This window comes from Streptomyces sp. NPDC090994 (genome assembly GCF_044768905.1).
Taxonomy (GTDB): Bacteria; Actinomycetota; Actinomycetes; order Streptomycetales; family Streptomycetaceae; genus Streptomyces.
The window spans coordinates 438,832-553,160 of record NZ_JBIVWS010000003.1; the positions used below are offsets into that span (position 1 = coordinate 438,832).

Here is a 114,329-nt window from a genome sequence, read left to right on the forward strand (position 1 = left end):
CTACAAGTCGGACTCGCTGCACTCCGCCGTGGTCGAGATCATCGTCAAGAAGAACGCCCGCTGCCGCTACACGACCATCCAGAACTGGTCGAACAACGTCTACAACCTGGTCACCAAGCGCGCCGTGGCGTACGAGGGCGCGACCATGGAGTGGATCGACGGCAACATCGGCTCCAAGGTGACGATGAAGTACCCGGCCGTCTACCTGATGGGCGAGCACGCCAAGGGCGAGACCCTGTCCATCGCCTTCGCGGGCGAGGGCCAGCACCAGGACGCCGGCGCCAAGATGGTCCACATGGCCCCGAACACGTCCTCCAACATCGTCTCCAAGTCGGTGGCGCGCGGTGGCGGCCGCACCTCCTACCGCGGCCTGATCGAGATCGGCGAGGGCGCCCCCGGCGCCAAGTCCAACGTGCTGTGCGACGCGCTGCTGGTGGACACCATCTCCCGCTCCGACACCTACCCCTACGTGGACGTCCGCGAGGACGACGTGTCCATGGGCCACGAGGCGACCGTCTCCAAGGTCTCCGAGGACCAGCTCTTCTACCTGATGAGCCGCGGTCTGACCGAGTTCGAGGCGATGGCGATGATCGTGCGCGGCTTCGTCGAGCCGATCGCCAAGGAACTGCCGATGGAGTACGCCCTCGAACTCAACCGGCTGATCGAGCTGCAGATGGAAGGCGCGGTCGGCTGACCCCCGCGCCGTACCGTCAAACCCTTACGTAACGGAAAGCGAGCACTACGACAGCCATGGCTGAGGCTCAGAACATCCCGGTGGGCTCCACCACCGCCGGTGCGATCGCGGTGGCCGCCGAGGCCGACTCGACCGTCGCCACCCGCATGAGCGCGCCCCCGTCCTTCGACGTGGCCGACTTCCCGGTCCCGCACGGCCGGGAGGAGGAGTGGCGGTTCACCCCGCTGGAGCGGCTGCGCGGCCTGCACGACGGCACGGCGACCGCCTCGGGTGACGGCGTCAAGGCCGACGTCGAGGCCCCCGAGGGCGTCACCGTCGAGACCGTCGGCCGGGACGACGCGCGGCTCGGCAAGGCCGGCACCCCGGTGGACCGCATCGCGGCCCAGGCGTACTCGGCGTTCGAGCAGGCCTCGGTCATCACCGTCCCCAAGGAGACGGTGCTCACCGAGCCGGTCCGCATCGCCGTGCACGGCCAGGGCGGGGTCGCCTACGCCCACCAGGTGATCGAGCTGGGCGCGTTCGCCGAAGCCGTGGTCGTCATCGACCACACCGGTGACGCGGTGCTCGCCGCCAACGTCGACTACGTCCTCGGCGACGGCGCCAAGCTCACCGTCGTCTCCGTCCAGGACTGGGACGACAAGGCCGTCCACGTGGCCCAGCACAACACGCTGATCGGCCGCGACGCCTCCTTCAAGTCGGTCGTCGTCACCTTCGGCGGCGACGTCGTCCGCCTGCACCCGCGCGTCACGTACGCCGGCCCCGGCGGCGAGGCCGAGCTGTTCGGCCTCTACTTCACCGACAAGGGCCAGCACCAGGAGCACCGCCTCCTGGTCGACCACAATGTGCCGCACTGCAAGTCCAACGTCGTCTACAAGGGCGCGCTCCAGGGCGACGACGCGCACGCGGTGTGGATCGGTGACGTGCTCATCGAGGCCAAGGCCGAGGGCACCGACACCTACGAGATGAACCGCAACCTCGTCCTCACCGACGGCGCCCGCGTCGACTCGGTCCCCAACCTGGAGATCGAGACCGGCGAGATCGTCGGCGCCGGCCACGCCAGCGCCACCGGCCGCTTCGACGACGAGCAGCTCTTCTACCTGATGGCCCGCGGCATCCCCGAGCTGGACGCCCGCCGCCTGGTGGTCCGCGGCTTCTTCGCCGAACTGGTCCAGCAGATCGGTGTCCCGGACATCGAGGAGCGCCTGATCGCCAAGATCGAGCAGGAGCTGGAGGCGTCGGTCGCATGACCTACGTACGCGCTTGCGGGCTGGGCGAGCTGGAGGAGGACACCCCGAAAAGGGTGGAACTCGACGGCACGCCGGTCGCCGTCGTCCGTACGGAGGGCGAGGTGTTCGCGGTCAACGACATCTGCTCGCACGCGAACGTCTCCCTCTCCGAGGGCGAGGTCGACGACTGCCACATCGAGTGCTGGCTGCACGGCTCGCGCTTCGACCTGCGCTCCGGCAAGCCCGACAGTCTTCCGGCGACGCGCCCCGTCCCCGTTTACCCCGTAAAGATCGAAGGGGACGACGTGCTCGTCTCCCTCACCCAGGAGTCCTGAGGCACCCATGGCAACGCTTGAAATCCGAGACCTGCACGTCACCGTCGAGGCCGACAACGCCACGAAGGAGATCCTCAAGGGTGTCGACCTGACCGTGAAGCAGGGCGAGACGCACGCCATCATGGGCCCCAACGGCTCCGGCAAGTCGACCCTCGCCTACTCCCTCGCGGGTCACCCCAAGTACACGATCACCGGCGGCACCGTCACCCTCGACGGCGAGGACGTCATCGAGATGTCCGTCGACGAGCGCGCCCGCGCCGGCCTCTTCCTCGCCATGCAGTACCCGGTCGAGGTCCCCGGCGTCTCCGTCTCCAACTTCCTGCGCACCTCCGCCACCGCCATCCGCGGCGAGGCCCCCAAGCTGCGCACCTGGGTGAAGGAGGTCAAGGAGGCCATGGAGCGCCTCAACATGGACCCCGCCTTCGCCGAGCGCAACGTCAACGAGGGCTTCTCCGGCGGTGAGAAGAAGCGCCACGAGATCCTCCAGCTGGAGCTGCTCAAGCCGAAGGTCGCGATCCTCGACGAGACCGACTCCGGCCTCGACGTCGACGCGCTGCGCATCGTGTCCGAGGGCGTCAACCGCGTCCGCGAGTCCGGCGAGGTCGGCACCCTGCTGATCACGCACTACACGCGCATCCTGCGCTACATCAAGCCCGACTTCGTCCACGTCTTCTCAGGCGGTCGCATCGTCGAGTCCGGCGGCGCCGAACTCGCCGACAAGCTGGAGGAAGAGGGCTACGAGGCGTACACGAAGGGTGGCGTATCCGCGTGACACAGCTGCCGGGCCTCCTCGACACCGAGGCGATCCGCAAGGACTTCCCCATCCTGGACCGCCAGGTCCACGAAGGGCGCAAGCTCGTGTACCTGGACAACGCGGCGACGTCGCAGAAGCCGCGTCAGGTGCTCGACGCTCTCAGCGAGTACTACGAGAGCTACAACGCCAACGTCCACCGTGGCGTGCACGTCCTCGCCGAGGAGGCCACGGCGCTGTACGAGGGCGCGCGCGACAAGGTCGCGGAGTTCATCAACGCGCCCTCCCGCGACGAGGTGGTCTTCACCAAGAACGCCTCCGAGTCGCTCAACCTCGTCGCCAACATGCTGGGCTGGGCCGACGAGCCCTACCGCGTGGACTCCGACACCGAGATCGTCATCACGGAGATGGAGCACCACTCCAACATCGTGCCGTGGCAGCTGCTCGCGCAGCGCACCGGCGCGAAGCTCCGCTGGTTCGGCCTGACCGACGACGGCCGCCTCGACCTGTCCGACATCGAGGAGATCATCACCGAGAAGACGAAGATCGTCTCCTTCGTGCTGGTCTCCAACATCCTGGGCACCCAGAACCCGGTCGAGGCGATCGTCCGCCGCGCCCAGGAGGTCGGCGCCCTCGTGTGCATCGACGCCTCCCAGGCCGCACCGCACATGCCGCTGGACGTCCAGGCCCTCCAGGCCGACTTCGTGGCCTTCACCGGCCACAAGATGTGCGCCCCGACCGGCATCGGCGTCCTGTGGGGCCGCCAGGAACTCCTGGAGGACCTGCCCCCGTTCCTCGGCGGCGGCGAGATGATCGAGACGGTGTCGATGCACTCCTCGACCTACGCGCCCGCCCCGCACAAGTTCGAGGCGGGCACGCCCCCGATCGCCCAGGCGGTCGGCCTCGGCGCGGCGATCGACTACCTGTCGGCGATCGGCATGGACAAGATCCTCGCCCATGAGCACGCCCTGACCGACTACGCGGTCAAGCGGCTGATGGAGGTCCCGGACCTCCGCATAATCGGCCCGACCTCGTCGGAGGAGCGCGGCGCCGCGATCTCCTTCACGCTCGGTGACATCCACCCGCACGACGTGGGCCAGGTCCTCGACGAGCAGGGCATCGCGGTCCGGGTCGGCCACCACTGCGCCCGGCCCGTCTGCCTGCGCTACGGAATTCCTGCGACCACGCGAGCGTCGTTCTATCTGTACTCCTCGCCGGCCGAGATCGACGCCCTGGTCGACGGCTTGGAGCACGTACGGAACTTCTTCGGATGAGGGGCTGAGGCGTGAAGCTGGACTCCATGTACCAGGAAGTCATCCTGGACCACTACAAGAACCCGCACGGGCGTGGTCTGCGCGATGGCGACGCCGAGGTTCACCACGTGAACCCGACGTGCGGCGACGAGATCACCCTCCGAGTGAAGTACGACGGCACGACGATCGAGGACGTCTCGTACGAGGGGCAGGGCTGTTCCATCAGCCAGGCGTCGGCCTCCGTACTGAACGACCTGCTCGTCGGCAAGGACGTCGCCCAGGCGCAGAAGATCCAGGAGACCTTCCTGGAGCTGATGCAGTCCAAGGGCAAGCTGGAGCCCGACGACGCGATGGAGGACGTCCTGGAGGACGCCGTCGCGTTCGCCGGGGTGTCGAAGTACCCGGCCCGGGTCAAGTGCGCCCTCCTGAGCTGGATGGCGTGGAAGGACGCGACGGCCCAGGCGCTGGACGGCGCCGGCACCGACGCCGAAAGGAAGACGGCATGACCGAGACCGTTGAGATGAAGCCGGCTTCCGAGGAGGAGCTGCGCGAGGCCCTGATGGACGTCGTCGACCCCGAGCTGGGCATCGACGTCGTCAACCTGGGCCTGATCTACGGCATCCACGTCGACGACGCCAACATCGCGACCGTCGACATGACCCTGACCTCGGCGGCCTGCCCGCTGACCGACGTCATCGAGGACCAGGCCAAGTCCGCCACGGACGGCCTCGTCAGCGAACTGCGCATCAACTGGGTCTGGATGCCGCCGTGGGGCCCCGACAAGATCACCGACGACGGGCGGGAGCAGCTGCGCGCGCTCGGCTTCAACGTCTGAGCCACCCCTCGCCGTACGACGGCCCCCGGCGCGACCCGCCGGGGGCCGTCGCCGTTTCACATCCCTTTCTCCCCTCGCTCTCAGCCTCCGCTCAGACCCGCGCGGCAGCGTGGGCCGGTGACCGCTTCCACCCGCCCCGTCTTCCTGCTCGGCTGTCCCCGCTCCGGCACCACCCTGCTCCAGCTGATGCTGCACGCCCACCCGAGGATCGCGCTGCCGCCGGAGAACCGCTTCGTGCTCCCGGCCTACGAGCGCCGGCCGGCCTTCGGCGACCTGCGCGACCGCGGCAACCGGGCCGGGCTGGCCCAGTGGATCACCGGGCGGCGGGAGACCCGCTTCCACGAGCTGGGACTCGACCCGGCGACCGTGGCGGCCCGCATCACCGACGGGCCGCCGACCCTCGGCTCGGCGCTGGGCACCGTACTGCGCGCCTACGCCGAGCGGCACGGCAAGGCCCGCTGGGGCGACAAGCGCCCGGCGTACGCCCTGCACGTCCCGGAGATCCTGCGCCTCTTCCCCGACGCGCAGTTCGTGCACCTGGTGCGCGACGGACGGGACTGCGTGGCCTCGCTGCTGCGGATGCCGTGGTGGCACGCCGGGTTCCACGAGGCGGTCGCCACCTGGTCCCAGGTCATGGACACCACCCGCCGCCACGCCCGCCGCCTGGGCCCGGACGGCTGGCACGAACTGCGCTACGAGGATCTGCTGACCGACCCCGAACCGGTGCTGCGGGACCTGTGCGCCTACCTGGGCGAGGAGTACGCCCCGTCGATGACCGAGCCGCACCGGCTCGCGGAGGTCGCCGTGCCCGCCCGCAAGACCTGGCACCGCAACACCCACGGCGCGCTGGACGCCTCCCGCTCGGGCACCTGGCGGCAGCGGCTCACCCCCGACCAGCTCCGCCTGTGCGAGGCCGCGTTCGGCGACCGGCTGACGCGGGCCGGCTACGAGCCGAGCGGCGCGGTCCGCCCCGCCCCCGGCGAGCTGCTCCGCTACCGCCGGGTGTCGGCACTGCGCCGCGCGGCCCACGCCAGGCGGCGGCTGCGCGACCGGCGGACCCGGCTGGGGGAACGGGGCCCGGTCGCGGAGGCGCTGCCCGGCATCTGATCACCGGCATCTGATCACCCGTTATGTGTACGCCCGTACACGACTCCTGTGTACGCTCGTCCGCATGGGATACCTGCTGCTCGTCGGCGCCATCGCCGCGGAGGTCGCCGGCACCACCGCGATGAAGTACAGCGAGGGGTTCAGCAGACTGGTGCCGAGCCTGCTCACGGTGGCCGGTTACGTGATCTCCTTCACCCTGCTGGCCCAGACCCTGAAGACGCTGTCCGTCGGCACGGCGTACGCCATCTGGTCCGGCCTCGGCACGGCCGCCATCGCCACGATCGGCGTCGTCTTCATGGGCGAGGGCATGACCGCCGCCAAGGCCGCCGGGATCGCGCTGATCATCGTAGGAGTGGTGGTGCTGAACCTGGGCGGGGCGCACTGATGCCCCGCCGCCACGACCCCGGCCGCCGGCAGCGGATCATCGACGCGGCGATCCGGGTGGTGGGCCGGGGCGGCATCGCGGGGCTCAGCCACCGCACGGTCGCCGCGGAGGCGGACGTACCGCTCGGCTCCACGACGTACCACTTCGCGACGCTGGACGAGCTGCTGGTGGCGGCGCTGCGCCAGGCGAACGAGGGCTTCGCCGAGGTGCTGGCGGCCCACCCGGCGCTGCGGGACCCGGCCGCCGACCTGGCCGGGGGACTCGCCCGGGTGCTGGGGGAGTGGCTGGCGGGCGACCGCACGGGGGTGGAGCTGGAGTACGAGCTGTACCTGGCGGCCCTGCGGCGGCCCGCCCTGCGCCCGGTGGCGGCGGAGTGGGCGGACGGCGTGGCCGGCCTGCTCGCCCACCGCACCGACCCGGTCACCGCGCGGGCGGTGGTCGCGCTGATGGACGGGATCTGTCTGCAGGTGCTGCTGACGGGGACGGCGTACGACGAGGGGTACGCGCGGGAGGTGCTGGGGCGGGTGCTGGGCCGGGTGCCCGGCCGGGCGGCGACCGGCGGGTGAGGTGGGCCGGCGGGTTGCCGGACCGGATGTCCGGTCCGGCGGCGACCGGCAGGTGAGACGTACCAGCGGGCTGGTTCGCCCTCGGCGTGCCCGGCCGGTTAAGTTGCCCCCATGACCGACACGACTGCTCCCCGCACCACCGGTGCCGTGGCCGCCGGCCTGGCCACCGTCGCCGCCGACGGCACCGTTCTCGACACCTGGTTCCCCGCCCCCGAACTGGTCGACGCGCCCGGCCCGTCCGGCACCGAGCGCCTCACCGCCGAACAGGCCGCCGAACTCCTCGGCGGCGGCGCCACGGCCGCCGTCGGCCCGGACACCCGCCGGGGCGTCGAGGTGGTCGCGGTCCGCACGGTCATCGCCTCCCTGGACGAGAAGCCGATCGACGCGCACGACGTCTACCTGCGCCTCCACCTGCTCTCCCACCGCCTGGTCAAGCCGCACGGCCAGAACCTGGACGGCATCTTCGCCCACCTCGCCAACGTCGCCTGGACCTCGCTGGGCCCGGTCGCCGTCGACGACCTGGAGAAGGTCCGGCTCAACGCCCGCGCGGAGGGCCTGCACCTCCAGGTCACCTCGGTCGACAAGTTCCCCCGCATGACGGACTACGTCGCCCCCAAGGGCGTGCGCATCGCCGACGCCGACCGCGTCCGCCTGGGCGCGCACCTCGCCGAGGGCACCACGGTCATGCACGAGGGCTTCGTCAACTTCAACGCGGGCACGCTGGGCACGTCGATGGTCGAGGGCCGCATCTCCGCCGGTGTCGTCATCGGCGACGGCTCGGACATCGGCGGCGGCGCCTCCACGATGGGCACGCTGTCCGGTGGCGGCAACGTCATCATCTCCATCGGCGAGCGCTGCCTGATCGGCGCCGAGGCGGGCGTCGGCATCGCGCTGGGCGACGAGTGCGTGGTCGAGGCCGGCCTCTACGTCACCGCCGGCACGCGCGTCACGATGCCCGACGGCGAGATCGTCAAGGCCCGCGAACTCTCCGGCGCGTCCCACATCCTCTTCCGCCGCAACTCGGTGACGGGGACGGTGGAGGCCCGGCCGAACAACGCGGTGTGGGGCGGGCTGAACGACGTGCTGCACAGCCACAACTGAGCACGGGCGGCCGTGACGCGCGGTCGTCAGCGCTGAACTGGGCGCCCTTCCGTGGCCGGGGACGGCCCGGGAGGGCGCTCTGTCGACCAGCGTCCAGGTAACGGTGGTTGGGGCCTGTCAGGGATTCTGGCGCGGCGGGCCCGCGTCGAAGCCGTACTCCAGCACGTACGACGCTGCATCGAGGGTCATGTCGTTCACTTCGACCGGGCGGCCCTCGTCCGTGAAGGCGGTGCGGCAGACGAGGAGGACGGGGGTGCCTGCGGACATGCCCAGTTCCGCCGCCTCCTGCCGCGATGGCATACGGGAGCGGACTTCCTCCCGGAAGTGCACCGGCTCGTGGCCGAGTTCGGCGAGCCTGGCGTAGGTCCCGCCGGGGCCGGTGTCCTCCTGTGTGATCGCGGAGCCGGTGACCAGGGGGAGGGGCAGGTAGCTCGTCGCCAGCAGGACCGGCTTGCCGTCCAGGACGTAGCGGCGGCGCCGCACGCACACCGTTGTGTCGTTGCCGGGCAGCTCCAGTACCGCGCTGACGCGGTCGGGAGCCGGCTCCTCGGACACGGTGATCCGGTCCACCACCAGCGCCCGGTCCTCGATCTCCGCCGACCAGATGGAACGGCCGTTGCCCCAGCGGTCGGACGCCAGTCGGTCGATGCCCCGGCGGCGGAGCGGGCGGAAGGCGCGGACGAACACGCCGGCGCCTTTGCGGGCCTCGGCGATGCCTTCGTCCCGCAGAACGCTCAGTGCCTGGCGGGCCGTCATGCGGGCCACGCCGTACGTGGCCAGGAGGTCGTTCTCGCCCGGAAGCCGGTCACCGGGGCCATAGTCGCCCGCCTGGATCGCCTCGCGCAGGGAGTCCGCGATCCGCTGGTACTTGGGCCGACGGTCCTCGTCGGTAGTGGCCATGTCCGGAACCCTCCTCGCTTCTCTAGACACCCTAGGCCGTAGGTCAGGCGCTTGCTTGCTGGGCGTAGTCGTGTGCACGGATGCCGCGATGGGCTGATGAACGCCTCGATTGACATCTCCAGAGATGTATTCGGAACCGGTGACCAACGCGGTTCTTCACGGGCGGTCGGACGACAAGTGGGTCGTTCGGGTCGAGTGGTTTCGGGAAGGCTGCTCGCTGCGTGTGGATGTGCACAGCCCGGGAATCCCCGCGAGTGTGTGCCTCCGTCGGCCGGACGCCGGCGACGTACACGCACGTGGGCTGCTGCTGGTCGACTCCCTTGCAGACTCCTGGCGTTCTGGTCCGAGCGGGTTCGGTGGGACGGTCGTCTCCTTCGTCATGGCTGAGGCGTGGCGCTGAGCAGTTCGACCGTGACCTCGCCACCCGTTTGGCAGATGAACAGGTGGCATCTCCAGTCCCATCAGACGCCAACCGACGGAACGAGGTCTGGTATGAGGAACAAGCGGGCGAAGGCTGTGGCGCGTTGGGCGACCGGGGCGGGGGCCGTGGCCGTGGCCTGCTGGCTTCCGGCGGGGTCCGCGCACGCCGACGAGACCAACACCGGCTCGCACAACGGGCCCCGGATCGGACTGGTCAACGTCGGGCAGGTCGACGACCCGATGGAGGATGTGCTGGAGCACACGCTGCTGTTCGGGGACGGGTACCGCTGGCAGTGACCTGGACGTCCCGTCAGGCGGCCAGGCGCTCGTACGCCGCCCGCAGCACGTCGGCCGCCTCCCGGCCGGCCGGGCGCAGAGGCGCGCGGACCGGGCCCCCGGGGAGGCCGAGGTGGTGGAGGAGGGTCTTGGCGGTGACCGTTCCGGGCAGGCCCGCGGCCATCATCGCCTCGATCAGCTCGCTCGCCCGCAGCTGGAGCCGGGCCGCCTCGGCCGTGCGGCCCGCGTCGTGGGCGTCCAGGATCGCGCGCATGTGGTGCGGGATCACGTTCGCGACCGTACTGACGTAGCCGGTGCCGCCCGTCGCGTACAGCGCCAGGGCGTACTCGTCGCAGCCGGTGTAGTACGCCAAGCCGGTGCGGGACAGCACCCGCTGGGTGCCGAGGAGGTCGTACGCGCAGTCCTTGACGGCGACGATCCGCGGGTGGGCGGCGAGGCGGAGGAGCGTGGCGGGTTCGACGCGGGTGCCGGTGCGGGCGGGGATGTCGTAGAGCATGACCGGGAGGTCCGACGCGTCGGCGACCTCGCGGAAGTGGGCCTCCAGCGCGTCCTGCGGCGGCCTGCTGTAGTACGGCGTGACCACCAGCAGACCGTCCGCGCCGGCGTGCTGGGCCGCGCGGGCCAGGGCCGCGGTGTGGCGGGTGTCGGCGCTGCCCACCCCGGCGACGATCGTCGCCCGGTCGCCCACCGCCTCCCGTACCGCCGAGATCAGCGCGGTCTTCTCGGTGTCCGTGGTGGTGGGGGACTCGCCCGTCGTCCCCGACAGGACCAGGCCGTCGCAGCCCCGCGTGACCAGGCGGTCGGCGAGGCGGCGGGCACCGTCGAGGTCGAGGGCGCCGGAGTCGGTGAAGGGCGTGACCATGGCGCACAGGGCGCGGCCGAAGGGAGGAGTGGGGGTGGTCGTCATGGAGGGAGTGTCGGCCGGTGGAGTGTGCAGCTCCACTTAATATCCCTACCGATATCTGGTAAGCGCCGCTGAAATGTCGTGCGTGGCCGCCCGCCGGGCCGCCCGGGAAGGGGCGTGCGTAGCGGGCGGCGGGGCCGGGTACCCGTGGCCGTCAGGAACGGAGCAGGCTCAGGGAGGGCGCACTGATGACGAAGTCGAGGGGCGGCAGCGGTACGGCGACGGCCGGGGCCAAGGGGCCCGACGAGCTGCGGCGGCAGATCGAGGAGGTCCGCGGACGGCTCGGGGACACCGTCGGGGAGCTGGCGGGCCGGGCGGATGTGAAGGGGCGGGCGACGGCACGCGCCGCCGACCTGCGGGACAAGGCCGGTGCGCTGACCGTGCAACTGCGCAGCAGCGCCGTGCGGGCCGGGCACACGGTGCAGGACCGGGCGAGCCGGGCCGGCCGCGGTGTGCCGGAACCGGTGCGGACGGGGCTGCGGCAGCCGCGGCCGGTGCTGATCGCCGGCGCGGTGGCGGGCGCGGTCGTCGCGGTCGGGGTGCTGTGGCGGCGGGGCGGCGGACGCCGCTGACGTGACGTCGGGGGGCTTCCTTGACCTCAAGTCCGGTTCAGGCCGGAGGGTGGTGAGCGCACGCGACGCTCACCCACTCGACGGAGGCCGGCATGACCCGCCGTACCGACACCCACCCCGATCTCACCCGTCCGGACGCCGGGGCACCCTTCTTCAGCACCTGGCGGGTCGGCACGCCCGAGCGGCAGCGGCAGGCGGTGGAGGCGATCGCCCGGACCTGGGAGCGGCGGCCGTGGCCCGCCGACGGCCTGCGGAGCTACCACGTCTACACCGGACACGACGGTGAGACCCTGCTGCACCATTCGCAGTGGGCGAGCGAGCAGGCGTACGAGGCGTTCGTCAAGACGCACCGGCAGGAGCGGGTCGACGAGATCGACACCGCCGTGCCGGGGATCGAGCGGCTGGGGCTCGGGCGGTACCGACGGCACGGCGGCCTGGAGCGGGCGGCCGGGGACACCCGCGTCCCCGGCCTGGTCGTCGTCGTGCGCGCCGACTTCGCCCCGGAGGCCGCCGAGCGCCGCGTCGGCTGGACCGACCGGCTCCTCGGGACGGTCGAGCGCGGCCCCGGGCTGATCTCCGCCCACTTCCACCTGAGCACCGACGGCACCCACGTCCTGATCTACGCCGAGTGGGAGAGCGCCGGCGCGTACGACGACGCGCCGGCCGCACACTGGGACGGGGCCCGGACCTGGCCGGGGCTGCGCGGCTTCACCAGCGGCCGGTACGGCCACGCCCTCGGCCTCGTGCCGGGCCCGTCCGCTACGGACGGAACCGCAGCACCTGCGGGTCGTGGTCGCTGATCTGGTCGTGGAACTCGGCGTTGACGTGCACGCTGTCGTAACGGAAGTGCCCGCCGCGCCGGATCGACGGGCTGATCAGGATCTGGTCCAGGACCTGGCTGTTGCCCTGGTAGACGTACGAGTAACGCTCGTCGCGCGGCAGCGACTTGACCGCCGACCACAGGGCCCCGCCGTCCTCCAGGAGCTGGGTGGTGGTGGAGAACTCGAAGTCGTTGATGTCGCCGAGGGTGACGACGTCGGCGTTCTTCTGGGTGGCGAGGATGTCCTTGACGAAGGCGTTGACGGCCGTGGCCTGGAGGTGGCGCTGCGTCTCGGAGCTGCGCGCCGGGGGCTGGTACTGGCTGGTCAGCCCCTGGTCGCCGCCCTTGGAGGCGAAGTGGTTGGCGATGACGAAGACCGTCTTGCCCCGGAAGACGAACTCGCCGGCCAGCGGCTTGCGGCTGTTCTCCCAAGCCTCGTCCGCCGGGTCGACGCGGCCGGGGGAGAGGGTGAGCGCCGCCTTGCCGCGGACCTTCGTCACCTCCGTGGCCGTCGTGGCGTCGCCGCCCGCGCGGTCGGTGAAGGAGACCCGCTCGGGGTTGAACAGGAACGCCTGGCGGATGTTGCCGCCGGGCTCGCCGCCGTCCTCGCCGTCGGCCGGGTCGACCGAGCGCCACTCGTAGCGCGGGCCGCCCGCCGCCACGATCGCGTCGATCAGCTTCGCCATCGTCTCGTCGGCGGCGACCGTGCCGTCGTTCACGGCACCGTTGTTGTCCTGGATCTCCTCCAGGGACACGATGTCGGGGGAGGCGAGGTTGTGCGTGATCGCCTCCGCGTGCGCGGCGAAGGTGTCGTCGGACGGGTCGAGGTTCTCGACGTTGTACGTCGCCACCGCCAGCTCGTCGCGCCGCTGCGCGCGGGTGGTCTCGCGCTCGGTGCCGCCGTCGCGCAGGGTCCCGAGCCGGTTGGCGACGAGGGTGTAGCCGCCGTACTGGTTGTAGTCGAGCGGGCCCGCCGTGGTGCCGGCGAGGGTGTCGCCCACGGTCGCGTCGGGGAAGTCGGCGACCGCGCCCAGGGACTGGATCTGCAGCCGGCCGGTGTTCTGGGAGTCGTAGGAGCCGTAGACCGTGCCGCCGCCCGCGCTCGGGTTCTCCTCGGGCTTCACCGTCACCCACAGCTCGGTGTACGGGTCGGTGGCACCGGTGACGCGGGTGTCGGAGACCTGGACGTTCATGCCCTCCAGGGACTCGTAGTAGTCCAGGGCGTAGCGGGCGGGGCGCAGCGGCAGGGTGTTGACGGAGCCGCCGTCGGCCTCGGGGGTGTAGGCGCGCGGCACCGAGCGGGCGGTGATCCGGGTCGCGGCCGGGACCGCGTTGCCGGACGAGACGACGGTGACCGTGGGGCGGGTGATCTCGGTCAGCGACTGGTTGCCGGAGGAGGTGCCGCCGGGAACGTACTCCGAGACCGTGCCGGAGACGGTGACCGCGTCGCCGACCGTGACCTTCGGGGCGGAGCTGGTGAAGACGAATATGCCTTCGCTGGTGGCCGGGTCGGCGTCCGGGGACGGGTCCTGGATCCAGAAGCCCTTGGAGGAGCCGTAGGTCCGGACGCCGGTGACGATTCCGGCCACGTCGGTGACCTGCTGACCGGCGTACGGGGAGAGCCTCGTGGTGCCCTGGATGTCGTGGACGCGCACCGAGGCCGCGTGCGCGGACGGGACGAGGACGACGGTGGACGCCGCTGAGCAGACGGCGGCGACGGTGAGCGCGGCGAGGCGCGCGGACGACTTGCTCGGCATGGGGTCCCTCCGGGGACGTGACGTCGGACGCCGGGAAGCGCGGGAAGCGTGAGGAGAGGGAAGCGCGCAGGCCCGCGTGAACACTCGTGCCCCCCTGTTTCTACGCGCGTCAATCTCCTGCGCGGCCAAGGGCCTTGTCAAGGTTTCGGCCATGTACGGCAGCCGACAGGGAGATGAACCGGGCGGCATGGGTGGAAACCCGTCTAGGCTGAGCGGCTGAGCCGTACGGCGTCCAGGTGGCCGTACGGCCGTCGAGGCGCGCGAGGAGAAAACAGCCCATGTCAGACAGCTCCACCCTGCCGCCCGCGCGGCTCCACCCCGAAGCGGAGCTGGCCCGCGACGCGCTCTCCGCCCCGCTGCTCTCCCGGGCCGTCCGGCTCGCCCGCTGGGCCGGGCCGGACACCCGGGTGGAGGCCGGGGGAGAGCTGGTCGAGGAGCAGCTCGGCGCGGCGGCCGAGGCGCTCGGGCTCAGCGGCGGCGACGCGGCGGCGGACGCGGGCGAGGCGTGGCGGGTCGCCCTGGACGCCGGGCTGGTCGAGATCGTCGACGAGGACGAGGGCACCGTCACGGCGGGCGAGGAACTGGCGCTGCTCACCGGCGGTTCCCCGCAGGACGTGCTCGGCGTGTGGCTCGCCGCCCTGGAGACCGTCCTCGCCGACGCGAGCGCGCCCGACCTCGGTGCCCTGGTCGACGCGATGGCCGAGGGCGAGGGCGAGCTGGACCTCTCCTCCCTGGACTGGGACCCCGAGGCCGAGGCGGAGTTCCTCGACGGGGTGCTCGGCAACCTGTACCTGCTCACCGTCGGTGAGGACGCGCCCGGCGACACCCCGGTGCCGCTGCCCGCGCTCGCCGCCTCCGTCCTCGTCCCCAGCGACATGGGCGAGCCCACCAACGACGTGCTGCAGCAGGTCTCCGACGCGATGATGCGGCTGGACGACCAGTTCCGGCTGCTGGAGCCGATCGGGCTGGTCACCTACCAGCCGGTCGACGAGGCGCTGATGGCCGAGGGCGACGAGGAGCCCGCCGCGCCCGTCGACGACACCGACGTCTCCCGCTACGGCATGGTGCGGCTGACCCCGCTCGGCCTGTACGGGCTGCGCGCCCGGCTGCTGGAGGCCGGGTTCACCGCCCCGGCCGTCGGCGAACTCGCCGACAAGGGCGCCGACACCCTGCTCGACGGCACGGCCGCCTTCCCGCCGGCCGCCGCGCACGCCGAGACCGAGGGATGGCTGGCCCGCCGCGAGCCGCTGGCCGCCGCCCGGGAACTGCTGGCGGCGGCGCGCGGCGCGGACGCCGGGGCGCCGCTGCGCCGGCTGCGCTGCCAGCAGGCGCTGGCCCTGGTCGGCGCCGACGCCGAGCCCGCGCTGCGTGAGGTCCTCGACGACGCGGAGCTGGGCGGGCTGGCCCGGGTGTGGCTGGCCGAGCACGGGGCCCGCGACGTGCCGCCGCCGCCGGAGTCCATGGTCTTCTGGCTGACCGTCGACACGGTGGCCGCGCAGCTCGCCGCCGAGGGCAACTCCGAGGAACTGCGCGCCCTGGTGGAGGGACTGGCCGCGCAGCACAGCGGCTTCTTCGCCACCGCCTGGCGGGTCGACCACCCCGCCACCGCCGACGTGCTGGAGGCGATGGGGCGGCTGCACCCCGACAAGAAGATCGCCAAGGAGGCCCGCAAGGCGGCGTTCAAGGCGCGGTCGCAGCACGGGGGGTGACGGCCGGCTACCGCCCGGCGTCCGGCGTCCGGCGTCCGGCGTCCGGCGTCCGGCGCCCGGCGTCCGGCGTCCGGCGCCCGGCGTCCGGCGTCCGGCGCCCGGCGTCCGGCGCCCGGCGGCCGGTGGTGGCTTGGGGGAGGACGGCCGGTGGTGGCTTGGGGGAGGACGGCCGGTGGTGGCTCGGGGGAGGACGGCCGGTGGTGGCTTGGGGGAGGACGGCCGGTGGTGGCTCGGGGAAGGACAGTCGGGGGCGGCCCGGCGGACCACGGCCGGTGACCGTCCGGCGGACGACCGCCGGTGGCGGCCTCGTGACGCGTCGCCGGGCGGATTCACACAAGCGGGGCACGGAGTGTCGTACGGAGTTCAGCCTCCGTTAAGCGGTGGGCGGGACGGTGGCGCCGCACCGCGCAGCGCCACCCCCCTTCCTGGCACGCCCACCGTCACAGGAGACACACCATGTCGCTCACCCGCAGGGACTTCGCCACCCGCTCCGCGCTCACCGGCGCCGGGGTCGCGCTGGCGGGCAGCGTCGGCGCCCTCGCCACCGCCCCGAACGCCCTGGCGTCCACGGAGACCGAGGGCACGGACGACGAGCACGGGCACGGCGGGGTCGGCTACGGGCCGCTGCTCCCCGACCCGGACGGCATCCTCGCGCTGCCCGCCGGCTTCTCCTACCGGGTCGTCACCTACAGCGGCCGCACCAAACTGGAGTCGGGCGAGTACACCCCCTCCAACCACGACGGCACCGCCACCTTCGACGGCCCGCGCGGCACCACCCTGCTGGTCAACAACCACGAACTGGGCGGCCCCCGGGCCAACTGGCCGCACCCCGTCCCGCTCACCGAGGGCCTCGTCTACGACCCGGCGGCCTCCGGCGGCTGCACCGTCGTCGAGGTCCGCCCCGGCGGCGAGGTCGCCGAGTGGGTCGGCATCGCCGGCACCGCCACCAACTGCGCGGGCGGCTCCACCCCCTGGGACACCTGGCTGACCTGCGAGGAGACCGAGGACAAGGCCGGGTCCAACGGCATGACCAAGGACCACGGCTACGTCTTCGAGGTCGACCCCGCCGACCGCCGCGCCAACCGCGACCCGAAGCCGGTCAAGGCGCTGGGCCGGTACGCCCACGAGGCCGTCGTCATCGACCCCAGGCGCGGCCACGCCTACCTCACCGAGGACGCCTCCGGCCCCAACGGCCTGTTCTACCGCTGGACCCCGCCGGAGGGCTTCCGGCACGGCCGCGGCAGGCTGCGCACCCTCGCCGACGACGCCGGGTGCCTGGAGGCGTTCAAGTGCTTCGACTCCGGCGGCAAGTTCGTCGACGACCTCTCCCGCGCGACGAAGACCGGCACCGTGTACGGCGTCGACTGGGTCGAGGTCCCCGACCGTGACGCGAAGACCGTCTCCGTGCGCAAGCAGTTCACCGACGGCCAGGTCACCCGCGCCCGCAAGCTGGAGGGCATGTGGTGGGCGGACGGCGGCGCCTACGTCGTCTCGTCCTTCGCCCGCGACGAGAGCCCCGGCACGCCGCACGACGGCCAGGTCTGGTTCTACGACCCCAAGCGCCGCACCCTCACCCTGAAGGTGCTGCTCGGCGTCAACCCGGACCCGGAGGCGGAGGGCGCCTTCGACGGCCCGGACAACATCACCGTCTCCCCGTACGGCGGTCTGGTCATCGCCGAGGACGGCGACGGCGTGCAGCACCTGTTCGGCGCCACGGACAGCGGACGGACGTACCCCATCGCCCGCAACGAGCTGAACATCGGCAGCGCGGAGGAGCCCGAGTACAGCGAGTTCACCGGGGTGACCTTCTCGCCCGACGGACGCACCCTCTACGCGAACATCCAGACGCCCGGCGTCATGCTCGCGATCACCGGGCCCTGGAAGCGGCAGAAGCGGCGCTGAGCGGGACGGACGGCCCGGGTTCCGTGCCGGACCCGGGCCGTCCGAGGTCACAGCGACTTGGCGGCCGGCTTCACCATCCCGCGGACCGTGCGGGACTTGACGAACTCGCCCATCGCCGTCATGTCCCACTCCCCGGAGAACTGCCGGATCAGCTTGGCCATCATCACGCCGGTCTGCGGCTCGGCGGTGGTGAGGTCGAAGCGGACCAGTTCCTCGCCGGTCGCGGCGTCCAGCAGGCGGCAGTACGCCTTGGCGACCTCGGTGAACTTCTGCCCGGAGAAGGAGTTGACCGTGAAGACCAGACCGGTGACCTCCTGCGGGAGCCGGCCGAGGTCCACGACGATCACCTCGTCGTCGCCGCCGCCCTCGCCGGTGAGGTTGTCACCGGAGTGCTTGATGGCGCCGCCGACGATGGACAGCTTGCCGAAGTAGCAGCTGTCGATGTGGTTGCGCTGCGGGCCGTACGCGATGACCGAGGCGTCCAGGTCGATGTCCTTGCCGCGGTACGCCGGCTCCCAGCCGAGGCCCATCTTGACCTGGGAGAGGACCGGGCGGCCGCCCTTGACCAGGGAGACGGTCTGGTTCTTCTGGAGGCTGACGCGGCCCTTGTCCAGGTTGATCTTCCCGGCCCCGGGGGCGGGGGCCGCGGGTGCGGCGGGCGGGGCCGGCGGGGCGGCGGCGGGGGTGGCGACCGGCGGGGGCGGCGGCTGTACGGCGGCCGGGGCCGGGGGCGGCGTGACCGGCTGGGCGGCGGGCGCGGCCGGCTCCTCCACCGAGACGCCGAAGTCGGTGGCGATGCCGGCCAGGCCGTTGGCGTACCCCTGGCCGACCGCGCGGGCCTTCCAGACGCCGCCCCGGAGGTAGACCTCGACGATCACCAGGGCCGTCTCGCTGCCGAGCTGCGGGGGTGTGAAGGTGGCCAGGACCGAGCCGTCGTCCGCGTTGCGGATCGTCGCCGTGGGCTCGATGCCCTGGAAGGTCTGGCCCGCGGCGTCCGGGCTCGCGGTGACGACGACCTTCTCGATGCCCGGGGGGATGGCTGAGGTGTCGACCGTGATCGCGTCCGGGGCGGTGCCGCCGCCGGAGCGGTAGGTCACGCCCGGCCCGGTGGGCTGGTTGTAGAAGATGAAGTCGTCGTCGGAGCGCACCTTGCCGTCGGCGGTGAGCAGCAGGCCCGATACGTCGAGGCGCACGGGCGCGGCGACGTCCACCGTCACGCGGGCGGCGGACAGGGGGATGTTCGAGCCGGGGGTCATAGCTGTCATGCCGGGTGAACGAGCGGGGGCGTTTTGCCGTTCCCTTACCGTGGGCTGATCGGCCGACCAGGGATTCAGACGCCGGACGGGCTGGACATCAGCCCCTCCGGCGTTCCGAGGACGGGCTACGGCACGACCACGATCTTCCGTCCCACCCCCGCCGCGAACTGCTCCAGCGCCTGTGGGTACCGCTCCAGCGGGATGCGGTCGCTGATGAAGACGTCGGGGTCCAGGACGCCGTTCGCGAACAGTTCCGCCGCCCGCTCGTAGCTGTGCAGGACCGCCATCGAGCCGGTGATGGTGATCTCCTGGTTGTAGATGCGGTACGGGTCGATCTGCACCCGCGTCGCGTAGTCGGCCACGCCGAACTGGAGGAACGTTCCGGCCTTGGCGACCCGGTCCAGGCCGTCCTGGATCGCCGCCGCGTTGCCGGTCGCGTCGATGACCAGGTCCCAGCCCTGGGGGCGGTCCAGTTCGTCGGGGGTGGCGGCGGCGCCCGAGACGCCCAGGCCCTTGGCGGTCTCCAGGCGGGCCGGGTTGAGGTCGACCATGTCGACGCTGGCCGCGCCCGTCCGCTTGGCCAGTTCCAGCATCATCAGGCCCATCGTGCCGGAGCCGTAGATCAGGACGTGGGCGCCGAGGCGGGACTGGAGCACGTCGTAGCCGCGGACCGCGCAGGACAGCGGCTCGATCAGGGCCGCGTCCTGGGTGCGGACGTGCTCGGGGAGCTTCACGCAGTTCGCCACGGGTGCCACCGCGTACTGGGCCGCGCCGCCCGCCGTCGTCACGCCGATGGCCGCCCAGCGCTCGCAGAGGTTGTTGTGGCCGGTACGGCAGTAGCGGCACTCGTAGCAGTACAGGGACGGGTCCACCGCGACCCGGTCGCCGACCGAGACCTCGGTGACCCGCGTGCCGACCCCGACCACCTCGCCGGCGAACTCGTGCCCCGGCGTGATCGGCAGCTTGGGCGCGAACTCCCCCTGGAGGATGTGCAGGTCGGTGCCGCACAGCCCGCACGCGGCGACCTGGACGACGACCTCGCGCGGCCCTGGCGTCGGGTCCGGGATCTCGGCGACGACGGCGCGGCCCACGGACTCGATGACGGCGGCCTTCATTTCACGGCTCCAAGCGACAGGCCCTGGACCAGCTTGTCCTGGGCGGCGAACCCCGCGGCGAGCACCGGCAGGGAGATGACGAGCGACGCGGCGCACACCTTGGCCAGGAACAGGCCCTGGCTGGTGATGAAGCCGGTCAGGAAGACGGGGGCGGTCTCGGCGACCACACCCGTCAGCACCCGGGCGAAGAGCAGTTCGTTCCAGCTGAAGATGAAACAGATCAGGGAGGTCGCGGCGATGCCGGGCAGGGCGATCGGAGCGACCACCCGCGCCAGGATCGTCGGCAGTTTCGCGCCGTCCACCCGGGCCGCCTCGATGATCGCGACCGGGACCTCGGCGAGGAAGGACTGCATCATCCACACCGCGATCGGCAGGTTCATCGAGGTGTAGAGGATGACCAGCAGCCAGATGTTGTCCAGCATGTCGGTGTTCTTGGCGAAGAGGTAGATCGGGAGCAGGCCGGCCACCACCGGCAGCATCTTCGTCGACAGGAAGAAGAACAGGACGTCCGTCCACTTCTTCACCGGGCGGATGGACAGCGCGTACGCCGCCGGGAGGGCGAGGACGAGGACGAACAGGGTCGACGCCACCGACGCGACGACCGAGTTGGCCAGCGCCGGCCAGGGGCTGGCGCCGCCGTCCGCGCCGAAGAACTCGCGGTAACCGTCCAGGGTCAGGGCGGCCGCGAAGGACGGCGGGTTGGTGGCGGCGTCCTCCTCCGAGTGGAAGGAGGTCAGCGCCATCCAGGCGATGGGGAGGAAGAAGACGATGCCGAGCAGCCAGGCCAGCAGGCCCAGACCGGCACCGCCGGTGCGGCGGCTCTTGCGTACAGCGGCCACGGTGCTGCTCATGCGCGGCCCACCTCCTCGCGGAACAGGGACGACACCACGCGCAGGGCGAAGGTCGCGATGATGATCGAGCCGATGACGACCAGGACGCCGGCGGCCGAGGCGAGGCCGTTCTCGTGGGCCTGGTAGAAGCTCTGGTAGACGGTGTACGGCAGGTTGGCGGTGCCCAGGCCGCCGGAGGTGATCGTGAAGACCGCGTCGAAGTTCTGCACGATGTAGATCGAGCCGAGCAGGGCGCCGAGTTCGAGGTAGCGGCGCAGGTGGGGCAGGGTGAGGTGGACGAAGATCTGCCAGTCGCCGGCGCCGTCCACCCGGGCCGCCTCGATCTGCTGCTGGTCGCGGCTCTGCAGTCCGGCCAGCAGGATCAGCATCATGAACGGCGTCCACTGCCATACGAGGGACAGCTCCACCGCGAGCAGCGGGGTGTTGGAGATCCAGTCGGGCTGGGGGCCGCCGACGTAGTGCAACAACCCGTTCAGCAGGCCGTATTCGGGGTTGTAGAGGACGTGCTTCCACAGCAGGGCCGCCGCGACCGGGACCACCAGGAACGGGGCGATCAGCAGGGTGCGGACCACGCCGCGGCCCTTGAACCTCCGGTCCAGGAGCAGGGCGAGGGCGAGGCCGAGGACCAGGCTGGCCAGCACCACCGCGACCGTCAGCAGGATCGTCGTCCAGACCGACTTGCGCAGGTCGGGGTCGGTGAGGACGTCGCCGTAGTTGGAGAGGCCGGTGAAGTGGCGGGCGTCGGGGTAGAGCGCGTTCCAGTCGAAGAAGGAGATCACCAGCGTCGCCACGAAGGGCAGCTGGGTGACCGCGATCATGAAGATCAGGGCCGGGAGGAGCGGGGCCCGGGTGGCCCAGGCGCGCAGCCGCGCGGAGGGCCGGCTCGGCGGGGTGCTGACGTCGGGTGCGGCCACGGGGGCCGTCGTCGTGGCGGTCATCGTCCCTCGTACTCCTCGGCGATCTCTTCGGCGAGTTCCTGCGATTTCCTCAGGGCCGACTCGACGGACTGGCGTCCGGCGATGGCCGCGCTGATCTCCTGGGAGACCTTGGTGCCGAGGTCGGTGAACTCCGGGATGCCGACGAACTGGATGCCGGGCGCCGGACGCGGCTGCACCCCCGGGTCGTTGGGCCGGGCCGCCTCGATCGCCTCCCGGGTCATCTCCTGGAAGGCGCCGGCCTCCGCCCGGTAGGCCGGGTTCTCGTACGTGGAGGCGCGCTTGCCGGCCGGGACGTTGGACCAGCCGATCTCGTCGCCGACGAGCTGCTCGTACTCCTTGCTGGACGCCCAGGAGACGAACTTCCACGCCTTGTCGGGGTTGCGGGAGGCCTGCTGGATGCCCCAGGCCCAGGTGTAGAGCCAGCCGGAGGACTCGGTCTTCTCGACCGGGGCGGGGGCGTAGCCCAGCTTGCCCTTGACGGGGGAGTCGGCCGCCTCCAGGGAGCCGGCGGCGGAGGTGGCGTCGTACCACATGGCGACCTTGCCCTGGGTCATGTTGTTCAGGCACTCGGCGAAGCCGGCCTGCGGGGCGCCGGACTCGCCGTGCTCGCGCACCAGGCCGACGTAGAACTTGACCGCCTTCTCGAACTCGGGGGAGTCGAGGCGGGCCTTCCAGTCCTGGTCGAACCAGGTGCCGCCGAAGGTGTTGACGACCGTGGTGAGCGGGGCCATCACCTCGCCCCAGCCGGGCAGGCCGCGCAGGCAGATGCCCTTCATGCCGGGCTCCGCGCCGTCGACCTTCGCGGCGAGGTCGGCGACCTGCTGCCAGGTGGGGTGCGCGGGCATGGTCAGGCCCTCCTTCTCGAAGATGTCCTTGCGGTACATCAGGAAGGAGGACTCGCCGTAGAAGGGCTGGCCGTAGAGCTTGCCGTCCTCGCCGGTGAGGGACTCGCGCATCGGCTTGAGGACGTCCTGCTCGTCGTAGGCGGTGTCCTTCGCGGCGTAGGAGTCCATCTCGTGCAGCCACTCGTTCTTGGCGTAGATGGGGATCTCGTAGTTGGAGAGGGTGGCGACGTCGTACTGGCCCGCCTGGTTGGCGAAGTCCTGGCTGATCTTGTCGCGGACGTCGTTCTCCGGCAGCACGGTGAAGTTCACCTTGATGCCGGTCTCCTCGGTGAAGTGGTCGGCGGTGAGCTTCTGCAGCTCGACCATCTGGGGGTTGTTGACCATCAGGACGTTGATGGCGTCGCCGCCGGACCCCGCGCCGCCCGCCCCGACCCAGCAGCCGGAGAGCAGCGGGGCGAGCAGCGTCCCTGCGGCGGCCGTGGCGAGCGTGGCTCGCGGCCTCCGTCGGCTCTGGGTTCGCATGGATCGCTCCTGAACATAGGGGGAGGTATGGGGCGATAAGGGGTGACCCCGTCCCACGAGGGGGAGGCATGGGACGGGGTCAGACTCGGATGACCTGAGGGCCCAGCAGGGAGTAGCGGTGGGCCTCGGAGGCGGGCAGCTGGGTGCTGGTGACGATCGCCTCCAGGGCGCCGACCTCGGCGAACCGGCAGAAGCTGACCGCCCCGAACTTGGTGTGCACCCCCGCGAACACCGTGCGCCGCGCGGCCCGCACGGCCTGTGCCTTGACCTCGCTGACCGCCGGGTCGGGCGTGGTCAGGCCGTGTTCGCGGGAGATGCCGTTGGCGCCGATGAAGGCCAGGTCGAGGACGAACCCGGCCAGCATCTTGGTGGTCCAGTGGTCGACGGTGGCCAGCGTGCCCGGGCGGACCCGGCCGCCGAGCAGCAGGACGGAGGTGTCACCGCGCCCGGCGAGCGCGCCGGCCACCGGCAGGGACGCGGTGACCACGGTCAGCGGCCGGTCCACGGGCAGTGCCTCGGCGATGAGCTGGGGGGTGAAGCCCTCGTCGACGAAGACCGTCTCGGCGTCCCCGAGCAGGTCGGCCGCCGCGGCGGCGACCCGGCGCTTCTCGGGGACGTGGCTGGTGGCGCGCACGGCGAGGGTCGTCTCGAACCCGGCGCTCTCCACGGGGTAGGCGCCGCCGTGGGTGCGGCGGACCAGACCGTGGTCCTCCAGGGCGCGCAGATCCCGGCGTACGGTCTCCTTGGCCACGCCGAGTTCGGCGGCGAGGACGGTGACGTCGACCGAGCCGGAGGCACGGGCGGCCCGCACGATCTCCCGCTGGCGCTCTTCCGCCGATCTCGTGCCCATGTCACACCTGCCTCACGCGCGCCGTTGCCCGTTCGGGCCCGGTAAGGCCCCGGTGAAGAGTTCTACAGCGGGCGCGCGGCGCTGACCAGGTCTGTTGCGGAGCCGATACTGCCCGCTTGGGCCCGTTTCGGTGGCCGGGGCGGCGTCGTGGACCAGGGGTGCGGCGAGGCGGGGCGTCTGAACGGGCAGCGCGGATGCCCGAACGGGGAGGAGGGCGGGCCCGTTCGGTGCCCGTCCTCCTCGGTGCTGCTGTGTGTTCCGGTCAGTACGGCCAGATCGGCGGGTCCGTGACGAAGTGGCCGCCGAGGCGGGCGTGGGCCGGGTTGTCCGGGTCCAGTTCGCCCTGTTCGGCGACGAGTTTCGCGGCGTACGGCTCGGAGTCGTCCTGCGGCTCGTAGCCGAGGGCGCGCGCGGTGGTGAGGTCCCACCACAGGCGGGTGTTGGCGGAGGAGCCGTAGACGACCGTGTGGCCGACGCCCTCGGCGGTCAGCGCGGCGTGGAGGAGCCGGGCGCCGTCGGCGGGGCTCATCCACACCGAGAGCATCCGGACGCTGGTCGGCTCGGGGAAGCAGGAGCCGATGCGGACGGAGACGGTCTCGATGCCGTGCTTGTCCCAGTAGAACTGGGCGAGGTCCTCGCCGAAGGACTTGGACAGGCCGTAGAAGGTGTCGGGGCGGCGAGGGGTGTCGACGGGGATGAGGGGGTCGTCGCCCTGGGGGCGCGGGGTCCAGCCGACGGCGTGGTTGGAGGAGGCGAAGACGACACGGCCGACGCCCTCCTCGCGGGCGGCCTCGTAGACGTTGTACGTGCCCTCGATGTTGGCCTTCAGGATCTTGTCGAAGGACGCTTCCAGGGAGATGCCGGCGAGGTGGACGATCGCGTCGACGCCGCGGACCGCCTCGCGCACGGCGTCCTTGTCGGCGAGGTCGGCGACGACGGCGTCCGGGGCGTCCTCGATGGGGCGCAGGTCGAACAGGCGCAGGTCGTAGCCGTGAGCGGGGAGCAGCTCCCGCATCAGGGTGCCGAGGCCGCCGGCGGCGCCGGTGAGCAGAACGGTGCGGGGAGCGGGCATCCTCGGGTCTCCTTGACTGCACGAGTACGCATCTGAGTGCACATCCGAGTACGAGTACCGGAGTGCACGGGAGTACGAGTACCGAAGCGCACAGGTGAGTGCACATCTGAGTACGTCATTCACAAGCGTGGACACGCTAAGGAGACGCGTCGTCACGCGTCAAGAGCGCGGAAGCTTGACCGCCCTCCAGGGGCGTCTTAGCGTGAGCATGTTCAGAAATATAAACACCGGACACGCATGCAAACGGGAGAACCTGTGACGTCAGCCCCGCTCGCCGCTCGGCTCACCGCCCCTCGGGGCCCGCTGTTCTTTCCGGTCACGGCGTACGGCCCCGGCGGCGAGGTCGACCTCGACGTCTACCGCGCCCACGTGCGCCAGGGGGTGGAGGCGGGCGCCGCCGCCGTGTTCGCCTGCTGCGGCACCGGGGAGTTCCACGCGCTCACGCCCGAGGAGTTCCAGGACTGCGTCCGCGCGGCCGTCGAGGAGACGGCGGGCCGCGTCCCGGTCCTGGCGGGCGCCGGCTACGGCACCGCCCTCGCCGTCCGCTACGCGCGCCTCGCCGAGGAGGCCGGCGCCGACGGGCTGCTCGCCATGCCGCCGTACCTGGTGCTCGCCGGGGAGGAGGGGCTGCTGCGGCACTACCGGGAGGTGGCCGCCGCGACGTCCCTGCCCGTGATCGTCTACCAGCGCGACAACGCCGTCTTCAGCCCCCGCGCGGTGGTCGAACTGGCCCGCACGGAGGGGATCGTCGGCCTCAAGGACGGCCTCGGCGACCTCGACCTGATGCAGCGGACCGTCAGCGCCGTGCGCACCGAGGTGCCCGGTGACTTCCTCTACTTCAACGGGCTGCCGACCGCCGAGCAGACCCAGCTCGCCTACCGCGGCCTCGGCGTCACGCTGTACTCCTCCGCCGTGTTCTGCTTCGTCCCCGAGATCGCCCTCGCCTTCCACCGGGCGCTGCGCACCGGCGACGACGCCACCGCGCACCGCCTGCTGGACGGCTTCTACCGGCCCTTCACCGAACTGCGCGCCCAGGGACGCGGGTACGCCGTCGCCCTGGTGAAGGCCGGGGTACGGTTGCGCGGCCTGGACGTGGGCGAGGTGCGGCCCCCGCTGCACGAGCCGACCGGGGACCATGTCGAGCGGCTCGCCGAGGTGATCGAGCGCGGTCGCGCGCTCCTTGAGGAGGCACGGTGAAGACATCGGCATTCGTCTACCCCTGGGACGTCGACGGCGACCCGCGCGCGCCGCAGGCGGTCGCGGGACTCGGCGTGGAACAGGTGACGCTGGCCGCCGCCTACCACTCCACCCGCGCCCTGACCCCCCGCCACCCGCGCCACCGGATCGTCACCGCCGAGCACGCCGCCGTCCTCTACCCGCCGGACGCCGGCCGCTGGGCCGGACGGGACCTGCGCCCGTACCCGGCCGGTGACTGGGCGCCCGGGGACGCCTACGGCGAGGCCGCGGCCAGGCTCGCGGACGCGGGGCTGGAGGTGCACACCTGGGTCGTGCTGGCCCACAACTCCCGCCTCGGCGCCGAGCATCCGCACACCTCCGTCGTCAACGCCTACGGCGACCGCTACCCCTGGGCGCCGTGTATCGCGCAGCCCGCCACGCGCGCGTACCTCGTCGACCTGGCCGCCGAGGCGGCGGTGCGGCCGGGGGCGCGCGGCACCGAACTGGAGTCCCTCGGCTGGTACGGCCTGGCCCATCTGCACGCCCACGACAAGACCGCCGGCGTCGGTCTCGGGGACGCCGGGCAGTACCTGATGTCGCTCTGCTTCTGCCCCGACTGCCGGGCGGGGTACGGCGGACAGGGCCTGGACCCGGACGAACTGGCCGCCGCCGTCCGCGACGCGCTGGAGCCGGTGTGGCGGGGGACGGCGCCCTCGGACGGGGGCTGGGCGGGCGTGGAGAAGCTGCTCGGCGAGACGCGGGCGGGCGCCACGCGCGCGTGGCGGGACGCCACCGCCCGCTCCCTTCAGGAGGCGGCCGTCGCGGCCGTCCGCGCCGCCGCCCCCGAGGGCTTCCAGGTCCTGCTGCACGCCGACCCGGTCTCGTACCACTGCGGCGCCAACGCCGGGGTCGACCCCGCGCACATCCTGTCCGTCGCGGACGGGGTGGTCGTGCCCTGCACGGGCGGTGCGGGCCTGATCACCCCCTTCGCCGAGCAGGCCCACGACGGCACGGTCCTCGCCGCCAACCTCACCGTCGTCTCCGGCATGGGCGGCAGCCCCGGCACCCTCGCCGCCGACGCGGCCCGCGCCGCCGACCTGGGCGCCACGGAACTGCGGCTGTACCACGCCGGGCTGGCGTCGGACGAGGACCTGGCGGCGGTGCGGAGGGGGCTGGGCGGGCCCTCCCGGCGAGGCTGACCGTAGGACGGTACGCCGATGGCCCAGGGGGGCGGTAAGCCGACGGCCCGAGGACCGTATGCCGACGGTCTGAGGGCCGTATGCCGACGGTCTGAGGGTCGTATGCCGACGGTCTGAGGGTCGTATGCCGACGGCCCGGGGACGGTCGGAGGACGGCCCGAGGACCGTATGCCGACGGCCCGAGGACCGTACGCCGACGGCCCGGCCGTACGCTGACGCGATGCCCCTCACCCTCACCGTGCTCGGCACCGCCTCCCCCCACCCCGCGCCCGGCCGCCCCTGCTCCGGTCACCTGGTGCGCGGCGGCGGGGCGGAGGTGTGGGTGGACGCGGGGCCCGGTACCTTCGCCGAGTTGCAGCGGCACACGGACCCGGCGCGGCTCAGCGCGATCTGGATCTCCCATCTGCACGCCGACCACTGCGCCGACCTGCTCGCCGCGATGTACGCCCTCGCCTACGGCGGGCTCACCCCCGAGGCACCCGTCCCGGTCTACGCGCCCGCCGACTGCGCCCGGCGCCTCGCGGGCTTCTTCGGGCGGCCCGACACCGGTTTCCTCGACGGCGTCTTCGCCTTCCACGCACTTGAGGACGGGCACACCGTCCGCCACGGCGCTCTGCTCCTCACCTCCCGCGCCGTGCGGCACGACACCGAGGCGTACGGGCTGCGGGCCGAGTGCGAGGGCCGGGTCCTGGCCTACTCCGGGGACAGCGGACCGTGCGCCGCGCTCACCGGCCTGGCCCGCGACGCCGACCTGTTCCTCTGCGAGGCCGACATCGACGACGCCGGTGAGCATCGCGGAAGCGAACAGGTGCACCTGACGCCCGAGGACGCCGGGAACACCGCCCGCGCGGCCGGTGCCCGGCGCCTGCTCGTCACCCATGTCGGGCCCACCCTGACGCCCGGAGCGGCGACCGCGCGGGCCGCCGCGGTGTTCGGCGGGCCGACCGGGACCGCCCGTGAGGGCGTCACCATCAGCGTCTGAAGAGCCGATCCGCGCTTCTTCTGTCAGAAGCATTGACGAAACATTGCGCCCCTCCTACCTTCAACGCGTCGTACTCCGTACGTCATATATGAGACGCGATATGCGAGATCCGAGAGGCGCACATGACCTCTGTGCCCACGCCGATCCCCTCCCGCACGCAGTACGTGCTCCAGGAGATCAAACGCCGCATCCTCACCGGCCGGCTGACCCCCGGCCAGGCCCTGGTCGAGACCGAACTCGCCGCACAGTTCGGGGTCTCCAAGACCCCGGTGCGCGAGGCGCTCAAGACCCTGGCCGGCACCGGACTGGTCGTGATGAGCCAGTACAAGGGCGCCACGGTGCGCATGGTGGACGCGGACATGGCACGCGAGGTCTACGACGTGCGGCTGCTCCTGGAGCCGGAGGCACTCAAGCGCGCCGTGCGGCGCGGCGCCTCCCTGGACGCCGCCCGGGACGCGCTGGCCCGCGCCGACCGGGCCACCGACACCGCCGAACGGTCGCTGGCCAACCGGGAGTTCCACCGCGCCCTGTATCTGCCCTGCGGCAACCCGCTGCTCGGCCGGATGCTCGACGAGGTCCGCGACCAGGCGGCCCTGGTCTCCGCCGTCGCCTGGGCGGCCGACCCCTCCTGGGAGCGGGAGGCGGGCGAGCACCAGGAGATCCTGCGGCTCGCCCTGGCCGGTGACGCGGACGGTGCCGCACGCGCCCTCCACGCGCACATCGCGTTCTTCGTCGAGCGGGCCTTCCCGGCAGCGGACCACGAGGCCGGGCGGGCCCAGGAAGAGGACGGACAGGCATGACAACGACGTTCGAGACCCAGCGGGCGGCCCTGGCCGACGTGGTGGCGATCCCGGTGACCCCGTTCGCCGCGGACGGCTCCGTCGACCCCGCCACGTACCGGGCCCTGCTGCGTCGCCTGCTGGACGCCGGCATCACCACCCTCACCCCCAACGGCAACACCGGCGAGTTCTACGCCCTCACCCCGGCCGAGCGCCGCCAGGTCACCGAGCTGACCGCCGAGGAGGCCGGCGGCCGGGCGGACATCCTGGCCGGCGTCGGCCACGACGTGCCGACCGCGATCGCCTCCGCCCGGCACGCCCGCGACCTGGGCGTCACCATGGTGATGGTGCACCAGCCCGTCCACCCCTACGTCTCCCAGGCCGGCTGGGTCGACTACCACCGCGCCGTCGCCGAGGCCGTCCCCGAGCTGGGCGTCGTCCCCTACATCCGCAATCCGCAGCTGGCCGGGGCGCGGCTGGCCGAGCTGGCGGACACCTGCCCCAACGTCATCGGCGTGAAGTACGCCGTGCCGGACGCCGCCAAGTTCGCCGCCTTCGCCCGCGACGCCGGGCTCGACCGGTTCGTGTGGGTGGCGGGGCTGGCCGAACCGTACGCCCCCGCCTACTTCTCGGCCGGCGCCACCGGCTTCACCTCCGGGCTGGTCAACGTCGCCCCGGCCGTCTCCCGGAACATGATCGAGGCGCTGCGGGCGGGCGACTACCCGGCCGCCATGAAGGTCTGGGAGCAGATCCGCCGCTTCGAGGAACTGCGCGCCGCCAACGGCTCCGCCAACAACGTCACCGTCGTCAAGGAGGCCCTCGCCTCGCTCGGCCTGTGCCGCCGCGACGTCCGCCCGCCGAGCCGCCCGCTCCCCGAGGGCGAGCGCGCCGAGGTCGCCGAGATCGCCGCGGGGTGGTCGATATGACCGGCCGCAAGCGCCCGGAGGAGCTGCGCAGCCACCAGTGGTACGGCACCGAGGGCCTGCGCACCTTCAGCCACCGCGCCCGCACCCGCCAGCTCGGCTACCTGCCCGAGGAGCACCTCGGCAAGCCCGTCATCGCCATCCTCAACACCTGGTCCGACATCAACCCCTGCCACGTCCACCTGCGCGACCGCGCCCAGGCCGTGAAGCGGGGCGTGTGGCAGGCGGGCGGCTTCCCCCTGGAATTCCCGGTCTCCACGCTCAGCGAGACCTTCCAGAAGCCGACCCCGATGCTCTACCGCAACATGCTCGCCATGGAGACGGAGGAGCTGCTGCGGTCCTACCCGGTGGACGGCGCCGTCCTCATGGGCGGCTGCGACAAGTCGACGCCCGCCCTGCTGATGGGCGCGGCCTCCGCCGACCTGCCGGCCGTGTTCGTGCCCGCCGGGCCGATGCTCCCGGGGCACTGGCGGGGCGAGACCCTCGGCAGCGGCACCGACATGTGGAAGTACTGGGACGACAAGCGGGCCGGGCTCATCGGCGACTGCGAGATGCAGGAACTGGAGAGCGGGCTGGCCCGCTCGCCCGGTCACTGCATGACGATGGGCACGGCCTCCACCCTGACCGCCGCCGCCGAGGCCCTCGGCGTCACCGTGCCGGGCGCCTCCAGCATCCCCGCCGTCGACTCCGGGCACGACCGGATGGCCGCCGCGGCCGGGCTGCGCATCGTCGAACTGGTCCACCGGGACCGCAAGCTGAGCGACATCCTCACCGCGGACGCCTTCGAGGACGCCGTCACCACCGTGCTCGGCCTCGGCGGCTCCACCAACGCCGTGATCCACCTGATCGCGATGGCGGGCCGCGCGGGCGTCACCCTCACCCTCGACGACTTCGACCGCATCGCCCGCACCGTCCCGGTGCTGGCCAACGTCCGCCCCGGCGGACAGACGTACCTGATGGAGGACTTCCACTTCGCCGGCGGACTGCCCGGCTTCCTCTCCCGCATCCCCGACCTGCTCCACCTGGACCGGCCCACGGTCTGCCACGACACCCTGCGCGAGCAGCTCGAAGGCGCCCTCGTCCACAACGACGACGTGATCCGCCCCCGCGACAACCCGGTCGCGGCCGAGGGAGGCGTCGCCGTGCTGCGCGGCAACCTCTGCCCCGACGGCGCCGTCATCAAGCACATCGCCGCCGAACCGCACCTGCTCAAGCACACCGGCCGCGCGGTCGTCTTCGACGACTACCGCACGATGCAGCGCACCATCAACGACCCCGCCCTGGACATCACCGCCGACGACGTGCTGGTGCTGCGCAACGCCGGCCCCAAGGGCGGCCCCGGCATGCCCGAGTACGGCATGCTGCCCCTCCCCGACCACCTCCTCAAGCAGGGCGTACGGGACATGGTGCGGATCTCCGACGCCCGGATGAGCGGCACGAGTTACGGCGCCTGCGTGCTGCACGTCGCGCCCGAGTCGTACATCGGCGGACCGCTCGCCCTGGTCCGCACCGGCGACACCATCACCCTGGACGTCGCCGCCCGCACCCTCCGGCTCAACGTGGACGACGAGGAACTGGAGCGCCGCCGCGCCGCGTGGACGCCGCCCCCGGCACGGTACGAGCGCGGCTACGGCGCGCTCTACAACGAACAGATCACCCAGGCCGACACCGGCTGCGACTTCGAGTTCCTGGCCCGCCCCGGCAAGGTGCAGGACCCGTACGCGGGCTGACCCCCCCCCGGACAACAGAAAACCTCCGCACACCCCTGTACCGACAGAAAGCGCTTCCTGTACGCACCACGCACATCCGACTACGCAAGTGAACGCCCCGCGCGCGTACGACCCACGCGAGCGAGCCCCACGCAAGCACGCCCCACGCACGACGTACCAGAACGGAGAACAGTCATGGCCCAAGCCGCAGCCGTGGCGAAACCGCCCGCGCCACCGAGGCGGCGCCGTGCCTCCGCCACGCCGCGCAGGCTCCCGTACCTGCTGATCGCCCCGGCGGGTCTGCTGATGCTGGGCTTCATCGCCTACCCGGTCATCAGCGTCTTCTACTACAGCCTGCAGGAGTACAACCCCACCAAGCCGTGGCGGAACGGCTACGCGGGCTTCGACAACTTCACCAAGATCTTCACCGACGACCCGGTCTTCTGGGACACCCTCGTCTTCAGCGCCAAGTGGGTCTTCGTCGAGGTCGGCCTGCAACTGCTCTTCGGACTCGCGCTCGCCCTGATCGTCAACCAGACCTTCGTGGGCCGGGGCCTGGGCCGCGCCCTGGTCTTCTCCCCGTGGGCCGTCTCCGGCGTGCTGACCTCCGCCATCTGGGTGCTGCTCTACAACTCCCAGACCGGCATCACCCGTTACCTCGCCGACCTGGGCATCGGCTCCTACGGCACGAGCTGGCTGTCGGACACCTCCACCGTGTTCCCGGCGGCGGTCGTCGCCGACCTGTGGCGCGGGGTGCCCTTCTTCGCGATCCTCATCCTCGCCGACCTCCAGTCCGTCTCGAAGGACCTGTACGAGGCCGCCGAGGTCGACGGGGCCGGCCGGATCAAGCAGTTCTGGCACATCACCCTGCCGCACCTGAAGGACGCGATCATCCTCTCCACGCTGCTGCGCGCGGTGTGGGAGTTCAACAACGTCGACCTGCTCTACACCCTGACCGGCGGCGGCCCCGCGGGCGAGACCACGACCCTCCCGCTCTACATCGCCAACACCTCCGTCGACGCCCATGACTTCGGCTACGCGTCGGCGCTGACCACGGTCGCGTTCGTGATCCTGCTCTTCTGCTCGATCGTCTACCTGCGGCTGAGCAAGTTCGGAGGCGAGAACAAGTGATCACCAAGGAGGCCGCCACGGCCGCCCCCGCCCCCGAGCGGGCCGCCCCCGCCCCGCCGCGCCCGGCGAAGAAGGAGGGCCCCGCCTGGGACCAGATCCCCCGCTGGCAGATCTACCTCCCGCTCGGGATCTACCTCGTCTTCACCCTCATCCCGTTCTACTGGATCCTGCTCTTCTCCCTGCGCCCGGCCGGCTCCACCTCGCTGGTGCCCTGGCCGATGACCTTCGACCACTTCGAGAAGGTCTGGACGGAGCGCAACTTCGGCACCTACTTCGGCAACAGCGTCCTGGTCGGCGTCGCCACCCTGGTGATGACCACGGTCGTCGCCCTGGCCGGCGGCTACGCCCTCGCCCGGTTCGACTTCCGGGTCAAGCGGGGCTTCATGCTCGCCCTGCTCTGCTCCCAGTTCGTGCCCGGCGCGCTGCTCCTCGTGCCGCTCTTCGAGATCTTCGCCGAACTCCAGATGATCAACTCCCTCGGCAGCGTCATCATCGCCGAGACGGTCTTCCAGCTTCCGCTGTCGATGATCCTGATCAGCAACTTCATCAAGAACGTGCCGTACTCCCTGGAAGAGGCGGCCTGGGTCGACGGCTGCGGGCGGATGCGGGCCTTCCGGATCGTCGTCCTGCCGCTGCTGCGGCCCGGTCTGATCGCGGTGGGTTCCTTCGCCTTCGTGCACTCCTGGAACCACTTCCTGTTCGCCCTGATGTTCCTCAACAACCAGGACAAGCAGACCATCCCGGTCGGCCTCAACTCCCTGATGAGCGCGGACAGCGTCGACCTCGGCGCGCTCGCCGCCGGCGGCATCATCGCGGCCGTCCCGGTCGTCATCGTCTTCGCCTTCATCCAGAAGTGGCTGATCACGGGCTTCAGCGCCGGGGCGGTGAAGGGCTGATGAGACGGGGACCGGCCGACCTGCGCACCATCCACCCCACCTACGGCCCGGGCAGCGAACGCGACCTGACCGCCGGCACCGCGGGGAGGGCCTCATGAGCGCACCCCTGCCCGTCGTCCTCGCCGGCGCCCGCGGGCACGGCCGCTGGCACCTCGCCAACCTCCGCCGCCTGGAGCGGGCGGGCCGCGTCCGGCTGGCCGGCCTCTGCGAGCTGACCCCCCTGACGGAGGAGGAGTACGGCGGTGAACTCCCCGCCCAGTCCGCCGACTTCGGCGCCCTCCTCGACACCACCGGCGCCCGGGTCGCCGTCGTCTGCACGCCGATCCCCACCCACACCGACCTGGCGCTGACCGCCGCCCGCCGAGGCGTGCACCTGCTGTTGGAGAAGCCCCCGGCACCGTCGTTCGCGGAGTTCCGCCGGATGGCCGACGGGGTCGCCGAGGCGGGCGTCGCCTGCCAGATCGGGTTCCAGTCGCTGGGCTCGCACGCCATGCCCGCCGTCCGGGAGCTGATCGCCGACGGCGCGATCGGCGAGGTCACCGGCATCGGCGGGGCCGGTGCCTGGGTGCGCGACGAGGCGTACTTCCGGCGCTCGCCCTGGGCCGGCCGGCGCCGCATGGACGACGGCACCGACGTGGTCGACGGGGCGCTGACCAACCCCCTCGCGCACGCCGTCGCCACCGCCCTGGCCCTCGGCGGCGCCACCCGCGACCAGGACGTCGCCACCGTCGAGACCGAACTGCACCGCGCCAACGACATCGAGGCCGACGACACCTCCTGCGTCCGCGTCACCGCCCCGACGGGCCTGCGGATCACCGTCGCCGCCACCCTGTGCGCCGAACGCGCCGCCGAACCGTACGTCCTGGTGCACGGCACCCGCGGCCGGATCACCTTCTGGTACAAGCAGGACCGCGTCCTGCTCCAGCGCGCCGGCCACGGCCCCGAGGAGTACGAGCACGGCCGCACCGACCTGCTGGAGAACCTCCTCGACCACCTGGCCGACGGCACCGGCCTGCTGGTCACCCCCGACGGCACCGGCGCCTTCATGCGGGTCGTCGAGGCGATCCGCCGGGCCCCCGACCCGCGACCGCTGCCCGAGACGGCCTGGCACCGGATCGCCGCCGAGGCCCGCCGGGTGGTCCCCGGCGTCGACGCCCTGGTCGAGTCCGCCGCCGGCACCCTCTCCCTCTACTCCGAACTCGGCGCCCCCTGGGCCGCCAAGGAGGTGACCGCCCGATGACCGGCACCGACGCCCCGGTCCTGCGCGTCGCCGGCCGCCCCGTCGCCCGGTACGTCACCCGGCCCGAGCTGCCCGCCCGCCTCTCCCCACGCCCCTACCTGCACCCCGTCACCACCCTGGCCGGCACGCCGGTCACCGAGTCCGCGCCCGCCGACCACGCCCACCACCTCGGCGTCGGTGTCGCCGTTCCCGACGTCGAGGGGCACAACTTCTGGGGCGGGCGCACCTTCGTCCGCGACCGGGGCCCGACCGAGCTGGACAACCACGGCGCCCAGCGGCACACCGGCTTCCCGCTGTGCGACTCCGACGGGTTCGTACAGGAGCTGTCCTGGATCGCCGCCGGCACCGAGCTGCTGCGCGAGCGCCGTACGGTGGCCGCCACCGCGCTCACCGACCGGGCCTGGGCCCTGGACCTCACCTTCTCGCTCACCAACATCACTGCCGGCCCGCTCACCCTCGGCAGCCCCGCCACCAACGGCCGCCCCGGCGCGGCCTACGGCGGCTTCTTCTGGCGGGCCCGCAAGGAGGACGCGGCGCCGGACGTCCTCACCCCGGACGCCGAGGGCGAGGCCGCCGCGCACGGCCGCCGCGCCGACTGGCTCGCCCTGGTCGGCGCCGGCTGGTCGCTGGTGTTCGCCGGGGCCACCGAACGGACCCGCGAGGACCCCTGGTTCGTGCGCACCGAGGAGTATCCCGGCGTCGGCTCCTCGCTCGCCCACGCCACCCGGCTGGCGGTCGCCCCGGGCGACACGGCCGTCCGCCGGATCGTCACCGTCGTCGCCGACGGCCGCCTCGACGCCGACGGCGCCGCAGCCCTCGTACGGAAGGCGGTCAGCCCGTGAGCAGCAGCAGCACCTACCGCAACCCCGTCCTGAACGCCGACTGGTCCGACCCGGACGTCGTGCGCGTCGGCGACGACTTCTACCTGACCGCCTCCAGCTTCGGCCGTGCCCCCGGCCTGCCGCTGCTGCACTCCCGGAACCTGGTCGACTGGACCCTGCTCGGCCACGCACTCGACCGGCTGGAACCGGCGGAGACCTTCGCCGCGCCCCGGCACGACTGCGGCGTCTGGGCCCCGTCCATCCGGCACCACGACGACCGCCTCTGGATCTTCTGGGGCGACCCCGACCAGGGGATCTTCCAGGTCAACGCCCCCGACGTCCAGGGCCCGTGGACCCGTCCGCACCTGGTCAAGGCGGGCAAGGGCCTGATCGACCCCTGCCCGCTGTGGGACGAGGAGACCGGCGAGGCGTACCTCGTGCACGCCTGGGCCCGGTCCCGCTCCGGCATCAAGAACCGCCTCACCGGCCACCGCATGCGCCCCGACGGCACCGGTCTGCTCGACGACGGCAAGGTGATCGTCGACGCCGACCGCCTCCCCGGCTGGTTCACCCTGGAGGGCCCCAAGCTCTACCGGCACGACGGCTGGTTCTGGATCCTCGCGCCCGCCGGGTCGGTGGAGACCGGCTGGCAGGGCGCCTTCCGCTCCCGCGACTTCTTCGGACCGTACGAGGAGCGGATCGTCCTGGAGCAGAAGGACACCGACGTCAACGGCCCCCACCAGGGCGGCTGGGTGCGCACGGCGGCCGGCGAGGACTGGTTCCTGCACTTCCAGCAGCGGGGGGCGTACGGGAGGGTGGTGCACCTCCAGCCGATGCGCTGGGACCCGGACGGCTGGCCGGTGCTGGGCGACGACGGCGCGCCCGTCACCGAGCACCGGCGGCCCGCGCTGCCGCCCTCGGCGGCGGCTCCGGCCACCGACGACGACTTCCCCGGCGGACGGTTCGGCCCCCAGTGGTCCTGGACCGCCAACCCCCAGGACGGCTGGGCTCTCCCGCACACCGGGGACGGGCTGCGGCTGGCCTGTGTCCGCTCGGCCGACGCGCACGACCCGCGCAGGCTGCCGAACGTGCTCACCCAGCGGCTGCCCGGCACCCCGTGCGCGGTCGAGGTGGAACTGCGCCTCGACAGCGACGGCGCGGGCGCGCGGGCCGGGCTCGTGGTGCTCGGGGACGCGTTCAGCTGGATCGGGCTCCAGCGCGGCGCGGACGGGGCGGTGCACCTGGTGCACCGGTTCGGCGAGACGGTCGCGGAGGCGGAACGGGACGCGGCACACGCGCGGCTCGCCCCCGAGGGCCGGGCCCGGCTGCGGATCGAGATCGGCCCGCACGCACGCTGCCGCTTCCACGCCGACACCGGGGACGGCTTCCGCCCCTCGGGGCAGGTCTTCGCCGCCACCCCCTGGCGCTGGGTCGGCGCCCTGCTCGGCCTGTTCGCCGTCGCACCCACCGGAGAGCAGGCCGCACCCACCGGAGAGCCGGCCGCGGGCACGGCCGACTTCACCGGGTTCCGGATCACCGCCTGGTAACTCCGTACCTCCTACCTCCGTACCTCCTACCTCCGTACGCCTGTGGGGAGCCGCAATGACGCACTTCCGTAGCAAGCGCTTGCCGGGCAGGGGCGGAACCCTGGCCGCCGTCCTCGGCCTGGTGGCCGCCCTGGCCCTCGGGACGCTCGGGGAGGCCCGGGCCGCCGCGGCCGCTCCGCCGGGGACCGACCGCTTCTCCGACCGGCCGCACGGCTTCGCCTCCCTGGCCGGCGGCACCACGGGCGGCGCGGGCGGCGAGGTCGTCACCGTCACCGACCAGGCGGCGCTGGCCAAGTACGCGGCGGCCGAGGAGCCGTACGTCATCCGGGTGGCGGGCTCGATCGCCGTGGAGCCGTTCGGCTCGGACATCACGGTCGCCTCCGACAAGACGATCGTCGGCGTCGGCACGAGCGGCGAGATCGTCCACGGCGAACTGCACCTGAACCCCGGCACGCACAACGTCGTCATCCGCAACCTGACGATCCGGGACTCCTACGTCGAGGGCGACTGGGACGGCAAGACCACCGACTTCGACGCGATCCAGATGGACTCCGTCCACCACGTCTGGATCGACCACAACCACTTCACGCACATGGGCGACGGACTGCTCGACATCCGCAAGGACAGCCGGTATGTCACCGTCTCCTACAACCGCTTCACCGACCACAACAAGGCGATGGGCATCGGCTGGACGGAGAACACGCGGACCGAGATCACCATCGACCACAACTGGTTCGCCGGCACCAAGCAGCGCAACCCGTCCGCCGACAACTGCGCCTACGCGCACCTCTACAACAACTACCTGTCGGCCCAGGTGGCCGACGGCGACCCCGTCTGGACCTACGGGAACTGGGCGCGGGGCGCCACCCGGATGGTCATCGAGAACAGCTACTACGACGGTGTCCAGCACCCCTACCAGGCGGACGCCACCGCCGAACTGGTGCAGCGCGGCTCGGTGACCGTGAACACCACCGGCCGGCACGACACCTGGGGCGACGCCTTCGAGCCGGGCGACTTCTACACCTACCGGCTCGACCCGGCGGCGGCCGTCCCGGCGCTGGTCGAACGCTTCTCCGGTCCGCAGCGGCGGATCGGGGTCCACTGACTCCCCCCACGCGATCAGCACGCCCGTACGTCCAGCACTCCGCTCCACACCGCTCCACTCCGCGCCACTCCGCTCCACACCGCTCCACTCCGCGCCACTCCGCTCCACACCGCTCCACACCGCTCCACACCGCTTCATCCAGCCTGATCCAGAAGAAGAGAGCCGACTCATGAAGATCAGCATGCGCAGCAGCACCGGCAGGCGCCGGACACCGGCCGTCGTCGCCCTGGGGGCCGTACTCGCGCTGACCGCCACCGCCTGCGGGGACGACGGCAGCGGCACGGGCGGCAGCGAGGGGGCCGAGGGCAGCGGCAAGGGGGAGATCGTCTTCTGGGACAACAACGGCGGTGTCCGCACCGACATCTGGAAGGAGATCATCGCCGACTTCGAGAAGGCCAACCCGGACATCGACGTCGAGTACGTCGGCATCGCCTCCACCGAGTACCAGTCGAAGGTCGACACGTCCATCCAGGGCGGCGGGCTGCCCGACGTCGGCGGGGTCGGCGCGGCCATGCTCGCCGGGTTCGCCGCGCAGAACGCGCTGGAGCCGCTGGACGACCGGCTCGCGGACTCCTCCCTGAACGGCAAGCTCAACGAGGACATGGTCGAGTCGCTGAAGGCGGCCGGCGGCGGCGACGGCACGCTGTACTCGGTGCCGACCTCCGCCAACAACGGCGTCCTGTACTACCGCACCGACCTGTTCGAGAAGGCGGGGCTGGAGGAGCCCTCCTCCTGGGACGCCTTCTTCGAGGCCGCCGACAAGCTCACCGACGCCGGCGACAACGAGTTCGGGTACACCATCCGCGGCGGCGCCGGTTCCATCGCCCAGGCCCTCGACGCGATGTACGGGCAGTCCGGGATCACCTCCTTCTGGGACGCCGCCGGGGAGGAGACCACCGTCAACGACCCGAAGAACGTGGCGGCGCTGGAGAAGTACGCCGCGCTCTACAAGAAGGTCACGCCGGCCGCCGACCTGAACAACGACTTCACCAAGATGGTCGCCCAGTGGGACTCGGGCACGATCGGCATGCTCAACCACAACCTGGGCTCCTACCAGGACCATGTGAAGGCGTTCGGCGAGGACAAGTTCCGCGGCATCCCGCAGCCGGTCGGACCCGGCGGCAAGCGGGTGCAGGTCTCCAACCCGGTCGACGGGCTCGGCATCTTCAAGAGCTCCAAGAACAAGGAGGCGGCCTGGAAGTTCATCGAGTACGCCGTCTCGCACGAGGCGAACTCGAAGTTCAACGAGTCGGCGGGACAGGTGCCGGCCAACACCGACGCGGCGAAGGACGCGTGGGTCGCGGAGTCGGAGCCGACGAAGCTGGCCGCCCAGGCGCTGTCGGACGGTTCGACGACGATCGTGCAGCTGCCGTACTACCTGCCGGACTGGAACACCATCTCCAAGGCCGACAACGAGCCGAACTTCCAGAAGGTGCTGCTCGGCAAGATGAGCGCGAAGGACTTCCTGGACACGGTGGCCGAGCAGCTGAACGAGGCGCAGGCCGAGTGGAACGAGCAGAAGGGCTAGCCGCCCGGAGCTGAGAATCGCCGTGGGGCGGCCTGTGGTGTGCAGGCCGCGGGCCGTCCCCGGCCGGGCGCGCGGTTCCCCGCGCCCCTAGGGACATATCCTTCCCCTCCTGAAAGGTTGACCGGCGTGTCTCTCAGCCGCAGACAGGTCGCCGCCGCTGCCGTTGCTTCCGTACCTCTGGCCTTTGCCGCCACCGGTACCGCACAAGCCGGTGCGCACAGGCGGACCATGCACATCGCCGGCGACTCCACCGCCGCGCAGAAGTACGCCGACGCCGCGCCCGAGACGGGGTGGGGGATGGCGGCCCCCTTCTTCCTGCGCGCGGACCTCGCCGTCGCCAACCACGCCGTCAACGGGCGCAGTTCCAAGAGCTTCGTGGACGAGGGACGGCTCGACGCCGTGCTCGGGGTCGTCCGGCCCGGAGACTTCCTGCTGATCCAGTTCGCGCACAACGACGAGAAGAGCGAGGACCCCGCCCGCTGGACCGAGCCCTGGACGACGTACCAGGACTACCTGCGGCTGTACGTCGACGGGGCCCGGGCGCGGGGTGTCCGGCCGGTGCTCGCCACCCCCGTCGAGCGGCGCCGGTTCGACGCGGCGGGGACCGCGCTGCCGAGCCACGGGGAGTACCCGGCGGCCATGCGGGCGCTCGCCGCCGAGGAGGGCGTGGCGCTGCTGGACGTCCAGGCGCTGTCGCTGGCGCTGTGGCAGCGGCTCGGCGTGGAGGGGACCAAGGCGTACTTCAACTGGACCGCCACCGAGCAGGACAACACCCACTTCAACCCGCCCGGCGCGATCGAGGTGGCCCGGCTCGTGGTGCGGGAACTGCTGCGCACCCGGGTGCTGGGACACCGTGACGCGCGCCGCCTGGACGCGGAGATCCCCGCGTCCTGGATCAGCTGGCCCGAAGCCTGAGACGACGTAACAGAGGAGAGCCGCACACATGCAGACACAGAGATGGCATGGGCACGTCATGGGAAAGGGTGCCGCGCTGGCCGGCTGCACCGCCCTGGTGGTGGGCCTGACCGCGGCCGGTGCCGAGGCCCGCCCCCAGCACCGGGACCCCGCCCGGCAGACGCTGCCCGCGAACGACGGCTGGGCCGCGTACGGCACCGGGACGACCGGGGGCGCCGCCGCCGACGCGGAGCACGTGTACACCGTGACGACCTGGGCCGAGTTCAAGGCGGCCCTGGCGGCGGACGGCACCGCGCCCCGCATCATCAAGGTCAAGGGCACCATCGACGCCGTAGCCGAGGGCTGCGACGCGTTCGCCGTGCCCGGCTACGACTTCGACGCCTACCTGGCCGCGTACGACCCGGCGACCTGGGGCTACGACACCGACCTGAGCGCCGAACCCGACGACAGCCCCGAGGGACTGCGGCGGGCCTCCGCGGCTCAGCAGAGCCAGGCCATCAAGGCGAGCGTCCCGGCGAACACCACCATCATCGGCGTCGGCCGGAACGCCGGGATCAAGGGCGCCAGCCTCCAGATCAAGGGCGTGGACAACGTCATCGTCCGCAACCTGACCTTCGAGAGCCCCGTCGACTGCTTCCCGCAGTGGGACCCGACGGACGGCGACACCGGCAACTGGAACAGCGAGTACGACAGCGCGGTGGTGTACGGCTCCACCCACGTCTGGCTGGACCACAACACGTTCACCGACGGCGAGCACCCCGACAGCGCGGCCCCGACCTACTTCGGCATGCTGTACCAGCAGCACGACGGGCAGCTCGACATCGTGCGCGGCGCCGACTACGTCACCGCCTCCTGGAACGTCTTCACCGACCACGACAAGACGATCCTGATCGGCAACAGCGACAGCGAGTCGACGGCCGCCGGCGACCGCGGGCACCTGAAGGCGACCTTCCACCACAACCTGTTCAAGGACCTCGTCGAACGCGCGCCCCGGGTCCGCTTCGGCCAGGTCGACGTCTACGACAACCACTTCGTGGCGAACGAGGACTACGCCTACAGCTTCGGCGTCGGCAAGGAGTCCGCGCTGGTCGCCGAGTACAACGCGTTCACGCTGCCGGACGGGATCAGCGCCGCCAAGGTGCTGAAGAAGTGGAGCGAGGCGCCGGTCACCGCCGCCCACAACCGGGTCAACGGCAAGCCGGTGGACCTGATCGCCGTGCACAACGCGGAGATCCCGGCCGAGACCCTCACCTCCGGCGCGGGCTGGACGCCGCAGCTGCGGACGAAGGTGGACCCGGCCAAGGCCGTCCCCGCCCTCGTCGACCGCGGCGCGGGCGCCGGCCGCCTGCGCTGACCCCGCGCGCAGCCAGGGCCGGGGCGCCCTCGCGCCGCCCCGGCCCACCGGAGATCCCCCACCGCAGATCCCCCTTCGAGAACCCGCTTCTGAAGGAGCACCCGCATGTCCCGCCCCGTCCCCTCCCGCAGAGCCTTCCTCCTGGCGACCGCCGGCGCCGGCGCCGCCCTCGGCCTCGCCGCCGCCCCCGCCACCGCGGGCAGCCGCCCCTTCGGCCGCTACGGCTCCCCGGCCGCCCGGCTCACCCCGGGCACCCTGTACGTCGACCCGCGCGGCCGCGGCGACTTCACCTCCGTACAGGCCGCCGTCACCGCCGCCACCGGCAGCGGCCGGACCCTGGTCCTCGCCCCCGGCACCTACCGCGAGACCGTCGCCGTCGACGCCACCCGCACCGAGGCCACCTGGATCGGCGCCTCCGAGGACCCCCGCGACACCGTCATCGTCTACGACAACGCGGCCGGCACCCCCAGGCCCGACGGCTCCGGCACCTACGGCACCAGCGGCTCCGCCACCACCACGGTCGCCGCCGACGGCTTCACCGCTCGCTGGATCACCTTCGCCAACGACTGGCTGCGCAGCGACAACCCCGACTACACCGGCACCCAGGCCGTCGCGATCAAGGTGCAGGGCGACCGTTCCGCCTTCCACCACTGCCGCTTCCTCGGCCACCAGGACACCCTGTACGCCGACACCCGCGACCTGACCCTCTTCGCCCGTCAGTACTACGCCCACTGCTACGTCGAGGGCGACGTCGACTTCGTCTTCGGCCGGGCGACGGCGGTGTACGAGCACTGCCACTTCCGCACGCTGGTCCGCACCGACCTGGCGGCGGCGCCGTACGGCTTCGTCTTCGCGCCCTCCACGGCGGGCGCCAACCCGCGCGGCTACCTGGTGACCGGCAGCCGGATCAGCAGCGAGGCCCCCGACGGCTACTACAAGCTGGCCCGCCCCTGGGTGCCCAGCTCCGACACCACCGCCCGCCCGATGCTCACCGTCCGCGAGACCCGCCTCGGCGCCGGCATCGACGCGGTCGCCCCGTACGCCAACATGCGCGACGCCTACCCCTGGCAGGACCAGCGCTTCCGGGAGTACCGCAACACCGGCCCCGGCGCCGCCGTCACTGTCCCGGAGAACCGGCCCCAGCTCACCCGCGCCGAGGCCGCGGCCCACACCAAGGCGGCCTACCTGGGCGACTGGCGGCCCCGTGCGTAGGGCCGCGGCCGCCGCGCTGCTCGCCTGCGCGGCCCTGCTGCTGCCCTCGGCCCCCGCCTCGGCCGCCGTACCCGGGCCCGTCGGCTGGGCCGCCACCGGCCTCGGCACCACCGGCGGGGCGGGCGGCCGGACCTGGACGGTGCACAACCGGGCCGAGCTGAAGGAAGCCCTCGCGAACGACGGCGACCCGACCGCCCCCAAGGTGATCCGGGTGGCCGGCACCATCGACGGGCACCAGGCCGACGACGGCTCCTCGCTCGGCGAGCAGGACTACGCCCCCGGCTACGACCTCACGCAGTACATGTCCTGCTTCGGCGCGGACGGCACCACCTGGTCCGACACCCGCCACGACTACTGCAAGCGGCAGCGGCAGCTGCGGCAGACCGGGTCGAACAACGAGAAGGCGCAGATCCAGCTCACCGTGCCGAGCAACACCACCCTGGTCGGCACCGGGGCCGGCGCCTCGCTGCTCGGCGTCTTCCTGACCGTCAACACCGGCACCGACATCATCGTGCGCAACCTCCGCCTCGAAGCGCCCGTCGACCACTTCACCAGCTGGTCCCCCGACGACGGCACCAGCGGCAACTGGAACGCCCGGTTCGACGCGATGACCGTCATCACCGGCACGCACATCTGGATCGACCACTGCGTCTTCACCGACGGCCGCTTCCCCGACCGCGAGGCCCCCACCGGCTTCCACGGGGAACCCGTCCAGCGGCACGACGGACTGCTGGACATCGAGGACGGCTCCGACTTCATCACCGTCTCCGACAGCCGCTTCGAGGACCACGACAAGGCGCTGCTCATCGGCTCCGGCGACAGCCGCGGCGACCGGGACCGCGGCCATCTGAAGGTGACCTTCGCCCGCAACCTGTTCACCGGCATCACCCAGCGCGCCCCGCGCGTCCGCTTCGGACAGGTGCACGTCGTCAACAACGTCTACCGGGGCCGGGCGGACGACACGCTGTACGCGCTCGGCGCCGGCGTCGAGTCGGCGGTCTTCTCCGAACGCAACGTCTTCGCCTACCCGCACGGCACCCCCGCGCTCGCCGTCGCCGACTACGGCGCCACGGCGTTCCACGACACCGGGTCCTGGTTCAACGGACGCCCCGCGCACCTGGACGCCGTGGCGCGCGGCCTCGGCCTCGCCGACGACGTGGGCTGGGACCCGGCCGACGTCTACGACCACCGGGCCCTGACCTCCGCCCGCGCCGTCGAGCGGTACGTCCTGCGGCACGCCGGCACCGGGAGGTCCCATGACCGCCCGTGAACCCCTGGGCCGCCGCACCTTCGTGGCGGGGGCGGCAACGGCCGCGCTGTTCACCGGAACGGGCGCGGGCACCGCACGGGCGGAGGATCTCGTGGGCGGCAACCTTCCCGACTTCCACCAGGCCCTCAAGGACGAGCTGCGCTTCCCGCTCGCCTGGGGCACCTCACCCGTCCGCGACTTCCGGACGTGGCGGCGCACCGCCCGCCGGACCGTCGAGGACCACCTCCTCGTCGACGACCAGCGAGGCACCCCGTACGACCCGGAGTTCACCGAGGGACCCGAGGGCGACGGCTACCGGCGCCAGTCGGTGACCCTCGCCCTGACCCGCCACACCCGGGTGCGCGGCAGCCTGCTCACCCCGCACGGCACCGGGCCCTTCCCCGCCGTACTGCTGCTGCACGACCACGGCGCCAAGTTCGACATCGGCAAGGAGAAGTGCGTCCGGCCCTGGGCCCCCTGGGACGACGGCACCCGGCTCGCCTCCGCCCAGGCGTGGGCGGACAAGCTCCTCGACGGCCGGTTCGTCGGCGACGAACTGGCCCGGCACGGCTATGTGGTGCTGTGCCTGGACGCCCTCGGCTGGGGCGACCGCGGCCCCGTCACCTACGAACAGCAGCAGGCCCTGGCCGCCAACCTCTACAACCTCGGCTCCTCGCTCGCCGGGCTCATGGCCCGCGAGGACGCCCGCGCCGCCGGCTTCCTGGCCGGCCTGGACCGCGTCGACGCCCGGCGGGTGGCCGCCGTCGGCTTCTCGATGGGCGCCTACCGGGCCTGGCAGACCGCCGCCCTCAGCGACGACATCGCCGCCGCCGTCAGCGTCTGCTGGATGACCGGCCTGAAGGAGATGATGGTCCCCGGCAACAACACGCTGCGCGGGCAGTCGGCGTACTACATGCTGCACCCCGGACTCGCCCGGCACCTGGACATCCCCGACGTGGCGAGCATCGCCGCACCCCGGCCGATGTTCTTCGTCGACGGCGAGCGGGACACCCTGTTCACCCCCGACGGCGTGGCGGCGGCCTACGCGAAGCTGCGTGCCGTCTGGGACTCCCGCCGCGCCGGGCACCGGCTGCGCACCGATCTCTGGCCGGGCGTCGGCCACGTCTTCACCGCCCCCATGCAGGACGAGGTCTTCGCCTGGCTCGACTCCACCCTCTAAGACACCTGTACGAGAAGGGACCCGCACACCATGTCTCGTCGCACCGCTCTCACCGCCGTCGCCGCACTCGCGCTCGGCACCGGCGTCGCCGCCCTCCCCACCCAGGCGCAGGCCGCCACCGTGGTCGTCAGCAACGTGACCGACCTGTCCAACGCCATCAAGAACGCCACCGCCGGCACCGTCATCCAGGTCCGCGGCGGCACGTACTACCCGACCGCCACCCTCCAGTCCACCGCCAACGGCACCTCGTCGGCGCCGGTCACGCTCACCGCGTACGGTTCGGAGACCGTGAAGATCGACGGCTCGAACCTCCCCGACGGCGACTGGATCTTCAAGCTGACCGCCGACTACTGGAACGTCTCCAACATGACGTTCCAGAACTCCCCGGACAGCGCCGTCGTCTGCACGTCCTGCACCGGCACCAACTGGAACAACGTCAAGACCATCAACGGCGGCGACTCCGGCTTCACCCTGACCGGCGACGGCACCGTGAACAACACCGTCCGCAACCTCGACTCCTACGGCCACTACGACGCCGCCAACCACGGCGAGAACGCCGACGGCATCGCCGTGAAGTACGGCTCCGGGACCGGCAACCTCATCACCGGGGCGCGGCTGTTCAACAACTCCGACGACGGCCTGGACTACTGGTCGTTCTCGTCCCCGGTCACCGTCGAGCACACCTGGGCCTTCGGCAACGGCAAGAACCGCTGGTCCGACTCGGCGTTCGCGGGTGACGGCAACGGCTACAAGCTGGGCGGGGACGGCGAGGTCGTCGCGCACGTCGTCAACAACTCGGCCGCCTGGGACAACCAGGGCAACGGCTTCACCGAGAACTCCAACACCGGCGCCATCGTCATCAACCGCACCACCGCCTACGCCAACGCCAAGTGGGGCTACTACTTCGCCACCTCCGCCGCCCGGCTCGGCAAGAACCTCGCCGTGGGCAACGGCAGCGGCTCGGTCAGCAAGGGCTCCTCGGTCGTCTCGGCCGGCAACAACTGGGACTCCGGCATCGCCACCCCGGCCTTCGTGTCGACGGACGCGACCACCGTCTACAACGCCCGCTCGTCCAGCGGCACGCTGCCCGCCACCACCTTCCTGACGACGGGCAGCACGACCATCGGCGCCACGATGGACTGACCTCAGCGGCCCCGGACCGACCCCAGCGTCGGCACCACCGGGACGATCGATCCGTCGGCGGCGAACTCCAGCCGGTCGACGGTGGTCTCCCGGTGGGTGCCGTCGCCGCCGGGCCGGCCGGGGCCGTTCAGGGCGAACCGGTGGTAGACGATGTACCAGTCGTCGGTGCCGGGGGTGTTCACCACCGAGTGGTGGCCGGTGCCGAGGATGCCGTACTCCGGCCGCTTGGACAGGATCGTCCCCCGCTTCGTCCACGGGCCGAGCGGGGAGGGTCCCGTCGCGTAGGCCACGTGGTAGTCCTCGCTGCGGGTGTCGTCCTCGGACCACATGAAGTAGTACGTGCCGCCCCGCTCGATCACGAACGACCCCTCACGGAAGTCCGCCGGGGTGATGTCCCGGACCGCCTCCGGGTCGAAGGACACCATGTCGTCGCCGAGCGGCACGACGTAGCCGTGGCCGTTGCCCCAGTACAGGTACGGCTGTCCGTCGGTGTCGGTGAAGACGGCCGGGTCGATCATCTGGCCCGCGAAGTCGGTCCTGCCGATCAGCGGCTCGCCGAGGGCGTCCTCGAACGGCCCGGCGGGGGAGTCCGCCACCGCCACGCCGATCTGCTGCTCGGCGCAGAAGTAGAACCAGTACTTCCCGTCGCGCTCGGTGATCGCCGGCGCCCAGGCGTGGGAGTCGGCCCAGGGTACGTCCGGGCCGAGGTCCAGGATCACGCCCCGGTCCCGCCAGTGCACCAGGTCCTTCGACGAGTACGCCGAGAAGCGGGTGCCGCTCCAGCCCCGGAAGCCGTCGGTGGTCGGGTAGATCCAGTACTCGCCGTCCAGGTAGTGCACGTCCGGGTCGGCGGTGAGCCCCGGCAGCACCGGGCTGCGCGTGGGCACCGCCTCCACCGTCCACTCGCGCCGGGTGCCGTCGGCCGCCGTCACGGTGTACGTCTGCGGCTCGCGGAAGTCCCGGCGGGTGCCGGAGCGCGGGCTGACCGTCGACCCCTCGGCCGTCCACAGCTTCGGCGCGAGGCGGCGCGTGTCGGCGCCGGGCTCCATGGGCAGCACGACCTTCGAGGACGCCTCGGTGACGATCGCGTACCCCTTCTGCCCCTTGGCCGTCACGTCCGTCACCGACGTCGGCGAGGCCGGGTAGGCGGTCAGCAGGCGGTCGTACTCCTCCTGCGTGACCGGCAGCACCGTGCCGTGCCGGGGGCTGGCCGGGAGCTGGTAGTCCTCGGACACCGTCCACTCGCCCGAGCCGAGGTCGGTGGTCTCGAAGGGGACGTAGCCCCGGCCGCCGTACTCGTCGATGAACAGGTACCACTTCTCCTCGGTGTTCGACTTGAAGACCGTCGGCCCCTCACCGCGGTCGATCGCGCCGCTGCCGACGCAGTCGGCGACGAAGTCGTAGGACGTGCCGGTGAGTTCCTTCGACTTCTCGGCGGTGATGAACTTCGAGCAGGGGGTGCTGGAGGTCGGGTTCCGCTCGTCCTTGGTGTAGCGGTAGTAGGTGCCCTCGTGCGCGACGACCGTGGAGTCGATGACCGAGTAGCCGGGGTCGCTCCAGACCTTCGGCTCGCTGAAGGTGCGGAAGTCCTCCGTGGTCGCGTACATCATCTTGTTGTACGTCGATACGGTGTGCTCCGGGTCGTCGTCGGCGTACAGCTTGGACGCCCAGAAGACGACGTACGCGTCCAGCGACGCGTCCCAGTACGCCTCCGGCGCCCAGGCGTTGCCCGCGTTGTCCGGGGCGACCTTCACCAGCCGCTGGTCGGTCCAGTGCACCAGGTCGGTGGACTCCCAGACCATGACCGACGTACTGCCGTGCCGCTGGACCTCGTCCCAGCTGCCGCTGCTGTTCCGGTACATCCGCAGGTCGGTGGCGATCGCGTAGAACTTGTCACCCTCGGGGGCGCGGATCACGAACGGGTCGCGCAGGCCCCGCTCGCCGATGGTGGAGGTGAGGACGGGCTCGCCGCCGTTCAGCTCCCGCCAGTGCAGCGGGTCGTTGCCGCGGCTGAGGGCGTAGCGGATCTGCTCACCGTCGGCGGTGCCCTCGCCGGTGAAGTAGGCGAAGAGGTAACCGGCGTAGCGGGGGTGGTTCACGGACGGCGCTCCTGGGTGGGCGGCGAGCAGGGTGAGCAGGAGGGAGAGGAGGACGGTGAGGGCGGCGGGCAGGAACGCGCGGGCGGTGTGGCGACGCATGACGTTTCCTGTCGGAGTCTGGTGGGTTTTGAGGGGAGGGGTGCCCTCGGAGTGTCACCAGGGGGGAACAGGGCGTCAACAGGCGCGGCCGGTACGGAAGTTTCCGAAAATTTCGCAGGCCGCCCGGAGAAGTGTCCGGACGGCCTGGTGGGGGAGATCAGAGGACGGGATCAGAGAGCGGGATCAGTCGTACGTGATGTCCGAGTCGTCGAACTTGCAGTACGTGCCGTCCGCGCCGGAGCCGGTCTTGGTCGGCTCGTCACCGTCGTCGTTGCCCGTGTAGCGGACGCAGATGTCGATGTCCTCGTCGTCGTCGCCGTGGATGCGGATGTCCGAGAGCGTGGCGGTGTCGCCGTAGTTGGTGTTGATGCCGGCGAGCGCCTTGCCGGGCGCCGTGACGTCGATGTCGCTCAGCACGATGGTCCGCTTGTACTGCTTGGAGCAGTTGCCGCAGGAGCGGACCAGCTTGCCGAAGTCCTCGACCTGGAAGCCGGTCACGGTGAGCTTCCCGGCGCCGTTGAACTGGAGCACCTTGTCGTCGGCCTTCTTCGCGCCGCCGCCGATCACCTTGTACGTCGCCGAGGACGAGGTGCCCTTGAAGGAGGCGGCGTCCTCGCCGACATCCGTCCACCACACGTTCTGCAGGGTGCAGGAGCCCTTGCAGTGGACGCCGTCGGCGGCCGGGGTGCCGATGATGACGTTCTTCAGGACGGCGCCGTCGGCCAGCTCGAAGATCGGGTCCTGGCCCTCCTCCTGGCCGTCGCCGCCGAGGTCGCCGGAGCCGTAGAAGTTCTTCAGCCCGCCGTCGTAGGTGCCCGAGACGGAGATCGTCGAGGAGACGGCCTTCTTGCCGGTGGCGGTCGGCCAGGACGAGGCGGCGCCCGCGGTGGACAGCATCGACGTGGTGACGATCGCCGCGCCGGTGATGCCGAACGCGGCGGCCGAGGCGATCACCGCCCGGCGCCGGGAGACCCCGCGGCGGTGACGGACGCGCTGCTCGGTTCGTGCGGTCATGAAAGGTTCCTTGCGTGAGGGAACGTTCTTGCGTTTCCTGGTCGCCGCCACCGGGGCGAGAGGTTGCCGCCCTCACGAAAAGATTTTTTCAGTCGTCGTCCTGGGGTGCGAAGTCACCGTCCACCGACAGCTCCTGGGAGCCGGAGACGGCGGTCGCCGCGTAGGTGTCGTCCCCGGCGTCCCGGCCGCCGCGCTCGTGGTCGTACTGTCCGGCGAACACCCAGGTGCCCGCCGGGACCGTGCGGCCCTCCTTGAGCACCCACGTGTAGACGAGGAAGCCGTCGTCCTCGGTGACGGTCAGCGTGAAGTCCTCCTCGGGCAGCGACCGCCACGCCCCGGCCGAGGAGACCCCGCCGGTCTGCGCGATCCGCAGCCGGACGGTGAGGGCGGACAGGCTCTCCTCCGTCTTCAGCGTGACGTTGCTCTGCGCCCAGAACGTGTTGCTGTGCCGGTCGACCGAGCCGTCCGACCACAGCGGACCGTCCGACACGCCGTTGCCGGCCGTCGGGGCCGTGGGCGCCGTCGGGGTCGCCGGGGGCGTGGGGGTCGCCGAGGCCGTGGGAGTGGTGGGGGTCACCGGTGCGGTGGGGGTCGCCGAGGCGCTGGGGGTACTGGGCGCGGTCGGGGGCGTCGGGGACGACGAGGGCGTCGGCGAGACCGCGACCGTCCCGGGCGCGGGGTCCTCACCGCGGACGGCGAGCGCGACCGCGCCGGCGCCCAGGCCGAAGACGCCCGCCACCGCCGCGGTGGCGGCCACCACCCGCGTCCAGCCCCACACGGGCCGGCGCGTCGCCCGGTGTCCGGCGCGGGAGGCCGCCCCCGCCGGGTGACCGGCGGGAGAAGCCATCCCGCGCTCGATCCGGGCCAGCATCCGCGCCCGGTCGGGCTCATGCGCCTCGGCCGCCTCCCGCAGCCGGGCGCGCACCTCCTCGTGGCCGTCGCGCACGGTCACCGGTTCCCTCCTCCGGCCGTGCCGGTGCCCTGTCCTACGCTCCGCGCCGTCGCGCGTACCCGCAGCGCGGCCCGCTCCGTGCCCAGCCGTCGCTGGAGTTCGGCCATCGCCTTGGAGGTCTGGCTCTTCACCGTACCCACCGAGACGCCCAGCGCGAGCGCGGTGTCCTTCTCGGAGAGGTCGAAGGCGTGCCGCAGCACCACGCAGGCCCGCTTGCGGAACGGCAGCGAGCGCAGCGCCTCCTGCACGTCGACCACGGCCGCCACGTCCGGGTTCTCGGTCCGCTCCTCGCGCTGCGACCAGAACAGCGCGACCCGCCGCCGCTCCCGCACCGCGCTGCGCACCCGGGTCCGGGCCAGGTTGGCGACGACACCCCGGGCGTACGCCACCGGATGATCGGCCGCGCGCACCCGGTCCCAGCGGTGCCACAACGCCAGCAGCGCGTCGGCCGCCAGATCGTCCGCGATGTCCGGTTCACCCGTCAACAGACGGGCCAGCCGGGACAGTTCGGCGTAGTGACGCTCGAAGAACTCATGGAACTCCACGGAGGCGGCGTCGTCGACGACTGTGCCCACGGACGGTCTCTCCTCGCAGCGGTTCCCCGACGTCGAACAGCCGTACGCCGGGTTGGGAAGCGGCACTGTACCAGCGTCGGACCTCAACTCCGTACGGTGTGCCGAACGTTGTGTGACAGGTCGAACCGCTCAGGACCGCTCCGAACCGCTCAGGACCGCTCCGAGCCACTCCGAGCCGCTCGGCCGGTGGGCGGGCGGGGTCACGTCCGGGTCGTGTTCAGGGCGCGGGCGTGGTGCCACCCGCCGTGCCGCCGTCCGTCTCCTCCAGTGCGTGGACCAGCCGGTCCAGGGCGGGCAGGGCCCGGTCCAGGGCCGCCCGGTCGGAGCCGGGCATCTCCTCGACGATCCGGACCAGCGCGGCGGTGCTGGCCCGGTCGTAGCGGTCGAGCAGCTCCAGGGCCTGTCGTGACGCGGTGAGCACCACCGTCCGCTGGTCGTGCGCCGGACGGACCCGTTCCACCAGCTGTGCGGCGGACATCGTGCGGACGAGATTGCTCACGGTGGACGGCGCCACCCGCAGCCGGGCGGCCGCGGCGCCGGGGGAGAGGCCCTCGGGCGAGGAGGAGAGCGCCCGCAGCAACTCGATCTGAGCCTCCGGCAGGTCCGGCAGCCCCTCGGCGTTGCGGGTGGCGCGCAGGACCGCCCGGCGCAGCGGCCCCAGCAGTCCGCCCAGCCCGGTGGCCACCCGGACCGCTCCCGGTGTCCCCGCCGCGTCCGGGCCGTCCGTCCGGCCCGCTGCCTGGTCCCTGTCGCTCATGGCCCCATTGTGACCCGCGCCCCGATAGTTTTGTGACAAACAGTTTTTGTGACACAATCATCTGGTAGTGAAGCGCCGCGGCCCGCACGGAGGGTCCGCGGGCAGGCAGGAGTGAGGAGCACCACATGGGCACCGCGACCGACGCCCCGACCACCGTCGAGAACCCCGTCCCGCCGCAGGACCTGTCCGGCATCACCGGGCACCGGTTCATCTACACGTACGCCAACGGCTGGCAGTACGAGATGTACGTGAAGAACGCCACGACCATCGACTACCGCATCCACACCGGCATGGTCGGCGGGCGCTGGGTCAAGGACCAGGAGGTCGACCTGGTGCGGCTCGCCGAGGACGTCTACAAGGTCTCCTGGAACGAGCCGACCGGTACCTCGGTCGTCGTCAACGTGCTGCCCGGCCGCCGGGTCCTGCACGGCACGATCTTCTTCCCGCGCTGGATCGAGGAGGACGGGAGCAGGACGGTGCTCTACCAGAACGAGCACCTGGACGAGATGCGCGCCTTCCGCGACGCCGGCCCCACCTACCCGATCTACGTCGTCCCGGAGTTCGCCCGCATCACCCTGTTCGAGCACGTCGGCGAGGACGACGAGAGCATCGTCGCGGTGGGCCCCGAAAGCCTGCCCGAGGGCTTCGCCGACCGCGTCAACTGAGAGACGGTGACACCATGACGCCCACCCCCGCCCCGCCGCCGCCCCTCACCTTCTTCGCCCACCTGTCGGTGCGCGTCGCCGCCCCGTACGACCTGGGCGAGGCACCGGACGGCCACCGCCGGCTGGTGCCGCTGACCGGCGGCTCCTTCGAGGGGCCCGAGGTGCGCGGCACCGTCCTGCCGGGCGGCGCCGACCACCAGGTCCTGCGCACCGCGACCCTGACGGAACTGGACGCCCGGTACGCCCTGGAGACCGACCGCGGCGAGCGGATCGCGGTGCACAACACCGGGATCCGCTCGGGACGGCCCGAGGACATCGCGGCCCTGGTCCGGGGCGAGGAGGTGGCGCCGGAGGTGATCTACTTCCGCAGCCACCCCCGCCTGACCACCGCCGCCGGCCGGCTCGCGTGGCTCAACGAACGCCTCTTCGTCGCCACCGGCGAGCGCCGGCCGGACAGCGTGGAGCTGGACGTCTTCCTGCTCGGCTGAGGCCGGCCTCCCGGCGCCGCCTCCCTCGTCGCGCGGCAGCGGCCGTACGCCCCGCACGTGCTCAGCGCCTCACCCGAAGGCGAGCTTCGTCGTCCCCCACTCGCTGGCGGAACTGATGACGGCGGCGCCGCTGCCGATGACGGAGGAACCGCCCTTGTGGAAGTAGACGCTTCCCGAGCTGGACAGGGCCCAGATGTCGGGGATGCCGTCCCCGTCGACGTCCGGAGTGCCGCGAAGGTGCGTCACCGGCACGGTGGCCGTGGACCAGCCCTCGGCGTAGACCTCGTCGTCCCCGGTCTTCGAGGCCGCCGCCGTCGACAGGGAGGCGATGGTGGAGCCGCCCGCGCTGTCCTTCACCCCGTACCGCAGGTACAGGCGGCTGGAGGAGCCGGAGCGCCACAGCAGGTCGGGGGCGCCGTCCTTGTCGTGGTCACCGACCGAGACGAGATCCCGCTCCAGCCACGCCGACGAATTGATCTTCGTCGTCCTGAGGAAGGTGGCGCCGGTGTACCCGTCGAAGGCCCACAGCTCACCGCCGGTCCCCGTCGCGAACATGTCGGCCCGGCCGTCGGCGTCGTAGTCACCCACGATGATCTGGTCGAACGTCGCCGGGTCGGGCGAGCCGGAGGGCAACCGGACCGTGCTGCGCCGGGAGATGTCGACGCTGCCGTAGCCGTCCCCGGGGTACACGTACAGCTTGCCGTCGGGCATCCGGGCGAAGAGGTCACCGACACCGTCGCCCGCGAGGGCGTCGCCGCCGTGCGCGAGGAGCGCGGGCGCGCCGTCGTCGCCCATCCAGTAGCCGGGCAGGTGTTCCTCGCCGTCACCGTCCTTGTCGGAGAGCAGACCGACGCCGTCGTCATGACCGGCCGCCAGGCCGACGTGCAGGTCGCCGGCGCTGGTGGACGGGTACAGCGTCAGGTTGCCGTTGGAACTGATGGCGTACAGGTCCGGGACGCCGTCCCCCGTGGCGTCCCCCGGTCCGTCCGCGGAGTCCCTCGGCGTCACGTAGAACAGGTACTTCGTGCCCTGCGAGGGATTGCCGGCGCTGTCCACGGCGCGCACGTACAGCACGTTGGGGCCCGCGGTGGGCGGGGGCAGGGGCAGGGTGACGGACTGGCCCGCCGGGACCTCCTCGCTCTCGTCGTAGCTCGTGCCGTTGAAGGAGTAGTCGAAGCGGGTGACGTCCTTGTCCTCGTCCGGGGCGAAGGTGAACTCGCCGGACGTCCCGAACTTCACCTCCGACCAGACGCTCCCGTCCTCGTCGGCGGCCGGGTAGTCGTCGGAGGACACGATCGGCTCGTTCGGCATGGTGCTGTCGTAGACGAACCGGCACACCTTCGGGCTCTTCGTGGGGTAGTACGCGGAGGCCGCTCCGGACGAGTCGATCGCGCGGACCCGCCAGGAGTACTGGTACCCGTTGGTGAACTGCGACTTGGACACGGTGACCGACGCCGTGCCGGTGCTGGTCACCGTGGCGTTCTTGTCGACGATCTTGTCGTCGCCGTAGCCGGTCCGCCACAGCTCGAAGTCCAGGTACCGCAGGTCCTGCCGGGTGGAGGTGTCGTCCGCGTCGGAGGACTTCGCCGACAGGACGAGATCCCGCTTGCCGATGCGCACGTACGGCGTGGTGTAGTCACAGGTCCCGCCGGGGGACTGCTTCACCGAACTCGGCGTCTTCGGCTTGCGGTTGTAGACGATCTTCAGCTTGGGGGCGCTGTCCCCCTCGGCGCGGAACTTCTTCCAGGAGTAGGCGGAGTCCTCCGTGGTGGCGCGCAGTCCGATGGTCATCGTCTGACCGCCGCTGTCGACGACGTCCTGGGTGGCCGCCTTGGCGCTGTACTCCACGTAGGCGTCGGGGCAGGAGGAGTTGTAGCCGTGGGCGAAGGACTTGGTGCCGATCTCCGACTTCCAGTCCGGCTGGTTGTTCCACGTCGTCCTGGACGAGATGGACCCGGTGGTCCACACCTGCATCTCACGGCTGGAGCAGGACCAGGAGTACGTCTCCCGCAGTGAGAGGGTGGCCGACGAGACGACGGCTCCCTTCAGGTTCGTGCTCCAGCCCAGCCGGAAGAAGGAGCGCGACAGACCCCAGGTGGTCGACTCGTAGCCGACGCGGGCCTCGGTGGTGCCGCTGTTGTAGTTGGCGCCGTCGTAGAAGCTGGAGCTGGGGTACTTCTTGTACGCCGTCGTCCAGTTCTTCGTCTTGCCGTAGATCGTGGGGTCGATGAAGACCGGGTAGACGGTGTCCTCGGCGGTGAGCAGATCGCTGTCCGGCGTGATCGACAGACCGGTGGAGGCCGCGCCGGGATCGGTCAGTGCGGCACCGGCGACCGCCATGTGCGTACCGGGGTCGGGCCCGGCGAGTCCGGCGAGCGCGAACACCTCCTCGTCCGTCAGCGAGGCGGGGGCGGCGTCCGCGTACGCGGCCTGCCGGACGCCCGTCGTGCCGCCGCCGGCCGTCTCCCCGGCGCTCGCCGGACCGGCGGACGCGGTGTCGGCGGGATCCGTCTCGGTGGCCTCGCTGGACGGGGTGGTGCCGGATGCGGCCGGTGCGGGCTCGGCGGACGCGGTCTCCGTCGGGGCGTCGGTGTCCATCCCGTCCTCGGGGACGGCCGGCTCTTCGCCGACCGGTGCCCCCGACTCCTCCGAGTACGACGGGTCCGGCTCCGGCTCGCTCTCCGTCGGCTCGGGATCGTCGCCCTCGGTGACGGCGGGGCGGCCCGCCGAGTCCCACAGGTAGGGCGTGGGTGAGAAGGCGAACTCCTCACCGTCGCGGTCCTTGGCGCTGACGACCTTGGTGACCGGGTCCAGGTGGAAGGTCAGGCCGGGGGAGGACAGGCCGTACGACAGCTCGGCGAGCGCCGGACCGGCGGCCGCCTCGGCGCTGTGCACGATCAGTACGTGACTGAAGCCGTCGGCCTGCGCGGTCAGCATCAGGTCGACCCCGTCGAACACGTCTCGGTACAGGGCGCTGGGCCCGCTCACCACCGGCTCGGGCACCGAGCCCGGCCAGCTCAGCGTGATCTCGTGCCCGGCGCTGGTCAGGGTGGCCAATGCGGTGTAGCCCTCGGTGGCGTCGGCGACGCGGAGGGCGTTCCCGCCGTCGGCCGTGAACACCGCCGGGCGGACCGCGGACGCGGAGCCGCGGTTCGCCGCCCGGTTCCCGGTGCCCGCGTCGGCGCCGCCGGAGAACACGACGGGTTCAGCGCTGGCCTTGGGTGCCCATCCGCCCCCGGCCACCTGCGTCAAGGTCGTGTCGATGGTCTTCCAGACCCCGTTCACCTTCGCCCGTACCGGCGCCCCGTGCACGACCGTCTCGAAGCTCCCGTCGGGGCGGGCGTAGGTCTCGGAGGTCTCGTCGCGCAGCGTGCCGACCTCCACCCGCTCGCCCCTGCTGACGGCCTGCTCCTGAGCGGTTTCCTCGGTCAGCGGACGCGCGGCGGCCTTCTCGGAGCCGGCCCGTCCGTCGGTGCCGTCGGACGTGTGGAGGAGCGGGACGGTGAGCAGTCCGACGCCCAGCGCGCCGGCGACCAGTGCGCCCACCCCTGCCCGTCCGCGTCCGGACGCGGACAGGCCGAAGCGACGACGTTCCATGGTGCTGCGTCCCCTCCCCCTGGAATTCCGAAACCCCGGAATTCTGCGAGTTCCCTTTGTGTCTCCGGCCGTGGTGAAGGGTCGGTCCAGGAAACGAGCACAGAGCATGACCGATGCGGCGAGGTTGCGCCACACCCGGCTTTGGGTCTTTCGCTCGCCGACTTGCCCGACGGAACGATCCTTTTCGGCCACGTGTCCAACTTGCGTGCCTGACCAGGAGGTTCACGCGACGGGACAGTCTGGTCAAACGATTGCTATTTACCCTTGCTTGATGGTGAATTGGGCTCTCTTTGGTCTGGTCTCGTACATCTTGAGTGGGCTGAACAGCCTTTATTGAATGCCGCAGGAATTATGCATGTGGCCTAGATCACCAGCTCTCCAGGACTTGTTGACTTTTCGTGAAGGGGTGCCGGAAAGTTCGTGATCGACATTGGACGGAACTGTGTGCGCGGGGGCTGCCGCTGTGTGGGGATCACTGTCGTGGAGCGGCAGGCAGGAGCGCGTTCGCACGCGCGCCGAGCGCCGCAGACGGGCGCGGATACGCGTCGCCGTCATCGGTTCGACCGTGGTCGCCCTGACCATGGGCATCCTGCCCGCCGCCTACGCGCTGCCGCCGGACGACGACCGCAGCGGTGTCGACCTGGTCGACCTCCCCGAGCCGGAGCAGGCCGAGGGCGAGAACGGCGGGCAGCTCGCCGAACTGACCACGGCCGAGGCCGAGCAGCCCGTGGAGTACGACCCGAGCAACGTCACCGCCCCCGCCCGCGGCTCGGCCGCCCAGGACCTCACCGGCCTCACTCCCGGAGAGATGGTCCCGCTCGTCCAGGAGGACGGCACCGCCCTTCCTGTCGAGGTGGGCGCTCCCGAGACCGCCACCGCGACCGAGGCCGCCGCCCTGGAGGGCCAGTGGCAGGTCACACTCGCCGGCCAGGACGAACTGGCCGCCACCACGATCGAGGGCGTGGCCCTCACCGTCACCCCGCCCGCCGAGGCCACCGGCGACGCCGTGATCGCCCTGGACTACAGCGACTTCTCCGAGCTGTACGGCGCCAACTGGGCCGACCGGCTGTCGTTCGCGCAGTACCCGGCGTGCTTCCTGACCACCCCGGACACCGAGGGCTGCTCCGAGCCGTCCGAGGTCACCACCGACAACGTGGTCGAGCAGACCGGCACGGACGCCGACGGCAACCCGGTGTACGAGCGCCGCATCGAGGCGACCGTGGCCACCGAGGCGCTGGCGGCGGGCGGCACCTCCGAGGAGACGGCCTCCACAGCGGCCTCCTCCACCGAGGGCACCGTCACGGACGGCGTGTACCGCACCGGGAAGTCCACCGGCGGCACCCCCTTGGCCTCCCTCGCCGCCGCGACCGCCGACGGCTCCGGCTCCTCCGTCCTGCTCGCGACCGACTCCGGCTCCGGCTCCAAGGGCGACTTCGGCGCGACTCCGCTGGTCAGCGCCGGGTCCTGGTCGGCCGGCGGCAATGCCGGCGGCTTCAGCTACTCGTACACCCTCCAGACCCCGAGCGTGCCGGGCGGCCCGTCCCCGGCGGTCTCCTTCGGCTACAACTCCCAGGTCGTGGACGGCCGTACGTCCGCCTCCAACAACCAGCCCTCCTGGATCGGCGACGGCTGGGAGTACAACGCGGGTTCCATCACCCGCACGTACACCTCCTGCCGCGACGACATGACCGGCGGCAACAACAAGAAGAAGACCAGCGACCTCTGCTTCGGCTCGTACAACGCCACCCTCACCCTCGGCGGCACCACCACCGAACTGGTCCTGCCCGACAAGGCCGACCCGTACGGTGACGCCTGGGTCACCGCGAGCGGCGACGGCTCCCGCGTCGAACTGCTCAGGGACACCGGCCTCGGCAACGGCGACGCCGACGGCGAGTACTGGCGGGTCACCACCCGCGACGGCACCCAGTACTACTTCGGCAAGCACAAGCTGGACGACGACTGGGCGAGCGGCGACCCGGTGACGGACTCGGTCCTGACGGTTCCGGTCGCCGGCAATCAGGACAAGGAACCCTGCTACCAGGCGGGTGACTTCGCGGGCTCCTTCTGCGACCAGGCCTGGCGCTGGAACCTCGACTTCGTCGTCGACACCGACGGCAACGCGATGACCCTGTGGTGGGCGAAGGAGACCAACCACTACGCCCAGAACAACAAGTTCAAGACGCCCGTCTCCTACGACCGCGGCGGCTACCTCAAGCGCATCGACTACGGCCTGAAGGCGGACGAGCCGTACGCCGACCCGATCTCCCGGGTCGCCTTCGACGTCGACGAGCGCTGCTTCAAGGAAGGCGACATCACCTGCACCAAGTCCGGCGACGAGGACGACAACTTCGCCTCCGGTGACTTCGCCAAGAACCGCATCTGGTACGACACCCCGGCCGACCTGTACTGCGCCGCCGGCAAGGAGTGCTACGTCCCGGTCCCCACCTTCTGGTCGCGCAAGCGCCTCGCCCAGGTGACCACCCTGACGCAGCGCACCCAGGGCTCCACCGCCCTGTCCAAGGTGGACAGCTGGACCCTCCAGCAGTCCCTGCCCGCCGACCTCACCGACGAGGGCACCGCCCTCTGGCTGGAGTCCATCACCCGCACCGGCTACGGCACGGACTCCGAAGCCATCGCACTGAACCCGGTGCAGTTCCTCGCCAACAGCCAGCCCATGCCCAACCGGGTCAAGGAAGGGGCCGACGACCCCAACCCCGCCTTCGACCGGCTGCGCGTCGCCCGGGTCGTCAGCGAGTACGGCGGCGAGACCGTCGTCACCTACAAGGCACCGGCCGGCGCCTGCAAGACCGGCAGCGGCTTCCCGAAGCCCGAGGAGAACACCGGCCTGTGCTTCCCGGTGTACTGGAACGCCGACCCCGACGTGGAGACCATCGACTGGTTCCACAAGTACGTCGTCGAGTCCGTCCAGGAACTCCCCGCCCTCACCGGCGTCGACCCGGTCACCACCACGTACGAGTACCTCGACGGCGGCGCCTGGGCGCTGAACCAGGCGGAGTTCTCCAAGAAGAAGACCCGCACCTACGACCAGTGGCGCGGCTTCGCCCGGGTCCGCACCTACACCGGCGACGACAGCGACACCCCGCTGATGTCCACCGAGCGGGGCATGACCGAGACCCGCTACTTCCGGGGCATGGACGGCGACAAGCTTCCCGACGGCAGCACCCGTTCGGTCACCGTGAGGGACGCCGCCGACGCGGTCATCGCGGAGGACAAGGAACCCTTCACCGGCCGCGTCGCCGAGACCCTCACCTACCCCTCGGCCACCGCCGGCGCCGACGACTGGCTGACCCGGACGGTCGACAAGCCGAGGGCCCTGCTGCTGGCCTCCCGCAGCCGCTCCGGAGGCATTCCCGACCTCAAGGCCTGGCGCATCACGGTCCCCGAGTCGCTCACCTACACCCGGTCCTCCGGCACCGGCGACGACAAGCGCACGACCCGCGTCCTCTACACGGCCACGGAGTACGACGAGACCTACGGCCTGCCCGTCGAGGTGACCGAGTACAACGACTGGTCGCCCGACACCGCGAGCGACAACACGGACGACGACACCTGCACGGTCATGTCGTACGTCCACAACACGTCCAAGCACCTCATCGGCCTCGCCAAGCAGACCCTGACCACCGCCGGCACCTGCGACGAGGCCGGCACCGCGACCGCCGCCGACTGGATCGACGGCTCCCGCGTCGCCTACGACGGGGGCGCGTACGGCGACGCCCCCACCACCGGCAACGCCACCACCACCTGGGCGATCACCGGTGACGGCGGCGGCTGGGTGAAGGACGGCGAGGTCACCTACGACGGCTACGGCCGCACCACGGTCACCCGCAACGCCGAGGCCATCGCCGAGAACGACGAGACGAACAAGGACGTCACGACGTACGTCCCCGACGACGGCCAGGTCTTCCAGATCAAGACCGCCAACGCGCTCGGCCAGGAGGAGATCACCACGGTCGAGCCCGGCCGCGGAGTCTCCCTCACCGAGGAGGACATCAACGGCCGGACGACGACGTACGAGTACGACGCCCTCGGCCGCGCCGCCCGGATGTGGGCCCCCTCCCGCCCGACGTCCGAGTCCCCGTCGGCGAAGTTCACCTACGACACGACCATCGGCCAGCCGGTCTCGGTGACCACCGAGTCCCTCACCGACGACGGCGACTACGACGTCTCCACCGTCATCTACGACGGCCTCGGCCGGGAACGCCAGAAGCAGGACCCGGCGGTCGGCGGCGGACGCCTGATCACCGACATCCTCTACAGCGCCAACGGCACCATCGCCCAGACCAACAACGCGTACTACGACGTCGGCGACCCCTCCACGGTCCTGTTCGAGCTGGCCTCGGACTACCAGGTCCCCAACGCCACCCTGTACTCCTACGACGGCCTGGGCCGCACCCTCACCGAGACGCCGTATCTCAACGGCGAGGAGGCCGAGGAGAAGGCCACCACCAACGAGTACGGCCTCGACTACTCCACCGTCATCAACCCCGAGGGCGCCACCGCCCAGCGCACCTGGTCCGACGCCCTGGGCCGCACGGTCCGCGTCGACACGTTCACGGACGCGCTGCGCGCCGCGCACCGCTCGACGACCTACACGTTCGACGAGCGCGGCGACCAGGTGAAGGCGGAGGACTCCGAGGGCAACACCTGGAGCTGGACGTACGACGCCCGTGGCCGGCAGACCAAGGCGGTCGACCCGGACACCGGCACGACGACCACCGAGTACGACAACCTGGACCGCCCCACGCTGGTCGCGGACGAGAACACCACCGTCGCCACGGTCTACGACAAGCTCTCCCGTCCCATTGAGCAGCGCGAGGGCTCGGCCACCGGCACCCTCCTCGCCAAGACGGTCTACGACACCCTCATCGGCGGCGCCGGCCTGCCCACCTCGCAGACCCGCTACACCGACGGCCTCGCCTACACCACCGCGGTCACCGGCTACACCGCCGACTACCAGCCGACCGGCCAGCAGATCACCATCCCCGAGTCGGTCGCCATGGCCTACGGCCTGGAGCCGACGTACCGCTACAGCTTCGAGTACTCGGACCTGGGCGTCCTGGAGGCGACCAACCTCCCCGCCGTGGGCACCTTGCCCGCCGAGAAGCTGGTGGTCCGCTACAACGAGGACGGCCTGCCGGTCTCCACCTCCGGCACCGACTGGTACACCGCGGACACCTCGTACTCCCCGTACGGCCAGGTCCTGCGGACGGTCAGCGGCGAGAACCCGAACCGGGTCTGGACGACGAACCTCTTCGACGAGGCGACGGGCGAACTGACCCAGGCCATCGTGGACCGCGAGTCGACCAGCGACACCACGGCCGTCACCGGCCACCGCGTCAACGCCCGCAGCTACACCTACGACCCGGCCGGCAACGTCACCTCCATCGCCGACCGCGCGAACGAGGTCACGGACCTCCAGTGCTTCGACTACGACGCCCTGGGCCAGCTCACCGAGGCGTGGACCGCACCCTCCGCGTGCAAGGTCACCGGCAAGGAGACAGCCGCCCCCAGCTACGCGGACGGCACGACCAACGTCACCGACGCCAACAGCGGCTACTGGCAGAGCTACGCGTATGACGCCCTCGGCAACCGCACCAAGCTGGTCGAGCACGACCCCGGCCTGGACACCACCGCCGACGCCACTACCTCCTACACCTACGGCAAGGCGGACGGCACCCAGCCGCACACCCTGACCGGCATGTCCTCGACCTACAAGGCGGTCTCCGGCGCCCAGGTCACCGAGGCGACGACCCTGACGTACGACGACGCGGGCAACACGACCACCCGCACGTACGACGGATCGGAACAGGCCCTGGCCTGGACCTGGGACGGCCAGGTCGAGAAGATCACCGGCTTCGGCGAAAACGGCGCCGGCGCCTGGCAGGGCCTGGCCGACAAGTGCCTTGACCTGTCCAGCGCTCTCACGACGGCCGGCACCCCCCTCCAGCTCTACTCCTGCAACGGCAGCAAGGCCCAGAAGTTCCGCATCGACTCGGCCTCTGCTGCCGACCCGTCGACCGGCGCCCTGAAGATCCTCGGCAAGTGCGCGGTCCCGAAGGGCGGCGCCACCGCGAACGGCACGGCGGTCGTCATCGCCGACTGCACGGGCGCGGCGGCCCAGCAGTGGACGGCGACCGCCACCGGGACCCTGAAGCACGTCGCGTCGGGCAAGTGCCTGGACGTCCCGTCGTCCAACTCGGCCGACGGCACCGACCTGCAACTGAACACCTGCGACACCGGCGCCAACCAGCAGTGGCTGCCGGACAACGAGACGACGTACGTCTACGGCGGCGACGGCTCCCGCCTGATGGCGATCTCGAACACCGAACGCACCCTGTACCTGGGCGAGTCGACGATCTCGGTCAACGCGGCCGGCGCCCCCGCCTACACCGAGCGCTACTACTCCCAGGCGGGCGCCCCGACGGTGATGCGCTACGCGCAGGGCACCAGTGCCTCGTCCCTGTCCGTCCAGATCACCGACCAGAACGGCACCGCGTACGCCAACGTGGAGCTGGCCTCCGGCAACAAGGTCAAGTTCTCCAAGACCGACCCGTTCGGCGCGGAACGCACCGAGTCGACGACGTGGCGCTCCCACCGGAGCTACGTCGGCGGCGGCGACGACGCGAGCAGCGGCCTGGTCCACCTGGGCGCCCGCGAGTACGACCCGGACACGGGCCGCTTCCTCTCCGCCGACCCGGTCCTGGACCTGGAGGACCCGGTCCAGATGAACGGGTACGTCTACTGCGAGAACAACCCGGTCACCTTCGCCGACCCGACCGGCCTGGCGTCGGAGGGCGGCACGAGCGAGTACGGCGGCCCCTCGGCCTCGGCGGAGGCCTGGGCGAAGAACCAACTGAACACCTCCCTGGCGGACGTCATCCTCTCGGTCGGCTGGGCCGCGCTGAAGGACTTCATCGGCTGGAACGACGTGGTCGGCTGTTTCTCCCGGGGTGACCTGTGGGCGTGCGGCAGCCTGTTCATCCAGGCGATCCCGTGGACGAAACTGACCAAGATCCCCTCGGTCATCAAAGCGGCGTCGCGGATCGCGAGCGCGGTCAACGCGTGGATGAAGGCCAAGGAGAAGGCCCGCAAGATCATCGAAATGGCCAAGAAGGCCCGCGAACTGGCCCGCAAGGCGAAGGAGGCCAAGCGCAAGGCGGCCGAACGGGCAGCCCAGCTGCGCAAGAAGGCCAAGGAGGCGGCCACCCGCAAGGCTAAGAAGGACGCGCAGAAGACAGGCAATGCCGTCCAGAAGACACAGAAGACGGAGGCGAAGCAGGCAGAGCCGAAGCCGCGGCAGGCCCGGGCCAAGGACGAGTCATCAGGGAAAACCCAGGAGTCGTCGGAGTCTTCGGGGGAGTCCTCCGGGGAGTCCTCCGAAGGATCTTCCGGGGAGGGCATCGGCTGCAAGACCAACAGCTTCGTACCCGGCACCCTCGTCTTGATGGCCGATGGCACCACCAAGCCCATCGAGGACGTCGAGAACGGCGACAAGGTCCTGGCCACCGACCCGGAAACTGGCGAGACGGCCGTGGAGACGGTCACCGCCGAGATCCTTGGCAAGGGCGTCAAGCACCTGGTCAAGGTCGAGATCACCACGGCCGACGGCACCACCGCCGAGGTAACGGCCACTGACGCCCACCCGTTCTGGGTCCCCGAACTGGGAGAGTGGATCGACGCCACCGACCTGAAGCCCGGCCAGTGGCTGCGCACCAGCGCCGGCACGTACGTCCAGATCACGGCGATCGAACGGTGGACGGTACAGCGGGCGACGGTTCATAACCTGACCGTCAGCGACCTGCATACGTACTATGTGGTGGCGGGGGCCACGCCGGTACTCGTTCACAATTGCAACACCACCGTGGGCCGATGGATGTCGGAAGATGAGTATCAAGCGATGAGCGACACGGGAAAGGTGCAAGCGGGAAGTGGCGGAACTTCCACGTACGTAGCGCATCCCGCTAACTCTGATGCCTACCGCAAGCAGGCTGCGCCAGGGTCGATCTACGCGGAGTTCGATGTGCCGTGTTCCTGCCTGAAGCCTGCTGGTGAACCCGGGTGGGCTCAGATACCCGGACCGCAGCATCCGATTTACGCGAAACTCAATGCCAAGCGTGGCCTTCCGCCGCCGGAAATGCCTTCATTCGAGAACCTCAGGATTGTAGACAGAAAATGAATGAAACTCTGCCTGACCTGCTCAGGGTGAGAATCCATGAGTCTCGTCCGCGGTTGGAAGGAGAAGGGATTACGCTTGAGGTGTTCGATTCCGCAGAACATGCGGAGAAGAAGTCCTTCGGGGTCTATGTGGAGAAAGAGGGGAGGGGGTCCTACCTGACAGTCTGGAATTCAGGCGAGGTTCAGGTGTCGACTATCGACTATGAGGTCGACCCTTCTCCCTGCGAGAAGTACTTGTCCGACGTGCATCCTGACCAGTTGAGGGCAGAGTTCGAGAAGCTGGTTGATTGGGTCTCTGGGAGCAGCGGCCAGAGCTGAATCAGTCCGGTTTCGATCACGGTCGAGCGCGTGATGGCATACGTGAAGCCCCGCCCATCTCGGCGGGGCTTCTGCGTGGTGGTGACGGCAGTAGTTGACGGCAACGTCAGCGGACGCGAGCTACGCAGGGTGGCGGTTCATCGCCGTTGGATCGCGCCGTCTCGGTGTCCTCCTGGCTGCCGAGCGCGGTGCTGAGGGTGTCGATGGCGTCTCGTTGGAGTCGGAGTCGGACGTGGGCGTAGACGGTGGCGGTGACGCCGATGTGTGCGTGGCCGAGGAGCTCCTTGATGACGACGAGTTCGACGCCCTGTTCCAGGAGGAGGGTTGCGGTCGAATGGCGGAGGTCGTGGAAGCGGATGCGGCGGAGGCCGGCCTTACGGAGGAGCGTGGTGAAGGTGCGGGTGAGGTTGGTCGGGTCGATCGGCCTGCCCTGCGGCGTGGTGAACACGTGCCCGTTGTGCTGCCATTCGGTGCCTGCCGTGTGACGGTCGCGCTGCTGTTGTTCGTGGTGGTGCTTCAGTGAGTGGACGCAGCGAGTGGGGAGGGCGATGCGGCGTTCGGAGGCCCGGGTCTTGGTGGGCAGCGTGGTAAGCCCGCCTGCGCTGGTGCGCTGGAGTGTGCGGCGGATGGCGGCGGTGCTGGCGTCGAGGTCGAGGTCTTCCCAGCGCAGGCCGAGGAGTTCGCCCTTGCGGAGCCCGGTATGGAGAGCCAGTTCGAACAGCGCGTGCAGCCGGTGACCTTGCGCGGCGGTGAGAAGCTGACGGGCTTCGTCGGCGGTGAGGGGTTCGAAGCGTCGGGGCTGTGGGGTGCCGGTGCGGACGTTGCGGGCGACGTTGCGCGGGATCTCTTCCTCCCGGACGGCGTGTTCCAGGGCGGACTTGAGGACGGAGTGGATGTAGGTGAGTGTCAGTGGGGAGAGCAGCTTGTGGCAGCACTGGTCGGCGGCGCAGCAGCGGGGCTGGTCGCGCCGGGCGTCGATGCCGCGCGTGCAGCACTGGCAGGTGGTGCGGAGTTGGTTGAGCCAGGTACGGACCTCTTTGGCTGTGAGCTTGGCGAGCTTCTTCTTGCCGAGGCCGGGGATGAGGTAGCGGTTGACGCAGGTGGTGTAGCGGGTGTGGGTGTTCTCGCGGAGGTGGTGGACGGCGACGGTCTCCAGCCAGTACGTCAGGTACGCGGCCACGCTGCCCTGCGTGGAGGGGACGGGGAGGCCGCGGTTGCTGTTGGCGATCTTCTCGGTGAGCTTGGCCAGGGCCTCCTTCCGGGTGGTGCCGTAGACGCGAACACGACGACGGGTGTTGCCGGGGGCGAGGACGTATCCGGCGGCTTCCCAGCGGCCGTCCTTGCGCTGGTATACGGTTCCGTCGCCGTTGGCACGGACACGGCGGGAGGCGGGGGTGTCGCGGGGTGTGGTCATCAGGCGGCGGCTTCCTGGTCGAGGCGGGTGCGGATGAAGGCGGTGAGGGCGTGGGCGGGGATGCGTCGGGCGCGGCCGAGGGTGATTGAGGCGAGCTGGCGGGTGCGGAGCAGGTCGTAGACGGCGGAGCGGCCGAGCTGGAGGCGGGCCATGACCTGGGGCACCGTCAGCAGTTCCTCCGGCGTGGTCACCGGCTGGCGGGGCGGGACCAGGTCATGTGCGGTCATCAGCAGCCCCCTTCTGCGATGAACTGCCGTGCGAGTTCTCTGCGGTGCCAGACGGCGGCGGCGAGGAGCGCGGCGCCGGGGCTGTAGCCGGTACCGAGGTAGGCCCAGTGGCCGATGACGAGGGTGGTGTCCGGGTCGGGCTCGGGCAGGCCGGCGTGGGCGCGGGCCTGTTCGGTGCGCCAGGCGCGGCGGGCGGCGCGCAGCGCGCCCAGGGTGGTGGAGTAGCGGCGGGACTTGGTGGAAAAGTGGCCCCGAAAGCCGAGCATGTGCGCCCACTTCCAGAGCTTGAGGACGGCGAACTCCGGCAGCTTGCCCAGCTCCCAGCAGGTGCGGATCATCTGCCGCACGTGGTGGGCGACGGCCAGGCGGGGCAGGGGCCGGGCCTGTCCGGTGCCGTCGCACGCGGTGCAGGGGAGCGGGGTGCCGTGGGGCAGAAGGGTGGCGCCGCGTCCCTGGCAGGGACGGCAGAACAGGGCGCGGTCGAGGGTGCCGGAGGCGTCGGCGGACTTGGTGGCGTACTTCGCCACGTAGGCGGCCACGGCCTGATCAGTGAATTCGGAGTCCGCGCCGAAGGCCGTGATCTCGCGGACGTCGAGCTGTTCGCCCCAGGCGAGTTCGCGTTCCCCGACCGCATCCGACTCGACCATAATGCGGACCCGCGCGGCGGCGGCGCGTACGGCGTCGGCGAGCACAGCGACAGTGGCGTACGGCGGCGGTGGCTGACTGGTGCCGTCCGGGCCGTCGAGGCGGATGACGGCGTGGAAGTGGACCAGGCCGCGCTGCTGGTACTCGGCGACCTTGGCGAAGGAGACCCGCAGGACCGCGCGGGCGGCCTTCTGGGTCATGCGGAGTAGGGCGGCGAGCTCGCGGCGCAGGTAGGTGGTGAAGCGTGCCCACAAGGCTCCGGCGTGGGCGTTGAACAGGACCGCGCCCGCGTAGTCGTACGTCGCCGGGTCCAGGGGCGTGCCCAGCACGGGGTCCGTGGGTTCGTGGAGCTTGCGGCAGCGGCAGGGACGGATGTCGCCGCCCGGGGTGGTGGGGCGGTTGTGGACGGGGCCGAAGGAGGGAGCGGTGAGGGTGACGAAGACGCGGGGGTGGGTGCGGACAGTGTCGGGGACGGTCTTGCCGCCGGACAGGCCGGCGCGGATGAGGTGGTAGGTGTCGGCGGCGTAGAGGCGGGAGCAGGCCGGGCAGCGGGAGGCGCGGCGGTTGCCGCACGCGGTGAGCAGGCTGCCCGTGGGCTCCTCCGCCGTGGTGTAGGAGCGCAGGACCTCGCCGGTTGTGGTGTCGACGGTGGTGGTGTGGCCGGTCAGGCGGACGGGTTCGGTGCAGCCGCCGAGGCGTTCGATCTGCTGCTGTGCGCGGTCGAGGTCGGTGTGGTTGACGAGGTGGAGCAGGTCCCGCACGGCGGGGCTTGCCACGTGGCGTAGGTCCAGGGTGACCATTCGGGGCGTGTCCCTTCTGTCGGGGTGGGTGGCCCCGAGCAACAACCGGCCATGTGGCTGTGGGGCGTGTTGGTGCTGCTCGGGGCATGACGAACCAGGCCCATCGGGTGAGCGTGGATTTCAGGGGAGAGGCGATCCGGCCGGTGGCCGGGGTGGCTCAGAGCTGAGCGAGGGCGGCGGTGGCCACCGGCAGGGCGACGCCCATGCGGGTTGCGAGCTGGGCGGCGGTGACCGGCGTTCCGTGCTCGGCGTGGTGGGTGTCCGCGATGCGCCGGGCCGCACTCAACAGGGCGGCGGGCAGGGCCGGGCGGGTGCCGGTGGCAGGCGCCTTGGTGGCGGTCGGGGCGGGGGCGGAGTCGGGCACCTCGATCACGGCAGGCGCTTCGGCCAGGGTCGGCGCAGGTGTCGCGGCGGGGACCGACTCAGGGGCCGTGGCCGCCATCTCGGGAGCGGGCGCCGAGGTGGGCACCGGCTCAGCGATGGGTGCGGGTGCTGGGGCAGATGTGGTGGCGTCCTCCAGGTGTGCGGCGGTGTGGAAGTGGGCGAGGAAGGTAGGGCCGACGTGGCCCCAGCCGAGCAGCAGGAGCGGGGCGACGGTATCCAGGCAGGCCCGGCCGTAGCGCCCGGTCAACAGGGGCTCGGCGGTGTTCAGCGCGAGGGTGAGCAGCCCGCACAGGTGCAGCAGGCGCTTGCCGGCCTTCAGGTCGTGCTCGGGGACACCGCGCAGGGCCAGGAACCGCAGCGCGACCAGGAGTCCGACGACGGACAGGTCCACCATGGGAGCGATCAGCGGCGCGATCGGGCGCGGGACACCGAGCCGCAGAGCCAGCGCCCAGACGTTACCGAAGGAGAAGACGAAGGCCAGGACCGCGATGACCGCCATGACCACGGTCACGGTGCGCCGGGTGAACCGTTCCTCCGCCATGCGCGGAGCCTCCTCTCGGGGCGTGGGGATCGGGGGCGTTCAGGGCTTGGCCAGGGAGACGGCCGGGCCGTCTGGCCTGTCGTCGCGGCCCGTGTGGTCGACGGTGTCGAGGAGGGCGTCCAGGCATAGGGCGGGGTCGGCGGTCAGGTGCGAGGTGGCTTCCGCGATACAGGCGGCGTCGGCGTCGGAGACGTACGGGGTGCGGATCCGGGTGAAGCCGGGACGGCCCTGCATCGCCATCACCGCGACCCCGACATAGGCGGGGTCCTGCAAGGTGACCGGGCTGGCATCGGGCCAGTTGCGGATGTCGTCACCCAGAGCGGCCACTGCGGCTTCCACCGTCTTCTGCGCGAACGACAGTCCCACCGGGCACACGTCGCGGATGAACGTCGGGATGGCATCGCCCGTGGTCTTCTGGCTGATCAGGATGGTCAGGATGCCGACGCTTCGGCCCTTCTTGACCAGGTCCTCTACCAGCCGGGCGTTGTCCGCAGTCAGCGCGGCCAAACGTTTCGTCTCAGCGTCGCTGCCCTTGTACTCGCGGAAGAACGTGTGCGCCTCATCGATGAGCACCACCGTGAGCGGCCACAGCCGCGAGGGGCCGACGTGCCACATGTTCTTCACGCCCAGCACGTCACGGATCACCGAGGATCGCCGCCGACGCAGCGCCACCAGGCGCTTGAACAGCGCGTTGGCCTCGTCCAGGTCGTCACCGCAGAACGCGAACATCCGCTTGACCAGGTCGGCGTAGTCGCCCTCTTCGGCTCGCGACACCTTCCCGTCGAAGCCCACGAACTGCACGGCCGCCGACGGCGCGAGCTCACAGACGAACTTGTTGATCCCCGAGGTCTTGCCCGCGCCGGGTGTGCCGGCCACCGTCACCCCGGGCACGTTTGCCAGAGACACGCAGACAGGTGCGGCGTACTCGTCCACTCCCAGTTCCCAGCGCGCCACGTCCTCCGGCGGGCGGCCGGTGGGCCGGTGCTTGGTCGGCGTGGTCAACGGGTCGGAGCGCACGCCTCGGATCACCACCTTGCCGGGGCCGTCCGGCAGGACGGACACCCGCGTGCACCGCCAGGCATCCGCCAGGAAGCGTGCCGCCTTCTGGTACTCCTCCAGCCCGACCTGCGGCAGGGTCCTGGCCCGGACGATCACACCGAACTGGTCCGGCTTGACCTTGATCCTCGGAGTCAGCACCCGAGGCGTGGGGGCAGGACCGTCCTTCTGTGCGGTGATCTGCGCGAGCAGACCCGGTGTCTTGTCGGTGACCGTCAGCCCGGCCATCCGAGCCAGCCGCACCCAGCCCCAGCGAACCCGCACGGCCTGCCGCATGCTGACCCGCATGCCCCGGTCGGCCCGCACGTAGCGCACCACGACCAGCAGCAGCGTCACACTGACCAGCACGGCCGCGACCAGCAGCGCATCCGGTCCGAAATCCGTCACGGCTTCCATGTCAGTCCCCCTTGGTCTCGGATATCAGGCGGAGGACGTCGGCCAGGTCCAGCCCGGCCGCATCCGCCGGGGTCAGGCCGAGCAGGGCGAGCACCGCGCCGGATGCGGAGAACGTCGCCTTGCCCTCAGTGCCCGGCAGAGGCCGCAGCGCATGCAGCTCCCGCAGCGGACCCCGATTGTCGAGGCCGGTCACTGGGCCGCCTCCGCCGCGACCAGCTCCAGGCGGGCGGCGCGGTAGGCGACGCCGTCGGAGAGCTGACCATTGAAGATCCGCGCCCACGGGGTGGCGAACAGCCTAACCGGCCGCACCATCACGCCCGGCTTCAGCCCGGCCGCCAGACCCGACTCCGGAACCGTGATCTTCAGGACCTCGGCCCGGCCGTCCTCCATGAGCATCACGGTCACCGTGTACAGCGACGCGCCGGTCTCCCGGTCGGTGGCGACCTCCCCGGTCTGCTGGTCCTTGATCTTCAGTACCGGCTCGGTGCCCGCGATGCACACCGCCGACGGCAGCAGAGCAACACGGATTCGAGACATGGCCATGCCATCACATCCTCGTCGTTCGAGATGGAGCCGCTTGATCGACTCGACATGGAGCATAAGGAGATGATCGCTCAACTTGCAAGGTCGATTAGGTTGTGACTTCGATCAGGTTAGTAGGTGGCCACCTGGTGAGCCCGTCGATCTGCCTGTATCGCTACGGCTTCCTGGCGATACCGTTGGGGCATGACCCTGCCCCTGGATGAGGACTCCCGGCCGCCGTACCTCCAGGCCGCCGAGGCACTGCGAGACGCGATCTTGAGCGGTGAGTTCCGCCCCGGCGAGCGCCTGCCCTCAGCCAACGTGCTGCGTGACCGGTTCGGGGTCTCCAGCTCCACCGTCCAAAACGCCCTGCGCGTGCTCAAGCAGGAAGGCTTGGTCTACTCCCAGCTCGGCCGGGGCAGCTATGTCAGCACCTCCTCCGGCCGGAGTCTCGAAGGGACCGGCGGCGAACACAAGGGCGCCGACACCGAAGGCCCCGACTGGCCGGCCGACGGCATCCGCAACGAAGACGCCCGACCGCCCTACGCCCAGGTCGCCGACATCCTCCGCCGAGAGATCCTGGAAGGCACCTACCCTCCGGGCTCCCAGCTCCCTCCCGCCCGGGAGATCCAAGAGCGGTTCAAAGTCGCCAACTCCACCGCGCAGAACGCCTATCGAAGCCTCAAGCAAGCCGGGCTGGTGTACGCGGTCAAGGGGCGCGGCGTCTTCGTCCGCCAGGAACCGGAGCCGGGCAAGTACCACGGGCCGATCGCGAACTACCTGCTGCGCGAGGAGATTGACCGCGAGGCGCGCGCAGCCGCCACCGAGTTCGCCGACCTCAGCGACGAGGAGCTGCTGGCGCGAGAAGCGGAGCTAGATCGGCGATGGGACGTGGTTCGGGAAGAGCATCAGCGACTCTTCAACGAGCGCCGCAAGGTTAAGCGGGAGAAGAGCCGACGCGGCCTGCTCCTGCCACCCCTCCACGACGAGGACGCCGAACCGGACGTATCGCCGAGCGAGAAGCTGAAGACCGCACTGGCCGAATCGAAGAAGCGCCGACAGCAGCGACCCTGACCGTCGACCCGGCAACTCGATGAACGGGTTGTCGAGCGGGTGAGCTGTTCAGAGTTTCTTTACTTGATCAAGGCGGCCCGCTGTCGCGGGCCGCGCGCGCTCCGGCCCTGCGGGGCCGCCGCCCGCTCCTGTCTCCGCCCCGCTCGCCGTCGGCCCCGCCGGTCCGGGCGCGCAACAGCCAGCACAGCGAAGCCACCTGGGGCTCTGCCCCAGACCCCGGCCCTCCCTCCGAGGGGCATCGGGGCCGAATGTCGGGTGCGGTTCCGTCGTGGTGAGTGGTCGCGGGGCGCGGGTGGGGTCCCTCGTCGCCCGGTCACCGGAGGCGTACCAGGAACCCCCGGGGGCCGCCAAGGCCGAGCGCACGCGTCACGGGGTGAGCCTTGGCGGCCCCCGGGGAACCCTGGTCCGGCGAAGCTGCCCGACCGACGAGGGGCCCCACCCGCTCAGGTCCCGGTCCTGCCGGAGCCCGGCCCCGCGCGGGGGTGGTGATCGCTCCGTGGCGGGTATCTGCCGGATAGCCACCGGTTGACGCGCCCGTCCGGCGTACCGTGGCGCTGGAGGTGGTGAGCGGATGGCTACGGAACTCACGGAGCTGGCGGACAACGTCCGCAAGCACCGGCGTCGGGCCGGGATGAGCCAAGAGGAACTGGCCCACGCCGCAGGCGTGTCCCCGGGAACAGTGCGCAAGGTCGAGCAGGGCGGAACGGTCCGCATGGAGACGCTGCACACCCTCGCCCGCGCACTGGAGGTGACCACAGCAACGCTGCTGGCCCCGGACGCTCCGCAACCGGTGCGCAAAACCGAGGACAGGAACCGCGTCAACCTCATCGAGCTGCGGGCCGCCCTGACCCCGCCGGTCGGGCTGGCCGATGCGGGCGGCGAGGTCGGCGAAGAGGAGCCGAACGTGCGCCGCTTTCGCCGGGCGGTGCATGACGGCGCGGTGCTGTACCACTCCGACAGCTACAAGAGCGTCGCGTCCCAACTCCCCGGACTCCTACGCGATGCCAACAGCGCGGTCGCCTACTACGACAACGGTGAGGAACACCGCCAGGCGCTTCTGGCCCGAGCCGAAGCCTTGCAACTGGCAGGGCGGTATCTGACGCAGGTCCGTCAGTACGACCTCGGCTACACCGCCCTGGCCGGGGCGATCACCGACGCCCGCCGCTCCGCAGACACCCTCACCGCAGCGTCCGGCGTGATCGGCATGTGCTGGCTGCTCCTGCGCCAGGGACGCTTGGACGAGGCCGAGCACCTGGCCGCCCAAACCGCCGACATGATCGAGCCGAGGCTTTCCAGGGCAACCCCCGACGAATGCGCGGCATGGGGCTGGCTGGCACTACGGGCTGCTGCTGCCGCAGGCCGCAACAACCGCCCCCAGGAGGCCCGCCACTACCACCGCGTGGCCACCACAGCGGCATCGGCCGTGGGACGGGAGCACACCGGCTCGTTCTTCCGGCACTGGACGACCTTCGGTCCGCTGACCGTCGGCATGAAGGGCGTGGAGGACGCCATGGTCGTGGGCGACGCGCATACCGTCGTCCGCAAGGCCGGCGAGGACGCCCTGTCGCCCAAGGCATGGAAGAGCACCGGGCGGCCGAGCGACGACAACTGGAACCGCCACCGCATGGACGTAGCACGCGCCCACGCCCGCACCGGCGACCTGACCGCAGCGATGGACGAGCTGACCGGAGTACGCCGAGCATCCCCCCAGTGGCTCCAGCACCAGCACGTGGCCGCCGAGACCATGCAGGAGATCCTGAAGAGGCGCAAGCGCACCCTCACCGCCGAGATGCGCGACATGGCTTCCTACCTGGGCGTCGTCGGATAGCTACCACGCAGCGCAGCACTTCGCACACTCTGCGTCGCAAACTGCGCTGGCCCACACATGGAGTGACGGCTAGTCAGCTCCTACGGTCACCGTGTCCCTATCAGCTACCCAGCCGGGGGTGCACGGTGACCAAACCCAGGAGCGACGCGGACCGCATGCGGCGCCGGGAACTTTACGACGCGGCGGCAGGCGTGGCTGGCCCCCGCTTACTCCCATGGACCACCCCGGACGGGAACCCCTGCTACCTCAGCACCGATGGCAGGGGCTACCTGTCCACACTCGCCGACAGCATCGAAGCCGTCCAACTCGGCATGGGCGAGGAGCTACTGGAACACGCCCGCGAAGTCCTGGCCCCCGGCGCACGAGCCCTGTCGGCCACCGAGTACCGCTGGCTCGCCTCCCGACTGGCCGAGGCCCTGACGGACGCGCTCCGGGTGGCCGAATCGCGCGGACAGCGCATCCCGGACCCCCAGGAAGAGGCGGCCGAGCATGCCTGACTCGGCCACCACCGGTACGCCGGCCCGCAAGCGCTACCGCTTCCGCGAGTACCACGTGACCACCGTCGTGGACCCCATGACCCTGCCCACCTTCGAGGCCGTCTGCGTCACCGGCGAAGACCACGACTGCGGCGCCACCTCCGGCGAAGTGCACACCGAGGATGAACTGACCCGCTGGATCGCCGAGCACTGCGCCCAGACCGGCCACGACTTCTACCACCGCACCACGCGCGCCACCCTCCGGGCCGAACCCGGCGCCTGGCAGTGAACGCCCCCGCCGTCGGCGCCCTTGACGGCAGTAGCGACGGCAACAACCACGGATTTCCAAGCACAACCACGGACGCCAGCGGAACGCAAAACCCGCTCTGACCAGCGAAGAAGCAGGTAGAGCGGTACCACGTAGCACACGTACTATGTGGTGGCGGGGGCCACGCCGGTCCTGGTGCACAATACAAATACACCGATCGGCTGTGGTTTGAATGGTGAGCCGATTTATGACATCCCCGCTGGATCAAGTGGAGGGCCTGGAGCGGGTCAAAGGATTCCCGCTGATATGCTCCGTGAATACAATATTGGAGTTAACGCGGACCCGAATCTCCCCACGCCATTGTGTTCGTACTGCAGGACAAACTCAGCACAAGCGGTGGATCATGTTGAGCCGCGCGTTCGTGGTGGTGATCTGACCGACGCCAATACGACACCGGTATGTCGGCACTGCAATAGCTCAAAGAGGGATCACGGCGCCCCCCTGAATCCGCCAGCCGGTTATACTGGCCCGTGGCCGCCCTCTCATTGGCCACCTCACATCAGGAGATAGTCGCAGTCTCTGAGCGTGGACCTACCCCGGCACGGGTTGTGTGCTGGGGTAGATCCGCATTCATCCAAGAGAGGTAGTTCATGAGTTCACAAGTTAGCTTCATTGTTCACGATGAACCTGCCGACAGGCCCGATCGAGGCTATATCGCCGTGGTTGATTTGGCGCCCTTCGGATTTCCTCGGCAGATGGAGCAAATTTGGCTACGCCCTCTCGGTGATGGACAGTACGAAATTTGCTGCTTGCCCTTCCGGGTTTACGGATTGGCGATGGGTGACGTCGTCTCGCTCAACGAGGAAGATGGAAGCATCAATGGGGTCATTCGATATTCTGGAAATCGCGTATTTAGGATCTACTTTCCCTCTTCTACCCCTTTGGGGGACTTCGATTCGGTCAAAAGGGATGTGATTTCCGCTATTCATGATGCCGATTTGCGGGCTGAGTGGAGCGGAGATCGACATGTGGCGATACATATCCCGTTGGGTGGATCGGTGGAGCGCGTATGGGCGGTGGTTCGACAACTTGGAGGTATCGCTGTATGGGAGTGGTCAGACGTGGAGGAGTTCCGCGCCAGTTGAGGGCGAAGCCCGCGTGAGAATGACAGGCGGATCTGTGCATCGCAGAATTGAGGAAGACCCTATTTGAGTTGCTGACACCCGTCCGGTCTTGGCTATGAAACCGCCGAGTTCTTTGGGGTGGCGTTGGTTGGATGCCGCGTAGTCGTTTCTTCACGAGTGGGGGTGAGGTTGTCAATTGTGCGGGGTGCGAGGGGCGCCGGGGACTTCTCCAGGCGGGCTCTTACGCCTCAGGCCGGGTGCATAAAGCGGGCAGGGGCATTGCATGAAGTGATCTTGTCCGGGTTCATACGGTGAGGCCGAGGAGGGTCAGGGGGCGGCGGTAGTCGCGGGCCGCTCGCCGGAGGGCGGCTGCGATGTTCTTCTGGCCGTCTTGCCGGTGGAGGCCGATGGCCAGGTTGCGGAGACTGGCCATCGTGCGGGGCAGGTGAGCGGAACGGACTTTGGAGTCGTCCTTGCGGAAGGTCCGGTCCCGGACGTGGTGGAGGAGGTTCTCGATACCCCAGTGACCTCTGATCCAGGAAGCGAGCTGGGCGCCGGTGGCCGCGCTGGGCGGCAGGCTGGTGATCAGGTAGACGCGTTCGATGGTCAGCTTGCCCGAGCTGTGGTCTCGTCTCCAGCGCACGACTTGGAGGGCTTGGCGGGCGTCGGGGTAGTCGAGGTGGGCGAACGCGGCGGTCTTCAGCCGGCGGATCTCGTCGCGGTGGTGAGCCCGGGTGCGCTCGTAGTGGTCGAGCGTGATCTCACGCCAGGGCAGAGCGCGGACGCGGCCGAACAGGTTGGGGTGGTTCTTCTTCACGACGGCGATGTAGTGGGCTCCTCGCGAACGCAGGTAGGTGCCGTGGCCGTGCTGGGTGTGCAGGGCATCCGCCGTGATCACGGCGTGGGTGAGGTCGACGCCGTTCAATAGCGGCGCGAAGGAGGGTATCTCGTTGCTCTTGTCGGCGACCTGGCGCTGGGAGAGGACCTCTCCGCTGTGCGTCATCGCGGACAGCAGCGAGATCGCCGCCGTGGTCCGGGTGCGTGAGCCACGGACGGTCTTGCCGTCCACTGCGATCGGCCACAGCGCGTCCGGCGTACGGGTGCGGGATGCCCGCGCGGACAGGAAGGCCCCGATCGCGGCATCCAGCGCGTCGCCGTCCAGACGGGCAAGCAGACGACGCACTGTCGCCGGGTGCGGCACCACGGCCTGCCCGGTCAGAGGATCCGGGGCGAAACCGAGGGCGCGTACGGCCCAGCCCGGTGCGTCCGTGATCCACTCACCGATCGCGGCCAGGGAACGGGCGCCGGCCAGCACGGCGGCTGCCGCGGCCGCCAGCAGCGCGGACAGCGGATGCCGGCGACCCCTTCGATCCCGCGGATCGGGCACCGCATCCAGAAAGAGACGCAACCCGGCTGCGTCGATGAGAGGTACAGACGAAGGAGCGTGGGTCAGGTGCTCCAGCGCGACGGGCATAGGGGATGATGCAGGGGCAGGCACGGTCTCGTTCGGTTCTCATGGGTCTCGACAACCACATGATTACCGGCGCCGTGCCTGCGCTGCTTTCAGGCCCCAGAGCGGGACACAACGCGACGTCACCGACAAGGCGCATGAACCAGACCGATCCGCTTCATGCAATGCCCCTGGGTGATACCCGACGAAGATCCGGACCTGGAACCGACCGTCCACATCCACAGCCACGACGAGCACGTCATCCCCTACGAGATCATGCGTTGGTTCATGCAGCACATGGCGGACCAGGTTGAAGGCTGCCGCATCATGACGGGTGTCGGCCAGGCGGTCACATGAGGTCCTCGTTGTCGTCATCGCAGGGATCAGGGTCGTCGAGGGCGGGCAGGGGAAGGCGTGCGCCACGGCTCACCGCAATACGGTGTGCATTGACCAGTGCCTCGGTCAGTTGGACGGCCAGTAGGTGAAGTTCTCCAGACGTCCATGCGCGGTTGGCGAGGATCCGCTGCGACTCCTCGATCAACTCTCGGGCCAGGCCGAGTTGGACTGCTTCCGTCTGGTCAGCGAGGCGTGCCATGAATCCGGCTCCGTCGCTGGACAGGTAGCACGGCTTTCCTCCGGGCCCTGCCCACGGCAGGAGCCGCAGTTCGTCGGCTGGACTCATGCTGTCGCCTCCCCGCTGTGGAGCAGCCGAGTGCGGATGGCGGGGCTGTGTACCGGCAGCAGGCACTTGGTTGGTGTACGGGTGGTCGGTGCTGCGAGGGAACAGCGATCTGCTCTGTGATGGCGTCCCTTGACGGGATACACAAGGCGCAGCAGTGGCTCGAAGGTATGGGTGATGCGGGCGGCATGTCGACGGTCCTATCGGCGTGACCACGCCCCGGAACCGTTGCAGGGCCGCGGGGGTGCTGACGAGGTGTCATCCTGTCGACTGGTGGCACACGGCAGTTGCACCGAACCGTGCAACTCTCCGGTGCTGGAAACTGTTAGACCCCGACCCATTCCGCGTAGCGGGACAGCGAGCTGCTCCGGACACGCTCGCGCCGCTTGAGTGCCAGCACCGTTTCCCGCACCGTCGGGTGGTAACGCGTCTGCTGCGGCGCGATCCGCCGGGCACGGTGCAAGCAGTCCAGCGCCTGCTCCGGATGGTTCGACCAGGCATGTGCGCGTCCGAGATCGATCCAGTGGTGCCCGGCTCGGGAGCGGGTCCAGTCGCGTGGAATGCGTACGTTCTCAGCGAGTTCGATCGCGCGCCCGAAGTCATCGGCGTCCGAGGCGATGGACACGGCGTGCACAGCGACGTTCACCGGTCCCCAGGTGACGCCGAAGTCGGGTAGCTCGCCCGTGACCTGGGAAAGCGCCTGAGCCTCGACCAGGCGGGCGTCGGCGTGGTCCCGGTCCTTCATGCGGCCCGCGATGGTCGCGGCGCGCAGGTGGAGCATGCCCCGCATCGCCTCGATGCCCGCCGGCCGGCGTGACTGCTGGCCATCGAGGTCCCGCAGGGCCCGGTCGACAACCCGCAGACCCACGTCGTACCGACCCGACGACATCGTGGTCTGCGCACGCAGAACGGCATGCATGGCGGCCAGCCCCGGCTCGTCGGCGCGCGGCGCGGTCCAGGCGAGCCGGTCGAGCGCAACGGTCGCCAGATCGAGGAAACCGAACTTCCACGCCACGGTGAACACGCACCGGAACGACTCCGCCAGACATTCGTAGGCCAGTCGCTGTTCTTCCCCCGTACTGGTGTGCACCGCCTGCACCGACTCGTCGATCAGCACGGGCAGGGTGCGCACCATGTCCGTGTACCGCGCCTGACGGCGTTGCTCCAGAGCATGTTCCACGTCTGTCCAGATCAACGCGGCCGGGCGCGGAGCCGTCTCCCAGTCCAGGGCGACGTCCCAGTTCTCCAGCCCTTCACGGATCGGCTGGATCAGTGTGTCTATCCGGTCGCGGCGCAAATCGTCGGCATACGGCTGCCCCAGCAATTCGGACGTGGAAACACCCAGCGCGCGGGCGCAGGCCGCGACGAGAGCGGGGGAGGCGGGCTTCTGTCCGCACTCGACCTTTGACAGCAGGGACTTCGACACGTGGGCTCTTATCGCCAGCCCTTGTTGTGTCAGTCCACGCTGTTTACGGATCCGAGCGATCCGAGCGCCGACGTGTTCCTCGATGCTCTGCGGCACGGCTGACTCCGTTCTGGGGCAACACTCAGACGGTACCCCTGCCGGACAGTCCCGGACCGGCCGAACACCGATCAGGTTGGCTACTCACAGGACGCGTCACATCGAGGTAGCTGCGTCGCACTCGCCCAACCCGCTGACGCGCGTGCCGGTGCCGGCGAGCCCGACTCGGACGAGGGGCGCTACCTTTCCGTTGACCTGGTCACGGGGTGACCTGTGGGCGTGCGGCAGCCTGTTCATCCAGGCAATCCCGTGGACGAAACTGACCAAGATCCCCTCGGTCATCAAAGCGGCGTCGCGGATCGCGAGCGCGGTCAACGCGTGGATGAAGGCCAAGGAGAAGGCCCGCAAGATCATCGAAATGGCCAAGAAGGCCCGCGAACTGGCCCGCAAGGCGAAGGAGGCCAAGCGCAAGGCGGCCGAACGGGCGGCCCAACTGCGCAAGAAGGCCAAGGAGGCGGCCACCCGCAAGGCCAAGGCAGCCGCGCGGAAGACGGGCAACGCCGTCCAGAAGACGCAGAAGGCGGCGGCGAAGAAGGCGGAGCCGAAACCGCGGCAGGCCAGGGCCAAGGACGAGTCGTCAGGGAAAACCCAGGAGTCGTCGGAATCCTCCGGGGAATCGTCCGGGGAAGGCATTGGCTGCAAGACGCCCAACAGCTTCGTGCCGGGCACCCTCGTCCTGATGGCCGACGGCACGACCAAGCCCATCGAGGACATCGAGAACGGCGACAAGGTACTGGCCACCGACCCGGAAACCGGCGAGACGGCCGTGGAGACGGTCACCGCCGAGATCCTCGGCAAGGGCGTCAAGCACCTGGTCAAGGTCGAGATCACCACCCCCGACGGCACCACCGCCGAGGTCACGGCCACCGACGGACACCCCTTCTGGGTCCCCGAACTGGGCGACTGGATCGACGCCACCGACCTGAAGACCGGCCAGTGGCTGCGCACCAGCGCCGGCACGTACGTCCAGATCACGGCGATCGAACGGTGGACGGCGCAACGGGCGACGGTCCACAACCTGACCGTCAGCGACCTGCACACCTATTACGTTCTCGCGGGCGAATCCGCTGTCCTTGTCCATAATTGCGGTGCTACCCAGGTCGAGTACGGTGGTGACAACCTCAGCCGAGTTGCTATCCAGGCACGCAAGGACAACGGGTGGTTGTCGGGCGGCAGGAACGTGGCTGTCGTCGCCTATGAGAACGGGGAAGGGGCGATGGACTACATAGTACGACGCAGCTCCGGCCGTCACTCCGAGCGTTTGGCGATCGAGGCATGGTCCGCGTTGGGCCTCGACGATGACAGCCTGAAGGGCATTTACACCGAGCTAGAGCCCTGCGGCTCCGACTACCAGAACTGCAGCGCATGGCTCGGGAAGAACGCCCCAGGGGGAGTGCCGGTAACATACAGCTTCAGCTACGGTCCGGACCGGGCGGGAAGGCGATCGGGTATGAACGCTCTAAAACGCGGCCTGACTGCTATCCGGCGAGGACTGTTGTAATTGGGAGGTTTTCTGTGAGTGACGTGCGGTGGTCACCGTATGACGTGGCGGCCTTGCGAAGGGCAGGACTGGGCAGCGACGAGGTCGAACTCCTGTCGGAGCGGGGGTTGCCGGAGGACGTGCACCGCATGTTCGTGCGCAACGCCGACCGAGAGTTGGAACTGGCGGAGAGCCCTGCGACAGGACCTCTGGTTTTTCTGGGTGACTTCGAGGATGGAGTCAACAGCTACTACCTGTCCAAGACCGACGGTTCTGTGTGGATGAAGAAGGGGTATGCGGATGAGCAGAGTAGCTTCATCCGCGTGAATACCTCATTGAATTCACTTCAGCGGATACTGCACATCTGGGAGCTGTTCGTATGTTCCGGTGTGCATGAAGAAGACGACTTGTACGACTCGCTGGTGGAACGTACTGTTGCCGCCGCTGAAGATGCCGATCCTGAGGTGTTCGAGGACGAAGAAGGGTGGTGGCCCCGAGTGTTCGAGGAGGTCGAACTGGGAGTTCTTGCCCCGGAGTAATCCGGTCCCGTCACCTCAGAAATGATCAGTATCACAGGCATCGGGTGTACGGCGGTGGAGGGCCGCCGCTGTTGTGTTGGTGGATAACAGGGGTCGCGGTGTCTGATTGGTTCGGCGCTCTGCAATTGCGTCCGGCAGGGACGGGAGCCGGATGGGTCAGCGCGGTGCGGCGCCCGGGCGAGCGGGGCGGGTCAGGTCTGCCGCCAGGCCCGCCAGGGCCGGGTGATGATCTCCCGGTAGGTGTGGTGGGACGGGTTCTGGCCGCAGTGCCGCAGTACCCAGTCCTGCGGTTCGGTGAAGCCCTCGCTCGTAGGTGAGGTCTCTCCGTCCACGGCACACTGCATCGCGTACAGGACCGGCTCCGCGTCCGGCTCGCGGTCGGGCTGGAGGGTCCAGGTCTCGTAGCGCAGGACCGAGCGAGGGGTCACCGTCCCCACCTCCGGTTGGCCAGGGCCACCTTCGCACTCAACTCCTCCGCTGAAGTCGGCTGGCGCAGGTCCTCGGGTGGCACGTCCCATTCCCGGCCACCGTGCGGCGGCCGAAGCTGCACGTACGGCCCCGCATGCCCCATCACCACGCCCACCTTGCCGCTCCGCCGGTCGACCACCAAGGCGCCGGCATCGGGTGAGAGGGTGTGTCCGTCGGCATCAGGGGTGGGGACCGTCATCGTGACCACCCCGGCGAGGCGGCGCACGACCGGGCGTCCAGTCGCAGGGCGGGAACACATGGGGTGGCGTTCAGTCGCACGGTGAAGCTCCTCGGCGGCGTTGAAGTGTGCCCCTGGGCCTGTCGGCGCCGCAGGGTCGGCACCGATCCTCACGCTGGTCACTGGGACGAAGGAACCGCCACCAAACCCCACTTTGGGACGTCCTGCACCGTGTAGAACGTCCCTGGTGCCGTCCTGGGGCGAAGGGGGAGACTCGTGCCGAACGAGAGACTACGAGCCGTCATGGCGGCGGGAGGCTGGACGTACGCCGCACTTGCTCAGCAGGTCGAGGTCGACCCCAAGTCGGTCGAGCGCTGGGTGAACCTCGGGCGCATCCCACGTCGTGCCACCGCCCTCCAGGCGGCCAAGGCTCTGGGAGAAGACGTGCACGCACTCTGGCCGGCGCTCCGTCAGGCCCGCCCCGCCCGCGCCATCAGTCCCGAGCTGGTGGCGCTCTACGAGCAGCGGGCCGACATCCCGGTCTCGGCGTTCACCGACCTGATGGCCCAGGCCCGGGAACGGATCGACGTCCTCGTCTACGCGGCCGTCTTCCTCCACGAGGCGTGCCCGAGGCTGAACGAACTTCTCGCCGAACGTGCCGCCGAAGGCTGCACCGTCCGCGTCGCGGTCGGGGACGCCGACGGCGACACCGTCCAAGCCCGCGGCCAAGAGGAGCGGTTCGGCCACGGCATCGAATCCCGCTGCCGCCTCGCGCTCATGCACTACAGGCCCCTCGCCGGCACCCCCGGCATCGAAGTCCGCACTCACAGCACCACGCTCTACAACTCCCTCTACCGCGTCGACGACCAGCAACTCGTCAACGCACACGTCTGGGGTGTCAACGCCTACGCCGCCCCCGTATGGCATCTTCGCCGACACGAGACAGGCGGCATGTTCGACACCTACGCCGAGAGCTTCGACGCGGTGTGGGCGACGGCGACGCCCGTAGGAGAGGAAGGCTGACCGTGGTCCGCACCGAGTACTACGACGACCCCAGCGCACCCAAGCCGAACAGCATGGTCGTCGCCGCCTCCGCCGTCGTCACCGACGACCACGGGCGCATTCTTCTCCAGCGCCGCCGCGACAACGACCTGTGGGCCCTGCCCGGAGGCGGCATGGACCTCACCGACTCCCTGCCAGGCACGGCCGTCCGCGAGGTCAAGGAAGAAACTGGCCTCGACGTCGAGATCACCGGGCTGGTCGGGACCTACACCGACCCTAAACACATCATCGCCTACGCCGACGGCGAAGTGCGGCGACAGTTCAACGTCTGCTTCACCGCCCGCATCACCGGTGGCCGGCTGGAGATCTCCGACGAGTCCACCGAGCTTCGGTTCGTGCCGCCGGATGAGATCCAGCAACTGCCTATGCACCACACCCAGCGGCTCAGGATCCAGCACTTTCTGGAACAGCGCGAGAAGCCGTACTTGGGCTGAACCGCCAGACGGAAGACGACGCCAACAACCCCGCACCACCACGGACATCTGTGGTGAGGCCGCCCGCCAGTCGAAGATCCGGCACGGTAGGTTGCGGGAGCGCGGGCGGCCGTACGGGTCCCGCCCGCGCCGTATACGGCCTGGTCGAGCGGAGCGCGACGGTGGATGTGCGGCGGGTGGGGTGGGGCGGGGTGCTGGCCGTTCTGTGTGGAGGGCTGGCCGCGTGTGACGTGGTCGCCGGTGGGGGTGACTCCGCGGAGGGGGTGCTGAAGCCGAGTGTTCAGGCGAGTGCCTCCGCGAGGCCGGGTGGGGTGGATGGTGCCGTGCTCGGTGGGCAGGACGTGAAGGGGTTCAGCGTGGAGGAAGGAGAGCGGGCCGAGGTCACCGTCGGCGTGGACGCCTGTGCTCCGCTCGGGTCCGTGCTGGCCGGCGCGGTCGTCGGTGAGCCCTCGTCCGTCGATGTGCGGGACGTGGTGGGGGAGGGGGCCGAGGTGCGGGTCGTGGTCGCCGAGTACGGGGCCGGGCAGGCCGCCGGTGCGCTCGACGCGATCGGGGCCGCGTTCGACTCCTGTGCGGAGGGGTTCGAGGGGACTGTCGATGGTGAGCGGCGGGAGTTCGGGAAGGTCGTTGCCGTGACCGCGCCCGACGGGGTCGATCAGGCGGTCGGGCTGAGTGCCAGCGGGACGCGGGCCTTCGTGCTGCGCGCCGGGGACACCGTCGCCTACCTCAGTGGTACGCCCGATGTCCCCGGTGTTCTCCTCGATGCTCAGCTTCTCAAGCTGCTCGGCTAGTCAGTCGTCCAGCGCCGCCTGCATCATCGCCTTCGCCACCGGTGCCGCCAGCCCGTTGCCGCTGACCTCCGAGCGGGCCGCGTCGGACTGCTCGACCATCACCGCGACGGCGACCTCCTCGCCCGTCGAGTCCGACTTGGCGTAGGACGTGAACCAGGCGTACGGCGTCTTGCTGTTGTTCTCGCCGTGCTGCGCGGTACCGGTCTTGCCGCCCACCGTGGCGCCGTCGATCTGGGCGTTGGAGCCGGTGCCGTCCTCGACCACCGTCTGCATCGCCGACTGGAGCTGCTCGGCGGTGGAGGAGCTGACGATCCTCGTCGTCTTCGCGTCCTCGTCGTAGTCCTTGAGGACGTCGCCGTCGCTGTCGGTGGTCTGCGCCACCATGTGCGGGGTGACCAGCTCGCCGCCGTTGGCGAGGGCGGCGGAGACCATCGCCATCTGGAGCGGGGTCGCGGTCACGTCGAACTGGCCGATGCCCGACAGGCCGGTCTGCGCCTCGTCCATGTCCGAGGGGTAGACGCTGGTGTACGCCCGGACCGGGACGTCCTGCTCGTCGTCGTTGAAGCCGAACTTCTCCGCCATCGCCCGCACCTTGTCCTGGCCCAGGTCGACGGCCATCTTGCCGAAGACGTTGTTGCAGGAGTACTGGAGCGCGACGCGGATGGTGGCGTTCTCGCACGGGGCGTTCGGGTTCTCGTTGGTCAGCGGGGTGACCGTGCCGGGCAGGGTGTACGGGTCGGGGCTGTCGGTCTTCTCGTCCACCGACGAGTACAGCCCGTCCTCCAGCGCCGCCGACGCCACCACCAGCTTGAACGTCGAACCCGGCGGCAGCGGCTGGCGCAGGGCGCGGTTGGTCAGCGGCTTGTCGTCGTCGGCGTTCAGCTTCTTCCACGCCGTACCGGCCGTGTTGGCGTCGGTGAGCGAGGTCGGGTCGTAGGACGGGGTCGACACCACCCCGAGGATCTTGCCGGTCTTCGGGTCGATCGCGACGGCGGCGCCCTTGTTGTCGCCCAGCGCCTCGTACCCGGCCCGCTGCACATCCGGGTCGATCGTCGTGATCACGTTGCCCGGGTCGGCCCGCTGGTCGGTGACGGTGTCCATCACCGTCTTCAGCTGCGGGTCGGTGCCGTTGAGCAGGTCCTCGTAGATGCCCTCCAGCTGGGTGGGCGCGTACGCCTGCGAGGCGTAGCCGGTCACCGCCGCGTACAGTTCGCCGTCCTTGTACGTGCGCTTGTACGCGAGGTCACTGCCCTCCGTCCGCGCCGATCCGGTGACCGCCTCGCCGGCCACGATGATGTTCCCGAGCGGCCCCGCGTACGTCTGTATCGCGTTGCGCCGGTTGTCCGTGTCGTCCGCCAGCGCCTGGCCCTCGTAGAACTGCACCCAGGTGGCCCGCACCAGCAGTGCGAACACCAGGAGCAGTGCGAAGACCGACGCGCGCCTGATCGTCTTGTTCATCCCGCTCAGACGACGAAAGGCGGGAGGGAATCGTTCCCTCCCGCCCGATTTCTCATCGTCGTCTCATGTCATCTCATGCCGTCTCATGTCGTCTCGTCGTCTCATGAACGCGACAGCGTCAGCACGATCTCCTCGATCTCCTCGCCCCGCGCCTGCGCGAAGGCCCTCGCCCGCACGCCGGGACGGAAGCCGCACTTCTCCAGCACCCGCAGCGAGCCCGCGTTGTCGGCGGCGGCCCGCGCGTACAGCGGGCGCTCGGGGACCTCGGCCAGCAGCGCGCGCAGCGCGGCCGTCGCCACGCCCCGGCCCCAGTACGCGCGGTCCACCCAGTACGTCACCTCGCGCTCGCCCGGTTCCCCGTACACCGCCGCGTTGCCCACCACGTCCCCGTCGGCGAGGATCGTGCGCGCCACGTCGGCCGAGGACCTGATCCGCTTCCAGCGCGCCTCGAAGGCGGCGTGGTCGGCCGGGTCCTCGGGGGTGAACGCCGCCATGCGCAGCGCCTCGGGGTCCTGGAAGTGCCGGAAGAAGACCGGCAGGTCGCTGTCGTGCACCTCGCGCAGCGCCACCCGCATCGCTCAGAGCCTCCGGGTGGCCAGCAGCAGCCGGTCGCGGGCGTCGAACAGGGCGTCCTTGACCAGCTGCTCGTGGGCCGGGGTCAGCCGCGCCACCGGCACCGAGCAGCTGATCGCGTCCCGCGCGGGGGTGCGGTAGGGGATCGCGACGCCGAAGCAGCGCAGCCCCAGCGTGTTCTCCTCGCGGTCCACGGCGAAGCCCTGCTCGCGGATCTGGCGCAGCTCCTCGATCAGCTCCTCCCGGTCGGTGAGGGTGTGCTCGGTCAGCGCCGGCAGCGTCTCGGGGAGCAGCTTGCGGACCTGCTCGTCGGTGTACGTGCTCAGCAGCGCCTTGCCGAGGGAGGTGGAATGGGCGGGCAGGCGGCGGCCGACGCGGGTGAAGGGGCGCAGGTAGTGCTGGGACTGGCGGGTGGCCAGGTAGACCACGTTGGTGCCGTCCAGGCGGGCGAGGTGGATGGTCTCGGTGGTGTCGTCGCTCAGCCGGTCCAGGGTCGGGCGGGCCGCCGCGACCACCTCGTCGCCGTCGATGTAGGAGGTGCCGACCAGCAGCGCCCGTACGCCGATGCCGTACCGCGTGCCTGTGGCGTCCGTCTCCACCCAGCCGAGGTCGACCAGGGTGCGCAGCAGCATGTAGAGGCTCGACTTCGGGTACCCGACGGCCTCCTGGACCGACGCGAGGGTGTGCATGCCGGGGCGTCCGGCGAAGTACTCCAGCAGTTCGACGGTCCGCACCGCGGACTTGACCTGCGCTCCGCCGCCTGTCTCGCCTGTCGGCATCGGCCTTGACCCCTTCGTCGGACGGGAAATAGTCTCCGAGCGTATTCATCCATGGAGACAGCGTTCAGTATATCGAACGTCCCTAGATCTGGAGGGACCCGCGGTGGCAGCAACACCAGTCTGGAGTGTCGACCCCCGTACCGGGAAGCAGCGCGAACAGGTCGCGGTGGAGGCGACGGCCCAGGACGTGGACGCCGCCGTCCGCGCCGCGCACGCCGCGCGCGAGGCGCTCGCCGACCGCACCGTCCGCGCCGCCTTCCTGCGGACCGCCGCCGACGAGCTGGAGGCGGCCAAGGACGCGCTCGTCGAGGTCGCGGACGCCGAGACGGCGCTCGGGCCGGTCCGGCTGAACGGCGAACTCGCCCGCACCTGCTACCAGCTGCGGGCCTTCGCCAAGATCGTCGACGAGGGCGAGTTCCTGGGTGTCGTCATCGACCACCCGGACGACACCGCCACGCCGCCCGTCCCCGACCTGCGCCGCTACAAGGTGCCGCTCGGCGTGGTCGCCGTCTACTCGGCCTCCAACTTCCCCTTCGCCTTCTCCGTCCCCGGCGGCGACACCGCGAGCGCGCTCGCGGCCGGCTGCCCGGTCGTGGTCAAGGCCCACCCCGACCACCCCGCCCTGTCCGAGCGGGTCGCCGCCGTGCTGCGCCGCGCCGCCGCCCGGCACGACATCCCCGAGGGCGTCGTCGGTCTGGTGCACGGCTTCGAGGCCGGCGTCGAGCTGGTCAAGCACCCGCTGATCGCGGCGGCCGGCTTCACCGGCTCGGTACGCGGCGGACGCGCCCTCTTCGACGCGGCGGCGGCCCGCCCCGTGCCGATCCCCTTCCACGGCGAGCTGGGCTCCCTCAACCCGGTCGTGGTCACCGAGGCCGCGGCGGCCGAGCGCCCCGAGGCGATCGGCACCGGGCTGGCCGGGTCCATGACCATGGGCGTCGGGCAGTTCTGCGTCAAGCCCGGCCTGGTGCTGGCCCCCGCCGGCGCGGCCGGTGACCAGCTGGTCAAGTCCCTGACCGAGGCCGTCAGCGGCACCGGCGCCGGGGTCCTGCTCGACCACCGCATGCGGGACAACTTCATCGCCGGCGTCGCCGAGCGGGCCGAGCTGCCCGGCGTCGACGCCCCGGTGACCCCGGGCCCGGGCGACGAGCACACCGTCAGCCCCGGCTTCCTCACGGTGCCGGCGAGCAAGCTGGCCCAGGAGGGCGAGTACGACCTGCTCCTGGAGGAGTGCTTCGGACCGGTCACCGTCGTGGTGCGCTACGAGGACCAGGGCGAGGTCGAGGCCGTGCTGTCGCGGCTGCCGGGCAACCTGACGGCGACGGTGCACCTGTCCTCCGGCGAGGCGGCCGGCGAGGGACGGGGCGCGGAGATCCTGGAGGAGCTGACGCCGCTGGCCGGGCGCGTGCTGGTGAACGCCTGGCCGACGGGGGTCGCGGTGGCTCCGGCCCAGCACCACGGGGGGCCGTACCCGGCGACCACGTCGACGTCCACGTCGGTGGGCGGGACGGCGATCGAGCGGTGGCTGCGGCCCGTCGTGTACCAGAACACGCCGGAGGCGCTGCTGCCGGTGGAGCTGCGGGACGCCAACGAGCTGGGGCTGCCCCGGCGGTTCAACGGGGTGCTGGAGCGCTGAGGCTCAGCCCGCGCTCGGCTCCAGGCCCGCGTCGCGGGCCAGGAGCGCCGCCTGCACCCTGTTCTCGCAGTCGAGCTTGGTCAGGATGCGGCTGACGTAGGTCTTCACCGTGGCCTCGCTCATGTGCAGGCGGGCGCCGGCGTCCGCGTTGGACAGGCCCTCGCCGAGCAGGGCCAGCACCTCGCGTTCGCGCGCCGTCAGCCCGGCCAGGCGGCGGCGCGCCTCCTCGCCGCGCACGGTGGCGGAGGGGGAGGCGAGGGTGTCCACCACGTGCCGGGTGGCGGCCGGGGACAGATAGGCGTTGCCGGCCGCCGCCGCGCGGACCGCGTGGATCAGTTCCTGCGGCGCGGAGTCCTTCAGCAGGAAGCCCGCGCTGCCGTGGCCGAGCGCCCGCAGGACGTTGTCCCGTTCCCCGAACGTGGTCAGGATCAGCACGCGTACCCCGGGCGCGGCGCGGCCCAGCTCGGCCAGCGCGGTCAGCCCGTCCATCACGGGCATCTGGATGTCCAGCAGGGCCACGTCGACCGCGGTGCTCCGGGCGGTCTCCACCGCCTCCCTGCCGTCCCGCGCCTCGGCGACGACGTCGATGTCGTCGGCCGAGGTGAGGATCATCCTGATGCCGGCCCTGATGAGCGGTTCGTCGTCGGCGACGAGGACCCGGATCACGCGGCCTCCTGCGCGGTGTCGGTATGACGAGCGGATGGTGGGCCCGCCCATCATGCCCGATCCCGCCATGCCCGGTCCCGCCATGCCCGGTCCCGCCATGCCCGGTCCCGTGACGCCCGGTCCCGCCATGCCCGGTCCCGTGACGCCCGGTCCCGTGACGCCCGGTCCCGTGACGCCCGGTCCCGTGACGCCCGGTCCCGTCGCGGGTGCGACCGCGGGCCGGGGGCGTGGGCACGCGGGCCGCGTCACGCCTCGTACGTGTAGGACTCCTTCGAGGACAGCTTCCCGTCGCGGAAGCAGAACCGGTAGACGATGTCCGCGTCCTGGTCCACGAAGTGCTCGCAGACCGCGTCCTCGGGCAGCGGCGGGCCGTCCTTCTCCACGCCGTCGGTGAGCAGCGAGCCGCCTTCCGGGAACTTCTTCCGCAGCTCCGCCTCGGCGTCGCCGACCCGGGCCGACTTGTACACGCTCGCCGGGATGACGCCGTCCTCCACCTCGTCCATCAGCTTCCCCACCCCCCAGAACAGAAGGGCGCCGACGCCCACGACGAGGACCACGGCGGTGATGGCGCATCCCAGGGCGACGTTCTTCTTGCTGCTCATGATGGTCGCGAACTCCTTGTGCGGATCGGTGCGTGCGATGACGTCACCACCGTCGCCCGCGGGGCCCCCGCCGCTCTGCCCCCGGAAGTCGTCGTCCGCGCCGACGAAAGTCGCGTCGTCAGAAGCGGCCGGCCGCTCGCCGTCGGCACCGGCGACGTACGGCAGTACACCCGCGAGCCGGAAACCCCCGTCGGGGGTGGGGCCGGTGTGCACCATGCCGCCGACCAGCCGGGCCCGCTCCCGCAGGCCCGTCAGTCCCTGACCGCCGCTGATCGCGGGGGGACCGGCCGGCGCCCCGGCCGGTACCGGGCCGTTGGCCACCTCGACCACCAGGCTGTCCGGCTCGTAGCGCAGTGCCACGGTGATCGGGGCGCCCGGGGCGTGCTTGTGGGCGTTGGTCAGGGCCTCCTGCACGATGCGGTACACCGCGCGGTCGACGGCGGGCGTGAGGGACCGTTCGGTGCCGGACCGGCGCAGCTCCACCGGCGTGCCCGCGGCCCGCGAGGAGGCGACCAGCGTGTCGACGGAGGCCGCCGTGCGGTCCGCCGAGGGGTCCTCGGCCCCGGGCGGGGACGCCTCCGCGTCGTCCCGCAGGATGCCCACGGCCTCCCGCAGCTCCCGCATCGCCGACCTGGCGGCCTCCCGGAGGATGCCCACCCCTTCCCGCTGGCGGTCGTTCAGCTCCGGGTCCACCTCCAGTGCCCCGGTGTGCACGGCGATCAGGGCGAGCTGGTGGCCGAGGCTGTCGTGCATGTCCTGGGCGATGCGCTGCCGCTCCAGCAGCCGGGCCTGCCGCGCCACCATCGCCTGCTCGCGCACCAGTTGGGCGTTGTGCCGGCGCAGGGCGTCGAGCAGGGCGTGGCGCTGGGCGCGGTACCGGGAGGCGAGCCCCGGTACGACCGCCATCACCAGGAACGGGCCGCTGCCCAGCGCGAGCATGACCAGCGGCGACGTCCAGAGCCCGTCGTCCGCCGAGACGGTGAGGGCGGGAACGGCGTAGAGCGCGAGCCCGGCCGCGTACGCGGCGAGCGCGCGCGCCGGACGCCCGATGCGGCTGCCCGCCGACCAGGCGGCGCAGATCAGCAGCGCGAACGTACCGAGGACCGATCCGGCCAGGGCCGACGAGACCATCAGCACGGTGGCCGGCAGGGCGCGGCGGGCCAGCGACAGCACGGCGACGGCCAGGGCCAGGGCGCCGCCCCGCGCCACGGACCCGGACTCCGTCGAGTAGAGCGGGCCGGCGATCCCGGAGAGCGCCACGGCGAGTACGGCCTCGCCGACGATCCGCTTGCGGGGCCAGGGGGAGGCGGCGGCGAGCCGGCGACGGAGCGGCAGGCCGGTGCGGGGTGTTTCGGCTACGTCCACGCGCAGACGATAGAGGCTCGCCCCCGGCCGCCCGCATCCCCCCTTCGGTGCGGCCCCGGACGACGAAAGTGAACGCCGGGCCCGCCAAGACGCCTGTCCTCTTTGGTCGTTGCCGGGGACGACTTACGGAGACTGCTCCGGGACGGGGCGCGCGGTGACGATGGCTGCGCCGGACGCACACGGGCGACGGCGTGGGAACCGACGGCTTCGGGAGCGGAACTGTGGGCGGAACTTTGCGCAAGACTGTGGGCGGAACCGCGGACAGCGCGGACCAGTGGACCGGTGGGCGTTTCACCGTGCGGCAGGAGGTCGCCCTCACGGCCCAGCGGTACACCGTGCGGGAGTTGCTGCCGGACGGCTCCGACGGCGATGTACTCGCCGTCGCCGAGCTGAAGTGGTTCTCGCTCAAGGAGGAGACGACCTTCTACGCCGACGAGTCGAGGAAGCGGGTCCTGTTCACCGTGCGGGACCGCAGCCTCCGCGACCTGGGCGACGGCTACGACGTACGGGACGCCCAGGGCGACCTCATCGGCACGTTCGAGGAGAAGTTCTTCGCCTCCCTGGTGCGCTCGACGTGGGTGCTGGACCAGCCGGGCGCGCCCGCGGCCGTCGGGCGGGAGCGCAACTGGTTCGTGGCCGTCTTCCGCCGCGTCTGGGGCTTCCTGCCGCTGGACCAGGTGCCGTTCCCGTGGCCGTACCACTTCGACTTCGAGACGGACGGCAAGCCGGTGATGACGGTCGACAAGAAGTTCGGGCTGCGCGACCACTACGTGGTGGACATGGCCGCGCCCGGCCTGGACCCGCGCCTCGCCATCGCCCAGGCCGTGGCGCTGGACGCGTTCCAGGACCGCTGACCGGGACCGCCCGGGACGCGCCTGCGAGAATCCCGCCATGGACCTGAAGATCCCCGAACTGCCCTTCCCCTTGCGCACCTACGGCCCCGACGGCCACTGGTCCCACGAGGACGGCGTCCTCACCGGACGGGCCGGACCCCGGCAGGACCGTTTCGTGCCGCCCACCGACGAGGCCCTGGACCCGGCCTCGGACGCGCCGCGCCTGCTGGGCGCGCCCGAGGGCGACTTCCAGCTGATCGCCCGCGTCACGGTCGGCTTCACCGCCGCCTTCGACGCCGGCGTCCTCTACGTCCACGTGGGCGAGCGGGCGTGGGCCAAGCTCTGCCTGGAGTACTCCCCGGACGTGCCCACCGTCTGCACGGTGGTCACCCGGGGCCACTCCGACGACGTCAACTCCTTCACCGTCGACGGCGGTTCCGTCTGGCTCCGGGTGAGCCGCGCCGGTCGTGCCTTCGCCTTCCACGCCTCCCGGGACGGCGAGCACTGGACCTTCGTCCGCCTCTTCACCCTCGGGGACGAGACGGAGACGGGGGCCGCCCTGATCGGCTTCATGACCCAGTCGCCGACGGGGGAGGGGTGCGTGGTGACGTACGACCACATCGAGTACCGGCCCCACTGGCCGCGTGATCTGCGGGACGGCAGCTGAGAAAGCCGGGGGAGCCGGGGGAGCCGGGGGAGCCGGGGGAGCCGGGGGAGCCGGGGGAGCCGGGGGAGCCGGGAGAGCCGGGAGAGCCGGGAGAGCCGCGGGGGGTTGCGGGGGGCTGCGGGAATGGAAGCGGCTCCTTGAATGTTCACGCAGTCGCCGGAGGGAGTCTCCGTACCCGTACGACCTGGAGTGCCGATCACGATGCGCGTCGAAATCTGGTCCGACATCGCCTGCCCCTGGTGCTATGTCGGAAAGGCCCGTTTCGAGAAGGCGCTGGCCGCCTTCCCGCACCGGGATCAGGTCGAGGTCGTGCACCGTTCCTTCGAGCTGGACCCGGGCCGCGCCAAGGACGACGTCCAGCCGGTGATCGCGATGCTCACCAGGAAGTACGGCATGAGCGAGGCGCAGGCCGAGGCCGGCGAGGACAACCTGGGCGCCCAGGCCGCCGCCGAGGGCCTGCCGTACCGCACCCGGGGCCGTGACCACGGCAGCACCTTCGACATGCACCGCCTGCTGCACTTCGCCCGCGAGCGGGGCCGCCAGACGGAGCTGCTCGACCTGCTGTACCGGGCGAACTTCGCCGAGGAGCGGTCCGTCTTCGACGACGACGGACGCCTCGTCGAGCTGGCCGGTGCCGCCGGTCTCGACGCGGACGCGGCGCGCGAGGTCCTCGCCGATCCGACGGCGTACGCCGACGAGGTGCGCGCCGACGAGCGGGAGGCCGCGCGACTCGGCGCCAACGGCGTGCCGTTCTTCGTCCTCGACCGGGCGTACGGCGTCTCCGGCGCCCAGCCCGCCGAGGTCTTCACGCGGGCGCTCACCCAGGCGTGGCAGGCGCGGGCGCCGCTCGCCATGGTCCAGGGCGGGCCGGCGGCCGGGGACGGCGGGGACGGCGGCGACGCCTGCGGCCCCGACGGCTGCGCGGTGCCGGGACCCGGAGAACACGATGGACGGGGGACGGCAGGGGCCGCACAGTAGGGGGCATGCAGAGCTTCGATCGTCTCGTCCGTGCCGAGTTCCAGCCGGAGACCGTCTATCTGAACACCGCCACTCTGGGGCTGCTGCCCGCCCGGTCCGTCGCCGCGCTGCGGGACGCGGTGGCGTCCGTGGCGGCCGGGCAGCCGTCGGACATGTTCGCCGACGTCGAGGCGTCCCGGGCCGCGTTCGCGCGGATCGCCGGGGTGCCCGTCACCCGGGTCGCCGTCGGCGCCTCGGTCGCCGTCTACAGCGGCCTGATCGCGGCCTCGCTGCCGCCGGGCGCCGAGGTCCTCACCGCCGAGGACGACTTCAGCTCCCTGGTCAACCCCTTCCACGTGCGCGGCGACCTGAAGGTGCGGGCCGTTCCGCTGGAGCGGATCGCCGAGTCGGTCACCGCGGACACCGCCCTGGTCGCCGTCAGCGCCGTCCAGTCCGCCGACGGACGGCTCGTCGACCTGGCCGCGCTGCGCGCCGCCGCCCGGGAGCACGGCGCGCGGATCCTCCTGGACGCCTCCCAGGCGGCCGGCTGGCTGCCGCTGGCCGCCGCCGACGTCGACTACGTCGCGGTCGTCGCCTACAAGTGGGTGCTGTGCCCGCGCGGGGTCGCCTTCCTCGTCGTCCCCGAGGACCTGGGCGGGCTGACCCCGCTGTTCGCCGGCTGGGCCGCGGGCGAGCACCCCTGGCAGAGCACCTACGGCCCGGTCCAGGAACTGGCCCGCTCCGCCCGCCGGTTCGACGAGAGCCCCGCCCTGCTGTCCTACGCCGCCGCCCGGCACTCCCTGGCGCTGATCGAGGAGCTGGGGGTGGACGCCGTGCACGCCCACGACCTCGCGCTCGCCGACCGGTTCCGGGCCGGGCTGGCCACGCTCGGGCACGAGCCGGTGGCGGCGCCGGGCTCGGCGATCGTCTCGGTGCCCGGACTCGGGCACCGGCAGGGCGAGTTGAGCCGGGCCGGCATCCAGGTCTCCGACCGGGCGGGGAACCTGCGCGCCGCGTTCCACCTGTACAACACGGACGCGGACGTCGACCGGCTGCTGGACGCCCTGTAGCGACGCCGCCGGGCCGGTGCCTCCCGCACCGCACGGAAGAGGCACCGGCCCGGGGGCCTTGCGTCACACGGTCACTTCACCGGCGTGAAGTCCCGCGCGCCGATGAACTCCGGACGCCGTACCGGCGCCGCGAACGGCTCCACCGCCGCGTTCTCCACGCTGTTGAACACGATGAAGACGTTGGAGCGGGGGAACGGGGTGATGTTGTCCCCGGACCCGTGCATGCAGTTGCAGTCGAACCAGGTCGCCGAGCCGGCCTTGCCGGTGAACAGCTTGATGCCGTACTCCGAGGCCATCTTGGTCAGCCCCTCGTCGGAGGGGGTGCCCGCGTCCTGCATCTGCAGCGACTTCTTGTAGTTGTCCTTCGGCGTCTCACCCGCGCACCCGAGGAACGTCTTGTGCGACCCCGGCATGATCATGAGCCCGCCGTTGGTGTCGTAGTTCTCCGTCAGCGCGATCGAGACCGACACCGTGCGCATCCGCGGCAGACCGTCCTCGGCGTGCCACGTCTCGAAGTCCGAGTGCCAGTAGAAGCCGCTGGCGCCGAAACCCGGCTTGACGTTGATCCGCGACTGGTGGACGTAGACGTCCGAGCCGAGGATCTGCCGGGCGCGGCCCACGACCCGCTCGTCGCGCACGAGCCGCGCGAAGACCTCGCTGATCCTGTGCACCTCGAAGACGGACCGGATCTCCTTGGACTGCGGCTCGACGATGGAGCGTTCGTCGGCGCGGATCTCCGGGCTGGTGACCAGGCGGTCCAGTTCCTCCCGGTAGACGGCGACCTCGTCCGGCGTGATGAGCTGGTCGATGGCGAAGAAGCCGTCGCGCTCGAAGGCCTGGATGTCGCCCGGCCCGAACGGCCCGGGCGCGTCGGGCGCGCCCCAGACGACCGGGTCCTGCCGGGGGGTGGCCACCTCGGTGGCGCCCCGGGTGGGGTAGAGATCGGTGCCGGTGGTCGCGGGGTTCTCGGTGGTCGCGGTCACGGGTTCCTCACACCTCCTCGGTGAGCAGCGGGTAGGTGCCGTTCTCGTCGTGGTCCTCCCGTCCGGTCACGGGCGGGTTGAACACGCAGATGCAGTGGAAGTCCTCCTTGACCTTGAGCGTGTGCCGCTCGTGGCCGTTGAGGAGGTACATGGTGCCGGGCGTGATGTGGTACGTCTTCCCGGTCTCGCGGTCGGTCAGCTCGGCGTCGCCCTTGGTGCAGACGACGGCCTCGATGTGGTTCTGGTACCACATGTCCGTCGACGTGCCCGCGTACAGGATGGTCTCGTGGACGGAGAAGCCGACGCCCTCCTTGGCGAGGACGATGCGGGTGCTCTCCCAGGTCCCGCCCTCGGACTTGACGTGCCGGTCGGTGCCCTTGAATTCGTCGAAGGAACGGACGATCACGGTGTGGCGATGCCTCCTACTCGGGTGTTACAGGGTGTTACAGGGTGATACGGGGTGATACAGGGGGTGCGGGACCGGCTCAGACGGTCTCGCGGACGGCCCGGGCGAGGGTCTTCATGCCCTCGTCCAGCTCGTCGGGGGTGAGGGTCAGGGCGGGCAGCAGTTTGACGACCTCGCTCTCCGGGCCGGAGGTCTCGATCAGCAGCCCGTGCTCGAAGGCGCGCTTGGCGACGCGGCCGGCGCGGTCCTTGTCGTGGAACTCCAGGCCCCAGACCAGGCCGCGGCCCCGGTACTCCTTGACGTCGGCGAGGTTCTCCTCGGTGATGGAGATCAGGTGCTGCTCGATCCGCTCGCCGCGGGCCCGGGTCTGCTTCTCCATCGCGGAGCCGTCGGCCCAGTAGGCCTCCAGGGCGGCGGTCGCGGTGACGAAGGCGGGGTTGTTGCCGCGGAAGGTGCCGTTGTGCTCGCCCGGCTCCCAGACGTCCAGCTCGGGCTTGAACAGGCACAGCGACATCGGCAGGCCGTAGCCGCTGATGGACTTGGAGACGGTGACGATGTCCGGGGTGATGCCCGCCTCCTCGAAGGAGAAGAAGGCGCCGGTCCGGCCGCAGCCCATCTGGATGTCGTCGACGATCAGCAGCATGTCCTGCCGCTCGCACAGCTCGGCGAGCGCGCGCAGCCACTCCAGGCGGGCCACGTTGATGCCGCCCTCGCCCTGCACGGTCTCCACGATCACGGCGGCGGGCTTGTTCAGGCCCGAGCCCTGGTCCTCCAGGAGCCGCTCGAACCACAGGAAGTCCTCGACCGTGCCGTCGAAGTAGTTGTCGAACGGCATCGGGGTGCCGTGCACCAGCGGGATGCCGGCGCCGGCCCGCTTGAAGGCGTTGCCGGTCACGGCGAGCGAGCCCAGCGACATGCCGTGGAAGGCGTTGGTGAAGGAGACGATCGCCTCGCGGCCCTTGACCTTGCGGGCCAGCTTCAGCGCGGCCTCCACCGCGTTGGTGCCGGTCGGGCCGGGGAACATGACCTTGTACGGCAGGTCACGGGGGCGCAGCACCAGGTTCTGGAAGGTCTCCAGGAAGCGGCGCTTGGCGGTGGTCGACATGTCGAGACCGTGCGTGACGCCGTCCCGCTCCAGGTAGTCGATGAGCGCCCGTTTCAGCACGGGGTTGTTGTGCCCGTAGTTGAGCGACCCGGCTCCGGCGAAGAAGTCGAGGTACTCGTGGCCGTCCTCGTCGTACATGCGGCTGCCGTGCGCGCGGTCGAAGACGGTGGGCCAGCCGCGGCAGTAGCTGCGTACCTCGGACTCCAGGGTCTCGAAGACACTCAGGTCGGGCTGGGTGATGGTCACGACAAATCGCTCCTCGGTGCGGTGAGGGGTGAGGTGAGGGAAGTCGAAGTCGATGGGGGTCCGGTGTCAGCGGGCCGCTGACAGGGGGCCGATGCGGTACAGGACCTCGGGCTCGTGCGGTCCGTCGGGGAACAGACCGGCGTCGAACAGCGTCTCTCGCTCCAGCGCGGCGCCGTGGCGCTCGGCGAACGAGGTGAACAGCCGTCGGGAGGGGAGGTTGTCCGGGCTGATGGTCGTCTCCAGCGTGGTCAGCGCCTGCTCCGTCACAGTGCGCGCGACCAGACCGTCGAGCAGCTTCGCGGCCAGTCCGCGACCGCGGTACGCCTCGTCCACCGCCACCTGCCAGACGAGCAGGGTGCCGGGCCGGTCCGGCCGCACATAACCGGTGACGAACCCGACCGCCTCGCCGTCCGCCGCGCGAGCGACGGCCGAGGTCGCGGCGAAGTCACGGCACCACAGCAGATAGGCGTAGGAGGAGTTCAGGTCCAGGACCTTCGAATCCCTCGCTATACGCCACAGCGCGGCTCCGTCCGCCACTCTCGGACGATCGATGTGCAGGTCTGCTTGTGCGGCAGTCATGCAAATTGAACTTACCCAGGGAAATGCAAAAATGCATCGCCGGACGGGGTTACGAATGGCGAAGACGTGTGTTATCACGCGGGCGCGAGTGGTCGCGCGAGGAGCCTGGGTTTTGGGGTGATTTGCCCGGGACTTATGGGGCGAAACGGACCGCTTGTGTAACGGGTCACAATCAGGTGACCCGGCGGAAGCGTTCGCGAAATCTTAGTGTTTAGCCCCGGGGAAAGCGGGCAGAAGAATATGGGAAGCTGCCCCGGAAAGAATTCTGAATTGTTTTTGATTGTTTTTCCGAAGGAATCCCGAATTCAGATCCTGTTACGCCTGCCAGGCGCCTCCTGTTACGCCTGCCAGGCGCCCTCGGCGGCCCGGTGGGCGCTTTCCGGATCGGTCGCCAGGCCCTTCTCGGCCAGCGCGGCGCCGAGCGCGTCCAGACAGCCGCGCACGGCCCCGCGGGTCGCGTGCGGCCCGTAGTGGTTGACCCGGATCATCTCCTTGGCCAGCGCGCCCCCGCCCGCGGCCAGCGGCAGCGCCGGGTTCAGTTCCAGGGCCCGCGCCACCAGCTCCGAGGCGTCCAGTCCGGCCGGCGCCCGCAGCGTCGTGGCGACCGGCGCCGCGTCGCGCGCCGCGCGCACGTACGGCGCCAGGCCCCCGCCCAGCGCCAGGGCGCCCGCGCGGGTGGCCGCCGCGGCCGAGGCGTGCCGCGCCATCACCGACTCCGGGCCCGCCGCCTCGATCCGCTCCAGGCACGCCTCCAGGGCGAGCATCTCCAACTGCGCCGGAGCGTGCGGCAGCGCCGTGCGCCCGCCGTCGATCCAGCGCTCCTTCCAGTCCAGGAGGGAGAGGTACGACCGGCGCGGCGCCCCGGGGTTCGCCGCCATCCGCGCCCAGGCCCGCTCGCTCACCGACACCGCCGATACCCCGGCCGGACCGCCCATCGCCTTCTGCGCCCCGATCACGCACAGGTCCACGCCCCAGGCGTCCGGCAGCACGGGCTCGGCGCCCACGGAGGCCACGGCGTCCAGGTAGAACAGCGCGCCGTGCTCCTTCACCACCGCGCCGATCTCCGCGACCGGGTTGGTGTTCCCGGTCGCCGCCTCGGCGTGCACCAGCGACACGAAGCCGATCTCCGGGTGCTCGGCGAACGCCTCCCGCACCCGGTCCGCCGTCACCGCCTCGTGGAAGGGCACCGCCAGGTCGTGCACCGTCGCGCCGCAGTCCCGCAGCCAGTCGCCGAAGGTCTGCCCGTACGGCCCGGTGATCACGTTCAGCGCCACGGTGTCCGGCCCGGCCGTCCCGCGGATCGCGCCCTCCAGCGGCAGCAGCGCCTCGCCCTGCGTGATCACCACGTCCCGCGTGGTGCCGAGCAGCCGCGCCACCCGGTCCTCGATCGCGGCGAAACGGCCGGCGCTCAGCGGGGGGAGGTCCAGGAAGGGGTGGGTCACGGTGGCGCTCTCTTCACTACAGCACAGGGTCACTGCGTACGGGTGGGCGTACGCGGGCGTACGGGTCGAGGGTAACCGCGGCCCGCCTCCCGACTCGCGCCGGAGCCCGTCCGTTGCGACACGGTCACGCCCGGAACCCCGGCTTCCGCTACGGTGGCGGCCGGTCACCGACCGCACGGCGGACCCCCGGCGGGGGCTGATTAGGCTGCGGGGCATGAGCGATGGCGCGGTGCTGCACGTGAAGGGCCGGGTGCTCGTCGGACCGGAGGAGGTCCGCGACGAGCTGTGGGTGATCGGCGGCCGGGTCTCCTACGACCGTCCGGCCGGCGCCCGGGACGTCCGTACCGTCGAGGGCTGGGCGCTGCCCGGCCTGGTCGACGCCCACTGCCACGTCGGCCTCGACCGGCACGGGGCGGTCCCCGCCGACGTCGCCGAGCGGCAGGCGCTGGCCGACCGGGACGCGGGGGCGCTGCTGCTGCGGGACGCGGGGTCGCCCTCCGACACCCGCTGGGTGGACGACCGCGAGGACCTGCCGAAGATCATCCGGGCCGGGCGGCACATCGCCCGCACCCGCCGCTACATCCGCAACTACGCCTGGGAGGTGGAACCCGAGGACCTGCCCGCCTACGTCGCCCGGGAGGCCCGGCGCGGCGACGGCTGGGTCAAGCTGGTCGGCGACTGGATCGACCGCGACCTCGGGGACCTGTCGGCGTGCTGGCCGCGCGGCGCGGTGGAGGCGGCCATCGCCGAGGCCCACCGCCTGGGCGCCCGCGTCACCGCGCACTGCTTCGCCGAGGACTCCCTGCGCGACCTGGTGGAGGCGGGCATCGACTGCGTCGAACACGCCACCGGCCTCACGGACGACCTGATCCCGCTGTTCGCCTCCCGGGGCGTCGCGATCGTCCCCACCCTGGTCAACATCGCGACCTTCCCGGACCTGGCCGCCGGCGGCGAGGCCAAGTTCCCCCGCTGGTCCGCCCACCTCCGCCGGCTGCACGCCCGCCGCTACGACACCGTCCGCGACGCCCACGACGCCGGCATCCCGGTCTACGTCGGCACGGACGCGGGCGGCACGCTGCCGCACGGGCTGGTCGCGGCGGAGGTCGCGGAACTGGTCACGGCCGGCATCCCGCCGCTCACCGCCCTCTCGGCCGCCACCTGGTCGGCCCGCGCCTGGCTCGGCCGCCCCGCCCTGCACGAGGGCGCCCCGGCCGACCTGGTGGTGTACGAACGCGACCCCCGGGCGGATGTGCGGGTGCTGGGGGCGCCGGCGCGGGTGGTGGTGAACGGGCGGGTGGTGGGGTGACCCCCCGGTGACCGCGCAAGCTGATCCCAGCAGTACGAAGCACCCGGCCTCGACATCGACTCGTTCCCGGCCTCGGAGCGGACGGCCCTCGCCGCCGCCCCCGCCCAGCCCCGCCCGACCGCTCAGCCCCGCCCGACCGCCCGGTCCAGCGCCCGCAGGAAGCCGTCCGTCGTCGCCCGGTCCCGTACCGCCAGCCGCAGCCACTCCTCGTCCAGCCCCGGGAACGTGTCCCCCCGCCGGACCGCGTACCCGAGGTCCCGCAGCCGCCGGCGTACGTCGGCGGCCCCCGGCAGCCGTACCAGGACGAAGGGCCCCTCGGCCGGTTCCACCACTCGCAGCCCCCGCCCGGCGAACTCCTTCAGCCCGGCGACCAGACGGTCCCGGTCGGCGGCGACATGGTGGGCGGCGTGCGCGGCCTCCGCCAGCGCCCGCGGCCCCACGCACGCCTCGGCCGCCGCCAGCGCGGGCGTGGACACCGGCCACAACGGCTGCGCCCGCTCCAGTTCGCCGATGACGTCCGGCGCCGCCAGCACGTACCCGATCCGCAGCCCGGCCAGCCCCCAGGTCTTGGTGAGGCTGCGCAGCACCACCAGACCGGGCACGTCCGTGCGCCCGGCCAGCGCCTCCCGCTCGCCCGGTACCGCGTCCATGAACGCCTCGTCCACCACCAGCGTCCGCCCCGGCCGGGCCAGCCCGGCCAGCACCCCGGCCGGGTGCAGCACCGACGTCGGATTGGTCGGGTTGCCGACCACCACCAGGTCGGCGTCCTCGGGCACGGCCGCCGCGTCCAGCCGGAAGCCGTCCCCGGCCCGCAGCAGCACCCGGTCCACCGTGTGCCCCGCGTCCCGCAGCGCCGCCTCCGGCTCCGTGAACTGCGGGTGCACCACGACCGGGCGGCGCACCTTCAGCGCCCGCGCCAGCAGCACGAACGCCTCCGCCGCGCCCGCCGTCAGCAGCACCCGCTGCACCGGCAGCCCGTGCCGCGCCGCCACCGCCGCCCGCGCCGCCCGGCCGTCCGGGTAGGCCGCGAGCTTGCCGAGCGAGGCCGAGAGGTGCTCGCGCAGCCAGGCCGGCGGGGTGCCCGCGCGGACGTTGACGGCGAGGTCCACCAGCGCGGCCCCGTCGCCCCGGACCTCGGCGTCGCCGTGGTGGCGCAGGTCGTGGCCGCGCCCGGCGGGCACGGTCCCCTCAGTGCGCATGGGAGTGCGCGTGGCCGTGGCCGTGGTGGTGATGACCGTCGTCGTCGGGGTGGAAGTGCGGCTGCTGCGGCGCCCCCACCTTGTCCTCGAAGCCCGGCAGCGCGATGCGGTACACGCACGAGTCGCAGTTCATCCGCAGATCACCGCGCACCGCCTCCTCGTACCGCTCCCACACCAGGTCGAGCAGCTCCGGCTCCGGCCCGATGACGTCCGCCGAACGCACCTGGGTCTCCGGGTGCGCCCCGGCCCACTCCTCGGTCTGGAACCTGACCCGGTCCGGGAGGATGCCGGTGAACAGGAAGTACGGCAGCACCACGATCCGTCGCGCGCCGAGCCGCGCGCACCGCTCCAGGCCGCCCGGCACGTCCGGCTTCGCCAGCGACACGAACGCCGTCTCCACGCCCGCGTACCCCCGGCCCTCCCACAGCAGCCGCGCCGCCTTGAACACCTCGGCGTTGGCGTCCGGGTCGGTCGAGCCCCGCCCGACCAGCAGCACCGTCACCTCGGCCGGGTCCCAGCCGGGGTCCATCGCCTCGGCGAGCCGCCGCTCCAGGACCCGCAGCAGCGCCGGGTGCGGACCCAGCGGACGGCCGTAGGTGTACGAGATCCCGGCGTGCCGTTCCTTCTCGCGGGCCAGCGCCGCCGGGATGTCGCCCTTGGCGTGCCCGGCGGACACCAGCATCAGCGGCACGGCGGCGAACCGGCGCACCCCCCGCTCCACCAGTTCGGCGACCGCGTCGCCCAGCGGCGGCGGGGACAGCTCGATGAACCCGCCGGCGACGGGCAGTTCGGGGTGGCGGCGGCCCAGCTCGCGCACGAAGTCCCGGAACGCCTCGGCCCCGGCGTCGTCCCGGGTGCCGTGTCCGGCGATGAGCAGGGCGGGCGGGGTGGTCACAACGTCTCCTCGAGGAATCGGGAAAAACACGGGGTCATCGGGCGCTCTCCTGCCACCGGTAGCCGCGCGGCGTCACCATGCGCCCGGCGATCTCACGGGTGGCGGTGTTGCCCACGGTGACGACCGTCATCATGTCGACGGTCGCCGGGTCCAGCGCGGCCAGCGAGGTCAGCCGGACCGACTCGTCGGCCCGGGAGGCGTTGCGCACGACGCCCACCGGCGTCGCCGGCTCCCGGTGCTCCGCCAGGATCGCCAGCGCCTTCGGCAACTGCCAGTCGCGGCCCCGGCTGCGCGGGTTGTAGAACGTCACCACCAGGTCGGCCTCGGCCGCCGCGCGCACCCGGCGCTCGATGACCTCCCACGGGGTGTGCAGGTCGGACAGGCTGATGGAGACGTGGTCGTGGCCGAGCGGCGCGCCCAGCACCGCGCCGGCCGCCAGCGCCGCCGTCACCCCGGGCACCCCGACCACGTCGATGTCGTCGGACGCCTCGGCCAGCGCCGGCGAGGCCATGGCGTACACGCCCGCGTCGCCGCTGCCGATCAATGCGACGGCGTGGCCGCGCCGGGCCTCCTCGACGGCGGTGCGGGCCCGCTCCTCCTCGGCGCCGAGCCCGGACTCCAGCACCCGGGTGCCGGGCCGCAGCAGGTCGCGGATCTGGTCGACGTACTGGTCCAGGCCGACCAGCACCGACGCCCGCCGCAGCTCGTCCGCCGCGCGCGGGGTGAGCAGGTCGCGGGCGCCGGGACCGAGCCCGACCACCGCGAGCCGCCCACGCCCGGGACGCCGTACGACGGCACAGGTCGCCATCGCCGGCCGGCCGTCCGCGCGCTGCGACTTCCGCTTGGGCACGAGGAGTTCACCGCCGTGCCGCAGGGCGGCGGCCTCCGCGACGGACGGGGTGCCGACGGCGGCGAGCGGCGCGTCGGAGGGGTGGGGCACCTCGACCCCGGCCAGTTCCCCGGCCGGGTACGTCACCAGGGGCACCCCGAGCCGCTCGGCGGCGGCGACCAGGCCGGGCTCCTCGGCCTTGGCGTCCACGGTGGCCAGTTCGGCGACCGAGGCCGCGGACAGCCCGGCCTCCCGCAGCGCCGCCCCGACCAGCTCCAGCACCTCCTCGGCGGGCGCCCCGCGCGAGGCCCCGACCCCGACGACGAGCGACGGCGGACGCAGGACCACCTCCCCGGCGGTCTCCTCGGCCAGCCGGTCCGTCACCCGCACCGTGCACGCCCCCTCGGCGGCCAGCGGCAGCGGCGGCAGCGGCCAGGGCACCTCGGCCCGCAGCGCCACCGGCTCCCCGTCCAGCAGGGCCCGGGTCACCCCGGCGACATCGCCCTCGACGGGCAGCCCGAGGGTGTCCAGGCCCGGTACGCCCACCGCGTCCGTCGCCGTCGTCACCACCGGCTCGGCGCCCAGCACCCCGGCCACCTCGGCGGCGAGCCCGTTGGCCCCGCCGCCGTGCCCGCCGAGCAGCGACACCGCGAACCGTCCCGCCTCGTCGACGCAGACCACGCCCGGGTCGGTCCGCTTGTCCGCCAGCAGCGGCGCGACGAGCCGCACCACGGCCCCCGTCGCCAGGAAGCACACGAGCTGCTCGCACTGAGCGAACGCGGCCCGTACGGCGTCCGCGACCGGACCCTCGTAGACACGGGTGCGCCCGGGCCAGGCGGCGGCCAGCCGGTCGCGGGCCGCCGCGCCCGCCGCCGTGGCGGAGACAAGGCCGATCACTGGGGGACTCCTTCGGTACGGGTGGGGGCGTCGTCGGTCTTGCGGCCGCGCAGCGCCCTGCGGGCCTGGGGGTCGGCCTTGCGGAAGCCGTGGAAGTGACCCGGGTGGTAGAGGTGCGAGCGGGTGCCGCGCGCGTCGAGGGCCGGACCGACCAGGAACAGCGTGTGCTTCCACAGCTTGTGCTCCTTGACCGTCTCCTCCAGCGTGCCGATCGTGCACCGCACGACCAGCTCCTCCGGCCAGGTCGCCTGGTAGGCGACGACCACCGGCGTGTCCGTCGGGTAGCCGCCCTCCAGCAGCTCCCGCACCAGCTGCCCGCTGCGGGCGGCCGACAGGAACACCGCCATGGTCGTGCCGTGCCGGGCGAACTCCCGGACCTCCTCGCCGGGCGGCATCGGCGTCTTGCCGCCGCCCAGCCGGGTGAGGATGACGGACTGCGCCACCTCCGGGATGGTCAGCTCCCGCCCCGCGAGCGCGGCGACGGCGGAGAACGACGACACGCCGGGCACGATCTCGGTCGCGATGCCGATCGCCGCGCACCGGTCGAGCTGCTCCTGCGTGCCGCCCCACAGCGCCGGGTCGCCGGAGTGCACACGGGCCACGGCCAGACCGCCCCGGTGGGCCCGCTCGTAGACGGCGACGACGTCCTCCAGCGACATCGTCGCGGAGTCGAGCACCTCGGCGCCCTCCCGGGCGTGCTCCAGCACCTCCGCCTGCACCAGGCTGGCCGCCCAGATCACGACATCGGCCTCGGCGATGGCGCGCGCGGCACGGAACGTCAGCAGATCGGCGGCACCGGGGCCGGCACCGACGAAGGTCACCTTGCCCACGGGGGCATCGGCATCGGCCATGGAATCGGGTCCTCTCCTACTCATACTTACTGCGGTTGCCGCTGTCGGACGCGCGGGGACGCGGGCCGATCGGATAGCAAGGGCACATGGCGGTCCTCGTCGCGCTCGGCGCGTTCCTGATGACGCTGGCCGGCGGCTGGACGGCACAGCGCGTGACCGACCGCCGCCACCTGGTGCTGGGCCTGGCCGGGGGCCTGATGCTCGGCGTGGTCGGCCTGGACCTGCTGCCGGAGGCGCTGGAGGCGGCCGGCCGAGAGGTGTTCGGCGTACCGGAAGCCCTGCTGCTGTTCGTCGCCGGCTTTCTCCTGGCCCACCTGGTGGAACGCCTGCTGGCCGCCCGCCGCGCCGCACACGGCGCCGAGGAGGACGGCCACCGCGTGCCCGAGGTGGGCCTGACGGCCGCCGCGGCGATGGTCGGGCACAGCGCGATGGACGGCGTGGCGATCGGCGCGGCCTTCCAGGTCGGCGGCGGCATGGGCACGGCGGTCGCCCTTGCGGTGATCGCCCACGACTTCGCGGACGGCTTCAACACCTACACACTCACCAGCCTCTACGGCAACGCCCGCCGCCGCGCCGTCGCCATGCTGGTCGCCGACGCCTGCGCCCCCGTGCTTGGCGCGGCCTCGACCCTCCTGTTCACCATCCCGGAACAGGCCCTCGGCGCCTATCTCGGCCTCTTCGGCGGCGTCCTGCTCTACCTCGCCGCCGCCGAGATCCTCCCCGAGGCCCACCACGAGCACCCCGCCCGCTCGACCCTGCTGTGCACGGTCGCCGGGGCGGGGTTCATCTGGCTGGTGGTCGGCATCGCCGAGTAGCGCGGGGGAACCGGTCACAGTTTCCCGCCCCGCCCGCCGTCCCGCCGCGCGGGCGCGATCAGCGTCGACAGGTACGGCAGGGGAGTGCCGTCGAGAGCGGCGGCCGGCCGGATCGACTCCTCCGCCAGCCCCAGCGCCGACCCCCACACGGCGTCGTCCAGCCGCCCGGTCTCCCGCAGCGCCTCGGCCACCTCGGCCGCCTGCCGCCCGAACTTGTACGCCACCACCGTCCCCGGCCCGTTCAGCGCGTCCTTCAGCACGGCGGCCCCCGCGGTGACCGGCACCAGCGTCAGCGGCTCGGTCCCCTCGGTCAGCACGGCCCCGGACCGCGCCGCGAGGTCCTGCATGGCGGTGATCCCGGGGACGGTCTCCACGACCGTCCCCGGCACGGCCGCGGCGACGGTCTGGGCGAGGTAGGTGAACGTCGAGTACACATTGGGGTCGCCGATGGTCGCGAAGGCGACCGAGCCGTGGGAGCGCAGCAGCCCGGCCACCGTCTCGCCGGCCGCGTCCCAGGCGGCCTCCCGCCGCGCCCGGTCACTGCGCTCGTTGAGCGCGAACACCACGCGGCGGATCTTCTCCGGCGCCACGTAGTGCAGGACGGTCGCCTCGGCCCGCCCCCGCTCGCCGGTGTCCATCACGGGTACGACGACGACCTCGGCGGCCCGCAGCGCGTTGACCCCCTTGACGGTCACCAGCTCGGGGTCGCCGGGACCGACTCCCACTCCGGTCAGCGTGTTGCTCATGACGTCCGGCACCTCTCCACGAACCGACGGGCGACACCGGGCTCGGACGCCCAGTGCGTGTGCAGATAGCTCGCGTGCACACCCCGCTGTACAAAACCCTCCAGGCGCCGTTCGGGCGCTCGCGTCCCCCACGCCGGAGCCGCACCGGCCCCCGGCTCGACCACCGTCCGGTGGAACTCGTGCCCCCGCATCCGCGTCCCGGCGGCGGCCAGGGCGCTGTCGGAGACGGCCACCGCGTCCCGGTAGCCCAGCGTCAGCCGCTCGCCCATCCGCGCGGCGGCGTCCAGCACCCCGCACATCGGCGTTCCGTCCAGCTCCCGGCACAGGTACAGCAGCCCGGCACACTCGGCGGCCACCGGAGCACCGCGCTCCGCGAGCCGCGCGACCGACTTCCGCAGCGGCTCGTTGGCGGACAGCTCGGCGGCGTACACCTCCGGGAAGCCCCCGCCGATCACCAGCCCGTCCGTCCCCTCGGGCAACTCCTCGTCCCGCAGCGGATCGAAGGGCACGACCTCCGCTCCGGCGGCGGTGAGCAGCTCGGTGTGCTCGGCGTAGGAGAACGTGAACGCGGCCCCGCCGGCGACGGCGACGCGGGCCTTCGGCACCTTCTCCGTGGGCGGGTGGTGGGCGGGCGAAGGCCCGGGGGTCCAGGGGGCGGAGCCCCCTGGCAGCGGCCCGGCGGCCCGGGCGAGCGCCTCAAGGGCGTCCAGATCACATCCCTGGGACACCAGCACCCGCATCGAGTCGACGGCCTCGACAGCCTGGCTCCCCCGCTCGGCGACCGGCACCAGCCCCAGATGCCGAGACGGCACCCCGACCGGCGCGGCCCGCCGCAGCGCCCCCAGCACCGGCACCCCGGTCGACTGCAACGCCTCCCGCAGCACAGCCTCGTGCCGGTCCGACCCGACCTTGTTCAGGATCACGCCCCCGACCCGCACCTGAGGGTCCCAGGAGACGAACCCGTGCACCAGCGCCGCCACCGACCGCGCCTGCGCGGACGCGTCGACGACCAGCACGACCGGCGCCCGCAGCAGCTTGGCCACGTGCGCGGTGGACGCCAGCTCCCCTTCCCCCGACGCCCCGTCGTACAGCCCCATCACGCCTTCGACGACCGCGAGGTCGCACCCGGCGGCCCCGTGCAGGAACAGCGGAGCGATCAGCTCCGCGCCGCACAGGTAGGCGTCGAGGTTGCGTCCCACGCGCCCGGTGGCGAGCGCGTGGTACCCGGGGTCGATGTAGTCCGGCCCGACCTTGTGCGGGGACACGGTCAGCCCCCGCGCGGCGAACGCGGCCATCAGCCCGGTGGCGACGGTGGTCTTGCCGCTCCCCGAGGAGGGCGCGGCGATGACCAGCCGGGGAACGGAGGAGGTCACCACTCGATGCCCCTCTGCCCCTTCTGCCCGGCGTCCATCGGATGCTTGACCTTGGACATGTCGGTGACCAGGTCCGCGAACTCCACGAGCTTCTCCGGCGCGTTCCGCCCGGTGATCACGACATGCTGGGTACCGGGCCGGTCCCGCAGCACCTGCACCACCTCGTCGGTGTCCACCCACCCCCAGTGCATCGGGTAGGCGAACTCGTCGAGCACGTACAGCCTGTACGTCTCGGCGGCCAGGTCCCGCTTGACCTGCTCCCAGCCCTCGCGGGCCTTCTCCTCGTTGGTCGCATTGTCGCCGTGCGTGTCACGCTGGACCCACGACCAGCCCTCGCCCATCTTGTGCCAGTCCACGGAGCCGCCCTCGCCGCTGGCGCCCAGCACCCGCAGCGCGTTCTCCTCGCCGACCTTCCACTTCGCCGACTTGACGAACTGGAACACCCCGATCGGCCACCCCTGGTTCCAGGCCCGCAGCGCCAGCCCGAAGGCGGCGGTCGACTTCCCCTTGCCGATCCCGGTGTGCACGACGACCAGCGGCCGGTTGCGCCGCTGCCGGGTCGTCAGGCCGTCGTCCGGAATCACACTCGGCTGTCCCTGCGGCATCAGGCCGCCCTCCTGTTTCCCTGTACGTCCTTGACCAGCCCGGCGATCGAGTCCGCCCGCAGCTCGTCCAGCGTCACGGCGGTACCGCCCAGCTCGCCCGCGAGCTGCCCGGCGAGCCCCAGCCGCACCGGCCCCGCCTCGCAGTCCACGACCACGGAGGCGACGCCGTCGGCCGCGAACAGCCGCGCCGCCCGCCCGGCCAGCGCCACCGGCTCCGGACCACCGGTCGCCCGTCCGTCGGTCACCACCACGACCAGCGCCCGCCGCGCCGGGTCCCGCAGCCGCTCCACGCGCAGCACCTCGTGGGCGCGCAGCAGCCCGGCCGCGAGCGGCGTGCGCCCGCCCGTGGGCAGCGACTCCAGGCGGGCCGCCGCCGCGTCCACCGACGAGGTCGGCGGCAGCGCGACGTCGGCCGCCGTTCCCCGGAAGGTCACCAGCCCCACCTTGTCCCGCCGCTGGTAGGCGTCGAGCAGCAGCGACAGCACGGCCCCCTTCACGGCGCTCATCCGCTGCCGCGCGGCCATCGACCCGGAGGCGTCCACCACGAACAGCACGAGGTTGCCCTCGCGGCCCTCCCGCGTCGCCTGCCGCAGGTCGTCCCGCCGGATCACCAGCCCCGGCCCCGACCGGCCCCGCGCCCGCTGGTGCGGCGCCGCGGCCTGCACGGTCGCGGCCAGGTGCAGCTTGGTCAGCGCGCCCCGGGGCCGCCGGGCCCCGGTGGTCCGCCCGTGCTCGGTCCGCGCGCGCGAACGCCGCCCGGCGGCCCCCTCGCCCAGTCCGGGCACGCTCAGCACCTTGGTACGGAACGGCTCCGCGGCCCGCGCGGGCTGCTGCTCGCCGCCACCGCCACCGGACGGCTGCGGCTCGCCGCCCTCCCCGGCCTCGGGCCGCGCGGCGGTGTCACCGCCCTGCGGACCGTCGTCCTCGGGAGCCGGCTGCCCACCGCCCCCGCCCGGACCACCGGGCCCGTCGGGGTCGTCGTCCCCGTCGCCCTGGTCCTGGCCGCCGAACTCCTCCAGCGTCTCGTCGAGCTTGTCCTCGTCCAGCCCCGGCGCGTCGAACGGATTGCGCCGCCGCCGGTGCGGCAGGGCCAGCAGCGCGGCCTGCCGCACGTCCTCCGCCAGCACCTCGGTCCGCCCGGCCCACGCCGCCAGCGCGGTCGCCGTGCGCGCCATGACGATGTCGGCCCGCATCCCGTCCACCTCGAACGCCGCACAGGTCGCCGCGATCTGCCGCAGCGCCCCGTCCCCGAGCCGTACCGACGGCAGCAGTTCCCGCGCCGCCGCGATCCGCGCCCGTACGGCGGCCTCCTCGTCGGCCCAGCGCGCCGCGAAACCGTCGGGGTCGTCGTCGTAGGCGAGCCGCCGCCGGACGACCTCCACCCGCTGGTCGGGTTCGCGGGAGGCGGCGACCTCGACGGTCAGCCCGAACCGGTCGAGGAGCTGCGGCCGCAGCTCGCCCTCCTCCGGGTTCATGGTCCCGACCAGCAGGAACCGCGCGGCATGCCGCACGGAGACGCCCTCGCGCTCGACGTACGAGGCACCCATCGCCGCCGCGTCCAGCAGCAGGTCGACCAGGTGGTCGTGGAGCAGGTTGACCTCGTCGACGTACAGGATGCCGCGGTGCGCGTCGGCCAGCAGTCCCGGCTCGAACGCCTTGACGCCCTCCGAGAGCGCCCGCTCGATGTCCAGCGCGCCGACCAGCCGGTCCTCGGAGGCCCCGACCGGCAGCTCCACCATCCGCGCCGGCCGCGACTCGAACGCCCCCGGCTGGTGCGGCCCGTCCGGGCAGGCCGGGTCGGGGGAGCCGGGGTCACAGGAGAAACGGCACCCGGAGACGACGTCCACCCCCGGCATCAGCGCCGACAGCGCCCGCACGGCCGTCGACTTGGCGGTGCCCTTCTCACCGCGCACCAGCACGCCGCCGACCGCCGGGGAGACGGCGTTCAGCAGCAGCGCGAGGCGCAGGTCGTCCTGGCCGACGACGGCCGTGAACGGGAACGGGGTCGTGGTCACTGGTCGTCACCCTCCAAGTCGCCCTCGAGCTCCAGATACGTGGCACGCAGCCGCTCCAGCGTCTGAGCGTCCGGCTCGGCCCACAGCCCCCGGTCGGCCGCCTCCAGCAGCCGTTCCGTGATCCCGCGCAGCGCCCAGGGGTTGGACTTCTTCATGAAGTCCCGGTTCTCCGGGTCGAAGACGTACTCGGCGCTGAGCTTCTCGTACATCCAGTCGTCCACGACCCCGGCCGTGGCGTCGTACCCGAACAGGTAGTCCACGGTCGCCGCCATCTCGAAGGCGCCCTTGTAGCCGTGCCGCCGCATCGCCGCCATCCAGCGCGGGTTGACCACCCGGGCACGGAACACGCGGTGCGTCTCCTCGCCCAGCGTCCGCGTCTTCACCTGGTCGGGGGTGGCGGAGTCACCGACGTACGCCTCGGGGCTCGCGCCCGTCAGGTGCCGGACCATCGCCACCATGCCGCCGTGGTACTGGAAGTAGTCGTCGGCGTCGACGAGGTCGTGCTCGCGGGTGTCGACGTTCTTGGCGGCGACGGCGATCCGCCGGAACGCCGTCTCCATGTCCCCCCGGGCCGCCCGCCCGTCCAGCCCCCGCCCGTAGGCGTAGCCGCCCCACACCGCGTACACCTCGGCGAGGTCCGCGTCGGAGCGCCAGTTGCGGGCGTCGATCAGCGGCAGCAGACCCGCGCCGTACGCCCCCGGCTTGGAACCGAAGACACGGGCCGTCGCGCGCCGCCGGTCGCCGTGCTCGGCGGTGTCCTCGTCGGCGTGCGCCCGTACGTAGTTGGCGTCGGCGGGCTCGTCCAGCTCCGCCACCGCCCGTACCGCGTCGTCGATCAACCCCACCACGTGCGGGAACGCGTCCCGGAAGAAGCCCGAGATGCGGACCGTGACGTCGATGCGCGGCCGGCCCAGCTCGCTCACCGGCACCACCTCGAAGCCGGTCACCCGGCGCGAGGCGTCGTCCCACACCGGGCGGCAGCCCAGCAGCGCCAGGATCTCGGCGATGTCGTCGCCCTGGGTGCGCATCGCGGACGTGCCCCACACGGTCAGGCCGACCGACTTCGGATACTCACCCGTGTCCGTCAGGTACCGCTGGACCAGGGAGTCCGCCAGCGACTGCCCCACCTCCCAGCTCAGCCGGGACGGGATCGCCTTGGGGTCGACGGAGTAGAAGTTCCGGCCGGTCGGCAGGACGTTGACCAGCCCGCGGGTCGGCGAGCCGGACGGCCCCGCCGGTACGTAACCGCCGTCCAGCGCCCGCAGGATGTGCCCGATCTCGTCCGTCGTGCGGGCGAGCCGCGGCACGACCTCGACGCAGGCGAACTCCAGCACGGCGACCGCCTCGGGCAGTCCGGTGCCCAGCACCTCCCGCACCAGACCGGGGACGGCCGCCACCGCCCAGTCCCGCTCCTCCATGCCCTCCGCGAACCGCCGGCAGAGCTGCTCCAGCAGGTCGATCGCGTCGGCGCCGGTCCGGGCCGGACCGTCCACCAGCTCGGTCAGCTCCCCCGGCACCTTCACCGGGGCGCCCGGCTCGGCCAGCAGCTCCTTCTCCACCAGCCCGAAGTGCGCGGCCAGCGCCGCCCGCAGCCCGGGCAGGGCGTTGGCCTGGCCGCCCCACACCTGGGAGGCGCGCAGCACGGCGAGGACCAGGTTGACGCGCGGTTCACCGACCGGGCCGCCGCCCAGGATGTGCAGGCCGTCGCGGATCTGCACGTCCTTGATCTCGCACAGATAGCCGTCGATGTGCATGACGAACTCGTCGAACGCGTCGTCGTCCGGCTGGTCGTCCACGTGCAGGTCGTGGTGGAGTTCCGCCGCCTTGACCAGGGTCCAGATCTGCGCCCGCACGGCCGGAGCCTTCGCCGGGTCCAGGTCGGAGACGAGCGCGTACTCGTCGAGCAGCTGCTCCAGCTTGGCCAGGTCGCCGTAGGTGTCGGCGCGGGCCATCGGCGGCACCAGGTGGTCGACGACCGTGGCGTGGCCGCGCCGCTTGGCCTGGGTGCCCTCGCCGGGGTCGTTGACGATGAACGGGTAGATGAGCGGCAGGTCGCCCAGCACCGCGTCGGGCGCGCAGCCGGCGCTCAGCCCGAGCCCCTTGCCCGGCAGCCACTCCATCGTGCCGTGCTTGCCCATGTGCACGATCGCGTCGGCGCCGAAGCTGTGGTCCAGCCAGCGGTAGGCGGCCAGGTAGTGGTGGGACGGCGGCATGTCGGGGTCGTGGTAGATCGCGATCGGGTTC

At 71.4% G+C, this 114,329-nt stretch carries 104 protein-coding genes and 2 pseudogenes (2 of these 106 only partly in view); 59 read left to right on the top strand and 47 right to left on the bottom strand.

Annotated features, from left to right (window positions below; translation table 11 throughout):
* The 11 genes from sufB to dapD form a co-directional block, all read left to right on the top strand.
* Nucleotides 1–694: the end of a Fe-S cluster assembly protein SufB gene (sufB, locus tag ACIQR3_RS09365; RefSeq protein ID WP_403536399.1), read on the top strand. 728 nt of this gene lie to the left of the window's left edge; the window shows 694 of its 1,422 coding nt (coding positions 729–1,422); its start codon lies beyond the left edge, outside the window; its stop codon occupies nt 692–694.
* A gap of 56 nt (nt 695–750) precedes the next feature.
* Nucleotides 751–1,941: a Fe-S cluster assembly protein SufD gene (gene sufD, locus ACIQR3_RS09370; protein WP_403536402.1), complete on the top strand. Its 1,191-nt coding sequence runs from the start codon at nt 751–753 to the stop codon at nt 1,939–1,941.
* Nucleotides 1,938–2,255 (top strand): non-heme iron oxygenase ferredoxin subunit, encoded by a 318-nt coding sequence (locus ACIQR3_RS09375; RefSeq protein WP_403536404.1) that lies wholly within the window; start codon nt 1,938–1,940, stop codon nt 2,253–2,255. The genes sufD and ACIQR3_RS09375 overlap by 4 nt, the downstream gene beginning before the upstream one ends.
* Nucleotides 2,256–2,262: 7 nt before the next feature.
* The gene (gene sufC / locus ACIQR3_RS09380) at nt 2,263–3,027 is read left to right on the top strand and encodes a Fe-S cluster assembly ATPase SufC (RefSeq protein WP_215165553.1); all 765 of its coding nucleotides are present in this window, start codon (nt 2,263–2,265) and stop codon (nt 3,025–3,027) included.
* On the top strand, nt 3,024–4,280 hold the full coding sequence (locus ACIQR3_RS09385) for a cysteine desulfurase (protein WP_403536406.1): 1,257 nt from the start codon (nt 3,024–3,026) through the stop codon (nt 4,278–4,280). The genes sufC and ACIQR3_RS09385 overlap by 4 nt, the downstream gene beginning before the upstream one ends.
* An 11-nt stretch (nt 4,281–4,291) precedes the next feature.
* Nucleotides 4,292–4,765: a Fe-S cluster assembly sulfur transfer protein SufU gene (sufU, locus tag ACIQR3_RS09390; protein WP_403536409.1), complete on the top strand. Its 474-nt coding sequence runs from the start codon at nt 4,292–4,294 to the stop codon at nt 4,763–4,765.
* Entirely contained in the window at nt 4,762–5,094 is a 333-nt protein-coding gene (locus ACIQR3_RS09395) for a metal-sulfur cluster assembly factor (RefSeq protein WP_215165559.1), read from the top strand. The genes sufU and ACIQR3_RS09395 overlap by 4 nt, the downstream gene beginning before the upstream one ends.
* Nucleotides 5,095–5,211: 117 nt before the next feature.
* Nucleotides 5,212–6,201, top strand: a complete 990-nt coding sequence (locus ACIQR3_RS09400; RefSeq protein WP_403536411.1) for a sulfotransferase family protein — start codon at nt 5,212–5,214, stop codon at nt 6,199–6,201.
* Nucleotides 6,202–6,265: 64 nt separating this feature from the next.
* Entirely contained in the window at nt 6,266–6,586 is a 321-nt protein-coding gene (locus ACIQR3_RS09405) for a DMT family transporter (RefSeq protein ID WP_403536413.1), read from the top strand.
* Nucleotides 6,586–7,152, top strand: coding sequence for a TetR/AcrR family transcriptional regulator (locus ACIQR3_RS09410; RefSeq protein WP_403536415.1), 567 nt, complete (start codon nt 6,586–6,588; stop codon nt 7,150–7,152). Before ACIQR3_RS09405 ends, ACIQR3_RS09410 begins: the two co-directional genes overlap by 1 nt.
* A 111-nt stretch (nt 7,153–7,263) precedes the next feature.
* Nucleotides 7,264–8,253: a 2,3,4,5-tetrahydropyridine-2,6-dicarboxylate N-succinyltransferase gene (gene dapD / locus ACIQR3_RS09415; RefSeq protein WP_403536417.1), complete on the top strand. Its 990-nt coding sequence runs from the start codon at nt 7,264–7,266 to the stop codon at nt 8,251–8,253.
* A gap of 117 nt (nt 8,254–8,370) precedes the next feature.
* Here dapD and ACIQR3_RS09420 read toward each other — a convergent pair whose 3' ends face one another.
* Nucleotides 8,371–9,153: a GntR family transcriptional regulator gene (locus ACIQR3_RS09420; RefSeq protein ID WP_403536420.1), complete on the bottom strand. Its 783-nt coding sequence runs from the start codon at nt 9,151–9,153 to the stop codon at nt 8,371–8,373.
* A 124-nt stretch (nt 9,154–9,277) separates the two neighbouring features.
* Between ACIQR3_RS09420 and ACIQR3_RS09425 the strand changes: the two are divergent.
* Nucleotides 9,278–9,553, top strand: a pseudogene (locus ACIQR3_RS09425) (ATP-binding protein); the annotation flags it as partial.
* Nucleotides 9,554–9,645: 92 nt separating this feature from the next.
* The gene (locus ACIQR3_RS09430) at nt 9,646–9,870 is read left to right on the top strand and encodes a hypothetical protein (RefSeq protein WP_403536422.1); all 225 of its coding nucleotides are present in this window, start codon (nt 9,646–9,648) and stop codon (nt 9,868–9,870) included.
* 13 nt (nt 9,871–9,883) lie between these two features.
* On the opposite strand, the gene dapA is transcribed toward ACIQR3_RS09430, so the two are convergent.
* The gene (dapA, locus tag ACIQR3_RS09435; protein ID WP_403536425.1) at nt 9,884–10,777 is read right to left on the bottom strand and encodes a 4-hydroxy-tetrahydrodipicolinate synthase; all 894 of its coding nucleotides are present in this window, start codon (nt 10,775–10,777) and stop codon (nt 9,884–9,886) included.
* 185 nt (nt 10,778–10,962) lie between these two features.
* On the opposite strand from dapA, the gene ACIQR3_RS09440 reads away from it, so the two are divergent.
* Nucleotides 10,963–11,346, top strand: coding sequence for a DUF3618 domain-containing protein (locus ACIQR3_RS09440; RefSeq protein ID WP_403536427.1), 384 nt, complete (start codon nt 10,963–10,965; stop codon nt 11,344–11,346).
* 92 nt (nt 11,347–11,438) lie between these two features.
* Entirely contained in the window at nt 11,439–12,146 is a 708-nt protein-coding gene (locus tag ACIQR3_RS09445; protein WP_403536429.1) for an antibiotic biosynthesis monooxygenase, read from the top strand.
* On the opposite strand, the gene ACIQR3_RS09450 is transcribed toward ACIQR3_RS09445, so the two are convergent.
* Nucleotides 12,106–13,923 (bottom strand): endonuclease/exonuclease/phosphatase family protein, encoded by a 1,818-nt coding sequence (locus ACIQR3_RS09450; RefSeq protein WP_403536431.1) that lies wholly within the window; start codon nt 13,921–13,923, stop codon nt 12,106–12,108. The genes ACIQR3_RS09445 and ACIQR3_RS09450 overlap by 41 nt on opposite strands.
* A gap of 278 nt (nt 13,924–14,201) precedes the next feature.
* Here ACIQR3_RS09450 and ACIQR3_RS09455 point away from each other — a divergent pair, with 278 nt between their 5' ends.
* Nucleotides 14,202–15,632: a hypothetical protein gene (locus tag ACIQR3_RS09455; protein WP_403536434.1), complete on the top strand. Its 1,431-nt coding sequence runs from the start codon at nt 14,202–14,204 to the stop codon at nt 15,630–15,632.
* 456 nt (nt 15,633–16,088) lie between these two features.
* Entirely contained in the window at nt 16,089–17,534 is a 1,446-nt protein-coding gene (locus ACIQR3_RS09460) for an alkaline phosphatase PhoX (RefSeq protein WP_403536437.1), read from the top strand.
* Between the two features lie 47 nt (nt 17,535–17,581).
* Here the strand turns inward: ACIQR3_RS09460 and ACIQR3_RS09465 are convergent, their stop codons facing one another.
* The 7 genes from ACIQR3_RS09465 to ACIQR3_RS09495 all read right to left on the bottom strand — a co-directional run bounded on the left by ACIQR3_RS09465 (nt 17,582) and on the right by ACIQR3_RS09495 (nt 24,983).
* The gene (locus ACIQR3_RS09465; RefSeq protein WP_403536792.1) at nt 17,582–18,790 is read right to left on the bottom strand and encodes a TerD family protein; all 1,209 of its coding nucleotides are present in this window, start codon (nt 18,788–18,790) and stop codon (nt 17,582–17,584) included.
* Nucleotides 18,791–18,915: 125 nt separating this feature from the next.
* Nucleotides 18,916–19,905 (bottom strand): zinc-dependent alcohol dehydrogenase family protein, encoded by a 990-nt coding sequence (locus ACIQR3_RS09470; RefSeq protein ID WP_403536439.1) that lies wholly within the window; start codon nt 19,903–19,905, stop codon nt 18,916–18,918.
* On the bottom strand, nt 19,902–20,756 hold the full coding sequence (locus tag ACIQR3_RS09475; RefSeq protein ID WP_403536441.1) for a carbohydrate ABC transporter permease: 855 nt from the start codon (nt 20,754–20,756) through the stop codon (nt 19,902–19,904). The genes ACIQR3_RS09470 and ACIQR3_RS09475 overlap by 4 nt, the downstream gene beginning before the upstream one ends.
* Nucleotides 20,753–21,694 carry a carbohydrate ABC transporter permease gene (locus ACIQR3_RS09480; protein ID WP_403536444.1) on the bottom strand — a complete coding sequence of 314 codons (942 nt, stop codon included), beginning with the start codon at nt 21,692–21,694 and terminating at the stop codon, nt 20,753–20,755. Before ACIQR3_RS09480 ends, ACIQR3_RS09475 begins: the two co-directional genes overlap by 4 nt.
* Nucleotides 21,691–23,061, bottom strand: coding sequence for an ABC transporter substrate-binding protein (locus ACIQR3_RS09485; protein ID WP_403536447.1), 1,371 nt, complete (start codon nt 23,059–23,061; stop codon nt 21,691–21,693). Before ACIQR3_RS09485 ends, ACIQR3_RS09480 begins: the two co-directional genes overlap by 4 nt.
* Nucleotides 23,062–23,140: 79 nt before the next feature.
* Entirely contained in the window at nt 23,141–23,911 is a 771-nt protein-coding gene (locus ACIQR3_RS09490; RefSeq protein ID WP_403536449.1) for a DeoR/GlpR family DNA-binding transcription regulator, read from the bottom strand.
* Between the two features lie 262 nt (nt 23,912–24,173).
* The gene (locus tag ACIQR3_RS09495; RefSeq protein ID WP_403536452.1) at nt 24,174–24,983 is read right to left on the bottom strand and encodes an NAD-dependent epimerase/dehydratase family protein; all 810 of its coding nucleotides are present in this window, start codon (nt 24,981–24,983) and stop codon (nt 24,174–24,176) included.
* 255 nt (nt 24,984–25,238) lie between these two features.
* Between ACIQR3_RS09495 and ACIQR3_RS09500 the strand changes: the two genes are divergently transcribed.
* From ACIQR3_RS09500 to ACIQR3_RS09590, 19 genes and pseudogenes are all read left to right on the top strand, one after another.
* Nucleotides 25,239–26,180 (top strand): 5-dehydro-4-deoxyglucarate dehydratase, encoded by a 942-nt coding sequence (locus ACIQR3_RS09500; RefSeq protein WP_403536454.1) that lies wholly within the window; start codon nt 25,239–25,241, stop codon nt 26,178–26,180.
* Entirely contained in the window at nt 26,177–27,358 is a 1,182-nt protein-coding gene (locus ACIQR3_RS09505) for a hypothetical protein (RefSeq protein WP_403536457.1), read from the top strand. The genes ACIQR3_RS09500 and ACIQR3_RS09505 overlap by 4 nt, the downstream gene beginning before the upstream one ends.
* A gap of 220 nt (nt 27,359–27,578) precedes the next feature.
* Nucleotides 27,579–28,340 (top strand): MBL fold metallo-hydrolase, encoded by a 762-nt coding sequence (locus tag ACIQR3_RS09510; RefSeq protein ID WP_403536460.1) that lies wholly within the window; start codon nt 27,579–27,581, stop codon nt 28,338–28,340.
* Nucleotides 28,341–28,462: 122 nt separating this feature from the next.
* Nucleotides 28,463–29,140 (top strand): GntR family transcriptional regulator, encoded by a 678-nt coding sequence (locus ACIQR3_RS09515; protein ID WP_403536463.1) that lies wholly within the window; start codon nt 28,463–28,465, stop codon nt 29,138–29,140.
* Nucleotides 29,137–30,045 (top strand): dihydrodipicolinate synthase family protein, encoded by a 909-nt coding sequence (locus tag ACIQR3_RS09520; protein WP_403536465.1) that lies wholly within the window; start codon nt 29,137–29,139, stop codon nt 30,043–30,045. The genes ACIQR3_RS09515 and ACIQR3_RS09520 overlap by 4 nt, the downstream gene beginning before the upstream one ends.
* Nucleotides 30,042–31,772: an L-arabinonate dehydratase gene (araD, locus tag ACIQR3_RS09525; RefSeq protein WP_215165592.1), complete on the top strand. Its 1,731-nt coding sequence runs from the start codon at nt 30,042–30,044 to the stop codon at nt 31,770–31,772. Before ACIQR3_RS09520 ends, araD begins: the two co-directional genes overlap by 4 nt.
* 174 nt (nt 31,773–31,946) lie before the next feature.
* On the top strand, nt 31,947–32,882 hold the full coding sequence (locus ACIQR3_RS09530; RefSeq protein WP_403536469.1) for a carbohydrate ABC transporter permease: 936 nt from the start codon (nt 31,947–31,949) through the stop codon (nt 32,880–32,882).
* Nucleotides 32,879–33,778 (top strand): carbohydrate ABC transporter permease, encoded by a 900-nt coding sequence (locus ACIQR3_RS09535; protein ID WP_403536471.1) that lies wholly within the window; start codon nt 32,879–32,881, stop codon nt 33,776–33,778. The genes ACIQR3_RS09530 and ACIQR3_RS09535 overlap by 4 nt, the downstream gene beginning before the upstream one ends.
* Nucleotides 33,779–33,872: 94 nt before the next feature.
* Nucleotides 33,873–35,018: a Gfo/Idh/MocA family protein gene (locus ACIQR3_RS09540; RefSeq protein ID WP_403536474.1), complete on the top strand. Its 1,146-nt coding sequence runs from the start codon at nt 33,873–33,875 to the stop codon at nt 35,016–35,018.
* Complete coding sequence (locus tag ACIQR3_RS09545) at nt 35,015–35,860, top strand: PmoA family protein (protein ID WP_403536477.1); 846 nt, start codon at nt 35,015–35,017, stop codon at nt 35,858–35,860. Before ACIQR3_RS09540 ends, ACIQR3_RS09545 begins: the two co-directional genes overlap by 4 nt.
* Complete coding sequence (locus tag ACIQR3_RS09550) at nt 35,857–37,386, top strand: family 43 glycosylhydrolase (RefSeq protein ID WP_403536480.1); 1,530 nt, start codon at nt 35,857–35,859, stop codon at nt 37,384–37,386. Before ACIQR3_RS09545 ends, ACIQR3_RS09550 begins: the two co-directional genes overlap by 4 nt.
* Before the next feature lie 55 nt (nt 37,387–37,441).
* Nucleotides 37,442–38,482 (top strand): annotated as a pseudogene (locus ACIQR3_RS09555) (polysaccharide lyase family 1 protein); the annotation flags it as partial.
* A gap of 178 nt (nt 38,483–38,660) precedes the next feature.
* On the top strand, nt 38,661–40,019 hold the full coding sequence (locus ACIQR3_RS09560; protein ID WP_403536482.1) for an ABC transporter substrate-binding protein: 1,359 nt from the start codon (nt 38,661–38,663) through the stop codon (nt 40,017–40,019).
* A gap of 126 nt (nt 40,020–40,145) precedes the next feature.
* A complete protein-coding gene (locus ACIQR3_RS09565) occupies nt 40,146–40,934 on the top strand; it encodes a rhamnogalacturonan acetylesterase (protein ID WP_403536485.1) in 789 nt (262 codons plus the stop codon).
* Nucleotides 40,935–40,962: 28 nt separating this feature from the next.
* Nucleotides 40,963–42,288: a polysaccharide lyase family 1 protein gene (locus ACIQR3_RS09570; RefSeq protein WP_403536487.1), complete on the top strand. Its 1,326-nt coding sequence runs from the start codon at nt 40,963–40,965 to the stop codon at nt 42,286–42,288.
* A 105-nt stretch (nt 42,289–42,393) separates the two neighbouring features.
* Nucleotides 42,394–43,500 (top strand): pectinesterase family protein, encoded by a 1,107-nt coding sequence (locus ACIQR3_RS09575; RefSeq protein WP_403536489.1) that lies wholly within the window; start codon nt 42,394–42,396, stop codon nt 43,498–43,500.
* A complete protein-coding gene (locus ACIQR3_RS09580; RefSeq protein WP_403536492.1) occupies nt 43,493–44,770 on the top strand; it encodes a polysaccharide lyase family 1 protein in 1,278 nt (425 codons plus the stop codon). Before ACIQR3_RS09575 ends, ACIQR3_RS09580 begins: the two co-directional genes overlap by 8 nt.
* On the top strand, nt 44,757–45,929 hold the full coding sequence (locus tag ACIQR3_RS09585) for a dienelactone hydrolase family protein (protein ID WP_403536494.1): 1,173 nt from the start codon (nt 44,757–44,759) through the stop codon (nt 45,927–45,929). Before ACIQR3_RS09580 ends, ACIQR3_RS09585 begins: the two co-directional genes overlap by 14 nt.
* Before the next feature lie 30 nt (nt 45,930–45,959).
* The gene (locus ACIQR3_RS09590; protein ID WP_403536497.1) at nt 45,960–47,072 is read left to right on the top strand and encodes a chondroitinase-B domain-containing protein; all 1,113 of its coding nucleotides are present in this window, start codon (nt 45,960–45,962) and stop codon (nt 47,070–47,072) included.
* Nucleotides 47,073–47,074: 2 nt separating this feature from the next.
* Here the strand turns inward: ACIQR3_RS09590 and ACIQR3_RS09595 are convergent, their stop codons facing one another.
* The 5 genes from ACIQR3_RS09595 to ACIQR3_RS09615 form a co-directional block, all read right to left on the bottom strand.
* Nucleotides 47,075–49,270: a family 43 glycosylhydrolase gene (locus tag ACIQR3_RS09595; protein WP_403536499.1), complete on the bottom strand. Its 2,196-nt coding sequence runs from the start codon at nt 49,268–49,270 to the stop codon at nt 47,075–47,077.
* A gap of 183 nt (nt 49,271–49,453) precedes the next feature.
* A complete protein-coding gene (locus ACIQR3_RS09600) occupies nt 49,454–50,284 on the bottom strand; it encodes a pectate lyase (protein ID WP_403536501.1) in 831 nt (276 codons plus the stop codon).
* A gap of 88 nt (nt 50,285–50,372) precedes the next feature.
* A complete protein-coding gene (locus tag ACIQR3_RS09605) occupies nt 50,373–51,230 on the bottom strand; it encodes a hypothetical protein (protein ID WP_403536796.1) in 858 nt (285 codons plus the stop codon).
* A gap of 2 nt (nt 51,231–51,232) precedes the next feature.
* Nucleotides 51,233–51,811, bottom strand: coding sequence for a SigE family RNA polymerase sigma factor (locus tag ACIQR3_RS09610; RefSeq protein WP_215167105.1), 579 nt, complete (start codon nt 51,809–51,811; stop codon nt 51,233–51,235).
* Between the two features lie 217 nt (nt 51,812–52,028).
* On the bottom strand, nt 52,029–52,568 hold the full coding sequence (locus ACIQR3_RS09615; RefSeq protein ID WP_215167104.1) for a MarR family winged helix-turn-helix transcriptional regulator: 540 nt from the start codon (nt 52,566–52,568) through the stop codon (nt 52,029–52,031).
* A 125-nt stretch (nt 52,569–52,693) separates the two neighbouring features.
* Here ACIQR3_RS09615 and ACIQR3_RS09620 point away from each other — a divergent pair, with 125 nt between their 5' ends.
* Both ACIQR3_RS09620 and ACIQR3_RS09625 read left to right on the top strand, forming a co-directional pair.
* Nucleotides 52,694–53,233, top strand: coding sequence for a phenolic acid decarboxylase (locus tag ACIQR3_RS09620; RefSeq protein WP_285442553.1), 540 nt, complete (start codon nt 52,694–52,696; stop codon nt 53,231–53,233).
* A 14-nt stretch (nt 53,234–53,247) separates the two neighbouring features.
* Nucleotides 53,248–53,721 carry a DUF3237 domain-containing protein gene (locus ACIQR3_RS09625; protein ID WP_403536506.1) on the top strand — a complete coding sequence of 158 codons (474 nt, stop codon included), beginning with the start codon at nt 53,248–53,250 and terminating at the stop codon, nt 53,719–53,721.
* Between the two features lie 69 nt (nt 53,722–53,790).
* Here ACIQR3_RS09625 and ACIQR3_RS09630 read toward each other — a convergent pair whose 3' ends face one another.
* Nucleotides 53,791–57,318: an FG-GAP-like repeat-containing protein gene (locus ACIQR3_RS09630; protein ID WP_403536509.1), complete on the bottom strand. Its 3,528-nt coding sequence runs from the start codon at nt 57,316–57,318 to the stop codon at nt 53,791–53,793.
* 565 nt (nt 57,319–57,883) lie between these two features.
* Here ACIQR3_RS09630 and ACIQR3_RS09635 point away from each other — a divergent pair.
* Both ACIQR3_RS09635 and ACIQR3_RS09640 read left to right on the top strand, forming a co-directional pair.
* A complete protein-coding gene (locus ACIQR3_RS09635; protein WP_403536510.1) occupies nt 57,884–65,515 on the top strand; it encodes a ricin-type beta-trefoil lectin domain protein in 7,632 nt (2,543 codons plus the stop codon).
* Complete coding sequence (locus ACIQR3_RS09640; protein ID WP_403536513.1) at nt 65,512–65,832, top strand: hypothetical protein; 321 nt, start codon at nt 65,512–65,514, stop codon at nt 65,830–65,832. The genes ACIQR3_RS09635 and ACIQR3_RS09640 overlap by 4 nt, the downstream gene beginning before the upstream one ends.
* Nucleotides 65,833–65,938: 106 nt before the next feature.
* On the opposite strand, the gene ACIQR3_RS09645 is transcribed toward ACIQR3_RS09640, so the two are convergent.
* The 7 genes from ACIQR3_RS09645 to ACIQR3_RS09675 form a co-directional block, all read right to left on the bottom strand.
* Nucleotides 65,939–67,246, bottom strand: coding sequence for a tyrosine-type recombinase/integrase (locus ACIQR3_RS09645; RefSeq protein WP_403536516.1), 1,308 nt, complete (start codon nt 67,244–67,246; stop codon nt 65,939–65,941).
* Complete coding sequence (locus ACIQR3_RS09650) at nt 67,246–67,473, bottom strand: helix-turn-helix domain-containing protein (protein WP_403536518.1); 228 nt, start codon at nt 67,471–67,473, stop codon at nt 67,246–67,248. Before ACIQR3_RS09650 ends, ACIQR3_RS09645 begins: the two co-directional genes overlap by 1 nt.
* A complete protein-coding gene (locus ACIQR3_RS09655; RefSeq protein ID WP_403536521.1) occupies nt 67,473–68,918 on the bottom strand; it encodes a replication initiator in 1,446 nt (481 codons plus the stop codon). Before ACIQR3_RS09655 ends, ACIQR3_RS09650 begins: the two co-directional genes overlap by 1 nt.
* 157 nt (nt 68,919–69,075) lie before the next feature.
* Complete coding sequence (locus ACIQR3_RS09660) at nt 69,076–69,843, bottom strand: DUF2637 domain-containing protein (RefSeq protein ID WP_403536523.1); 768 nt, start codon at nt 69,841–69,843, stop codon at nt 69,076–69,078.
* Between the two features lie 39 nt (nt 69,844–69,882).
* The gene (locus tag ACIQR3_RS09665) at nt 69,883–71,295 is read right to left on the bottom strand and encodes an FtsK/SpoIIIE domain-containing protein (RefSeq protein ID WP_403536525.1); all 1,413 of its coding nucleotides are present in this window, start codon (nt 71,293–71,295) and stop codon (nt 69,883–69,885) included.
* A gap of 1 nt (nt 71,296) precedes the next feature.
* Nucleotides 71,297–71,488: a hypothetical protein gene (locus ACIQR3_RS09670; RefSeq protein ID WP_403536527.1), complete on the bottom strand. Its 192-nt coding sequence runs from the start codon at nt 71,486–71,488 to the stop codon at nt 71,297–71,299.
* Complete coding sequence (locus ACIQR3_RS09675) at nt 71,485–71,838, bottom strand: hypothetical protein (RefSeq protein WP_403536530.1); 354 nt, start codon at nt 71,836–71,838, stop codon at nt 71,485–71,487. The genes ACIQR3_RS09670 and ACIQR3_RS09675 overlap by 4 nt, the downstream gene beginning before the upstream one ends.
* 183 nt (nt 71,839–72,021) lie before the next feature.
* On the opposite strand from ACIQR3_RS09675, the gene ACIQR3_RS09680 reads away from it, so the two are divergent.
* From ACIQR3_RS09680 to ACIQR3_RS09705, 6 genes are all read left to right on the top strand, one after another.
* A complete protein-coding gene (locus ACIQR3_RS09680) occupies nt 72,022–72,891 on the top strand; it encodes a GntR family transcriptional regulator (RefSeq protein ID WP_403536533.1) in 870 nt (289 codons plus the stop codon).
* Nucleotides 72,892–73,462: 571 nt separating this feature from the next.
* Nucleotides 73,463–74,719 (top strand): helix-turn-helix domain-containing protein, encoded by a 1,257-nt coding sequence (locus ACIQR3_RS09685; RefSeq protein WP_403536536.1) that lies wholly within the window; start codon nt 73,463–73,465, stop codon nt 74,717–74,719.
* A 125-nt stretch (nt 74,720–74,844) separates the two neighbouring features.
* Complete coding sequence (locus tag ACIQR3_RS09690; RefSeq protein ID WP_403536539.1) at nt 74,845–75,216, top strand: hypothetical protein; 372 nt, start codon at nt 74,845–74,847, stop codon at nt 75,214–75,216.
* On the top strand, nt 75,209–75,484 hold the full coding sequence (locus ACIQR3_RS09695; RefSeq protein ID WP_403536541.1) for a hypothetical protein: 276 nt from the start codon (nt 75,209–75,211) through the stop codon (nt 75,482–75,484). The genes ACIQR3_RS09690 and ACIQR3_RS09695 overlap by 8 nt, the downstream gene beginning before the upstream one ends.
* A gap of 285 nt (nt 75,485–75,769) precedes the next feature.
* A complete protein-coding gene (locus ACIQR3_RS09700) occupies nt 75,770–76,033 on the top strand; it encodes an HNH endonuclease (RefSeq protein ID WP_403536544.1) in 264 nt (87 codons plus the stop codon).
* A gap of 80 nt (nt 76,034–76,113) precedes the next feature.
* Complete coding sequence (locus tag ACIQR3_RS09705; protein WP_403536547.1) at nt 76,114–76,608, top strand: DUF4265 domain-containing protein; 495 nt, start codon at nt 76,114–76,116, stop codon at nt 76,606–76,608.
* A gap of 283 nt (nt 76,609–76,891) precedes the next feature.
* Here the strand turns inward: ACIQR3_RS09705 and ACIQR3_RS09710 are convergent, their stop codons facing one another.
* Complete coding sequence (locus ACIQR3_RS09710; protein ID WP_403536549.1) at nt 76,892–77,974, bottom strand: ISAs1 family transposase; 1,083 nt, start codon at nt 77,972–77,974, stop codon at nt 76,892–76,894.
* A gap of 258 nt (nt 77,975–78,232) precedes the next feature.
* Here ACIQR3_RS09710 and ACIQR3_RS09715 point away from each other — a divergent pair, with 258 nt between their 5' ends.
* Nucleotides 78,233–78,394: a hypothetical protein gene (locus tag ACIQR3_RS09715; RefSeq protein ID WP_403536551.1), complete on the top strand. Its 162-nt coding sequence runs from the start codon at nt 78,233–78,235 to the stop codon at nt 78,392–78,394.
* On the opposite strand, the gene ACIQR3_RS09720 is transcribed toward ACIQR3_RS09715, so the two are convergent.
* Nucleotides 78,387–78,719: a hypothetical protein gene (locus tag ACIQR3_RS09720; RefSeq protein ID WP_403536554.1), complete on the bottom strand. Its 333-nt coding sequence runs from the start codon at nt 78,717–78,719 to the stop codon at nt 78,387–78,389. The two genes, ACIQR3_RS09715 and ACIQR3_RS09720, sit on opposite strands and share 8 nt — an antisense overlap.
* Nucleotides 78,720–79,041: 322 nt before the next feature.
* Complete coding sequence (locus ACIQR3_RS09725; protein ID WP_403536556.1) at nt 79,042–80,238, bottom strand: helix-turn-helix domain-containing protein; 1,197 nt, start codon at nt 80,236–80,238, stop codon at nt 79,042–79,044.
* A 190-nt stretch (nt 80,239–80,428) separates the two neighbouring features.
* Between ACIQR3_RS09725 and ACIQR3_RS09730 the strand changes: the two genes are divergently transcribed.
* Nucleotides 80,429–81,739, top strand: coding sequence for a polymorphic toxin-type HINT domain-containing protein (locus ACIQR3_RS09730; RefSeq protein WP_403536559.1), 1,311 nt, complete (start codon nt 80,429–80,431; stop codon nt 81,737–81,739).
* A gap of 14 nt (nt 81,740–81,753) precedes the next feature.
* Nucleotides 81,754–82,257, top strand: a complete 504-nt coding sequence (locus tag ACIQR3_RS09735) for an SUKH-4 family immunity protein (RefSeq protein WP_403536562.1) — start codon at nt 81,754–81,756, stop codon at nt 82,255–82,257.
* Nucleotides 82,258–82,448: 191 nt separating this feature from the next.
* On the opposite strand, the gene ACIQR3_RS09740 is transcribed toward ACIQR3_RS09735, so the two are convergent.
* Nucleotides 82,449–82,694, bottom strand: coding sequence for a hypothetical protein (locus tag ACIQR3_RS09740; protein ID WP_215167100.1), 246 nt, complete (start codon nt 82,692–82,694; stop codon nt 82,449–82,451).
* A complete protein-coding gene (locus ACIQR3_RS09745; RefSeq protein WP_251075050.1) occupies nt 82,682–82,924 on the bottom strand; it encodes a hypothetical protein in 243 nt (80 codons plus the stop codon). The genes ACIQR3_RS09740 and ACIQR3_RS09745 overlap by 13 nt, the downstream gene beginning before the upstream one ends.
* Nucleotides 82,925–83,206: 282 nt before the next feature.
* On the opposite strand from ACIQR3_RS09745, the gene ACIQR3_RS09750 reads away from it, so the two are divergent.
* The 3 genes from ACIQR3_RS09750 (at nt 83,207) to ACIQR3_RS09760 (ending at nt 85,190) form a co-directional block, all read left to right on the top strand.
* Nucleotides 83,207–83,926, top strand: a complete 720-nt coding sequence (locus tag ACIQR3_RS09750; RefSeq protein ID WP_215167114.1) for a helix-turn-helix domain-containing protein — start codon at nt 83,207–83,209, stop codon at nt 83,924–83,926.
* Nucleotides 83,927–83,928: 2 nt separating this feature from the next.
* A complete protein-coding gene (locus ACIQR3_RS09755) occupies nt 83,929–84,399 on the top strand; it encodes an NUDIX domain-containing protein (protein ID WP_215167099.1) in 471 nt (156 codons plus the stop codon).
* 323 nt (nt 84,400–84,722) lie between these two features.
* Nucleotides 84,723–85,190: a hypothetical protein gene (locus ACIQR3_RS09760; protein WP_403536567.1), complete on the top strand. Its 468-nt coding sequence runs from the start codon at nt 84,723–84,725 to the stop codon at nt 85,188–85,190.
* Here the strand turns inward: ACIQR3_RS09760 and ACIQR3_RS09765 are convergent, their stop codons facing one another.
* From ACIQR3_RS09765 to ACIQR3_RS09775, 3 genes are all read right to left on the bottom strand, one after another.
* Nucleotides 85,191–86,648 (bottom strand): peptidoglycan D,D-transpeptidase FtsI family protein, encoded by a 1,458-nt coding sequence (locus ACIQR3_RS09765; protein ID WP_403536569.1) that lies wholly within the window; start codon nt 86,646–86,648, stop codon nt 85,191–85,193.
* Between the two features lie 101 nt (nt 86,649–86,749).
* Nucleotides 86,750–87,223 (bottom strand): GNAT family N-acetyltransferase, encoded by a 474-nt coding sequence (locus ACIQR3_RS09770; RefSeq protein WP_403536572.1) that lies wholly within the window; start codon nt 87,221–87,223, stop codon nt 86,750–86,752.
* Nucleotides 87,224–87,226: 3 nt separating this feature from the next.
* Nucleotides 87,227–88,000, bottom strand: coding sequence for an IclR family transcriptional regulator (locus ACIQR3_RS09775; protein ID WP_403536575.1), 774 nt, complete (start codon nt 87,998–88,000; stop codon nt 87,227–87,229).
* 103 nt (nt 88,001–88,103) lie between these two features.
* Here ACIQR3_RS09775 and ACIQR3_RS09780 point away from each other — a divergent pair, with 103 nt between their 5' ends.
* Nucleotides 88,104–89,633, top strand: coding sequence for an aldehyde dehydrogenase (NADP(+)) (locus ACIQR3_RS09780; protein WP_215167094.1), 1,530 nt, complete (start codon nt 88,104–88,106; stop codon nt 89,631–89,633).
* Between the two features lie 3 nt (nt 89,634–89,636).
* On the opposite strand, the gene ACIQR3_RS09785 is transcribed toward ACIQR3_RS09780, so the two are convergent.
* A complete protein-coding gene (locus tag ACIQR3_RS09785) occupies nt 89,637–90,299 on the bottom strand; it encodes a response regulator (RefSeq protein WP_403536578.1) in 663 nt (220 codons plus the stop codon).
* A 245-nt stretch (nt 90,300–90,544) separates the two neighbouring features.
* The gene (locus ACIQR3_RS09790; protein ID WP_403536581.1) at nt 90,545–92,266 is read right to left on the bottom strand and encodes a sensor histidine kinase; all 1,722 of its coding nucleotides are present in this window, start codon (nt 92,264–92,266) and stop codon (nt 90,545–90,547) included.
* A 233-nt stretch (nt 92,267–92,499) separates the two neighbouring features.
* Between ACIQR3_RS09790 and ACIQR3_RS09795 the strand changes: the two genes are divergently transcribed.
* The 4 genes from ACIQR3_RS09795 to ACIQR3_RS09810 all read left to right on the top strand — a co-directional run bounded on the left by ACIQR3_RS09795 (nt 92,500) and on the right by ACIQR3_RS09810 (nt 95,793).
* Nucleotides 92,500–93,120 (top strand): hypothetical protein, encoded by a 621-nt coding sequence (locus ACIQR3_RS09795; protein WP_403536583.1) that lies wholly within the window; start codon nt 92,500–92,502, stop codon nt 93,118–93,120.
* A gap of 37 nt (nt 93,121–93,157) precedes the next feature.
* Nucleotides 93,158–93,766 (top strand): DUF1349 domain-containing protein, encoded by a 609-nt coding sequence (locus ACIQR3_RS09800; protein ID WP_403536585.1) that lies wholly within the window; start codon nt 93,158–93,160, stop codon nt 93,764–93,766.
* A gap of 201 nt (nt 93,767–93,967) precedes the next feature.
* Nucleotides 93,968–94,744 carry a DsbA family oxidoreductase gene (locus ACIQR3_RS09805; RefSeq protein WP_403536587.1) on the top strand — a complete coding sequence of 259 codons (777 nt, stop codon included), beginning with the start codon at nt 93,968–93,970 and terminating at the stop codon, nt 94,742–94,744.
* Between the two features lie 5 nt (nt 94,745–94,749).
* Nucleotides 94,750–95,793 (top strand): aminotransferase class V-fold PLP-dependent enzyme, encoded by a 1,044-nt coding sequence (locus tag ACIQR3_RS09810; RefSeq protein WP_403536590.1) that lies wholly within the window; start codon nt 94,750–94,752, stop codon nt 95,791–95,793.
* Between the two features lie 71 nt (nt 95,794–95,864).
* On the opposite strand, the gene thpD is transcribed toward ACIQR3_RS09810, so the two are convergent.
* From thpD to ACIQR3_RS09835, 5 genes are all read right to left on the bottom strand, one after another.
* Nucleotides 95,865–96,776, bottom strand: coding sequence for an ectoine hydroxylase (thpD, locus tag ACIQR3_RS09815; protein ID WP_403536593.1), 912 nt, complete (start codon nt 96,774–96,776; stop codon nt 95,865–95,867).
* Nucleotides 96,777–96,783: 7 nt separating this feature from the next.
* Entirely contained in the window at nt 96,784–97,182 is a 399-nt protein-coding gene (locus ACIQR3_RS09820; RefSeq protein WP_403536595.1) for an ectoine synthase, read from the bottom strand.
* A gap of 79 nt (nt 97,183–97,261) precedes the next feature.
* Nucleotides 97,262–98,533 carry a diaminobutyrate--2-oxoglutarate transaminase gene (gene ectB, locus ACIQR3_RS09825; protein WP_403536598.1) on the bottom strand — a complete coding sequence of 424 codons (1,272 nt, stop codon included), beginning with the start codon at nt 98,531–98,533 and terminating at the stop codon, nt 97,262–97,264.
* Between the two features lie 66 nt (nt 98,534–98,599).
* Nucleotides 98,600–99,112 carry a diaminobutyrate acetyltransferase gene (gene ectA, locus ACIQR3_RS09830; RefSeq protein ID WP_403536601.1) on the bottom strand — a complete coding sequence of 171 codons (513 nt, stop codon included), beginning with the start codon at nt 99,110–99,112 and terminating at the stop codon, nt 98,600–98,602.
* Between the two features lie 338 nt (nt 99,113–99,450).
* Nucleotides 99,451–100,554: a pyridoxal-phosphate-dependent aminotransferase family protein gene (locus ACIQR3_RS09835; protein ID WP_403536604.1), complete on the bottom strand. Its 1,104-nt coding sequence runs from the start codon at nt 100,552–100,554 to the stop codon at nt 99,451–99,453.
* A 214-nt stretch (nt 100,555–100,768) separates the two neighbouring features.
* Between ACIQR3_RS09835 and ACIQR3_RS09840 the strand changes: the two genes are divergently transcribed.
* A complete protein-coding gene (locus ACIQR3_RS09840; RefSeq protein ID WP_403536606.1) occupies nt 100,769–101,860 on the top strand; it encodes an amidohydrolase family protein in 1,092 nt (363 codons plus the stop codon).
* Between the two features lie 122 nt (nt 101,861–101,982).
* On the opposite strand, the gene cobC is transcribed toward ACIQR3_RS09840, so the two are convergent.
* From cobC to cobM, 4 genes are read right to left on the bottom strand one after another with little or no spacing between them, the layout of a single operon-like run.
* Nucleotides 101,983–103,059 carry an Rv2231c family pyridoxal phosphate-dependent protein CobC gene (cobC, locus tag ACIQR3_RS09845; RefSeq protein WP_403536609.1) on the bottom strand — a complete coding sequence of 359 codons (1,077 nt, stop codon included), beginning with the start codon at nt 103,057–103,059 and terminating at the stop codon, nt 101,983–101,985.
* Nucleotides 103,049–103,954 (bottom strand): sirohydrochlorin chelatase, encoded by a 906-nt coding sequence (locus ACIQR3_RS09850; RefSeq protein WP_403536612.1) that lies wholly within the window; start codon nt 103,952–103,954, stop codon nt 103,049–103,051. The genes cobC and ACIQR3_RS09850 overlap by 11 nt, the downstream gene beginning before the upstream one ends.
* Before the next feature lie 34 nt (nt 103,955–103,988).
* Nucleotides 103,989–105,680: a precorrin-3B C(17)-methyltransferase gene (gene cobJ, locus ACIQR3_RS09855; protein WP_403536615.1), complete on the bottom strand. Its 1,692-nt coding sequence runs from the start codon at nt 105,678–105,680 to the stop codon at nt 103,989–103,991.
* Nucleotides 105,677–106,531, bottom strand: coding sequence for a precorrin-4 C(11)-methyltransferase (cobM, locus tag ACIQR3_RS09860; protein WP_403536618.1), 855 nt, complete (start codon nt 106,529–106,531; stop codon nt 105,677–105,679). Before cobM ends, cobJ begins: the two co-directional genes overlap by 4 nt.
* Nucleotides 106,532–106,617: 86 nt before the next feature.
* On the opposite strand from cobM, the gene ACIQR3_RS09865 reads away from it, so the two are divergent.
* The gene (locus ACIQR3_RS09865) at nt 106,618–107,346 is read left to right on the top strand and encodes a ZIP family metal transporter (protein ID WP_403536621.1); all 729 of its coding nucleotides are present in this window, start codon (nt 106,618–106,620) and stop codon (nt 107,344–107,346) included.
* 14 nt (nt 107,347–107,360) lie between these two features.
* Here ACIQR3_RS09865 and cobI read toward each other — a convergent pair whose 3' ends face one another.
* The 5 genes in view from cobI to cobN are tightly spaced (each overlapping or abutting the next) and all read right to left on the bottom strand, a layout consistent with a single transcriptional unit that may run on beyond the window.
* The gene (cobI, locus tag ACIQR3_RS09870) at nt 107,361–108,092 is read right to left on the bottom strand and encodes a precorrin-2 C(20)-methyltransferase (RefSeq protein WP_403536624.1); all 732 of its coding nucleotides are present in this window, start codon (nt 108,090–108,092) and stop codon (nt 107,361–107,363) included.
* Complete coding sequence (locus ACIQR3_RS09875) at nt 108,089–109,465, bottom strand: cobyrinate a,c-diamide synthase (protein WP_403536626.1); 1,377 nt, start codon at nt 109,463–109,465, stop codon at nt 108,089–108,091. The genes cobI and ACIQR3_RS09875 overlap by 4 nt, the downstream gene beginning before the upstream one ends.
* Nucleotides 109,462–110,070, bottom strand: coding sequence for a cob(I)yrinic acid a,c-diamide adenosyltransferase (cobO, locus tag ACIQR3_RS09880; RefSeq protein ID WP_403536629.1), 609 nt, complete (start codon nt 110,068–110,070; stop codon nt 109,462–109,464). Before cobO ends, ACIQR3_RS09875 begins: the two co-directional genes overlap by 4 nt.
* Nucleotides 110,070–112,085 carry a putative cobaltochelatase gene (locus ACIQR3_RS09885; RefSeq protein ID WP_403536630.1) on the bottom strand — a complete coding sequence of 672 codons (2,016 nt, stop codon included), beginning with the start codon at nt 112,083–112,085 and terminating at the stop codon, nt 110,070–110,072. The genes cobO and ACIQR3_RS09885 overlap by 1 nt, the downstream gene beginning before the upstream one ends.
* Nucleotides 112,082–114,329, bottom strand: the 3' portion of a protein-coding gene (gene cobN, locus ACIQR3_RS09890) for a cobaltochelatase subunit CobN (protein WP_403536632.1). Its footprint extends 1,409 nt past the window's final position; the window shows 2,248 of its 3,657 coding nt (coding positions 1,410–3,657); its start codon lies off the right edge, out of view; the stop codon is at nt 112,082–112,084. The genes ACIQR3_RS09885 and cobN overlap by 4 nt, the downstream gene beginning before the upstream one ends.

Bases quoted from the DNA above. Each gene is read 5' to 3' on its own strand.
- ACIQR3_RS09745 (WP_251075050.1), bottom strand. From the start codon at position 82,924: ATGACGGTCCCCACCCCTGATGCCGACGGACACACCCTCTCACCCGAT.
- ACIQR3_RS09405 (WP_403536413.1), top strand. From the start codon at position 6,266: ATGGGATACCTGCTGCTCGTCGGCGCCATCGCCGCGGAGGTCGCCGGC.
- sufD (WP_403536402.1), top strand. From the start codon at position 751: ATGGCTGAGGCTCAGAACATCCCGGTGGGCTCCACCACCGCCGGTGCG.
- ACIQR3_RS09660 (WP_403536523.1), bottom strand. From the start codon at position 69,843: ATGGCGGAGGAACGGTTCACCCGGCGCACCGTGACCGTGGTCATGGCG.
- ACIQR3_RS09585 (WP_403536494.1), top strand. From the start codon at position 44,757: ATGACCGCCCGTGAACCCCTGGGCCGCCGCACCTTCGTGGCGGGGGCG.
- ACIQR3_RS09455 (WP_403536434.1), top strand. From the start codon at position 14,202: ATGTCAGACAGCTCCACCCTGCCGCCCGCGCGGCTCCACCCCGAAGCG.
- ACIQR3_RS09590 (WP_403536497.1), top strand. From the start codon at position 45,960: ATGTCTCGTCGCACCGCTCTCACCGCCGTCGCCGCACTCGCGCTCGGC.
- ACIQR3_RS09540 (WP_403536474.1), top strand. From the start codon at position 33,873: ATGAGCGCACCCCTGCCCGTCGTCCTCGCCGGCGCCCGCGGGCACGGC.
- ACIQR3_RS09530 (WP_403536469.1), top strand. From the start codon at position 31,947: ATGGCCCAAGCCGCAGCCGTGGCGAAACCGCCCGCGCCACCGAGGCGG.
- ACIQR3_RS09420 (WP_403536420.1), bottom strand. From the start codon at position 9,153: ATGGCCACTACCGACGAGGACCGTCGGCCCAAGTACCAGCGGATCGCG.
- ACIQR3_RS09395 (WP_215165559.1), top strand. From the start codon at position 4,762: ATGACCGAGACCGTTGAGATGAAGCCGGCTTCCGAGGAGGAGCTGCGC.
- ACIQR3_RS09810 (WP_403536590.1), top strand. From the start codon at position 94,750: ATGCAGAGCTTCGATCGTCTCGTCCGTGCCGAGTTCCAGCCGGAGACC.
- cobO (WP_403536629.1), bottom strand. From the start codon at position 110,070: ATGCCGCAGGGACAGCCGAGTGTGATTCCGGACGACGGCCTGACGACC.
- sufC (WP_215165553.1), top strand. From the start codon at position 2,263: ATGGCAACGCTTGAAATCCGAGACCTGCACGTCACCGTCGAGGCCGAC.
- ACIQR3_RS09475 (WP_403536441.1), bottom strand. From the start codon at position 20,756: ATGAGCAGCACCGTGGCCGCTGTACGCAAGAGCCGCCGCACCGGCGGT.
- ACIQR3_RS09720 (WP_403536554.1), bottom strand. From the start codon at position 78,719: ATGAGTCCAGCCGACGAACTGCGGCTCCTGCCGTGGGCAGGGCCCGGA.
- dapD (WP_403536417.1), top strand. From the start codon at position 7,264: ATGACCGACACGACTGCTCCCCGCACCACCGGTGCCGTGGCCGCCGGC.
- ACIQR3_RS09695 (WP_403536541.1), top strand. From the start codon at position 75,209: ATGCCTGACTCGGCCACCACCGGTACGCCGGCCCGCAAGCGCTACCGC.
- ACIQR3_RS09775 (WP_403536575.1), bottom strand. From the start codon at position 88,000: ATGCCGACAGGCGAGACAGGCGGCGGAGCGCAGGTCAAGTCCGCGGTG.
- dapA (WP_403536425.1), bottom strand. From the start codon at position 10,777: ATGACGACCACCCCCACTCCTCCCTTCGGCCGCGCCCTGTGCGCCATG.
- ACIQR3_RS09515 (WP_403536463.1), top strand. From the start codon at position 28,463: ATGACCTCTGTGCCCACGCCGATCCCCTCCCGCACGCAGTACGTGCTC.
- ACIQR3_RS09485 (WP_403536447.1), bottom strand. From the start codon at position 23,061: ATGCGAACCCAGAGCCGACGGAGGCCGCGAGCCACGCTCGCCACGGCC.
- ACIQR3_RS09770 (WP_403536572.1), bottom strand. From the start codon at position 87,223: ATGCGGGTGGCGCTGCGCGAGGTGCACGACAGCGACCTGCCGGTCTTC.
- ACIQR3_RS09675 (WP_403536530.1), bottom strand. From the start codon at position 71,838: ATGGCCATGTCTCGAATCCGTGTTGCTCTGCTGCCGTCGGCGGTGTGC.
- ACIQR3_RS09765 (WP_403536569.1), bottom strand. From the start codon at position 86,648: ATGAACAAGACGATCAGGCGCGCGTCGGTCTTCGCACTGCTCCTGGTG.
- ACIQR3_RS09560 (WP_403536482.1), top strand. From the start codon at position 38,661: ATGAAGATCAGCATGCGCAGCAGCACCGGCAGGCGCCGGACACCGGCC.
- ACIQR3_RS09495 (WP_403536452.1), bottom strand. From the start codon at position 24,983: ATGCCCGCTCCCCGCACCGTTCTGCTCACCGGCGCCGCCGGCGGCCTC.
- ACIQR3_RS09465 (WP_403536792.1), bottom strand. From the start codon at position 18,790: ATGACCCCCGGCTCGAACATCCCCCTGTCCGCCGCCCGCGTGACGGTG.
- ACIQR3_RS09805 (WP_403536587.1), top strand. From the start codon at position 93,968: ATGCGCGTCGAAATCTGGTCCGACATCGCCTGCCCCTGGTGCTATGTC.
- ACIQR3_RS09615 (WP_215167104.1), bottom strand. From the start codon at position 52,568: ATGAGCGACAGGGACCAGGCAGCGGGCCGGACGGACGGCCCGGACGCG.
- ACIQR3_RS09445 (WP_403536429.1), top strand. From the start codon at position 11,439: ATGACCCGCCGTACCGACACCCACCCCGATCTCACCCGTCCGGACGCC.
- ACIQR3_RS09450 (WP_403536431.1), bottom strand. From the start codon at position 13,923: ATGCCGAGCAAGTCGTCCGCGCGCCTCGCCGCGCTCACCGTCGCCGCC.
- ACIQR3_RS09570 (WP_403536487.1), top strand. From the start codon at position 40,963: ATGCAGACACAGAGATGGCATGGGCACGTCATGGGAAAGGGTGCCGCG.
- ACIQR3_RS09575 (WP_403536489.1), top strand. From the start codon at position 42,394: ATGTCCCGCCCCGTCCCCTCCCGCAGAGCCTTCCTCCTGGCGACCGCC.
- ACIQR3_RS09375 (WP_403536404.1), top strand. From the start codon at position 1,938: ATGACCTACGTACGCGCTTGCGGGCTGGGCGAGCTGGAGGAGGACACC.
- ACIQR3_RS09520 (WP_403536465.1), top strand. From the start codon at position 29,137: ATGACAACGACGTTCGAGACCCAGCGGGCGGCCCTGGCCGACGTGGTG.
- ACIQR3_RS09600 (WP_403536501.1), bottom strand. From the start codon at position 50,284: ATGACCGCACGAACCGAGCAGCGCGTCCGTCACCGCCGCGGGGTCTCC.
- ACIQR3_RS09470 (WP_403536439.1), bottom strand. From the start codon at position 19,905: ATGAAGGCCGCCGTCATCGAGTCCGTGGGCCGCGCCGTCGTCGCCGAG.
- ACIQR3_RS09640 (WP_403536513.1), top strand. From the start codon at position 65,512: ATGAATGAAACTCTGCCTGACCTGCTCAGGGTGAGAATCCATGAGTCT.
- ACIQR3_RS09700 (WP_403536544.1), top strand. From the start codon at position 75,770: ATGCTCCGTGAATACAATATTGGAGTTAACGCGGACCCGAATCTCCCC.
- ACIQR3_RS09410 (WP_403536415.1), top strand. From the start codon at position 6,586: ATGCCCCGCCGCCACGACCCCGGCCGCCGGCAGCGGATCATCGACGCG.
- cobI (WP_403536624.1), bottom strand. From the start codon at position 108,092: ATGAGCAACACGCTGACCGGAGTGGGAGTCGGTCCCGGCGACCCCGAG.
- ACIQR3_RS09750 (WP_215167114.1), top strand. From the start codon at position 83,207: ATGGCGGCGGGAGGCTGGACGTACGCCGCACTTGCTCAGCAGGTCGAG.
- ACIQR3_RS09655 (WP_403536521.1), bottom strand. From the start codon at position 68,918: ATGGTCACCCTGGACCTACGCCACGTGGCAAGCCCCGCCGTGCGGGAC.
- ACIQR3_RS09865 (WP_403536621.1), top strand. From the start codon at position 106,618: ATGGCGGTCCTCGTCGCGCTCGGCGCGTTCCTGATGACGCTGGCCGGC.
- ACIQR3_RS09800 (WP_403536585.1), top strand. From the start codon at position 93,158: ATGGACCTGAAGATCCCCGAACTGCCCTTCCCCTTGCGCACCTACGGC.
- cobC (WP_403536609.1), bottom strand. From the start codon at position 103,059: ATGCGCACTGAGGGGACCGTGCCCGCCGGGCGCGGCCACGACCTGCGC.
- ACIQR3_RS09645 (WP_403536516.1), bottom strand. From the start codon at position 67,246: ATGACCACACCCCGCGACACCCCCGCCTCCCGCCGTGTCCGTGCCAAC.
- ACIQR3_RS09680 (WP_403536533.1), top strand. From the start codon at position 72,022: ATGACCCTGCCCCTGGATGAGGACTCCCGGCCGCCGTACCTCCAGGCC.
- ACIQR3_RS09545 (WP_403536477.1), top strand. From the start codon at position 35,015: ATGACCGGCACCGACGCCCCGGTCCTGCGCGTCGCCGGCCGCCCCGTC.
- ACIQR3_RS09650 (WP_403536518.1), bottom strand. From the start codon at position 67,473: ATGACCGCACATGACCTGGTCCCGCCCCGCCAGCCGGTGACCACGCCG.
- cobM (WP_403536618.1), bottom strand. From the start codon at position 106,531: ATGGCCGATGCCGATGCCCCCGTGGGCAAGGTGACCTTCGTCGGTGCC.
- ACIQR3_RS09665 (WP_403536525.1), bottom strand. From the start codon at position 71,295: ATGGAAGCCGTGACGGATTTCGGACCGGATGCGCTGCTGGTCGCGGCC.
- ACIQR3_RS09705 (WP_403536547.1), top strand. From the start codon at position 76,114: ATGAGTTCACAAGTTAGCTTCATTGTTCACGATGAACCTGCCGACAGG.
- ectA (WP_403536601.1), bottom strand. From the start codon at position 99,112: ATGACTGCCGCACAAGCAGACCTGCACATCGATCGTCCGAGAGTGGCG.
- ACIQR3_RS09490 (WP_403536449.1), bottom strand. From the start codon at position 23,911: ATGGGCACGAGATCGGCGGAAGAGCGCCAGCGGGAGATCGTGCGGGCC.
- ACIQR3_RS09430 (WP_403536422.1), top strand. From the start codon at position 9,646: ATGAGGAACAAGCGGGCGAAGGCTGTGGCGCGTTGGGCGACCGGGGCG.
- ACIQR3_RS09630 (WP_403536509.1), bottom strand. From the start codon at position 57,318: ATGGAACGTCGTCGCTTCGGCCTGTCCGCGTCCGGACGCGGACGGGCA.
- ACIQR3_RS09840 (WP_403536606.1), top strand. From the start codon at position 100,769: ATGAGCGATGGCGCGGTGCTGCACGTGAAGGGCCGGGTGCTCGTCGGA.
- ACIQR3_RS09480 (WP_403536444.1), bottom strand. From the start codon at position 21,694: ATGACCGCCACGACGACGGCCCCCGTGGCCGCACCCGACGTCAGCACC.
- ACIQR3_RS09595 (WP_403536499.1), bottom strand. From the start codon at position 49,270: ATGCGTCGCCACACCGCCCGCGCGTTCCTGCCCGCCGCCCTCACCGTC.
- ACIQR3_RS09440 (WP_403536427.1), top strand. From the start codon at position 10,963: ATGACGAAGTCGAGGGGCGGCAGCGGTACGGCGACGGCCGGGGCCAAG.
- ACIQR3_RS09510 (WP_403536460.1), top strand. From the start codon at position 27,579: ATGCCCCTCACCCTCACCGTGCTCGGCACCGCCTCCCCCCACCCCGCG.
- ACIQR3_RS09620 (WP_285442553.1), top strand. From the start codon at position 52,694: ATGGGCACCGCGACCGACGCCCCGACCACCGTCGAGAACCCCGTCCCG.
- ACIQR3_RS09460 (WP_403536437.1), top strand. From the start codon at position 16,089: ATGTCGCTCACCCGCAGGGACTTCGCCACCCGCTCCGCGCTCACCGGC.
- ACIQR3_RS09625 (WP_403536506.1), top strand. From the start codon at position 53,248: ATGACGCCCACCCCCGCCCCGCCGCCGCCCCTCACCTTCTTCGCCCAC.
- araD (WP_215165592.1), top strand. From the start codon at position 30,042: ATGACCGGCCGCAAGCGCCCGGAGGAGCTGCGCAGCCACCAGTGGTAC.
- ACIQR3_RS09685 (WP_403536536.1), top strand. From the start codon at position 73,463: ATGGCTACGGAACTCACGGAGCTGGCGGACAACGTCCGCAAGCACCGG.